Below are 97,598 nucleotides of genomic sequence, written 5' to 3'. Positions count from 1 at the left end.
TGCCTGCGAAGCTACCGTGCGTTTCTTCTTCATCGGCATATCCATGATTTTTACCTCTCATGATATGCCTCGCCCACGAAATGACGGATAGGTCCCCAACGCCATTGAGAGTCTGAACATGCAGCTACGCAAGATCATCAAGACCCGGGGCCACTTCCCCACCGACGAGGCTGCCATCAAACTACTCTGGCTGGCGCTGCGCAATGTGCTGGCCAAGTCGGTACGGGCAACCTTCGACTGGAAATCCGCGATGAACCAGTTTGCCATCCTGTTTGGCGAGCGCTTTACGCTCGCCCGAGGTTAGGATCTGTTAAACCGCCTTGCACACAAAAATGCGGATAGGTTCCCGCACAGGGGCAACGCATCCAGACCGACACGAAAACAAGGAAACGCGAAAACCCCAAACCCCCAAAACCCAGCCTTCAACCCGAGCAAAAATCAGCCACTCCCCCAACCCTAATCAAACCCCAAAGCCACAACCGTCCCCTGCTCAATCGCGCGCTTGGCATCAATCTCAGCGGCCACATCGGCCCCACCAATCACCACAGGCTCGATCCCACAAGCCACGAGCGGCGCCACCAGATCGCGCCGCGACTCCTGCCCCGAGCAAAGCACGACATGATCGACCGCCAGCACACGCGCCTGGCCATCGACACGCAAATGGAGCCCGTCATCATCAACACGCACATACTCCACGCCCGAGAGCACATGCACGCCCCGCTGCTTGACGACGCTGCGCCTGATCCACCCCGTCGTGACGGCGAGCCCCGCACCGGCGGCGCCCGCCTTACGTTGCAGCAGCCAGACTTCACGCGCGGGCGTCCTGGCCTCGGGCTCGATCAAGCCACCACGCGCCGCACCGTCAGCATCCACACCCCACTGTGAAAAGTACTCCGAAACAGTATCGTCATGCGCAACAGAATGCGTGAGCAACTCGGCCACATCGAAGCCGATCCCCCCCGCACCGACAATCGCCACACGCCGACCCATGGCCTTCACGCCCGTGATCGCATCGGCATAGCTCACCACACTCGGATGATCGAGCCCGTCGAAGCTCGGCGCGCGCGGCACCACACCGGTTGCGAGCACAACATGATCGAAGCCCTTCAGATGACCCGCGCCCGCACGCCGCGCAAGCCTCACATTCACACCGGTCAACTCAAGCTGACGCCTGAAATACCGCAGCGTCTCACGAAATTCCTCTTTGCCCGGTATGCGGCAAGCGAGATTGAACTGTCCGCCAATGCGCGGCGCCGCTTCGAACAGCGTGACCGCGTAACCGCGCCGCGCCGCCGTCACGGCGCAGGCGAGTCCGGCCGGCCCCGCGCCCACCACGGCCACGCGCTTGTTGCGCGGGGCGGGCGCAAGCGGCAAATCACGCTCGTGGCCCGCGAACGGGTTGACGAGACAACTCACGCGCCGCCCGCTGAACGTGTGATCGAGGCAGGCCTGGTTGCAGGCGATGCAGGTGTTGATTTCATCGGCGCGCCCCACGGCGGCTTTCGCGACGAAATCGGGATCGGCAAGCAGGGGCCGCGCCATCGAAACGAGATCCGCGTCGCCGCGCGCGAGTATCGCTTCGGCAACGTCGGGCGTGTTGATGCGGTTGGCCGCGACCACGGGCACGCTCACGGCTTCGCGCACGCGCCGCGTGAAGCCCGCGAACGCCCCGCGCGGCACGCAGGTCGCGATGGTCGGCACGCGCGCCTCGTGCCAGCCAATGCCCGTGTTGATGAGCGTGACGCCCGCCGCTTCGAGCGCCTGCGCGAGCGCGATCACTTCTTCGCGCGTGCTGCCGTCCTCTACCAGATCGAGCATCGACAGGCGGAACATCACCATGAAGCGCGCGTCGCTCGCGCGGCGTATGCGGCGCACGATTTCGGTGGCGAAACGGATGCGCTTGTCGAACGTGCCGCCCCAGGCGTCGCTGCGGTGATTCGTGCGCGGCGCGATGAACTGGTTGATGAGGTAGCCCTCCGAGCCCATCACCTCGACCCCGTCGTAGCCCGCCTCGGCGGCAAGCATCGCGCAACGCACGTAGTCGCTGATGAGCGCGCCGATCTGCGCGCCGGTCAACGCGTGGGGCACGGCGCGGCCGATGGGCGAGCGGATCGCCGAAGGCGCGACGCCGCCGCCCGAATGATCGTAGCGGCCGATATGCAGCGCCTGCAACAGCACTTTCGCTCCGGCGTCGTGGATCGTGCGCGTGACGTGCCGGTGGCCTTCGAGGTCGGCGCTCGCGAGCGATTCGTCCGGGCCGCCCGCGCCGAGCGCCTGTGCGTTGACGCCCACGCCGCCCGTCACGATGAGTCCCACGCCGCCTTGCGCGCGCGCCGCGTAGAACGCGGCAAGTTGTTCGAAGCGATCGGGCAGCGTTTCGAGCCCCGTATGCATCGAGCCCATGATCACGCGGTTGCGCAGCGTGATGCCGCCGACATCGAGCGGCGCGAGCAGGTGCGGATACGGGCTTGCCGTTTGTTCGGATGGCGCACCGGGCGCAAGCGGATGCAAGATGGACATGGAGTGCGCAGCCTGACGGTTCGGCCCGTAGCGAGGATGGAGCGTACAGGGTAGAGGGCGCGTCGCGCGGGCGGCATCGTCCGTTTGAAGGTGGCCGCGCGCGCGGGCTGGGCGCACATTGCGTGCAGCACGATTCCCGGTTTCATTCCATTTCACCCAACTCAAACTGGCGGAGAACAACACCATGCCTGTAACGGCAATCAGCGGCGCGGCTTCCGGCATCGGCGCGGCAACGGCGGCCATGCTCGAAGCGGCGGGGCATCGCGTCATCGGCATCGATCTGCGCGCGAGCACGATCAGCGCCGATCTTTCCACGGCGGCCGGGCGCGCGCATGCCGTCGCCGCGACGCTCGACGCCTGCGGCGGCGCGCTGGACTCGCTCGTGCTGTGCGCCGGTCTCGGCTCCGACTTCACGCCCGCCACGAAAATCGCCAGCGTGAACTACTTCGGCGCGGTGGATCTGCTCGACGGTCTGTTGCCCGCGCTGAGCGCGCGCGCCGCGTCCGGCGGGCGTCCGGCGGCCGTGGTCGTGTCGTCGGTGGCGTCCACGCAGATCACGTGGGAGAAGAATCCGCTGGCCGCGGCCTTGTCCGCGCACGACGAGGAAGCGGTCGCGGCCACGCTCGCCGCGCTCGGCGATCGCGCCGGTCACGGGGCTTACGCGGGTTCGAAGAACGCGCTCACAGTGGCGGTGCGCCAGCGTGTCAAGCAATGGGCCGATGCCGGTGTGCGCCTCAATGCGGTGGCGCCTGGCGCGGTCGAGACGCCGCTGTTGCAGCGCGGCCTCGACGACCCGCGCTTCGGGCAACTGATCCGCGATTTCGTCGCGCCCATTCCGCGCCGCGCCGCGCCCGGTGAAATCGCGGGCCTGATCGGCTTTCTGCTCGGCGAGCAGGCGGCCTATATTCACGGCGCGCAACTCGTGATCGACGGCGGCATCGACGCGCTCGCGCGTCCCACGGCGTTTTGAGCCCATTCGCTCGGGTGCGCTCGGGCGGCTTGCGTGCCGCCCGAGCGCGTGTTTATCGGCCCTCGAACTTCGGCTTGCGCTTTTCCACGAACGCCTGCATGCCTTCCTTCTGGTCGCGTGTCGCGAACAGCAGTTGATTGGCCTTGCGCTCCAGCATCAACGCCGCTTCGAGCGATGCATCGACCCCGGCCAGCACGACTTCCTTGATCTGCATGGCGGCAAGCGGCGGCATGGCCGCGATCTGCCGCGCCATGGCAATCGCATCGCTCACTACTTGCGCGTCGGGCACCACGAGGCTCACGAGGCCCATGATCTGCGCGTCGCGCGCGCTCACGGGGCGGCCCGTGAGCAGCATGCGCATGGCGTTGAACTTGCCGACGGCGCGCACGAGGCGCTGCGTGCCGCCAATGCCCGGCATGATGCCGATGCGGATCTCGGGCTGCGCGAAGCTCGCGCCTTCACCCGCGATGATGATGTCGCAATGCATGGCCAGCTCCGACCCGCCACCGAACGCGTAGCCGCACACGGCCGCGATGATGGGCTTCGGGCAGCGCTCGATGGGCGCCCACACGCGCTCGGTGTGGCGGCGCAGGATGTCGATCGGGCCCGCATCCGAAAGGCTGCGGATATCGCCGCCGGCCGCGAATACCTCGTCGCCGCCGGTTAGCACGATGGCGCGCACGCGCTCGTCGGCGCTGAGCGCGGTGAAGGCTTCGGACAGCGCGGCCTGCAAGGAAAGGCTCAATGCGTTGGTGGCCTGCGGGCGATTGAGCCGCACGACGGCCACGCCCTCTTCGGGGTATTCGACGAGCAATTCCTGAGATTCGGTGTGGGACACGGTGTTAAGTCTCGCGATCGGTAGTCAGTCTCAGGCGATGCTCGCGCGCCGCCGCACGGCGCGCATCGTCCATTCAGACGCACTTCGGTGGCCTGTCCACGCGCCAGAAAAGCAGTCGTGCAGAGCGAGTCGGCCCATGGTGCGGACGCGAGTTCGGCCCGTCCAGGGCATCGTCCTTTTGGACGTATTTGCGCTGCGGCGATTGCCCTAAATTGGTCTGCAACACAGCAATGGGGCGTATCGCATGTCGCAATCTGCGCAGTTCAACCAACGTGTCGTGCTCGTCACGGGCGGCACCAAAGGCATCGGGCGAGGCATCGCCGAAGGGTTTCTCGCGGCCGGTGCGCGCGTGATCGTCTGCGCCCGCACGGCGCCGGAGCAGTTGCCCGCGTCGGGCGAAGCGCGAGCCGAGTTCGCCGCGTGCGACGTGCGCGACGCCGACGCGGTGCGCGAGCTGATCGCGCAGATCGCGGCGCGCCACGGCCGCCTCGACGTGCTCATCAACAACGCGGGCGGCAGCCCGCCCGCCGACGCCGCCACGGCCTCGCCGCGCTTTCACGAAGGCGTGCTGCGGCTGAACCTCATCGCGCCGCTGAACTTCGCGCAGGCCGCCAACGCGGTCATGCAGCAGCAGGAAAGCGGCGGCGTGATCGTGTTCATCGGCAGCATCAGCGCGCTGCGCCCGTCGCCCGGCACGGCCGCCTATGGCGCGGCCAAGGCGGCCGTGCTCAGCCTGGTTTCGTCGCTGGCGGTCGAGTGGGCGCCCAAGGTGCGCGTGGTGGCCGTGAGCCCCGGGCTCGTGCGCACCGAACAGGCCGAATTGCACTACGGCAACGAAGCGGGCATCGCGGCCGTGAGCAGCACGATTCCCGCCGGCCGTCTCGCGCTGCCCGCGGACATCGCGGCGGCGTGTCTTTACGCGGCCTCCGGCGAGGCGAGTTATCTGAGCGGCACGAATCTGCTTTTGCACGGCGGCGGCGAGCGTCCGGCGTTTCTCGCCGCCGCGCGGTCCGGCACATCCTGACGCGCACGCACGCGTCGGCACTATCAGAAGAAGGAGCGAGGCTTTGGCTGAACATGAATGGATGAACGAAGTGCGTGCGCTCGTCGGCAAGGAGTATGGCCGCGTGTACGCATGGGACCCGGTCAACGCGCCGATGATCCGCCAGTGGTGCGAGATCATGGAAGTGACCAACCCGGTCTATACCGACGAGGTGGCCGCAGCCGCTTCCGTGCACGGCGCGCTGGTGTCGCCGCCCACGATGTTGCAGCCCTGGTGCGAACCGGGCCTGTACATGAACAACTATCCGCCGGGCTCGACCGACGAGAACCCCTACGAGTCGCTCAAACTGATCGAGGCGCAGGGCTATGCGTCGGTCGTGGCCGTGAACTCGGAGCTGGAGTTCGACCGTTACGTGCGCATGGGCGAAAAGCTCTACTACACCACGCGCCTCGATTCGATCAGCGAAGAAAAAGTCACGGCGCTCGGCACCGGCTACTTCGTCACGCTCGTGATGACGTATTGCGCGCAGGCCGCAGGCAACGACGGCGCGGACGAGGAAGTCGGGCGCCTGCTGTTCCGCGTGTTCAAGTTCCGGCCGGCGAAGGTGCACACGAAAGAGGACACCGCTGCCGCTGAAAAGCCCAAAACACCGGCACGTCCGGCACCCGGCATGAGCGACGACACGCGCTTCTTCTGGGAAGGCGCGAAGGCGGGCAAGCTCCTGATCCAGCGCTGCAAGTCGTGCGGTTCGCTGCGTCATCCACCGGGGCCGGTGTGCCCGTCGTGCCATTCGTTCGAGTGGGACACGGTGACGGCTTCGGGGCGCGGCACGGTGTACTCGTTCGTGGTGATGCATTACCCCGAAGTGCCGCCGTTCGAGTACCCGAACCCCGTGGCGCTCGTCGAACTGGAAGAGGGCACGCGCCTCGTCGCGCAACTCGTGGGCGTGAAGCCCGAGGAGGTGACGATCGGGCAGGCCGTGCAGGTCGAGTTCAACACGTTCGAAGGCGATCTCGTGCTGCCGCAGTTCCGGCCGCTCGCGAGCGCTTGAGGAGAGGGCCATGGACTTCTCCTTGAGCGAAGACCAGCACGCGTTCGCGCAGACGGCGCAGACGCTCTTCGCCGACTATGGCGACGACGAGCAGTTGCGCGCGTTCGATCTGGGCGACGAGCCGTTCATGCGCGAGCTGTGGGCGCAATGCACGGCGATGGGACTCACGACGATGGTGGTGCCCGAAGAGGCGGGCGGCCTGGGCCTGGGCATCACCGAACTGACCGCGGTACTGGAGCAACAAGGGCGCGCGCTCGCACTCGTGCCGTTGTGGGAGCAACAACTCTCGCTTGCCGCGATTGCGCGCTTTGGCGACGCGCATGCGCATGAACAATGGCTGGCCGAAGCCGTGAGCGGCGAGAAGCTGGTCACGGTGTCGCTCGAAGGCAGCGTGTTCGGGCGGGCGTGCCTCGAAGCCGGCCGCGACGGCGACGCTTGGCGTTTGAACGGTCTCGCACCGGCCGTGCCGCTCGGCGCGCAGGCGAGCCGGGCCTTGCTGGTCGCGCAACGCGAAGGCGTGCGACGCCTCGTGCTCGTCGATCTCGCGGACGCGGCGATCTCCATCACGCCCGGCGTGAGCCAGCATCACCTCGCGGTCGCGGACCTGACGTTCGAGGGCGTGCGCGTGGACGAGAGCGCGTGGCTCGATGAAGCCGCGCTCGCCTGGTTCGAGCCGCGCGCCATTGCCTGCCTCGCGGCGCTTCAGTCGGGCGTGTGCGCCCGCCAACTCGAGCGCGCCGTGGACTACGTGGGCGAGCGTCGTCAGTTCGACCGCGTGATCGGCACGTTTCAACTGGTGGCGGGCCAGATGGCCGACGGCCACATCGCCGTGGAGGCGCTGCGCACCTCGCTCGCGCAACTCGTCTACCGGCTCGACGCCGGCCAGGGCGCGCTGCCGCAGGGCTGGGCCACGCGCTGGCTCGCCTGCGAAGCAGGGCATCGCGTGGGCCACATGGCGCAGCACGTGCACGGCGGCATCGGCGTGGACATCACCTTCCCGATTCATCGCTTCCTCTACTGGAGCCGCGTGCTTGGCCTCGCGCTCGGCGGAGCGGAACACAACCTTGCGAAGCTGGGCGACTGGCTCGCGAATCACGACACACTGGGCTGGAAATACGACCATGCAGAAGACCAGACGGTTTGACGATGTACAGCCGGGCGAGGCGCTGCCGGCTCTCGCCATTCCCATCACCGTGCCGCTCGTCGCGGGCGGCGCGATCGCGACGCGCGACTACTTTCCCGGCCACCACGATCTCGATGCGGCGCGCGCGCTCGGCTCGCCCCACATCTTCATGAACATCCTCACGACCAACGGCATCGTGCAGCGTTACGTGGAGGACTGGGCGGGCATGGAAGCGGCTTTCCGCTCCGTGAAGATCAAGCTCGGCGTGCCGAACTATCCCGGCGACACGATGACCTTCAGCGGCGAAGTGACGGACAAGCGCGCCGACGACCGCACCGTGGAAGTCACGCTCAAGGGCCGCAATTCGATGGGCAATCACGTGACCGGCACGGTGCGCGTGCAGTTGCCTTAATGCAGGTTAAACGGCTCAGCAAGGATAACTAACCATGAGCAGCTCAATCCTGCCAGGCCGCGCGGCGATCGCGGGTCTTGGCGCCACCGAATTCTCGAAGCAGTCCGGGCGCACGGAGCTGCGCCTCGCGATGGAAGCGACGCTCGCGGCGCTCGACGACGCGGGCATCGACCCGGCCGAAGTCGACGGTTTCTGTTCCTATTCGGTCGACAAGGTGCCCGAGTACGAAGTCGCGCGCCTGCTCGGCGCCCGCGAGGTGAAGTTCTTCTCGCAGATTCCGCACGGCGGCGGCGCGGCCTGCGCACCCGTCATGCACGCGGCCATGGCCGTGGCCTCGGGCGTCGCGAAGACGGTCGTGGTCTATCGCGCCATGAACGAACGCTCGTGGTATCGCTTCGGCTCGGGCAGCTACGGCTTTGGCGAGACGCCGTTCTTCGAGAACGTGAACTACGGCTGGTACATGCCGCACGGCTTTCACACGCCGGCGGCGTGGGTCGGCATGTTCGCGCGCCGCTACATGCACACCTACGGCGCGACGAGCGAGGACTTCGGCCGCATTTCCGTGGCCGCGCGCGACTTCGCGGCGACCAATCCGAATGCGTTCTTCTACGGCAAACCGATCACGCTCGAAGACCATCAGCGCTCGCGCTGGATCTGCGAACCGCTGCGCCTGCTCGACTGCTGCCAGGAATCGGACGGCGCTGTCGCGATGGTCATCACCTCGGCCGATCGCGCGCGGGACCTGAAGCAAAAGCCCGTGATCATCAAGGGCGCGGCGCAGGGCATCAGCGAAGGCCAGCAGATCATGACGTCGTTCTATCGCGACGACATCACGGGGCTGCCGGAAATGGGGCTCGTCGCGCGCCAGCTCTGGGAACAGAGCAAGCTTGCGCCGAGCGACATCCAGACCGCGGTGATCTACGACCACTTCACGCCGTTCGTGCTGCCGCAGCTCGAAGAATTCGGTTTCGTCAAACGCGGCGAGGCGAAGGACTTCATTCGCGCGGGCCACCATCAGCGCGGCGGGCGCTTGCCGCTCAATACGCACGGCGGTCAGCTCGGCGAAGCCTATATCCACGGCATGAACGGCATTGCGGAAGGCGTGCGCCAGGTGCGCGGGAGCGCCGTGAACCAGGTCGAGGGCGTGCATAACGTGCTCGTGACAGCGGGAACCGGCGTGCCCACGAGCGCGCTGATTCTCGGCGACGCCTGAAGCGTCAAGGGAGCCTTTCCATGTTCGTCGACCTGAGCCCGGAACAGCACGCGTTGCGCATCAAGGTGCGCGACTATTTCAACGACCTGATGACGCCCGAGTTGCGCCTGCGCTTGCGCGGCGCGGAAGGCGGCGATGAATTTCGCCGCGTGATCCGCAAGATGGGCAGCGACGGCTGGCTTGCCGTTGGCTGGCCCAAGGAGTACGGCGGTCAGGGATATAGCGCGACCGAGCAGTTGATCTTCTTCGAGGAGGCCAACATTGCCGGTGCGCCGTTGCCGTTCGTCACGATCAGCACGGTGGGCCCCGCGCTGATGGCCTACGGCACGCCCGCGCAGAAAGCGCGCTTTTTGCCCGGCATCGCCGCGGGCGAGATCATCTTCGCAATCGGCTATTCGGAGCCCGACGCGGGCTCCGACCTCGCCACGCTCAAAACGCGCGCGACGCAGGACGGCGAGCGCTTCATCGTCAACGGCAACAAGCTTTGGACCTCCGGGGCGGAAGCGGCCGACTTCATCTGGCTCGCGGCGCGCACCGGCGCGCAGGAAGCGCGGCACAAAGGGGTTTCGCTGCTGATCGTCGATACGACGTCGCCGGGCTTTTCGCATACGGTCATCAAGACCGTGTCGAACCCGACGGCCGCGACCTACTACGACAACGTCGAAGTGCCGGCGGACATGCTGGTGGGCCAACTCAACGGCGGCTGGCAGTTGATGACCGCGCAGCTCAATCACGAGCGGCTCGGTCTCGGCACGTGGTCGGACAAGGTGGCGGGCACGTTCGCCCGTGTGCTGCGCTGGGCCCGCGCGCGCGACGAGCGCGGTTTTCGCGCGCTCGACCTGCCGTGGGTGCAGCGCACGCTCGCGCAGTGCTATGCGCGGCTCGAAGCGATGCGGCTCATCAACCTGCGCATCGCGGCCGAACTCGAAGCGGGGCGGCTCGACGTGGCGCTCGCTTCGACCACCAAGGTGTACGGCAGCGAAAGCGCCATCGAAGTCATGCGCGGCCTGTGCGAGGTCGTGGGCGGCAGCGCGCTCGTGCGCGCGGGTTCGTCGGCGGCGCTGCTCCTTGGCGAGCTGGAGTATGAAGCGCGCGCCGCGACGCTGCTCACCTTCGGCGGCGGCACCAACGAGTTGCAGCGCGAACTGATCGCGCAGTTCGGCTTGCGCATGCCGCGCACGGCGCGCTGACACCATCGGAACAGAGGGGACATCAAAACATGAGTTCAAGCGTAACCGGGAGCGCGCCGCGCGATGCACGTGATGCTCGCGGACCGTGGCCGACCCGCGAGGAGACCCAGGCGAAGCTCAACCGCCGCAACGCGGCCGCGGCGCGCCATCGCGCGTCGCAAACGTACTGCACGGCCGAGCGCATCGAAGAAAGCGCCGAGCGCCATGCCGGGCGTGCGTGCCTCATTTATGGCGAGGAGCGCTACACCTACGCCCAGGCGAACGCGCTCATCAACCGCGTGGCGCATGCGCTGCACGAAGAAGGCGTGAAGCGCGGCGACGTGGTCGCGCTGGCCGTGGAGAACCGGCCCGAGTTCTTTTTCCTGTGGCTCGGCCTCTCGAAGCTCGGCGCAACGGTGGCGTTTCTCAATACGAACGTGAGCGGCGCGCCGCTCGCGCACGCGCTCGAATCGACCGGCGCGCGCCACGTGCTGATCGGCGAGGAGTGCCTCGCCAGTTTCGCGTCGATCGAACCCGTTGCGGGTTCCGTGTGGTGGGTCGTGCCGGACCCGGGCATGGTCGCCGTAGCTCCTGCCGCCGACGTGCGCGCGAAGCGTCTCGACATTCACGCGCCCGGCCTCGCGGAGCACAATCCGCCCGCCTCGTGGCGCGCGGGCACGGTGGGCGAAACGCCGGCCGTCTACATCTTCACGTCGGGCACCACGGGCTTGCCGAAGGCGGCCGTGCTGAGCCACGCGCGCTGGCTCATTACCGGCGACGTGATGCAGGTCACCATGGATGTGACGCCCGACGACGTGTTCTACTGCTTCCTGCCGCTCTATCACGGCGCGGCCTCGCTTTCGGCGGGCGCGACCGCGTGGGCCGCGGGCGCGAGCATCGTGTTGCGCCGCAAGTTCAGCAAGCGCGAGTTCTGGCAGGACGTGCGGCGTCATCGCGTGACCATTTGCCAGTACGTCGGCGAGATTTGCCGCTATCTGCTCACCGAACCGCCGCGCGAGAACGATCGCGACCACACGTTGCGCACGCTCGTGGGCGCGGGCCTGTCGCTGGAAGTGTGGGACGCGTTCGTGAAGCGTTACGGCGAACTCGACATCTACGAGGGATGGGGGTCGACGGAAGCCAACACGAACACCATCAATCTCGACAATCGCATCGGTTCGTGCGGCCGCGTGCCGTTCTGGGAAATGACGAACCTGCGCGTGGCCCGCTACGACGTGGAGAACGACGCGCACGTGCGCGGACCGGACGGCTTTCTCGTGCAGTGCGCGCCCGGCGAAGTGGGCGAGGCGATCGGCATGATCATCGACATGCCCGACGTAATGGGCGGCCGCTTCGAAGGCTACACCTCGCGCGAGGCCACCGAGCGCAAGATCCTGCGCAACGTGTTCGCCCAGGGCGACAGCTGGTGGTCCTCGGGCGACCTGCTGCGCTTCGACGAAGAAGGCTATTGCTACTTCGTGGACCGCATCGGCGACACGTATCGCTGGAAAAGCGAGAACATCTCGACGATGGAAGTCGCGGACAGCCTGGGCGACTATCCGGGCCTGGAGACGATCGCGGTATATGGCGTGCAGGTGCCGGGTTTCGAGGGCCGCGCGGGCATGGCGGCGATCGTGATGCAGCCCGGCCGCGCATTCGACGCCGAGGCGTTCTACCGGCTCACGTGCGAGCGCGTGCCGCGCTACGCGGCGCCTCTCTTCATCCGCATTGCTTCGGTGCCGGACCTCACGACCACGTTCAAGCTGCGCAAGGTGGATCTGCAACGCGAAGGCTACGACGCAGGGCAGATCGCCGATCCGCTCTACGTGCGTGACGAAAAGGCGGCCCGCTACGTGCCGCTCACGCCCGAGGCGGTGGCCCGGGCGCTCGGAACTTGAGGAGGGAGCGATGGAAGAGGCCGCTGCACGCAGCACGTCGGGACTGACCCATAACGGCCGCGCGGCCGCGCAGCTCGAGTATCCGTTCGAGCCGCCGGCGAGCGATGGCAGCCGCGTGGAAATCGCGCCGGGCATTGCGTGGATCCGCATGCCCATGCCGATTCCGCTCGACCATATCAACGTCTATCTGCTGCGCGACGACGACGGCTGGATCGTGGTCGACACGGGGCTGCATACCGACGCGGCCAAGGCGATCTGGGAGCGCGTGGCGGCGGAGCAACTCGAAGGCCTGCCGATCAAGGCCGTGCTGTGCACGCATTTCCACTACGATCATGCGGGCCTCGCGGGCTGGCTCGTCGAACGCTTCGACGTGCCGCTCTACATGACGTTCGGCGAGTACTACATGATGCGCATGACGTATCAGCCGCTGCCGCAGCAGCCGGGCCCCGCCCAGGCGCGCTTTCTCCAGCGCGCGGGCGTGCCGGTCGAAACGGGCCACGCAATGCACGAAGCGCTGCTGCGCGACCCGTTCATGCCGAAGGAAGTACCCGCGTTCACGCGCCTGCACGACGGCCAGGTACTGCACATCGGCGCGCGGCGCTGGCGCGTGGTGGTCGGCTCGGGCCACTCGCCCGAGCACGCGTGCCTCTACTGCGAGGACGAGGCTATACTCATTTCCGGCGACCAGTTGCTGCCCGGCATCAGCTCGAACGTGCAGGTCACGCCCGCCGAGCCCGAAGCCGACCCGCTGCAAAACTGGTTCGACTCGCTCGACCGGCTCGCCACGCTCGCGCCGCAGACGCTCGTGCTGCCTTCGCATCAGCGCGTGTTTCGCGGCGTGCATGCGCGGGTTCAATCGCTGCGCGACCATCACGACGGGCAACTGGAGCAGCTCACCGCGTTCATCGCACGGCAGCCGGGCTGCACGACGCTCGAAGCGATGGAAGCGCTGTTCAGGAACCTGCGCAGCGCGATTGACCGCTTTCTGGCGCTCGGAGAAACGATCGCGCATTTGTCGTGGCTGCGTTTTAACGGGCGCGTGACGCGTCGGCTCGACGCCGAGGGCGTCTACCGCTTCGATCTGGCCGACGCGGCCGATGTGGCCAGGAGCGGCGGCGCGGTGGAGCAAACAAAAAACATGGGGACACGTTGTGGCTGACCTGGAACAGTTTCGCGCCGAAACCCGGCGCTGGCTCGAAGAGCATTGTCCGCCGTCGATGCGCAAGCCGATCACGGCGGACGAAATGGTATGGGCGGGCACGCAGATCGCGTTCGCGACCGAAGATCAACGCGTGTGGTTCGAGTGCATGCGCGAGCGCGGCTGGTTCGCGCCGGGCTGGCCCGCCGAGTATGGCGGCGGCGGCCTCGACCGCGCGTGCGCCCGCATTGTCGATGAAGAGATGTCGCGGCTCGGCTGCCGCCAGCCGCAATACAACCTCGGCCTGTGGATGCTCGGGCCCGTGCTGCTCGAATACGGCACCGAAGCGCAAAAGCGCGAACACCTCGTGCCGATCACGCAGGGCTCGCAGCGCTGGTGCCAGGGCTTCAGCGAGCCGAATGCGGGGTCCGACCTCGCGAGCCTGAAGACCTCCGCGCGCCAGCAGGGCGACGAGCTCGTCATCAACGGCTCGAAAATCTGGACCTCGTATGGCGACAAGGGCGACTGGATGTACGCGCTCGTGCGCACCGACTTCGAGGCCGTGAAGCAGGAGGGCATCACGTTCGTGCTCATCGACATGCGCGCGAAGGGCGTGACGGTCAAGCCGATCGAACTCATTAGCGGCAAGTCGAGCTTCTGCGAAGTGTTTTTCGACGACGTGCGCGTGCCGCTCGCGAATGTCGTGGGCGGTCTGAACAAGGGCTGGAGCGTGGCGAAATCGCTGCTCAAGCACGAGCGCGCGGCCATGTCGAAGTTCACCGAAGGCGGCGCGCCTTCGCACGACGCGCTCGAAGTCGCGCGGCTATACCTTGCCGATGCGGGTGAAGCGCCCGTCTGGCGCGACCGTCTCGCAGCACTCCTGATGGATTCGCATGCGTTTTCGCTCACGCACCAGCGCGTGGCGGAGCAGGCCATTGCGCGCGAGGACGTGAGCGGCCCTTCGTCGATCATGAAGCTCGTGCAGACCGAGCAGGAAAGCGCGAAGTACGAACTGCTCATGCAACTGATGGGCCACCGGGGCCTTGGCTGGGAAGGCGACGCGTTCAGCGGGCTGGAGCGCGAGATCAGCCATTCGTGGACGCTCTCGAAAACCTACACGATTTCGGGCGGGTCGAGCGAGATCCAGTTGAACATCATCGCGAGGCGCGTCCTCGGCCTGCCGGCGTGAGAGAGAAACCATGAGCCTGTTGCTGAACGAAGAACAACGTCTGTTGCGCGATACCGCGCGGGAATTTCTGGGCGCGCGCTCGCCCGTGAGCGTGCTGCGCCAGTTGCGCGACACGCACGATGCGCAAGGCTACGTGCCTTCGCTGTGGCGCGAAGTGGTTGACATGGGCTGGACCGCCGCTGTCTTTCCGGAGGCGTATGGCGGCCTCGAATTCGGCTATAAGGGCCTTGGCGCGCTGTTCGAGCAAACGGGCCGCACGCTCGCGGCCTTGCCGCTCATGTCCACGGTCGTGCTGGGCGGCGGCCTGCTTGCCGAAGCGGGCAGCGCGGCGCAACGCGATACCTGGCTGCCGCGCGTGATTCGCGGCGAGACGCTTCTGGCGCTGGCGCTGGAGGAGCGGCCGCGTCACGATCCGGCCACCGTGGCGCTGGCCGCGCGCGAGGAAAACGGCGCGTGGCGGCTGGACGGCGAGAAATGGTTCGTGCTCGACGGCCATGTCGCGGCGCAGTTCATCGTCGCCGCGCGCACCTCGGGCGCACCGGGCGATCGTCATGGCGTGAGCCTCTTCCTCGTCGATGCGGCCAGCGCGGGCGTAACGATCGAACGTACCGTGATGATCGACAGCCGCAATGCGGCGCGTGTGCGCTTTGACGCGGTGCGCTGCGGCGCGGATGCGCTGATCGGCGCGGTGGGCGAGGGCTTCGCCCCGCTCGACGCCGTGCTCGACCGGGCCCGCATTGTCGCGGCGGCCGAATTGCTCGGCGTGATCCGCGAAGCCTTTGACCGCACCGTGGCCTACCTCAAGGAGCGCGTGCAGTTCGGCGTGCCGATCGGCTCGTTCCAGGCGCTGCAACATCGCGCCGCGCGCCTCTACGTGGAGATCGAGTTGCTCGATAGCTGCGTGGCGGCGGCGCTCACGGCGCTCGACCGTCCCACGGCCACGCGCGAGGACATCGCCTTGCTGGCGAGCCTCGCTAAAGCGCGCGCGTCGGACGTGGGCGAGCGCGCGCTCAACGAAGCCGTGCAGATGCACGGCGGCATTGGCGTGACCGACGAGCTCGACCTGGGCTTCTTCTTCAAGCGCGCGCGGACCCTTCAGCAGTCGTTCGGCGACGGCGCGTTCCATCGCAGCCGTTACGCCGCGCTCAAGGGCTTCTAGTCCGCCACACTCCAATATCGCTATGGATGACATTGCTGACGTGCTGGCGCGATGCCAGCAGGAAATGACGGCGCCGGGCGCGCCGTTCGAACTCGACGAAGCACGCCTCGACGGGCGCACGGTGAAGGTGTATCGCCACGCGCCGCGCACACTGCCCGAATTCCTCGACGCGGGCCGCGCGCACGGCGAGCGCGAGTTCATGGTGTACGAGGGCGAGCGCTGGTCGTTCACGCGCTTCTACGCGGCCGTGGATGCATTCGCTGCCGTGCTCGCCGCGCAGTTCGGCGTGCGCGCGGGCACGCGCGTGGCGATCGCCATGCGCAACCGGCCCGAGTGGGCCGTGGCGTTTGCGGCCGTGGCGAGCCTGGGCGCGGTGCCTGCACCCGTCAACAGCTTCGGCATGCGCGAAGAACTGCTCGACGCGCTTCAACAGATCGAGCCGCGCGTGCTGGTGTGCGACCTCGACCGCTTCAAGCGCCTGGAGGGCGAGCCGGGCGTGCCCGGCTGCGAGATCGTGCTGGCCGATGCCGAGCCGATGCCGCACAGCGGCGTGCATTCGATGAAGGCGCTGCTCGCGGCAGCCCCCGGCAAAGCGGCGCAGCCGCGCGCGGCCGGTGTGTCGCCCGACGTGGGCCCCGACGACCCCGCGCTGCTGCTGTTCACGTCGGGCGCGACGAGCCGCGCCAAGGGCGTGCTGTCGACGCAGCGCGCCGTGTGCCAGGCGCTGTTCAATCTCGACTATATCGGCGCGGTGGCCGCGAAAAGCTCGCCGGCGATGATCGGCGCGATGATCCAGCGCGGTTTCGCGCCGACCACGCTGATGGCCGTGCCGCTCTTTCACGTGAGCGGGCTGCATGCGCAATTGCTCGCTTCGCTGCGCCACGGGCGGCGTCTCGTGCTGATGCATCGCTGGGACCCGGTGCGCGCGCTCGACCTGATCCGCGAGGAGCGCGTAACGCAGTTCAACGGTGCGCCCTCCATGCTCATGCAACTGCTCGAGGAACCCGGCATCGCCGACCCCGAAGTGATGCGCAGCCTGAGCGGTTTCGGCGCGGGCGGCGCGGGTTTGCCCCAGCGCACCATCGAGCGCTTGACGAGCTTCTCGGACCGGCTGGCGGGCGTGGGCTTCGGCATGACGGAAACGAACGGCGTGGGCGCGGGTGCTTCGGGCGAGGCCTTCCGGCTCAACCCGCGATGCTCGGGCGTCGTGTCGCCGATCATTGAGGTACGCATCGTCAGCGCGCAGGGTGAGACGTGCGCGAGCGGCGATGCCGGCGAAATCTGGCTGCGCGGCGTTTCGCTCATGTCGCAATACTGGCGCAATCCGGGGGCCACGGCGGAAGCGCTCACGCCCGATGGATGGCTGCGCACCGGCGACGTGGGCTATGTCGACACACATGGGCAACTCTACGTGGTCGACCGCATCAAGGACGTCATCAACCGCAACGGCGAGAAGATCGCGGCGGCGGAGGTGGAGTCGTGCCTGATGCAGCACCCGGAGGTGCGCGAGGCTGCGGTGTTCGGCGTACCCGACGAAAAGGCGGGGGAGGCCGTGGCGGCCGTGGTCGTGACGCAGGAGGGCAGCGCGTTGAGTGCCGAGGCGATAGGCGAGCACGTGCGCGCGCATCTGGCCGCGTACAAGGCGCCCTCGTACGTGTACCTGCGCAGCGAAGCGTTGCCGCGCAACCCGGCCGGGAAATTACTCAAGGGAGAACTAAAAGAAAGCTATCGCGCGAGCTAGCGCAATGCCGTAATTGCGCCTTATCGACGCCACTCACGCCGCCCTTCACGGGCGGTTTTTTTTTGTCGTATGAAGCCGCGTTGAAAACGGTTTCATCCCTGTTTTCAAGGCCTGTTTTTCACGCTGGGGTCCGTGCCTAGTCTCAATAGACGATGGAGCATTTCCCTCGTCGTCCAAGAATGCGAACACCTGTTTGGATAGTTCACCGTTACTGGAGACGACGATGAAGAGAGTGATGTGGTGGGTCCCGCTTGCAGCGACGGCGTTGCTGATGACATCGGTTCACATATCGGCAAAGGTGTCGCCCGAAGAGGCGGACCGGCTCGGCAAGGATCTGACCTGCGTGGGCGCGGAGAAGGCCGGCAACAAGGACGGCACGATCCCGCCGTTCAGCGGCAAGTGGCTCGGCACGCCGCCGGGCCTGAGCTACAAGCCGAATGTGGGCGAGCATATCGTCGACCCGTATCCCGACGACAAGCCGATCTTCACGATTACCGCGCAAAACATGGCGCAGTACGCGGACCATCTGACCGACGGCCAGAAGGCGATGTTCGCGAAGTATCCCAAGACGTATCGCATGCCCGTGTATCAGGGGCGGCGCGACTTCCGCTATAGCGACGCGGTGTGCGCGGCGGCGAAGAAGAACGCGCTCACGGGGCAACTCGTGAACAACGGCATGGGCGTGGCGGACTGGGTCTATGGCGCGGTGCCGTTCCCCATTCCGAAGAACGGCTCCGAAGCGCTGATGAACGAAACGTTCCCCACGCGCGCATGGACCGAATCGAACCTGCACGACATCGCGGTCGTGAATCCGTCGGGTGGCATCACGTGGGGCCGCCAGAACAACATCAACCTCGCGCCGATCAACAATCCGGCGCTGTTCGGTCAGCCGGTGGAAGGCAACGTGCAGGCCTACAGCATGGCGCTCACGCTGCTGCCCACGCGTGAGTACGGCAACGGTTCGGTGTCCCAGGAGCCGATCGACTTCTCGAAGGGCAAGCGCCTTGCGTGGAGCTACGACCCGGGTACGCGGCGCGTGCGCCAGCTTCCCGAGTTCGGTTTCGATCAGCCGATCGGCGGCACCTCCGGGCTGCTGATGATCGACGAAGACCGCCTTTATAACGGCTCGCCGGAACGCTTCGACTTCAAGCTGATCGGCAAGCGCGAGATCTTCATCCCCGCCAACACGTACAAGCTGCACGCCGGCGATGTGAAGTACGCGGACCTCATCAAGCCGGGCCACGCCAATCCCGACTACATGCGCTACGAGCTGCGCCGCGTGTGGGTGGTCGAAGCGGATCTGAAGCCCGGTTATCGCCATATCTACAAGAAACGCATGCTCTACCTCGACGAGGACACGTGGCATGCCGTGATCGCCGACAACTACGACGCCCGTGGCGAGCTGTGGAAGCACGCTGAGCAGGACTACTACTACGCCTACGACATGGACGCGTGGGAAGCGGGCAACGCCTTCTACTACGACCTGAATTCGGGCGGCTACGTGGCCTACAACCTGTTCCAGGAAGCGAAGAAGGGGCCGGTTCTGAACAAGGGCGACCTGCGCACCGCCGACTTCACGCCTGAAGCGCTACGTTCAGTCGGCAACTGATCACGACAATAACAAGGAGGAGACACGGCAATGGGGATGAAACTGACCGCGATTGCGGCGGCCACGGCGGCGCTCGCGCTAAGCGCGCCCGCCGAGGCCGGGATGATGCAGTTCGATAACGGCTGGAACATCGATTACGGCCTCACGACGACCTACACGCTCGGCATGCGCGTGAAGTCGCCGGACCCGGTGCTGGCGGGCCCCGGCAATTCCGGCGGCAACGACGGCGACGCCAGCTTCAACGCGGGCCAGTTGACCGCCAACCGTCTCGCACTGCTGCTCGAAACCAAGATCCATAAGGATAACTATGGTTTCGTGGTGTCCGCGAGCACGTTCTACGACACGGTCTATCACACGCCGAACGACAACCCGGGGCCCGTCAACCACACCGGGCCCGTCAACCAGTTCACGAGCGCGGCCGAGTACTACCACGGCGGCTACTCGCGACTGCTCGACGCGTACGGCTATACGACCTTCGACATCGGTTCGGCGCGCGCCACGGTGCGCGTGGGCCAGCAGGTGGTGAGCTGGGGCGAGGCGATCTTCTTCCCCGGCATCTCGCTCGCCCAGGGCCCCGCGGACGGCACGTTGCAGGGCATTCCGGGCACGGAGACGAAGGACATCCTGCTGCCCGAGCCTCAGCTTTCGACCTCGATCGACATCTCGCCGCGCTGGTCGCTGCTCGGCCAGTTGCAGTTCGACTGGCATCCGAACATCGCGCCCGCGCCGGGCTCTTTCTTGAGCACGTCCGATTCGGCGGGCCCCGGTGCCTACTGTCTGCAACCGGTCGTCAACGGCAAGTGTACGTTCGGGGCGCGGCAGGACGACATCCGGCCCAGCAACTTCGGGCAGTTCGGCCTGGGCGCGCGTTTTCGCGCGACGGATGAAACGGAACTCGGTCTCTACTACCTGTACTACAAGGACCGCAATCCGCTGCCCGTCATCAACTCGTTCGCGCCTGGCGGCACGTACAGCCTGCGCTATTTCGACGACATCAGCCTGATTGGCGCGTCGTTCAGCACGACCCTCGGCAGCAAGGTGACCGTGGCGGGCGAAGTGTCGCAGAAGTTCGGCGCGCCGGTGCTCGTGAATACCGTGGTGAACCCGGCCACGGGCGCGACGATCCCCACGCCCACGCGTGCGAACATCACCCAGGTCAACCTGAATGCTTTCGCCAACCTGGGCCGTACGTTCGTAGCGCCGCAAACCGTGCTGATCGGCGAAGTCTCGTGGGTTGGCATCAGCGGCGTCACGGCGACCAAGGCGCCGGGCGTGGATTCGCTCGGCGCGGCCGCCGCGTATTTCCCGGCGAGCGACCAGCTGAGCTTCACGCATACCGCGCTGGCGATTTCGGGCACGATCGATCTGACCTGGCCGGGCGTCTTCACGGACTGGGACCTCGAAATGCCGATCAGCTACTCGCAGCAGATCATGGGCCGCACGATCACGGGCGGGGTGGGCGGGCAGGGCGACAAGCGCTATAGCATCAGCGCGAACTTCACCTTCCGCAGCAACTTCCAGGTTGGCCTGAACTATCTGGGCTATCTCGGCTCGGCGAACACGTCGCTCCAGTACGCGCGACTGCTCACGGACCGCGACCAGGTTTCGCTCGTGATGAAGTACAAGTTCTAACGAGCGGTGTGTCGTGGCAGGCGGGCGCGCAACGCGCCCGCAGTGAAGTCGCAGTGAAGTGATTCACCATGAGGATAGATCGATGAGCACACGCGCCGACTGCGCGAGCACGGATGCCTTGACCTTCGAAGCACTGCTGCACGCGCGTCACAGTTGCCGGGCTTTTCTACCCGATCCCGTGCCCGCCGCTACCATCGAGCGAGCATTCGCGCTCGCGCAGCGCACGCCGTCCTGGTGCAATGCGCAGCCGTGGAAGGCGATTGTCACGAGCGGCGCGGCGACCGATGCTTTTCGCGAGGCACTGACCGCGCATATCGCGCAGGGCGCGCCGGAGCCCGATATCGCCTTTCCGCGCGAGTACCGTGGCGAATATCTCCAGCGGCGTCGCGCATGCGGCTTGCAACTCTATGAAGCCGTTGGCATCGGTCAGGGCGATCGGGCGGGGTCGGCGCGCCAGGCGCTGGAAAATTTCCGCTTCTTCGGTGCGCCGCATGTCGCCATCGTCACGGCCGATGCGGCGCTGGGAACCTATGGCGCGATCGATTGCGGCGGGTTCGTCACCACGTTTTTGCTCGCGGCGGCTTCTCTGGGGCTGGCGGGTGTCGCGCAGGCCGCGCTCGCCACGTATTCGTCGTTTCTTCACGCGTACTTCGAGATTCCCGATGATCGCGTTGTCGTGTGCGGCATTTCGTTCGGCTACGAGGACACAGCGCATCCGGCGAACGGATTTCGAACCGGGCGTGCGCCGCTGGGCGACGTTATCGAGTGGCGTGACGGCTCATAGCCGGTCTTTGCGGGTGATGTGAGGTGATTGGCCGGCGAACCGTCAAGGCGACGGCGCCGGCCTTTTTTATTGCGCCGCGCACCGCCGTGTGGCCAGTGCGCGATTCAACCGCTAGATATCAGTCGCCATCGGGGCGCCACGCGACGCCGTTGATGTGCGATCCGCCATCGGCGTGAATCGTCATGCCGATGACGTGCGCGGCGTCGTCGCTGGAGAGGAACAGCGCCACACCGGCAATATCCTGTTCCGGATCGCCCATGCGCCGGTCGGGAATCTGGTGGATGATGGCCGCGGCGGACTCGGGCCACGCGCCCTCGAATCGTTCGAACGCAGCGGTTTTGGCGCCCGGACAAATCACGTTGCAGCAAATGCCGTAGCGCGCCCACTCGACCGCCGCGGTGCGCGTGAGCGCACGCATCGCTTCCTTGCCGACGTTATAGGGCGTCGTATGCATATGCGCGTTGACGCCGTTGAGCGAGCCCATGTTGACGATGCGCCCCCAGCCCTTCTCGCGCATGTACGGATAGGCCGCATGCATGGCCCAGTAGGTCGACCAGAAGTTCAGGTTCAAGCCCTGAACCATTTCTTCTTCGGTGGTCTGTTCGAGCGGTTTCAGGCCGGTGCCGCCGCCCGCGTTGTTGATGAGGATATCGACCGCGCCAAAGCGATCGGCGGTCGCCGCGACCATGCTCTGGACCTGCGCCTTGACGGTGACATCCGTCGCCGTGAATGCCGCCTGCACGCCAAACTCTTTGTGCAGGTCATGCGCCACCTGCTCGCCGACCTCCGCGTTCAACTCGGCGATCATGATCGTCGCCCCTTCTTTCGCAAAGCGACGCGCAATGCCTCGCCCGATACCTCCGCCCGCGCCGGTCACGATTGCTACACGTCCTTCCAAACGGCCCATGTGCGTCTCCTTGTGAATGCGTACCAGTCTGGTGCCATCGGGGGGAATCGCATCGGCCAAAGAGACTAGCGAGGTTGGCGGTTGGGTGGGCGGACAGACTCGCACTGGTCTGTGCTGTCCCGGACGAAGGGGACGCGAACCTCCGTCCGGTATGTTCCCGGAATGTACGATAAATCATGCGTTATCGTTTTATAAATCGATTAAACGATCATTCGCTCAATGATTTCCGGTTCGCGTGCCATACTGCATGATCGTTTAATCAACCATTAAGTTGATACGGTTCGCCTTAACGATCATGAAGATTACGCAAAGCGTCGCCGCCAGTTCGGCGGTACTCGCCGAAACGCAGCGCCTCGGGCACGCAATCGCGCGCCTGCGCATCGCGCGGCGTGTTCAGCAACGCGACGCGGCCGTGCGCGCCGGGCTCTCGCGCAACACGGCCTACCGGCTGGAGAACGGTGACCCCGGCGTCGCGATCGGGCAATGGCTGCGATACCTCGAAGCCATTGCTCCGGGTCTCACGCTGCTCGATCTCCTTTCGCAGACGGATCCTTCACTGAAGGCTCAGGCGGCGCGCGAGCGGACGCAACGTGTGCGCAACCTTTCGTCTGAAGAACTCGGCGATCTCGACTTCTGATGGCTGCGACCGAAAAGCGTCTGTACGTGTTTGCCTCGCTCGCGGGCGGCGGCTGCGTGCCTGCCGGTCAACTCGACCTGACCGAAGACGGCGCTGAGCTACAAGCGTCGAACTTTGCCTACGGCCTGCGCTACATCGACTGGGTTGACGCCATCGAGGTGGATCCCGTTAGCCTGAGCCTGGCGAACAAGGAGGCGATCCGCGGCAAGCGGATCTTTCCGGCGAACGGCTTGCCCCTCTTTGGCGGTATTCGCGACGCCGCGCCTGACGCATGGGGACGCCGGGTGATTGAGGCGAAGCTCAAGGCGAGAGCGAACAGCCTTCCTGAATCGACCTATCTGCTGCACGCCGGCTCGCAGCGCATAGGCGCGCTGGACATTCACGAGAGTCTTGCCGTTAGTCCAGGCGCGGCGGGCGGCGCGGGTGTCGACCAACTCGAGTATCTCGTCGAGTCGGCTGATCGCATCGAGGAAGGGCTCCCCGTGCCGGCTGCGCTCGAGGCGATTTTCGTCCAGGGCAGTGGACTTGGCGGCGCGCGGCCGAAGGCGACGGTGCGCGATGATGCAGGCGTGCTGTGGCTCGCGAAATTCCCGAGCAAGAGTGACCGCATGAGCGTGACGGAGATCGAGGAAGCGACACTGAGGCTGGCGGCCGAATGTGGCATTCGTGTCCCGCCTACGCGCATCGAATCGCCTGGTCCGCGCAAGGTCATGCTCATCCGCCGTTTCGACCGGTACTGGAGCCACCCGGACTTCGAGAAAAGTGCGGGTGACGATGCACTCTACCTCGCACCGGGCAAAGGCACGAGCGAGCGCCGGGTGCCTTTCGCGAGCGCCCTGACTTTCGTGGGGTGCTCAGAGAGCGAGTCGATCACGAAGCACTATCAGGACGTCGCGGACGCGATTCGCCGGTACGTGCATACGGACCTGGTCCGCGCGGACGTGCTCGAGTTCTTCAAGCGCATGGTGTTCAACATCTTCGTGAGCAACGACGACGATCACCTGCGCAATCACGGATTCATCCGGGATGCACGACTACAGGGCTGGCGCTTGAGCCCGCTTTATGACGTCTTGCCGCGGCCGAGTAGCGCATACGAGCGCACCTTGCACCTGGGCGTCGGCCCGCAGGGACGCGCCGCCACCCTCGACAATGCGTTGTCCGCCGCCGATGCCTTCGGCCTGTATGGCGCCGACGCCCTTCAGGCGGTTGCTGAGATCTGGGCAAAAGTGCGTGAGTGGAAGGTGTATTTCGAGGGCCACGGCGTGCCGTGGAAAGAGATCGAGAATATCGCGCCGGCATTCAGACATATCGATGACGTATGCTCGGCGGTGCTGCGCAAGAAGCTGCCCTGAATTGGGCAGCTTGCCGATAGATATCGATTCGGCGCCCAGAAAAACGTGCACGGCGGCCGGGTCCGCGCAGGCCCGGCCGCCCGTGAAACCTTAGCGCGAAGCCTCCGTCGCGTCGCGCAACGCGGGCTTGGCCGCGCCGCCTTGCGCGGCGGCGGCCGGCACGCGACGCGCGCCCACATCGAGCCAGCACGCGAGCGCGGGCAACAGAAAGATCGCACCGAGCACGTTCACGATGAACATGAACGCGAGCAGCACGCCCATGTCCGCCTGGAACTTGAGGCTGGAAAACGCCCACGTGCCCACGCCGATCGACATCGTCACCGCCGTGAACACGGCCGCCGTGCCGCGCTGGCGCAGCGCCTGCCAATACGCCTCGCGCAGGCTCGCGCCGCGCTCGTCGATCTCGTGTTGCAGCCGCTCGTACAGGTAGATGCCGTAATCGACGCCCACACCCACGCCCAGCGCCACCACGGGTAGCGTGGCCACTTTCAGGCCGATGCCGAGCAGCGCCATCACCGCATTGCACAGCACGGAGACCACGGCGAGCGGCAAGATGATGCAAAGCACCGCTTTCCACGAGCGGAACGTGATACAGCACGACAGCACGATCGCGCCGAAGAGGGCCGCGAGCATTTCGGCCTCGGCGTGCTCGACCGCTTCGTTGGTGGCGGCGGCCACGCCGGCATTGCCGCCCGCGAGGCTGAACGTCACATTGGCATCGTCATTGGCGGCGATGAACTTCTTCGCCTCCGCCACGACGTGCTTGAGCGTCGCGCCCTGGTGGTCTTTCAGGAATATTTCGATATCCATATTATTGCAGCCTTCCGTATTGAGCCCCAGCTCCGGATTGGCTGCGCGCGCGCCGGTGCGCATCGCGCGCGGGCTGCGCGGCAGCGCGCCCCAATGCGGATTGCCCTCGTTGTTGCCGGCCGCCATGAGTTTCATCGCCCCCGCGAGCGAGCGCACGGACTGCACGCCGTCCACGCCGCGCATATACAGGTCGAATCGTTCGATGGTGCTCATCGTGTGCCAGTCGAGGCAGGCTTCGTCCACGTTCTTGACCGTCGCGTAGACCGAGAGCACGTCCATGCCGATCGAATAGTTCTGGACGATGGCGGCGTTGTCGCGGTTGTAGCGCGAGTCGGCGCGCAACTCGGGCGCACCCGAGCCGATGTCGCCGATTTGCAGGTGTCGCGAGTAGAGCGTGCCCACGGCGAGCAGCACGAGCGCGATGACGAGCGTGACGAGCGCGGGGCCCGGCTCGGCGAGCGCCGAAACGGTCCACCATTTGTCACGCCTCGCGCCCTCGCGCGCGGCGGACTGCGTTTGGGCGGGCGTGGCGCGCAAATGCGAAAGAATGATCGGCAACATCATCTTGTTGGTGATGATCATCAGCATCACGCCGAGGCTTGCGGTCAGGCCGAGTTCACGCACGATCGGAATGTCGATCAGCATGATGACGACAAAGCCGAGCGCATTCGTGAGCAGCGCGAGCGTGCCGGGCACGGCGAGCTTGCGAAACGCGTTTTCGGCGGCGGCGCGCGTGGGCATGCCGCGCGCGACGTCCTGCTTCCACGCGTTGGTCATCTGCACCGCGTGCGACACGCCGATCGAGAAAATGAGGAACGGTACGAGCACCGACATCGGATCGACGCCAAAGCCGATGATCGGCAAAATGCCCAGCAGCCATACCACGGGCAGCAATGCCACGGCGAGCGCCACGAGCGTCAAGCGAATGGAGCGCGAGTAGAGCCAGAGCAGCAGCGCGGTAATGCCGAACGCGATGGCGAAAAACGTGACAACCGTGGTGAGGCCGTCGATCACGTCGCCAATGATCTTGGCGAAGCCGACGATGTTGATGTCGATATCCTGGCTTGAATACTTCGCGCGAATGGCTTCGAGTTTCTTCGCCACGTCGGCGTAGGCGAGCTGCTTGCCGGTTTGCGGGTCGGTTTCGAGCAGATCGGCGCGCACCATCGCCGACTTCAGATCGTTCGAGACGAGCGAGCCGATCTGGCCGGACTTCGCCACGTTGGAGCGCACTTCCGCGAGGCCCTGGGCGTCGGCGGTGAAGCGCGAAGGAATCACGACTTCGCCCACGTAGCCGTCTTCGGTGATCTCGGTGTAGCGCACGTTCGAGGTGAACAGCGAGTACACCTGCGCGCGATTCACGCCGGGCGTGAAGAACACCGCGTCGGTCACGCCGCGCAGCGTGCGCATGAATTCGGCGTTGTAGATATCGCCCTGGCCTTTCCAGTGCACGTTCACGAGTATGCGGTTGGCGCCCGCGAAGGTGCTCGCTTCCTCGAGAAACGCCTTCATGTAGGGGTGTTCGAGCGGGATCAGCTTGTTGAAGCCCGGATCGAGCCGCACGCGCGTGGCCGAATAGCCGAGCGCGACGGTCACCGCGAGGAAGATCACGGCAATCGGCGTGCGCCAGGCGATCAGGCGGCGCGCGAGCGCGTCGATGACGCGCGCGGTGCGGCTGGCGTTGCCGGTGCTGCTCGGGTTATGGGCGGGCCGGAGGTCGGGTTGTTCGGCGTTCATTGACGGGCTCCGGAAGTCGGTTGGTCTGCTGTGTCGCGTTGGGCGTGTTGGGCGTGTTGGGCGAGTTGTTCGTCGGGCGCGGCAAGCTCGCGCTGTAGATCGGGCGAGTAGGCGCGCAGGCCGCCGTCGCTGGCGATGAGCCAGCCGTTCGGGCTCCTCAGGAGATCCGTGAAGGTCAGGCGCGTGCCGTGGCGCAGCATGGAGAAATGTGCGCCGCCGTCGCGGCTGCCGAAGACGATGCCGCCCTGGCCCGCGAGCAGCAGTTCGCCATCGGCCGCGCGCGCGTCGCCGAACAGGGAAACGGGCCCCGGCGCCTCGGCGCGCGTCCAGCTCTGGCCGCCGTCAAGCGAGCGGAACACGTTGCCGCGCATGCCGTAGGCCAGCCAGCTCCCGGCGCCCGCCGGGTCCGCCACGGCGCCGTACAGCGAGCCGTTGTAGAACGGCGGCACGATGCGCCAGGTCGCGCCGGCGTCGTCCGAGAGCATCACGAGACCGCGCTCGCCCACGATGATCCAGTGCCGTCCGTCCGGCGCGCCGACAATGCGGTTCAGGTGGTGGTCGCCCACGCCTTCGACCGTGAAGGGCTGCCAGTGCAGGCCGTCGTCGTCGGAGCGCATCATGAGGCCGAACGCGCCCACGGCGATCCAGTGTCCCGGCGCAACGCGCGCCGCGCTCATGAGCGGGCCGTTGCCCTTGGCGTCGAAGGCCACTTCGCGCCAGCGCTTGCCGCCGTCCTCGGTGCGCAGGATCCAGCCTTCGTGGCCCACGGCAATGCCGACGTTGTCGGTGGCGAAGACAATCTGGTTGATGAGCGCGTGCCGGTCTTCCGGGAGCTGGGCGCTTTGCCAGTGCGCGCCCTGGTCGGCGGAGTAGAGGATATGGCCCAGCTCGCCGCCGGCCACGATGCCGGCGGCCGAGCGCGCGAGCGTGTCGAGTTGCATGCGCGCGAGCGGCACGCGCGTGTCTTTCAGGGGCGGCGTGTGCCGGGGGGAAATCGCGTAAGCCGCGGCTGCCGCTATCATGGCTGCCACGGTGACGCCAACCGCTAATCGCATCGATGTCTCCTGGTTTGGAATCGCTGGCCGGCACGGCCGGCAGTTTGGGATCATTCTTTCCGACTGGTGGCGGGCGGCATCGTCCGAACGGGTTAGCCGGGCGGGCAAGGCGGCATTGGACTGACAAAAAAATCGACGGCGCGCCTAGTCAAATCAGACGATGGCCGGTGCACGCGCGGCGCGTAAAACTAGGCTGTTGCAGGCCCGGACGCGATTCGCCGCCCGGTGGCGCGAACGTCGGGTGATGGCACCAGGAGGACACCATGGGATTGAGAGGAGAGGCCGCGATTGTCGGAGCGGCCCAGTACAAGCCGGAGAAGTACAGCACGGCGCCGCGCATGTTCCATCTGGAGCAGGTGGCGGAACTGGCGGGCATGGCGCTCGCCGACGCGGGGCTTTCGCTCCAGGATATCGACGGTCTCGCGACGGTCGGCCCGCAGTTTCACGAGGCGGGCATGTTCGTGCCCGCGATGGCGGGCGAATATCTGGGCGTGCGCCTGAATTTCGCCGAGGTCGTCGACCTGGGCGGCGCGAGTTCGGTCGCGATGATCTGGCGCGCCGCCGCCGCCATCGAACTGGGCCTGTGCAATGCGGTGCTCTGCGTGATTCCGGCCCGCCTCGCGCCGGTCGGCCCGCGCGACGACCACGCCGCCGAAGTCATGCGCGCCTCGCGCTACGGCGGCCATAGCACGCGCTTTGGCGCGCCCGAAGCGGAGATGGACCTGCCCTACGGTCATATGGCGCAGAACACGGGCTACGCGATGATCGCGCAGCGCTATGCGTCGACCTACGGCTACGACGCCGCCGCGCTCGCGCAAATCGCCGTGGCGCAGCGCTTCAATGCGTGCCACAACCCGCAGGCCATTTTTCACGGCCAGCCGATCACGGTCGAGGACGTGCTCAACTCGCGCATGGTGGCCGAGCCGCTGCGCATGCTCGAAATCGTGATGCCGGTGGCGGGCGGCGCGGCGGTGATCGTCGCGCGCAGCGACATGGCGCGCGACTGCCGCCATCGCGCGGTGCAGGTGGTGGGTTGCGGCGAGCACGTGCAGAGCAAGTCGCCCACCTACGCGGCCGACATGCTGGCCACACCCATCGGCCCCGCGTCGAAGCGCGCCTTCGAGATGGCGCGTCTGAAGCCCGCCGACATGGACATGGCGCAGGTCTACGACTGCTACACGATCACGGCCATGCTCACGCTCGAAGACGCGGGCTTCTGCGAAAAGGGTCAGGGCATGCGCTTCTTGCGCGAGCACGACCTCACGTTCAAGGGCGACTTCCCGATGAACACGCACGGCGGCCAGTTGAGCTTCGGCCAGACGGCGAGCGCGGGCGGCATGACACAGGTGATCGAGGCCGTGCAGCAGATCCAGGGCCGCGCCGACGCGCGGCAACTGGCGCGGCACGATCTGGCGTACGTCTCCGGCACGGGCGGCGTGATGAGCGAGCAGGGCGCGCTGATTCTCAAGGGGGCGTGACAATGACATGGAATAAACCACTACCGCAGCCGACGCCGATTTCCGCGCCCTTCTGGGACGGGCTCAAGGCGCACACGGTGCGCATCCAGCAGTGCGAGAGCTGCGCGCACTGGATCTTCTTTCCGCGCGCGCATTGCCCCTCGTGCGCGTCCGCGCGGCTCGCATGGCGGGACGTGTCGGGCGAAGGCACGCTGTACACCTATACGATCGCGCGCGTGCCCACGCTGCCCGAATTCACCGACGAGATGCCGCAGTTGCTCGCGGTCGTGGCGCTCGACGAAGGCCCGCATGTGAATACGACGCTCGTCGGCGTCAAGGAGAGCGAGATCGCCATCGGCATGCGCGTGCGTCCAGTGTTCGACGAGCGGCCCGTTGAGGCCACGCTGTTGCGTTATACCTCGCAAGGCTCGGACCAGCCGCGCGTGATCGAAGCGCGTCGCGAAGAGTCCGCCGCGCAGGACCGCAACGAGGCGGTGCTGGAAAACGCGCCGCCGAAGCGCAAGATCGACTGCAAGGATATCGACGCGCTCAAATCGCTCGTGTCGGACACGTTCTCGGACTGGTCGACGCAATTCGAAGTCACGCAACAGGTGATCGACGAGTTCGCGAAGCTGAGCGGCGACGACTACTGGATCCACACGGACCCGAAGCGCGCGCGCGAGGAAGGCCCGTTCGGCACGACCATCGCGCACGGCGCGCTCGTGCAGGTGCTCATCAGCCGGCTCAAGCTGCCGATGACGTTCGAGGTCACTGGCTTCACGAACATGGTCAACTACGGCTCGAACCGGTTGCGTTTCGCCACGCCCGTGCCTTCGGGTTGCCGTATCCATGCGCGTTGCCGCGTCGCCGCCGTCGAGCAGGTCAAGTCGGGCGTGCAGATGACGATGGAGATCAATGTGCACGTGGTGGGCCAGGATCGCCCCTCGGTCATCAACGATCTCGTGATTCTCTACATGTAAGGCCCCGCAGGCCGTTCGAGGTGTCGTCATGACCATGCCTGTCAAGGGCAGGGCGCTCTTCGTCGCGATTCTGGCCGCCAGTTTCGCTTCGACGATCGGCGGCCTGCCGTTCAATTCGTTGCCGGTGCTGCTCGGAAGCCTTGCGGACTCCTATGGATATGCGCCGCGCACGGTGGGCCTGATCGGCTCGACGTGCTTCGCCGGGTATCTCGCGGGCACGCTCGGCGCGCCGGTGTGGATGAACCGTCTGGACTGGCGCGTGCTCACGCTCGTGAGTGCGGCGGGCACGGCGGGCGCATTCGCGCTCGCCGCTGCCGTGCAACAGTTGCCCGTGATGTACGCCGCGTGGGCGCTGATCGGCTTTTTCGCTTCGACCATGACGTGTCTGGGCATGCGCGTGCTCTCCGATGTGCCCGACAAGGTGCGTGCGTTCGGCGTGCGCCAGGGCACGGAGCTATCGGTGACCGCCGCCGTGCTGTTCGCGCTGCCGCCGCTCGTGATCGCGCGCTGGCATTTCGCGGGCGCGGCCGTGGCGCTCGCGCTGGTGGTGGTCATGCTCGCGGCGTCGGCCGTGCGCTTGCCGCGCCGGCCGCTCGTCGCGGCAAACCGCGCGGCCGGTCCGTTGCGCGCGTTGCCGCGCGCGTCATGTTTTGCATTGCTTACGTTCTTTCTGTTCCTCGTCGGCAATATCGGGCTGTGGGCGTTTCTGGAGCGCGTGGGCGCGTCGCTTCATATCGCGCCCGCGAGCGAGGGTCTGGTGTTCGCCGTGCTCAAGCTGCTCGGCGGCCTCGCCGCGTTCGCCACGGCGATCGCGGGCGAGCGCTTCGGCCGCACTGTGCCGCTGGTTGCCTCGACGGCGCTCGTGTTGCTCGGCCTCGCCTTGCTCGCGAACGCAACCGGCTTCGGGCTGTTCGCGCTCGGCGCGTGGAGCTGGGAGTTCGCGTTTACGTGCGGCTGCGTGCTGCAAACCGCCGAGATCGCCCGCAGCGATGCCACGGGGCGGGCCGTCGTGCTCGTGCCCGCCGCTTTTGCGCTGGCTTCGATGGTCGGGCCGGGGCTTGCAGGCCGTCTGCTCGCGGCCGGCAGCTTCGCGCCGGTGTTCGCGTTTGCACTGGCTTCGTCGCTCGTGCCCGTGGGTGTGAACGCGCTGCGTGGCGTAGCGGGCCGCACGCGCTGGTTGAACGGATCGAAGGGTTACTGAAGCGCATGCAAATGGAAACGCCCGTTCCTCGCGAGAGGAACGGGCGTTTTATCGTTGGTTCAGCGTCGGGCGTCAGGCCGCGCGGGCGCGGGCCATCGTGATGGCGGTGTCTTCGATCATGTCTTCCTGGCCGCCCACCATGCCGCGCTTGCCCAGCTCGACGAGAATGTCGCGCGCCGGCACGCCGTATTTTTTCTCGGCACGCTTGGCAAAGAGCAGAAAGCTCGAATAGACCCCTGCATAGCCGAGCACGAGCGAGTCGCGGTCGATGCGCACGGGCGTGTCCATCAACGGCACGACGAGATCCTCGGCCACATCCGAAATACGGAACACGCCCACGCCCGTTTCGATGCCGAGACGCTCGCACACGGCGACGAACACTTCCATCGGCGTATTGCCCGCGCCCGCGCCGAGACCGGCTGCGGCCGCGTCGATGCGGCGCGCGCCGCTCTCGATGGCGGCGATCGAGTTGGCGATGCCCATCGCGAGATTGTGGTGGCCGTGAAAGCCGAGTTCGGTCTCGGGCCGCAGCGCGTCGCGCACGGCGCTCAGGCGCGCGCGCACGTCGTCGGGCAGCATGTAGCCGGCCGAATCCGTGACGTAGATGCAGTTCGCGCCGTAGCTCTCCATCAGCTTGGCCTGGCTGACGAGTCCTTCGGGGCTGTTCATGTGCGCCATCATCAGAAAGCCCACCGTATCCAGCCCGAGCTTGCGCGCGAGCCCGATATGCTGCTCCGACACGTCGGCCTCGGTGCAATGCGTGGCGACGCGGATCGTCTGCACCCCGAGATCCTTCGCCATGCGCAGATGATCGACGGTGCCGATGCCCGGCAGCAGCAGCGCGGAAACGCGCGCGCGTTGCATGAGCGGAATCACGGCGGAGAGATAGTCCGCGTCGCTATGCGCGGGAAAGCCGTAGTTGACCGACGAACCGCCGAGTCCGTCGCCGTGCGTGACCTCGATGAGCGGAACGCCGGCGGCGTCGAGCCCCGCGGCGACCGCCTTCATCTGGTCGAGCGACATCTGGTGGCGCTTGGGGTGCATGCCGTCGCGCAACGTCATGTCGTGGACGGTGATTTTCGTGCCTTGCAGTGTCATGGTGAACGAGTTTCCTGTGGTCGGATGGACGCGCGCGTCACGCGGGCGTGCCTTGCAGCGTGAGCTTGCCGCCGATGATCTGTTCTGCGAACATTTCCGCGGTGCGTGCGGCGGAGGCCGTCATGATGTCGAGATTGCCCGCGTAGACGGGCAGGTAGTCGCCGAGGCCCGCGACTTCCAGATAGATCGACACACGCTTGCCGTCGAACACGGGGCCGTTCACGAGCCGGTAGCCGGGCACGTAGCGCTGCACCGCTTCGATCATCGCGTGCACGGAGTCCTCGATTTCCTTCTGCTTCGGCTCGTCGTCGGTGAGACAGTGGACCGTGTCGCGCATGATGAGCGGCGGCTCGGCCGGATTGATCACGATGATGGCCTTGCCTTCGCGTGCGCCGCCCACGCGTTCCACCGCGCCTGCCGTGGTGCGGGTGAATTCGTCGATGTTCTTGCGCGTGCCGGGCCCGACCGAGCGGCTCGACACCGTGGCGACGATCTCGCCATAGGCGACCGGCTGCACGCGCGAAACGGCCGCGACCATCGGAATGGTGGCCTGACCGCCGCAGGTCACCATGTTCACGTTCATCGCGCCGCTGTCCAGGTGCTCGGCGAGATTCACGGGCGGCACGCAGTACGCGCCGATCGCCGCGGGCGTGAGGTCGATCATCAGGACGCCGAGCGCGTTGAGCTTGCGCGAGTTTTCAGCGTGCACATAGGCGCTGGTTGCGTCGAAGGCGATCTGGATGTTGTCGGCGAGCACGTGGGGCACGAGACCATCGACGCCTTCGGCCGTGGTTTTCAGGCCCATTTCGGCGGCGCGGCGCAGGCCTTCGGAGTCGGGATCGATGCCGACCATCCAGACCGGTTCGAGCACGGGACTGCGCTTCAGTTTATAGAGCAGATCGGTGCCGATATTGCCGGGGCCGATCAGCGCGCATCGGATTTTCTTCATGTGATGTATTCCTGACTCGTTCTACGAAAGGGGACGGGTTTAGCCGTGCTGCAAGAAGTCGATGCACGTGCGGTTGAACATCTCGCGGTGCTCCACCTGAACCCAATGTCCGCAACGGTTCACGAGCATCACGCGCGCTTGCGGACAGTGATCGGTGAGACGGGTTGCGCCGCTTGCCGGATTGAACAGGTCGTTCACACCCCAGAAGCCGAGCACGGGCGCGCGCAGTTCACCGAGGCGCGCGGTCATGTTCGGCACCTTGAGGATCGAGCGTGCGGCCTGCGTTTGCAGCGCGGCGATCGGCGCGCGCTCGTTGATGATTTCGTCGGTGAGGAGCGACGGGTCGTAGAGCTGCTTCGTCATGACGGCGCGCATGGCATCGGCGCCGGTCAGACCCGAGCGGTAGATCTCGAACATGTTGGCAATGCCAGGCATTGCCAGATAGGTGTCGAGGTCTTCGACGCCGCCGGGCGCCATGAGGATCAGGCGGTCGACTTCGTCGGGGTAGGCGAGTGCGTAGCCTAGCGCGACCGCGCCACCGAGGGAATTGCCGAGCAGCACGAGATTCTTGAGACCTAGCGCATCGACCAAGCCCTTGATGCCGGAGATGAAGAAGTCGAGGTCGTAGAACTCCAGGTCGGGCTTGCTGGAAAGGCCGTAGCCGGGTAGATCCGGGACGATGGCGCGGAATCCCGCCGCCGCGAACTCGGGGTAGTTGCCCTTGAAGTTGCTGTAGCCGCTCGCGCCGCCGCCCGCGCCGTGCAGGAAAATCACGGGCTGGCCCGCGCCCATGTCGTGGTAGTGGATGCGTAAGCCCGTGGCAGTGTCGGCGTAGTGGCCCTCGGGGATGGGGTGGGATGTTGGCATGGGTGTGATCTTTGGAGTTGGGTGGTAGTGGGTATGATTTCCGCGCTGTGGCGGGGGGCGCATCGTCTGGAAGGACTAAAAAGTGTGGCTGTTTTTTTTGGCGGCTTTTTTCGCGTTTCCTTGCTTTCGTGTCGGTCTGCAAGCGTTGCCCCTGTGCGGGGCGGCACCTACTTTTCTTTGCAGCGGCAAAGAAAAGTAGGCAAAAGAAAGCCGCTCACACCGCTAATGCCCGCCACCGTTCGCCCCGCACCGCATCAGGTAGTGGCTCCGGAGCGTCCGTCACCTCGCACCTTCGAACCTAGTGACAAGGCAGTCATACTTCCCGCTGCTCGCTTCGCGCGCCGCGGAAAGGTCTGCAAGGGAAACCCGCCTTGCATACGCGAGGTTTGTGGTTTGTGTTATGCCCTTCGGGGCGCGTAGCGCCGCCGGAAGGATGAGCCCTTTGTCACTACGTTCAAGGGTGCGGGGTGACGGACGCTCCGGAGCCACTATCTGGGGCGGCGCGAGGTGAACGGTGGCAGGCGTTAGCGGTGTGAGCGGCTTTCTTTTGCCTACTTTTCTTTGCCGCTGCAAAGAAAAGTAGGTGCCGCCCCGCACAGGGGCAACGCTGGCAGACCGACACGAAAGCAAGGAAACGCCAACGCCCTACGAACCACGACAACAACAAAAAAAACCCCCGCAAAAGCAAAAAAAAGGCACTACAAACCGGCCCCCCAAAGCACGGGCAAACCCGGATCAGAAGCCCGAATAAGATGCTTGAGCAGATTCCGCAACCCGGCGGCCTCGCGCCGCCCAAGCTGCTCGACGAGCGCGGCCTCGACCGCATGTGCGGCGGCCAGCACTTGCCGCGACGCCGCGAGCCCTGAATCGCTGAGCGCATAGTGCGCGACGGCATCGTCACTCACCGCGAGCAAGCCGCGCGCGCACATACCCGAGAGCAGTTCCGCATCGGCCGCGATCCCGGTATAAGCCGTATGCGCCGCGATCTCCGCGACATCGAGCCCCGAGCGCACGGCAAGCAGCGACAAAACGAAGAACTCGCCATGCGAGATGCCAAGCTCGTCCAGCGTGCGCTGAAAGCTCCACATGAACTGATAATGCGCGCGCCCGAGCAGATACCCCAGCAACTCCTCGGTAAACGGCGCGGCACCGCCATTCGCGGCACCGGCATTCGTCGCACCGGCATCGGTAGCCACCGGCCGGGACAAACGCGTAGCGAGCGCATACTCACCACTCACATAAAGCAGCGGCGCGGCCTCCGACTGATCGAACCCGATCACCTCGCCCACAAAAATAATGTGATCGCCGCCCTCATAACGAAACACCGTGCGGCACTGAAAGCGCGCAGCGCATCCGGCAAGCAACGGCGCATCGGCGAGCGCGGGTTCGAGCGCAAGCCCGGCGAACTTGTCCTCGCCCGCGCGCGCGAAGCGGTTGGCCAGATCGTTCTGTTCGTTCGCGAGGATATGCACGTTCCAGTGCTCCGCCGCGTGAAACACGGGCAGGCTGCGCGCCGACTTCGCGAGGCTCCACAGCACCATCGGCGGGTCGAGCGACACCGAGTTGAAACTGTTGGCGGTCATGCCGACAGGCGCGCCGTCCCCGGCGCGCGCGGTGACGATCGTCACGCCCGTGGCGAACATGCCGAGCGCACGGCGAAAGCCGCTCGGATCGAACGGGGAAGTGGGTTTGTCCATGGCGATGTAGCGGGTGTGAATGATCGTCGCTAGCGTCGCGCGCCGGGCCGTGAAACGAATCCCCCAGACGGACTAGAACCCCCGTCCCGCCTGCGTGCGCCCGTTAGTCCATTCAGACGATGAGTGCCACGGGGGGCGATGGGAGCATGTCATCAGGCCGGAGACCCCGCTGCCAGGCGGGTTCTCACGGACATCCATACGGGCCAACACGAGAGTATTGAGGAGCACAAATGAGTGCAGTGAGCGACGACTACCTGTCCGCCGATGCGGTTGCCCTGATCGAGCGGGCGCGAGCCATGATTCCCCGTCTCGCCGAGCGGGCCACCGCCGCCGAAGCCGCGGGCCGGGTGCCGGACGAAACCGTGCGCGAGCTGGCCGAAGCCGGCCTCTTTCGCGTGCTGCAACCGCGCCGCTGGGGTGGCAGCGAGCTCGATCCGCGCGTGTTCTACACGATCCAGATGACGCTTGCCGAAGGCTGCATGTCGACGGCGTGGATCTACGGTGTGATCGCCGTGCATTACTGGCAGCTTTCGCTCTTTCCCGAAGCGGCGCAGCAGGACGTGTGGGCGCGCGACGCCTCCACGCGCATCGCCTCGACCTACATGCCGACGGGCAAGGCCGAAGCTGTGGAAGGCGGCTTTCGCTTCTCGGGCCGCTGGAGCTTTTCGAGCGGCTGCGAGCACGCCGACTGGATTTTCCTCGGCGGCCTGCTGCCCAAACGCGATGGTTCCGGCGCGATGGAACACACCACGTTCCTGCTGCCGCGCGGCGACTTCAAGATCGTCGGGAACTGGGACGTGCTCGGGCTGCGCGCGACCGGCAGTCACGACATCGTCGTCGAGAACGTGTTCGTGCCGGAGCATCGCACGCAACGCACCAACGATCACAGCGACGCGGGCTGCCCGGGGCGCGAGATCAACGAGGGCTGGCTGTATCGCGTGCCGTTCACGCAGATGTTCCAGCGCGCGGTGTCGAGCGCATGCATCGGCGCGCTGCAAGGCGCGGTAACGAGCTTCCGGGCACGCTCCGCCGCGCACGTGGGCAAGCACGGCGGCAAGACGGCCGAGGACCCGAACGCGCAAACGGCCGTGACCGAAGCCATGATGACGGTCGATCAGCTCACGCTCGTGCTGCTGCGCAATTACGCCAACGTCGCGCGTTGCGCGAAGACGCGCACGGCCATGCCCGTGGAAGAACGTCTCATGCAGCGCGCGCAATCGGCGCTCGTGCCCAAGCTCTGCGCCCAGCACGCCAACGAGTTGCTGCGCGCGAGCGCGGGCTCGGGCATGTACAAGGGCAACGCCGTGGAGCGCATTTTCCGCGACATCCATCAGGCGCGCGGCCACATCGCCAACAACACCGACGCCTATATCCGCGCCCACGGCGCGGTGGCGCTCGGGCTGCCCAACGCGGACCCGTTCATCTGAGCGCGGCGGCCGGGCGCACGCCCGGCCGGACAGAACAAGACACAACGAGACAGAGGAGCAAAGGTGGAGCACGAATTCGACGTGATCGTCGTGGGGTCGGGAGCCGGGGCGATGCTCACGGCGATACGGGCGGCAGACGAGGGGCTCTCGGTGCTGATGGTCGAGAAAACCGGGCTGGTGGGCGGCACCTCCGCGACGTCGGGCGGCGGCATCTGGATACCCGATAACCACGACATGCCGCGCGTGGGCCTGCGCGACAGCATCGAATCGGCCTTCCGCTATGTGAAGGCCTGCGCGAAGGGGCTCGCAAGCGACGATCGCGTGCTCGCCTATGTCGAAACGGCGCGCCACATGGCGGCGTATCTGCAAAGCATCGGCGTGCGCTATCGCAGCATGCCGAAGTACGCGGACTATTACCCCGGGATGGCGGGCGCGCTGCCGGGCGGCCGCACCATGGACCCGGTCGACTTCAACGCCGCGCGCCTGGGCGTAGAAGGCCTGGACATGCTGCGCCCGACCAATCCGGGCCAGCTCATCATGGGCCGCATGACGATCAACGCATTCGAGGCGCGCTCGATTCTCGCGCGCGAACGCAAGGCGAAGCTGCTGATCACGTGGATCATGCTGCGCTATGCGATCGATTATCCGTGGCGGCGCAAGACCACGCGCGATCGTCGCCTCACGGGCGGCCAGGCGCTGCTCGGCGGCCTGTGGGCGGCGCTGCGCAGGCGCAACGTAACGGTGTGGGTCGATGCGCCGCTGCAATCGCTCGTGCGCGAAAGCGGCCGCGTGAGCGGCGCGGTCGTGCTGCGCCACGGCGAGGCCTGCACGGTTGCCGCGCGCAAGGGCGTGGTGCTGGCGGCGGGCGGATTCGAGCGCAATCAGGCCATGCGCGAGGCGTATCTGCCGCAGCCCACGGAAGCGGGCTGGACCGCCACGCCGCCTGGCTGCAACACCGGCGACGCGATTCTTGCGGGCGCCGACGCGGGCGGCGAGTTGCATCTCATGTCGCACACGTGGGGCGTGCCCACGATGCAGGTGCCGAAGGAGGACCGCTTTCGCGGCATCTTCGTCGAGCGCTCGCTGCCGGGCTGCATGGTGGTGAACGCGCGCGGCGAGCGCTTCGTGAACGAGTCGTGCCCGTATCCCGAGTTCCAGCAGGCCATCTATGCGGACCACGCGCGCAGCGGCGCGGCCGTGCCCGCGTGGATCGTGTTCGACGCCGACTTTCGCCGCAAGTACCCCATCGGTCCGCTGGCGCCGGGCGAAGCGGTCCCCGATTCGCGCCTGCGCAAGAGCTGGCTCAACGTCGTCTACTGGAAGGACGAGACGCTCGAAGGGCTGGCCGCGCAGATCGGCGTCGATCCCAGGGGGCTCGTCGCGAGCGCCGTGCGCATGGGCGAATTCGCGCGCACGGGCAAGGACCTGGAGTTCGACCGTGGCGGCAATGTGTTCGACCGCTATTACGGCGACGTGAGCGTGCATCCGAATCCGAATCTCGCCCCCATCGCGCGCGGACCGTTCTATGCGCTGAAGCTGTATCCGGGCGAGATCGGCACGAAGGGCGGCCTGCTCACCGATCGCGATGCGCGCGTGCTCGATGCGAACGGCGCCGCCATTCAAGGGCTTTACTGCATCGGCAACAACTCCGCTTCGGTCATGGGGCCGTCGTATCCCGGCGCGGGCTCGACGCTCGGACCGGCGATGACGTTCGGCTTTCGCGCGGTGGCCGCCATGGCGGGCAAGCCGATCGCGCTGGAGCGCACCGACTTGCTGGAGGCGGTGCAATGACCGAAGCAACGCGCGAAGCCAGACGCGAAAAGCCCAGCACGGTCACGCCGATCGAAGCGGAGCTTCTCGTCGATGACGCTTCGCAGATCGCGTGGAGCGAGACCGCGGACGTGGTGGTCGTGGGCTGGGGCGCGGCGGGGGCGTGCGCGGCGATCGAGGCGCGCTCGCAGGGCGCTTCGGTGATCGTGATCGATCGCTTCGAGGGCGGCGGCGCGAGCGCGCTCTCGGGCGGCGTGGTGTACGCGGGCGGTGGCACGCCGTATCAGCAGAAAGCCGGCTTTCGCGATACGCCCGAAGCGATGTACGAGTATTTGCGGCGTGAGGTCAACGGCGTGGTGAGCGACGAGACGCTCATGCGTTTTTGCCGCGACAGCGCCGCGAATCTCGCCTGGCTCGAAGCGCAAGGCGCACGCTTCGACGCGACGATGCCCGAGCACAAGACCTCTTATCCGCCCGACGGCGTGTATCTCTACTACTCGGGCAACGAGATGGTGAAGACGTATCGCGGCGCGCACGCGCCCGCGCCGCGCGGCCATCGCACGGTGGCGCGCGGGCAGTCGGGCGCGACGCTCTACTCGGCGTTGCGCGATTCGACGCTGCGCGCGGGTGCGCAGCCGGTGTTGCAGGCCACCGTGCAGCGGCTCGTGCGCGAGCGCGGCACGGGCCGCGTGCTGGGCGTGGAAGTGTGGCAGGTGCCGCAGGGCGGCGAGACGGCGACGCGCCACGCGAAGTTCAATCGCCTCGCGAACCGCTGGCGCAATTACCGCGCCGCGAAGGCCGAGCAATGGCGCATTCAGGCCGCGCAGATCGAACGCGCCGAAGCCGCGCCGCGTTTCATTCGCGCGGAACGCGCGATCATCCTCGCGGCTGGCGGCTTCGTCTTCAACCGGCAGATGATCAAGGAGCACGCGCCGCGTTACGCGCGCGGCTGGAAGAACGGTCACGCGGGCTGCGACGGCAGCGGCATTCGTCTCGGTCTCGCATCGGGCGCGCAGGCGGCGCATCTGTCGAACGTTTCGGCCTGGCGCTTCATCACGCCGCCGTACGCGTGGCCGCGCGCCATGGTCGTCAACACGCGCGGCGAGCGCTTTTGCAATGAAGAGGTCTATGGCGCGACGCTCGGCTACGAGATGGTCGAGCATCAGGGCGGGCGCGCATGGATCGTGCTCGATGCACGGCTGCGCAGGCAGGCGATCCTGCAATGCCTGAGCGGACGCCTGTGGGCCTTTCAGGCGTTGCCCGCGCTCGCGATGATGCTGTTCGGGGCGAAGCGCGCCCGCTCGATCGACAAGCTGGCGGCGCGCATCGGCGCGGACCCGCAGACGCTGCTCGCCACCGTGCTCAGCTATAACGCCGCGGCGCGCGGTGAATGCACGGACGCGCTCGGCAAACTGCCCGAGATGCGCGCCGTGCTCGACAAGGCGCCGTTCTACGCGATCGATCTTTCGATCGGCGCGCCGATGTTCCCGCTCGCCACGATCACGACGGGCGGCCTCAAGATCAACGAAGCCGACGGGCACGTGCTCGACGCGCAAGGCGAGGACATTCCCGGCTTGTTCGCGGCGGGGCGTACCGCCATCGGCATTCCTTCTTCGCGCTACATGAGCGGCACGTCGCTCGCGGATTGCGTGTTTTCCGGCCGCCGCGCGGGGCGCGCGGCGGCCTTCGAATCGATGGAGCAAATGAATGGCACGTCTGCAAGGTAAAGTCGCGCTCGTCACCGGCGCGGCAAGCGGGCTGGGCAGCGCGATTGCGCTCGCATTTGCGCGCGAAGGCGCGCGCGTGGTGCTCACCGATATCGACGCGCAGGCGGGCGAAGCTATGGCGCGGCGCATCGGCGAAGCCGCGTTTTTTGTCGCGCACGACGTGACGAAAGAGGACGACTGGGCGCGCGCGATCGCGGCCGCGCATGAGCGCTTCGGCGCGCTCGACGTGCTCGTCAACAACGCGGGCATCCTCAAGCAGGGGACCATCGAGCAGGCATCGTTCGAGCAGTGGCAGCAAGTGCTGCACGTGAACGCGGGGTCGTGCTTTCTGGGCTGCCGATACGGCATCGCCGCGATGAAGGAGCACGGTGGCTCGATCGTCAATATCGCGTCAGTTTCGTCGTGGCTGCCCATCGACGGCTATGCGGCCTACGGCGCTTCGAAGGCGGCGGTCGCATCGCTCACGCGTTCGAGCGCACTGCATTGCCGCAAGAACGGCTACGCCATACGCGTGAACTCGGTGCATCCGGACGGCATCTACACGCCGATGATGCAGGCGAGCGCCCCTGGCGTCGATCCGAAGTATCTGCTGTTCGACAAGGACCGCAATCGCGGCGGCCGCGCGTGCCCGCCCGAGGACATCGCGAACATCGTGCTCTTTCTCGCCGCCGACGAATCGCGCCAGATCAGCGGCGCTCAAATGCAGGCCGACAACGCAATACTGGGCATGGGGTTATGAGCAAGCTGCAACCGCGTTATCACGCGCTGCGCGTGGCCGCTGTGCTCGACGAGACGGCCGACGCGCGCTCGATCGTGTTCGAGGTGCCCGAGCCGTTGCGCGAGACCTTTCGCTACCGGCCGGGGCAGTTTCTGACGCTGCGCCTGCCGGTCGGCGCCGAACGGCTGCCGCGCTGTTATTCGATGTCGAGCGCGCCGACGCTCGACGCCGCGCCGCGCGTGACGATCAAGCGCGTGGCGGGCGGCGCGGGCTCGAACTGGGTGTGCGACCACGTGAGACCCGGCGACACGCTGGACGTGCTGGCGCCTTCCGGCGTTTTCACGCCGGGCTCGCTGGACGGGGACTTTCTGCTGTTCGCGGGCGGCAGCGGCATCACGCCGGTCTACTCGATTCTGCGCTCGGCGCTCGCGCTTGGCGCGGGCCGCGTGCGGCTCGTCTACGCGAACCGCGACGAGCATTCGGTGATCTTCGGCCGCGAACTCGATGCGCTTGCCGCGCAGTATCCGCAGCGCTTTGAAGTGGTGCACTGGCTCGACAGCGAGCGGGGCGTGCCGAGCCTCGCGCAACTCGGCGAACTCGCGTGCGAGTGGCGCGCGGCGCAAGCGTTTATCTGCGGGCCGGGGCCGTTCATGGATTCGGCCGCGGCGGCGCTGGATGCGCTCGGCTTCGCGAAAGAACGCGTGCATGTGGAGCGGTTTGTGTCGTTGCCGGCGGAATCCGCGCCGGACGAAGCCGGGAACGCCGGTTCCGTGGAATCGGCGTCATCGGGTTTGTCAGTACAACTGGAGATTGCGCTGGACGGCGCGATCCATCGCATTGAAGCCAGCGGCGACGAAACGCTGCTCGAAGCCGCCGTGCGCGCGGGCCTCAATGCGCCGTTCTCGTGTCAGGAAGGCATGTGCGCCTCGTGCATGTGCCAGGTGATCGAAGGCTCGGTCCATCTTCGCCGCAACGAAGCGCTCGACAGCGGCGATTTGAAGCGCGGCTGGACGCTGAGTTGCCAGGCCGTGCCGACTAGCGCGCACGTGCGTATCAAGTATCCGGAGTGAAATCGATGAGTCTCAATTCTTGCGAAGCCGCCCACACGCTGCCCCAGGTCGTCAGGCAGGCGGCGCGCTCGCACGCGGCGCGCGCGGCCATTGTCGATGGCGACACGCACGTCGACTATGCGGCGCTCGCGCAGCAGATGGAGCGCGTGGCGCGCGCGCTGATCGCGCTTGGCGTGCAGGCGGGCGAACGCGTGGCCATCTGGGCCCCGAACCTGCATGAGTGGATCGTTGCCGCGTGCGGCATCCATGCGGCGGGCGCGGTGCTCGTGCCTGTGAATACGCGTATGAAAGGCGCGGAGGCCGCCGACATCATCGAGCGCAGCGGCGCACGCGTGCTGTTTTGCATCGGCGACTTTCTGGGGCAGTACTATCCGTCGCTGCTCGATGAGCGGCGGCCCGCGTCGCTTGCGCATATCGTGGTGCTGCGCGGCGCGGCAGTCGATGCGCGCGATCTCGAATGGCGCACGTTCCTTGGCCTCGCCGACGCGGTGAGCCCCGATTGCGTGCACGAGCGCGAGCGCGGCCTCACGGCCGACAGCGTGGCGGACATCATGTTCACCTCGGGCACCACGGGCGCGCCCAAGGGCGTCATGGCGGCGCACGGCGCGATGATCCGTGCGTTCAACGAGTGGTCTCGCGTGGTTGGTCTTGGCGAAGGCGACCGCTACCTCATCATCAATCCGTTTTTCCATTCGTTCGGCTACAAGGCGGGCTGGGTCGCCGCGTTCCTGCGCGGCGCGACGGTGTATCCGCACCAGGTATTCGACGCGGAGTCGGTGCTGCAACGCATCGAGGCGGACCGCATCACGTTCCTGCCGGGACCGCCCACGCTGTTCCTCTCGATGCTTGCGCACCCGCGCCTGCGCGAGTTCGACATCGGATCGCTGAACGCGTCGTGCACGGGCGCGGCTGTGGTGCCGCCGGTGCTCATTACGCGCATGCGTGAGGAGTTGGGCTTTCGCATCGTGACTACGGCTTACGGGCTGACCGAATGCGGCGGTTGCGCCACGTTGTGCGACCCGGCGGACAGCGCCGAGGTGATCGCGCTGACTTGCGGCAAGGCGCTGCCGGGGACCGAGGTGCGTTGTGCGGATGCCGATGGCAAGACGGTTGCGGCTGGTGAGCCTGGTGAGGTGCTGCTGCGCGGTTATCACATCATGAAGGGCTATTTTGGCGACGAGGCGGCTACGAGCGAGGCGATCGACGCGCAAGGATGGCTGCATACCGGCGATGTGGGGGTGATCGATGAGCGCGGTTACTTGCGTATTACGGATCGCTTGAAGGATATGTTCATCGTCGGCGGGTTTAACTGCTATCCGGCGGAGATCGAGAAGGCGCTCGCGGCGCATGAGGCGATCGCGCAGGTCGCCGTGGTGGGCGTGCCTGATGAGCGGCTCGGGGAAGTGGGGTGCGCGTGTGTAATTCTGCGGCCGGAATGCTCGGTTGATCAGGCGGCGCTTGTGGCGTGGTCAAGGGAGCGGATGGCGAATTACAAGGTGCCGCGGTATGTGCTCGTTTTTGATGGGTTTCCGCTTAATGCTTCTAATAAGGTGCTTAAGAGGGAGCTTGTGAAGATTGTTATTGAGCGGCTTGGTGGGGTGGGTTGATTTTCTTTTTTTTGGGGTTGGCTTTTTTGCCTGGCGGTTTCAAGGAGCAAGTGCAACAGCGGGGTCAATTTCAATACCCTGCTTTTTGCAGTTCTCAATAAAAGCTTCTGCCGGTGTGCGCCATCCGAGTGTCTTGCGTGGACGCATGTTCATTTCCATCGCAATCGCATCAAGCTGGCGCTGGGAGAGCACGGAAAGGTCTGCGCCCTTAGGCATGTACTGGCGAAGCAGACCGTTGGTATTCTCGCAGATGCCCCGCTGCCACGGGCTGTGCGGATCACAGAAGTCGATGCGGATGCCCGTGGCCTCGGCGAGCTTCCTGTGCAGTGCCATCTCCTTGCCCTGATCGTACGTCAGCGTCTTGCGCAGTTCCTCCGGCAATGGCGCGAACGCCGCACTGTAGGCTTGCAGGGCGGCCTCAGCCGTCGCACCGTCGATCTTCACCAGCATCAGGAACAGGGTGCTGCGATCGATCAGCGTACCCACCGCCGAACGGTTGCCCGCTCCCTTGATCAGATCCCCCTCCCAGTGCCCCGGGATCAGCCGGTCGTTGGCCTCGGGTGGACGGACATGGATGCTCACCATGTCCACGAGCTGACCGCGCCGGTCCTGCCCGCGCGTGCGGGGCCGGCGTGCACCGCGCCCCTGCCTGAGCAGGCTGACCAGTTCACGCCGCAATGCACCTCGTGGCGCGGCATAAATGGCCTGGTAAATCGTTTTGTGCGAGACGTTCAAGGCGGGTTCCCCGGGATGGACACGTTTGCGTTGCGCGGCCACCTGCTCAGGTGAGAAGCACATCTCCAGGTATCGACGCACCTCGGGCCACAATGTTCCGCCTGGGTGCAGCTTGCGCTCGCAGCGCGGCTTGCGTCGCAGCCTGGCGGCACGGCTCATTGGGCCGCGCTCATGATCCGGCTTCCAGCCGTTACGTCTGGGTTCACGGCTGATCGTGCCTGGCGAGCGCCGTAACGCACGAGCGATCTCCCGCGTACTTCGGTTCTCCAGCTTCATGGCGAAGATCGCGCCGCGTTCCTCGGCAGCCAGGTGTTCGTATTTTTGTCCCATGCAACACATCCTGAATGAAGTGTTGCACTTGCTCCTTGAAACCGCCATTGGTTTTGGGGTGTTGGCGTTTCCTTGTTTTCGTGTCGGTCTGCCAGCGTTGCCCCTGTGCGGGGCGGCACCTACTTTTCTTTGCAGCGGCAAAGAAAAGTAGGCAAAAGAAAGCCGCTCACACCGCTAATGCCTGCCACCGTTCACCTCGCGCCACCCCAGATAGTGGCTCCGGAGCGTCCGTCACCCCGCACCCTTGAACGTAGTGACAAAGGGCTCATCCTTCCGGCGGCGCTACGCGCCCCGAAGGGCATAACACAAACCACAAACCTCGCGTATGCAAGGCGGGTTTCCCTTGCAGACCTTTCCGCGGCGCGCGAAGCGAGCAGCGGGAAGTATGACTGCCTTGTCACTACGTTCGAAGGTGCGGGGTGACGGACGCTCCGGAGCCACTACCTGATGCGGTGCGGGGTGAACGGTGGCGGGCATTGGCGGTGTGAGCGGCTTTCTTTTGCCTACTTTTCTTTGCCGCTGCAAAGAAAAGTAGGTGCCGCCCCGCACAGGGGCAACCCAGGCAGACCGACACGAAAGCAAGGAAACGCGAAACCCCCAATCCAACCAAAAACAAAAGCAGCACCAAAAAAACCCACAACAAGCCCTTAGTCCCATCGGACGATGGCGCCCCGCACTCCCAACCGTAGCCTGTGAGCAAGGGCCCAAGCGCACCAACCGGGCCCCAATCCCCATATCAACAAAGCAACAAAGCAACAAAGGAGCAATGCGGATGAGACTCGCAGGCAAAGTTGCACTCGTAACGGGTGCGGGCCAGGGCATCGGCCGTTCTATCGCACGTCTTTTCGCCGAGGAAGGCGCGACCGTGGTCGCCATCGACCTCGATCTGGAGGCGGCGCAAACCACCATTTCCACCGCGCCGGAAGCACAGCAATGCGCGGCACGCAAGGTGGACGTGAGCAGCAGCGCGGCGGTGCAGGCGCTGTTCGCCGAAACGGTGGAGCGCCATGGCCGCGTAGACATCGTCGTCAACAACGCAGGTGTGGGCGCAGTCGACACGCTCGCGCAAACGCCCGACGAAAACTGGGCCAAGGTCATCGGCGTCAATCTCACGGGTGCGTTCTATCTGTGCCGCGAGGCGGCGCGCAGCATGCAGGCCGTGGGCAATCGCGGCGCCATCGTCAATGTGTCGAGCACGTCGGCGCTCAATGGCGAAGGTCCGGCGCATTACTGCGCGTCGAAAGCCGGTGTCATGGGCCTCACGCGCAGCATCGCGCGCGAACTCGCACCCACGGGCATTCGCGTCAACACCGTCGTGCCGGGTCCGACCAACACCCCGATGATGCAAGGCATCCCCGAGGAATGGAGCGAGGCCATCGTCAAGTCGGTGCCGCTCGGACGCATGGGCAAGCCGGATGAAGTGGCCCGCGTGGCGCTCTTCCTGGCAAGCGACGACAGCGCCTTCATCACAGGGCAAAACGTGGCCGTGAACGGCGGCATGGCGTTTATTTAGGAGAATGGAATGACAGGACGTCTTGAAGGCAAGGTCGCGCTCGTCACGGGCGGCGGCACCGGCATCGGCGCCGCTACGGCGGAGCGTTTCGCGCAGGAGGGCGCAACGGTCGTGATCTGCGGCCGGCGCGAAGGTCCGCTCGCGGAAGTGGTGGCGCGCATCACCGCCAACGGCGGCCGCGCCGAGGCCGTGCAGGCCGACGTGAGCAACGAAGCCGCGTTCGAAGCGGCGATTGCGAGCACCATCGAGCGCCACGGCGCGCTCGACATTCTCGTCAACAACGCCATGGCCTATACATGGGGCTTGATCGAGGATACGTCGACCGGTGACTGGCACGCCAACTTCGCCACGTCGGTGGACGGCACCTTCTGGGGCACGCGCGCGGCGATGAAGCTCATGAAGGAGCGCGGCGGCTCGATCATCAATCTCTCGTCGATCTGCGGTCTGCTCGGCACCTCGCACATGGCGGGCTATTCGGCGGCGAAGGCGGCCGTCATCAACTTCTCGCGCGCGGCGGCGGCCGAGGGCGCGGCGCACGGCATTCGCGTGAACGTCGTGATTCCGGCCGTGGTGGAAACGCCGGGCACGGCCGCGATGCTCTCCGACGCCACGGCGCGCAGCAAGACAGAGTCGCTCATCCCGATGCGCCGCGTCGGCCGCCCCGACGAGCTCGCGAGCGCGATTCTCTTTCTCGCGAGCGACGAGGCCTCGTATGTGACGGGCGCGGCGCTGCCCGTGGACGGCGGCCGTACGGCCGTGCTCGGCACCGCGCTCGACTGAGGGGAGCGGGCATGAGCACCGAAACACTGGAGGCGAGGCTCGATCGCCTCGAATCGATCGAGGAGATTCGCCAACTGGCGGGCAAGTATTCGCTGTCGCTCGACATGCGCGATCTCGACGCCCACGTGAACCTGTTCGCGCCCGATGTGCGCGTGGGCAAGGACCGCGTGGGCCGCGCGCATTTCAAGGCGTGGCAGACCGATACCTTGCGCGAGCAGTTCACCGGCACGTCGCACCACCTGGGGCAGCACATCATCGAGTTCGTCGACCGCGACCATGCCACCGGCGTGGTGTATTCGAAGAACGAGCACGAGTGCGGCCCCGAGTGGGTCATCATGCAGATGCTCTACTGGGACGATTACGAGCGCATCGACGGCCGCTGGTACTTCAGGCGCCGTCTGCCGTGCTACTGGTATGCGAGCGACCTGAACAAGCCGCCCATCGGCGACATGAAGATGCGCTGGCCGGGCCGCGAACCGTACAAGGGCACGTTTCACGAGCTGTTTCCCTCGTGGCGCGAGTTCTGGGCCGAGCGGCCCGACAAGGACAGCTTGCCCGAAGTTGCCGCGCCCGCGCCGCTCGAGCAGTTTCTCGCCACCATGCGACGCGGCACGCCCGCGCCGCGCATCCGTGTTCGCTGAGGCCGCCATGCACGAGAGTCTTTTCGAACCCGTGCGCCTTGGCGCGCTCGATCTTGCCAACCGCATCGTGATGGCGCCCATGACGCGCAATCGCGCGGACCCCGATGGCGTACCCACCGTGATCATGGCGGACTACTACGCCGCGCGCGCCGACGCGGGCCTGATCGTCGCAGAGGGCACCTGGCCGGTGGCGAATGGCCAGGCGTACTGCCGTCAACCGGGCCTTCAGACGCTGGCGCATATCGCGGGCTGGAGCCGCGTGGTCGACGCCGTGCACGCGCGCGGCGGCAAGATCGTCTTGCAGATCATGCACGCCGGGCGCATCGGCAGCGCCTTCGTCAAGCCGCCGGGCGTGCAGACCGTGGCGCCCTCGCCACTGCGCGCGGCGGGGCAGGTGTTCACCGATCGCGCGGGCATGCAGCCCTACGACGAGCCGATCGAACTCGACACCGACGCGGTGCGCCGCATCGTCAACGAACACCGGCTCGTAGCCATTCGCGCGCGCGAGGCCGGTTTCGACGGCGTGGAGCTGCACGGCACGAGCGGCTATCTGCCGATGCAGTTCATGTGCACGGGCACCAACCTGCGGCGCGACGAATACGGCGGATCGCTTGCGAACCGCATTCGTTTCGCCGTGGAGTGTTTGAGCGGCATGGCCGAAGGCATGGGCGCCGAGCGCGTGGGTCTGCGGATCAATCCGGGCAACACCTATAACGACACGTCCGATCAGGACTCCGCACAAACGCATGTCGCGTTGATGGAAAAGGCCGCGTCGCTGGGAATCGGCTGGCTGCATGTGATGCGCTCGCCCGATGCCGCCATCGACGCGTTTGCGCTCGCACGCAAGCACTTTGGCGAGGCGCTGATCCTCAACGACAGCATCGGCGCGCAAGAGGGTACGCGCCTGATCGACGAGGGCGCGGCCAGCGCCGTTTCGTTCGCGCGCGACTTCATCGCCAACCCCGATCTCGTGCGCCGCCTGCGCGAGGGTTTGCCGCTCGCGAAGTTCGATCGCAAGACCCTCTACACGGCGGGTTCGGCGGGCTACAGCGACTACCCGGCGGCGCCCGCCTGCGTGGCATGACGTACTGCGCTGACGCATTGGGTTGACGCACTGCGCAAAAACCGCCGCGAGGCTTGCCGGACGGTGGTTTTCGTTAGTCTCAACGGACGATGACCCGCCCCGGTGCGGGCGGGAATAATGAATTCACGCTGCTACGAATCTGAGAGGTCTCGGGAGATGATGGAAATTAGCGGTCTTGCCTACGTGGTGGCCGAAACCACCGACATGGCGAAGTGGAGCGACTACGCGCAGCACGTGCTGGGCGCCATGACGGAACGCTCGCCCTCGGGCAGCCTGCGCGTGAAGATCGACGAGCGGCAGTTTCGCATCGCGGTCGTTTCCGGCCAGCGCGACGCGTACACCGCTTCGGGCTGGGAAGTGCGCAACGCCGAAGCATTCGCCGCCGCCGTTGCGGCGCTCGAAGCCGCGCACGTGACATTCACGCGCGGCGACGCCGCGCTGTGCGCCGAACGCTGCGTGCAGCAACTGGTGGCCTTCGACGATCCCTCGGGCAACCGTCACGAAATCGTCTGGGGCTTCAAGTCCGACTTCCGTCACTTCGCGTCGCCCGTTGGGGTCGCGCGCTTCGTGACCGGCGAGATCGGCATGGGTCACGCGGTGCTGCCGGCCACCAATTTCGACGCCACCGTCGCGTTCTTTCGCGATGTCATGGGCTTCGGGCTTTCCGACATTTTCAACTTCCAGCCGGCGGGCGCGGACGGCCCGACGTTGCCGATCCACTTCCTGCACTGCGCCAACGGCCGTCACCACAGCGTCGCTTTCGCGGGCTTTCCGGTGGAAAGCGGTTGCGTGCACATCATGCTCGAAGTGGAGTCGATGCCGGAAGTCGGCCGCGCGCTCGACCGCATGGCGGCGCATGGCGCACCGCTATCGGCGACGCTCGGCCAGCACACCAACGACCGCATGATTTCGTTCTACATGAAGTCGCCCTCGGGCTTCGACATCGAGTACGGCTATGGCGGCGCGGTGGTGGACTGGAAGCAGCACATCGCCCACGAATTCACGGCCGTGAGCCTGTGGGGCCACGATTTCACGGTTGGACGCAAGGGGTAAGGCATGGCGAACAAACTGATGCAGGCGGGCGACGTGGTCTCGCAACTGCGCGACGGCATGACGATCGGCATTGGCGGCTGGGGGCCCCGGCGCAAGCCGATGGCGCTCGTGCGCGAACTGCTGCGCTCGCCGGTGAAGGATCTGACCGTGGTGGCGTATGGCGGCGCCGATGTCGGCATGCTGTGCGCCGCGGGCAAGGTGCGCAAGCTCGTGTTCGCGTTCGTGTCGCTCGACTTCATTCCGCTCGAACCGTATTTCCGCATGGCGCGCCAGAGCGGCAAGCTCGACGTGATGGAAATCGACGAGGGCATGCTGATGCTCGGCCTGAAGGCGGCGGGCATGCGCATTCCGTTCATTCCGACTTCGATCGGTCTTGGCACCGACGTGCTGCGCCATAACCCGGAAATCGCCGTGATCGGCTCGCCCTACGACGGGCGCGACTGGGTGGCGATGCCCGCGCTGCCGCTCGACGTCGCCCTGCTGCACGCCGATCGTGCGGACGCGCGCGGCGTGTGCCAGATCAAGGGCCCGGACCTGTACATGGACCACCTGTTCGCGCGCGCTGCCAGCCAGACCTACGTCAGTTGCGACGAACTCGTCGAGAGCTCGTACTTCGAAAGCGAGGAAGAGGCGCGCCACGTGCACTGGGAGCGCTCCGAGACGACCGGCGTGGTGCATGCGCCATGCGGCGCCCATCCGTCCTCCTGTGCGCCGCTCTACGGCTTCGACGTCGCGCATTTCAAGGCGTATGCCGCAAGCGCGAAAGACCCGGAAGGCTGGCAGCAGTATTACGCGCGCTACGTCGCGCCCGGCGAAGAAGCCTATCTGGCGAGCGTGGGCGGCGCCGATGCAGTGCGCGCCCTGCCGTTGCCGGTTTTCTGAACGAGGTGATGAGATGAACGAAACAACGCTGGTCGATCGCATCATCTGCGCGGCCGCGCGGGCCTGGCAAACCGACGGCGAAGTGCTGGCCACGGGCATCGGCATCGTGCCGCGCCTGGCCGCCTCGCTGTGCATGTCGACGCTGAACCGCGACCTGATGATGACCGACTCGGAAGCCTGGCTCGTGAGCGAGCCGGTGCCGGTCGGACCGCGCGCGGCGCAGGCCGTCAAGCGCGAAACGTGGATGGGCTTTTCGCGAATTTTCGAGAACGTGTGGGGCGGCAAGCGCCACGCGATGGTCGGGCCGACGCAGATCGACCGCTACGGTCAAGCCAACATTTCGATGGTGGGCGGCGACTATCGCCAGCCCAAGGTGCAGATGCTTGGCGTGCGTGGCTTTCCCGGCAATTCGATCAGTCACGCCAACTCGTTCTTCGTGCCGCAGCACAGCCGCAAGGTGTTTGTGGAAGGCGAGGTGGATATGGTGGCTTCGATCGGCTACAACCCGCAGCGCCTGCCGCGCGGCTACAGCTTCGACGACATCGATATCCGCAGCGTGATTACCAATCTCTGCGTGATGGATTTCGGCGGGCCCAACCGGCAGTTGCGCCTGCGCGCGCTGCATCCGGGCGTGAGTGTAAAGGACGTGCAGGATGCCACGGGCTTTCCTGTTCACGTGCCCGACGACGTTGCCGAAACCCCGGCGCCGAGCGCGCAGGAGCTGGAGGCGCTCGCCCACCTGGACCCGCGCAACCTGCGCGCCGCCGCACTGGGTGCGTAAGCGCCCGCCGCTACACCACGTTCATACGAGATTCGCATGCAAGCCGATCAGCAATCCGCCAACACGTTCGTCGAGCGCCCCGATCACGCTTCGTACGAAACCGATAGCCCCGTTCTGTATGAGGTCCGCGAGGGCGTCGCTTACGTGACGATGAACCGGCCGCAGTTCAACAATGCGCAGAACTCGCAGATGACCTATGCGCTCGACGCGGCGTTTCGCCGGGCCGTGGACGACGACGCTGTGCGCGCCATCGTTTTGTGCGGCACCGGTAAGCACTTCAGCGCGGGCCATGACATCGGCACGCCTGGGCGCGACGTGAACCGGGAGTTCGATCGCGTGCATCTGTGGTGGGATCACACCAACAAGCCCGGCGCCGAATTCCACTATGCGCGCGAGCAGGAGGTGTATCTGGGCATGTGCCGGCGCTGGCGCGCGATTCCGAAGCCGACGGTCGCCATGGTGCAGGGCGGCTGCATTGCGGGCGGATTGATGCTGGCCTGGATCTGCGACCTGATCGTGGCTTCCGACGACGCGTTTTTCCAGGACCCCGTGGTGCGCATGGGCATTCCGGGCGTGGAGTATTTCGCCCACGCTCATGAACTCACGCCGCGACTCGCCAAGGAACTGCTGATGCTCGGCGAGCGCATGCCGGCCGCGCGGGCGTACGACATGGGCATGGTCAATCGCGTCGTGCCGCGCGAGCGCCTGGAAGAGGAAACGGGCCGCATTGCCGCGCGCCTCGCCGCGCAGCCGCGCATGGGGCTCGCGTTGACCAAGCAGGTCGTCAACGGCGCGGAGGACCTGCAAGGCCTGCGCGCGACGATGGACATGGCTTTTGGCTACCACCACTACGCGCACGCCCACGGCCAGCTTTGCGGCGAAGGGCACCTGGGCGGGCACGACGCGCGTTCGATGGCGTCGGCCAATCGCAGCGAATCGGCCGTGGTGCCGGGAGCGGCGGCATGAACGGGGCGCAAACGCTCTTCCACACGCCGCTCACGGAACTGCTCGGCTGCCGCTATCCGATCGTGCAGACGGCCATGGGCTGGGTGGCGGGCGCCGAACTGGTCGCGGCCACCTGCAATGCGGGCGGCTTCGGGTTCCTTGCGGGCGCAACGATTCCGGCGGATCGCATTGAAGCAGAAATCCTGCGGGTGAAATCGCTTACCGGCGACAAGCCGTTCGGCCTGAACTTCCACATGTTCCAGCCGAACGCGCAGCAACTGCTCGATCTCGCGATCCGGCACAAGGTGCGCGCCGTGAGTTACGGGCGCGGGCCGGACAAAAAGACGATCGGCCGGCTGCGCGACGCGGGCATTGTCTGCATGCCGACCGTGGGCGCGCTCAAGCACGCGCTCAAGGCGATCGACCTTGGCGCGAACGCGATCACGGTGCAAGGCGGCGAGGGCGGCGGCCACACGGGCGCGGTGCCGAGCACGGTGCTGCTGCCACAGGTGGTCGATGCGGTGGACGTGCCCGTGGTGGCGGCGGGCGGCTTCTATGACGGGCGCGGCCTGCTCGCGGCCCTCGCGTATGGCGCGAGCGGCATCGCCATGGGCACGCGCTTTCTCATGACAACCGACAGCGGCGTGCCGCGCGCGACGCTCGAACGCTATCTGGCGGTCAAGGACGCCGAACGCATTCGCGTGTCGCACGCCGTGGACGGCATGCCGCAACGCATGATCGACAACGAATACCTCGCGATGCTCGAAGGCGCTTCGCCGTTGCGGCGCCTTTTGATCGCACTCGGCAGCGCTCGCGCATGGCGCGCGCAAACCGGCATGACGGCCGCGCAAGCGGCGCGGGTGCTCTGGCAGGGCTTGCGCGGCGACGCGGGCAGCGTCGCGCAAACGGTGATGGCCGCCAACGCGCCCATGCTGCTGCAACGCGCGATGGTGGAGGGGCGACCCGCCGAGGGCGTGATGTCGGCGGGCCAGATCGCGGCGCTGATCGGCGAGTTGAAGAGTTGCCGCGAGGTGATCGAGGGCATGGCGGGCGAAGCGGCCGCGCGGCTCGATACGCTCTGCGGCGGCCTGAATGCCGCTTCCACACAAGCGGCATGAGCGGGACAAAACGTACAAGCATAGGAAGACCAACGACATGGAAGAACAGTTTTCGACGTACGTGCACGAGAGCGGGGTGGCGGAGGTCGTGCTCGATTGTCCGCCCGTCAACGCGCTGAACTCGGCGGGCTGGCGCGAGCTGGCAGAGGAAATCGAGGCGCTGGGCCAGCGGCCCGAGGTGCGCGTGATCGTGATCCGCGGCGAGGGACGGGGCTTTTGCGCGGGCGTGGACATCAAGGAGCTCGCCGCGCATCCCGAACTGATCGTGGAGGTCAACGCGGGCAACTACGCGACTTTCAAGGCCGTGCACCGTAATCGCGTGCCGGTGATCGCGGCGGTTCATGGCTTCGTGCTGGGTGGCGGCATCGGCATCTGCGGCGCGGCCGATATCGTGATCGCGGCGGAGGACGCTTCGTTTGGCTTGCCCGAAGTGGATCGGGGCGCGATGGGCGGTGCGGCGCACCTGCAACGCATGTTCGGTGTGCAGAAGACCCGCTATCTGTTCTTCACGGGGTCGATGGTGAGCGCGAGCGAAGCGTTCGCGCTGCGTGCGATCGAGCGCGTGGTGCCGCGCGAGAAGCTGCGCGAGACGGCGCTCGACATCGCCCGGCAGATCGCCGCGAAGAGTCCCGCGATGATTCGCATTGCGAAAGAGGCATTGAGCGGTATCGAGGACGGCAATCTCGAAGACAAGTACCGGTGGGAGCAGGGCTTCACATTGCAGGCCTATATGAACACGGACTCGGCGGAAACGCGGCATGCGTTCGTCGAGAAGCGGCAGGCGAAATTCTAGAGCGAGGGTGCGGATGGATATGAACGACACGCCGGCGCAACTGGCCTTCCGCAAGGAGGTCCGGCAATGGCTGCACGAACACGTGCCGAAAGAGCGTTTCAAGAGTTATGACACGCGGGAAGGGTTCGAAGAGCATCGCGTGTGGGAGCGCGTGCTGGCGGACGCGGGCTGGAGCAGCGTCACCTGGCCCACGGAGCTTGGCGGACGCGGCAGCGACTTGATCGAGTGGTTGATCTTCGAGGAAGAATACTGGGCGGTGGACGCGCCGATGCGCGTGAACCAGAACGGCATCCTGCTGCTCGGCCCGACCCTGATGGAGTTCGGCACCGACGAGCAGAAGGCCCGCTTTCTGCCGCGCATGGCGCGCTGCGACGATATGTGGGCGCAGGGCTGGTCGGAGCCCGGCGCGGGGTCGGACATGGCCGCGATCCGCAGCATGGCGGTGCGCGACGGCGACGACTACGTGATCAACGGCCAGAAAACGTGGTCCTCGCGTGCGATTTTCGCGGACTGGCTGTTCGGGCTCTTTCGCAGCGAGCCGGGTTCGCAGCGTTATCACGGCCTCACGTATCTGCTCGTGCCGCTCGACTCGCCCGGTATCACGATCCGCCCGATCAAGGCGCTCAACGGCAAGGAGTCGTTCGCGGAGATTTTCTTCGACGACGTGCGGGTCTCGGCGCAGAACCGCATCGGCGCGGAAGGGCAGGGCTGGCACGTCGCGATGGCGACGGCGGGCTTCGAGCGCGGGTTGCTGCTGCGTTCACCCGCGCGCTATCAACGCACGGCGCAAAAGCTCGTCGAGCTTTACCTCGCGAACCAGGCCGCGGCGGACCGCGACCCGTCGATTTGCGAAGCGGTGTTGCGGGCGTGGATGGGCGCGCAGGCGTACCGCCTGTCGGCTTATCACACGGCCGGACGCTTGCTACAGGGTGCAACGATTGGCGCCGAGTCGAGCACGAACAAGATTTTCTGGTCGGAGCTCGATCTCGACATGCATGAAACGGCCATGCGCATTCTCGGCGCGCGCGCCGAACTGCTGCCGGAATGCGCATACGCGGAAGGGGGATGGCTCGACGGCTTCCTCTTCGCGCAAGCCGGGCCGATTTACGCGGGGACGAACGAGATTCAGCGCAACATCATCGCGGAGCGCTTGCTCGGTTTGCCCAAGAGCTGACCGGAGACTATCCGATGGACTTCACTTTTACGAATGAACAGATCGCGTTTCGCGACTCGGTGAGCCGGTTCCTCATGAGCGAGGTCGCGCCCGACACGCTGCGCGATATCTGGGAAACCGACGGCGGACGCTCGCCGGAACTGCGCAAGATGATGGCGGCCCAGGGCCTCACCGCCCTCTCGGTGCCGGAGGCGGAAGGCGGCCTGGGTCTTGGCGACATCGACTGGGCGCTGATGACGCAGGAGCTCGGCTACTACGCCATTCCCGATTCGCTGGCCGACGCCGCTTACGTGGGCGCAGGGCTGCTCGCGGGGCTGCCTGCGGACAACGCCGTGCGCGCCACGTGGCTGCCGCGCATTGCCGACGGGAGTTGCCGCATTGCCGTGGGCCATCCCGTGAATCCCTGGGTGGCCGACGCGGGGCTCGCCGACCTGCTGCTGCTCGCGCATCCCGTCGCGGACGGTGTGGAATTGCACGCGGTGACGCGTGATGCCGTCGAAGTGGTTGCGCAGGCAAGCATCGACGGATCGAGAAGGCTCGCGCAGGTGCGCTGGGAACCCACGAAGGCGACGTGCGTGGCGAACGCGCAGGCGGGCAAGGCGTTGTGGGACGAAGCGCTCGACCGCGGCACGGTCAATGTCGCCGGGCAACTCGTCGGCCTCGCGCAGCGCATGGTCGACATCTCCGTCGACTATGTGGCGCAGCGCAAGCAGTTCGGCAGGCCGATCGGCTCGTTCCAGGCCGTCAAGCATCACCTCGCCGACGTGGTCACCAAAATCGAGTTCGCGCGGCCGGTGCTGTATCAGGCGGCCTATGCGCTCGCGCACGGCAGCGCACAGCGCGCGCTGCTCGCCTCGCACGCGAAGCTCGCATGTGCGGACGCGGCGTGGGTCGCCGCGCGCAAGGGCATTCAGGTGCATGGCGCGATGGGCTACACGTGGGAGGTGGACCTGCAAATGTACGCCAAGCGCGCGTGGGCGCTGGACGCCGCATGGGGCGACCGCGCGTTTCACAAGGACCGCATGGCCGCCGTGCTGCTCGGCGCGCGCGCACCGCTCGGCCCGCTCGCCTCCTTCAACGACACTACGGAATCCTGAGCATGGCAGAAGCCTATATCGTCGATGCCTTGCGCTCGCCCACCGGCAAGCGCCGCGGGTCGCTCGCGGACATGCACGGCGCGGACCTCGGCGCGCATGTGATCGGGGCCATGGTCGGGCGCAATGCGATTCCGGCCGAGGACTACGACGACGTCGTGTTCGGCTGCGTGGACACGATCGGCCCGCTCGCGGGCAATATCGCGCGCACCTCGTGGCTGGCGGCGGGCATGCCGCTCAACGTGCCCGGCACCACGGTCGACCGCCAGTGCGGCTCGTCCCAGCAGGCCATTCATTTCGCGGCCCAGGCTGTGATGAGCGGCACGCAGGACGTCGTGCTGGCGGGCGGTGTCCAAACCATGTCGAGCGTGCCGATTTCGTCGGCGATGCTCGCGGGTCAGCCGCTTGGCTTTACCACACCGTTTGCAGAGAGCGCGGGCTGGCAGCGGCGCTTCGGCGACGCGCCCGTCAACCAGTTCTACGCCGCGCAGCGCATTGCCGATCACTGGGAGATTTCACGCGAGGCGATGGAATCGTTCGCGCTGGAGAGCCACCGGCGTGCGTTGCAGGCGATGTCCGAGGGCCGCTTCGCGCGCGAGGTGGTGCCCGTGGAGGGACGGCTCGCGATGGACGAAACCGCTCGCGAGACGACGCTCGAAAAAATGGCGACGCTGGCGAGCGTCGATCCGGCGTATCCCGCGATTACCGCGGGCGTATCGAGTTCGACATGCGACGCCGCTGCGGCGGTGCTCGTCGTGTCGGAGCGCGCGCTCAAGCGCTATGGGCTCACGCCGCGCGCGCGCATCCACCACATGAGCGTGCTGGCCGACGACCCGATCTGGCATCTGACCGCGCCAATTCCGGCCACGCGGCATGCGCTCAAGCGCTGCGGCTTGCGCCTGGACGACATCGACCTCGTCGAGATCAACGAGGCCTTCGCGTCGGTTGTGATGGCCTGGCTCAAGGAAACGGGTTACGCGCACGAGCGAACGAACGTCAACGGCGGCGCGATTGCGCTGGGGCATCCGCTCGGCGCGAGCGGCGCGAAGCTGATGACGACCTTGCTCCACGAACTCGAACGCACGGGCGGACGCTTCGGTCTGCAAACGATGTGCGAGGGCGGCGGGCAGGCGAACGTCACGGTGATCGAGCGGCTTTGAATTTGCGGGGTAACGGGAAATGAGCATTTGTGAGAATCGCACCGTGATCGTCACGGGCGCGGGCGGCGGCCTCGGGCGCGCGTACGCATTGTCGTTCGCCGCGCACGGCGCGGCGGTCGTCGTCAACGATATCCGGCTCGACGCCGCGCAAGGCGTCGTGGCGGAAATTCACGGCCTTGGCGGCCGCGCCATCGCCAGCGACGGGGACATCACGAGCATGGCGGGCGCACAGGCGATCGTCGACACGGCGCTCGACGCGTTCGGCGAAGTCCATGTGCTGGTCAATAACGCGGGCATTCTGCGCGACCGCATGTTCCTTTCGCTCACCGAGGAGGACTGGGACGCCGTCATGCGCGTGCATCTGCGGGGCCACTTTTGCCTCGCCAACGTGCTGGGGCGTCGCTGGCGCGATGCAGCCAAGGCGGGGCAAGCCGTGGACGCCCGCATCATCAACACGAGTTCGGGCGCGGGCTTGCAAGGCTCGATCGGCCAGTCGAACTATGTGGCGGCCAAAGGCGGCATCGCCGCGCTCACGCTCGTGCAGGCGGCGGAACTCGCGCGCTACGGCGTGACGGTGAACTGCCTCGCGCCGGCCGCGCGCACGTCCATGACGGAAGGCGCGATGCCCGACATGGTGAAGAAGCCCGAGAGCGGGTTCGACGTGTGGGACCCGATGAACGTCGCGCAACTCGTGGTGTGGCTCGGCAGTCCGCTCTCGCGCCATGTGACGGGGCGTTGTTTCGAGGCGAAAGGCGGCGAGATTTCGGTGGCCGACGGCTGGCGCACCGGCGAGATCGTGGACAAGGGCGCGCGCTGGTCGCCGGCGGAGCTTGGCAACGTGATCGACGCTCTGATCGAGCGCGGTGTGCCGCCGCAGAAGGTCTACGGCGCCTGACGACGCGACAGGAGAGAGGGGATGACGATGAAAGACGTTCCGGAGTATGTGGCGGGGCACGGCCTGCTGCGCGGCAAGTCCGTGCTGGTCACGGCGGCGGCGGGCGCGGGCATTGGCTTTGCGGTGGCGCGCCGTTGCGCGGAGGAGGGTTGCCGTGCGCTGTTCGTGTCCGACGTGCACGAGCGGCGGCTGAACGAGGCCGTCGAGACCTTGCGCCGCGAAACGGGTCTCCAGTCCGTGTATGGGCGGCTGTGCGACGTGAGCCAGGAAGGCGACGTGCAGGCGCTCGTGAGCGCGGCGCATGAGCAGATGGACGGCATTGACGTGCTCGTCAACAACGCCGGGCTCGGCACGAGCTGCCGCGTGGTGGACATGAGCGACGAAGAGTGGCAGCGGGTGCTCGACATCACGCTCACCGGCACGTTCCGCATGACGCGCGCCGCGCTCCGGGTGATGCAGCCGCGCGGGCGTGGCGTGATCGTCAATAACGCTTCGGTCCTGGGCTGGCGCGCGCAGGCGGAGCAGGCGCACTACGCGGCCGCCAAGGCGGGCGTGATGGCGTTCACGCGCTGCGCGGCGCTCGAAGCGGCGGAGCACGGCGTGCGCATCAACGCGGTGGCCCCGAGCATTGCCATTCACGCGTTCCTGAAGAAGTCGGCTTCCGAGGAACTGCTTGCTTCGCTCGCGCAGCGCGAAGCGTTCGGGCGCGGCGCGGAACCGTGGGAAGTGGCTAACGTGATGGTGTTCCTCGCGAGCGACTATTCGTCGTACATGACGGGCGAAACCATTTCGGTCAGCTCGCAGCATGCGTGAGGTTCAGGATGACGAAGCAATTTGATTCGGTGGCGAGCGTGATGGCGGCCGTTGGCGCCGACCTCGGCGCGACCGGGTGGCTCACGCTTGCGCAGGAGCGTATCGACCTCTTCGCCGAGGCCACGGGCGACCATCAGTGGATCCACGTCGATCCGGAGCGCGCGCGCGAAGGCCCGTTCGGCGCGTGCGTGGCGCACGGCTATCTGACCTTGTCGCTCGCGAATGTCTTTCTGCCGCAACTCGTGCACTACGAGCGCTTGCGCATGGGCGTGAACTACGGCTGCAACAAGGTGCGCTTTCCCGCGCCTGTGAAGGCGGGACAGCGCGTACGCGGGCGCGGCGAGGTGATCGCCGCTGCGCCGCAAGGCGACGGCGTGCAGGTCACGGTGCGCGTGACGGTCGAGGTCGAAGGATCGGAGCGGCCCGGCTGCGTGGTCGAGACGATCAGCCTGCTGTATTTCGATGAATAACGTTTATCAGGGAGTGGTCATGCAGGACGCCGTCATTGTTTCTACCGCGCGCACGCCGATCGGCAAGGCCTTTCGCGGCGCGTTCAACGACACCGAAGCGCCCGTGCTCGGCGGCCATGTGATTCGCGAGGCGCTGCGCAAGGCCGGCGTGGAGGGCAGCGAAGTCGACGACATCGTGCTCGGCGTCGCGGCGCAGCAGGGTACCCAGGGCTACAACCTCGGGCGGCTGTGTGCCTATACGGCGGGTTTGCCGCAAAGCGTGGGCGGCATGGCGATCGACCGCATGTGCGCCTCGGGGCTGGTCGCGATCGCGACGGCGGCGAAGAGCGTAATGACGGGCGAGCACCGCATTGCCGTGGCGGGCGGGCTCGAATCGATCTCGCTCGTGCAGAATCGCCACAAGAATACCTACCGCGCGCAGTCGGAAGCGGTGCTCGCGGCATCGCCCGCGGCCTATATCCAGATGATCGAAACCGCCGAAGTCGTGGCGGCCCGCTACGGCATCTCGCGCGCGCAGCAGGACGAGTACGCGCTGCAAAGCCAGCAACGCGTGGCGGCGGCCCAGGAAGCGGGCTTGTTCGACGACGAGATCGTGCCGCTCGCGACGCGGCGTCAACTCTTCGACAAGGAAGGCAACGCCACCGGCCATGAGAGCGTGACGCTCACGCGCGACGAAGGCAATCGCCCCGATACGAGCGCGGAGTCGCTTGCGAAGCTGCGCCCGGTGTGGGGCGGCGGGCAGTGGGCGGCGCAGGGCGAATGCATCACGGCGGGCAACGCTTCGCAGCTTTCGGATGGCGCGTCGGCGTCCGTCGTCATGTCGGCGGAGGAAGCGAAGCGGCGTGGCTTGCGCCCGCTCGGTGCGTATCGCGGCATTGCCGTGGCCGGTTGCGCGCCGGAGGAAATGGGCATCGGCCCCGTGTTCGCCATTCCCAAGCTGCTGGAGCGCCACGGGCTGGGCGTGAACGATATCGGGCTGTGGGAGCTCAACGAGGCGTTCGCCTGCCAGGTGATCTACTGCCGGGACCGCCTCGGCATTCCCGCCGACCGTCTGAATGTGAACGGCGGCGCGATTGCCGTCGGGCATCCGTTCGGGATGTCCGGCGCGCGCATGGTCGGCCATGCGCTGCTCGAAGGCCGCCGGCGCGGCGTGCGCCATGTGGTGGTGAGCATGTGCGTGGGCGGCGGCATGGGGGTGGCAGGGCTGTTCGAGGTATTGCCCGCCTGATGTCGGCTTCCTCCGTTGCGCCATCATCGATGAATGAGCAGGCGACCGGGCGCGGCATTGTGCTTTCCGTGAATGCGTCGGCGCTCTTTGCGCTGCTCTCCGCCTACACGTTATGGCTTGCGCCGCTGGGCGGGCTCGACGTGTTCGCGTGGCGCGTGATCTGGACGGTGCCCGGCGCGCTGCTGCTTCTCGCGCAGCGCGGCCGCACGGCGCAAATGCGCGCGCTGTTCGCCCGCATGCTCGGCGACGCGCGAACGGCGTTCGTCCTCGTGCGCAGCGCAGCGTTGCTTGGCGTGCAGATGTGGCTGTTTCAGTGGGCGCCGCTGCACGGGCGCATGCTGGAAGTGTCGCTGGGCTACTTCCTGCTGCCGCTCGTGATGGTGCTGGTGGGCCGCATTTACTATCGCGAGCGGCTCGATGCGATGCAATGGCTGGCCGTGGCCTGTGCGGCCGCGGGCGTCGCGCACGAACTGGTCGTGACGCACGCGCTCGCGTGGCCCACCTTGCTCGTTGCGTTCGGCTATCCGCTGTATTTCGTGTTGCGCCGCAAGATCGACGCCGATTCGCTCGCGACGTTTGCGATCGAAATGTTGCTGCTCTTGCCGGTCGCCGCATTCGAAGTGTGGCTCGGCGGCTCGCTCGACCTGCTCGGGCCGCGCCCGTTGCTCGCCTTCGTGCTGTTGCCGGGGCTCGGTGCGCTCAGCGCGGTGGCGCAGGGGTTTTATCTGAAGGCGAGCCGCGTGCTGCCGCTCGGCTTGTTCGGCATTCTTTGCTACCTCGAACCGGTGTTGCTCGTGGTCGTTTCCGTGAGCTTGCTGGGCGAGCATTTCGAAGCGCGCCAGTTCGCGACCTACGGTCCGATCTGGATTGCCGTGTCGCTTACCGCAGTGCACAGCGCCCGTTTCCTGCGCATTCGACGTTAGCGACAATGACGACGACGATGATTGCGTTCGCAGGCATTCGTTCGCGCATTGGCTAAAGGGTCGCCGCTTGCCTATAGTGAAGGCATTGCCGCAATGGCGGCGATGCTTCGAAGGCAGGGGGTCGGCTATGGAAACTTCCAGATGGCTGGCGCTGGCAGTGACGCTTGGGTGCATGGCCGCCAATCCGGCGGCGGGCGAACCGGCGAACAATCTGCTGACCATTCAGATGCACGCTTCTCCGTGGAATGCCGGGAAAAACGCGCAAGTGACGCTCGTTCCGCAAACGGGGCGCGCGGAACTGATGTTCGTCGTGAGCGGTGTTCCGGCCGGGGCCAGCGTGCCCGAGGACCTCGACGTACTCATCTATCCGGGCAGTTGCGCCAAACGCGCCGACACGCCGGCGTACGCCGTGGGCAATCCGTATGTGCGCGGCGAGCGCGTTGGCATTCGCCAGTTCTACATGACGCGCATTGTGCCCGCAACGGTTGCCGAACTCACGTCTTCGGATCACGCTATCGTCCTGCGCACCGGTCCTCAGGATGGCGCGGTCGATATCTTCTGCGGCGACGTCAAAGCGGCTGCGTGACCTGGGTGGCAGGCCGCCGATCTATTTGACGGCTTGCTGCGCGGGCGATTCGCACAGTCGCGCAACGCAGCGCCAGAAAACGTGCTCATGAGGCTCCCCGTCGAAGAAGTCGGGGGTGGCCAGCCATAGCCCGGCGTTCTGCATCTTTCCTTCCGGGGTGTCGCAGTCCTTGATGGCCTGCTGCACCGATCTGGCCGCGTCCTCAAGACAACGTGGATTGCCCGACGAACACAGCACAGCCGCTTCCTGGTCGCAGGCGGCGGCAAAGGCATCACTGCTGCCAAGGCACAGCACGGCCGCAAGCACGGTCGCAATGAGCGTGGCGGCCTTCTTTTCGGGGACGTTGGGACACAGGCGCGGGATGGCAAAACCCCGCAAAGACTTGAGCGGGACGTGCACGGAAATCTCCCTGGGCGGATTCGCCGTTGAGAACGCTAATGCGATTGGGAGGAGAAACTGCGCAGGCTACGTGATCGACTCAGATCGAGTCGGCTTTTTCGAATTCTAGAATGTCATTCTTACGTGCCGATTAATCAGAGCATAGAAAGAACGCCCGAATGAGGTTCGGGCATGGCGCGGCCGGACCCGACGAGCGTCGGGCCCGGCGCCAGGGCGTGCGCGCACGCCTCAAAAGCAGTCTCACACCTTGCGTGCGCGAAGATAGCGGAAGAATTCCACGCCTTCCTGGAGGCGCCGTCTCATCATTTCCCAGCTCACCAGCATCTCGCGCACGATTTCCCAGATTTTCGTGGGCCGGAAATAAAAGCGCTTGTAGAACTCCTCGACGCCAAGGTAAATCTCTTCGCGCGACAGGTGCGGATAACCGATGGTGGAAGCCTGGGTGCCCGCCGAATTGACCAGGGTGATGACCTTGCCGTCGTTGAGCCAGCCGTTTTCCAGCGCCTGCTTGTGGAGCACGGTGCCGGGATAGGGCGCGGCCAGCGACACCTGGATCGTGTGCGGATTGATCTCCTTCGCGTACTGAATGGTTTTCTGTATCGTTTCGTGCGTCTCGCCAGGCAGGCCGAGGATGAACGTGCCGTGGATCTTGATGCCGAGCTTGCGGCAGTCTTCACTGAACTGGCGCGCCATATCGGTACGCAGTCCTTTCTTGACGTTGACGAGAATCTGGTCGTCGCCCGATTCGTAACCCACGAGCAGCAGCCGCAGCCCGTTGTCTTTCATCACCTTGAGGGTCGAGTAGGGCACATTCGCCTTGGCGTTGCACGACCAGGTCACGCCCAGCTTGCCAAGGCCACGGGCGATTTCCTCGGCTCGTGGCCGCAGATCCGTGAAGGTGTCGTCGTCGAACATGATCTCCTTGATCTCGGGCATGTTGTCCCGGATCCATTTGACTTCTTCGAGGACGTTTTCGACCGAGCGCGTGCGATAGCGATGGCCGCCGACGGTATGCGGCCAGAGGCAGAAGGTGCACCGGGATTTGCAGCCGCGCCCCGTGTAGAGCGACAGATACGGGTGCTTGAGGTAGCCGCTGAAATAATGGTCCGACGTGAGGTCGCGCTTGTAGACGGGCGCGACGAACGGCAACTGGTCCATGTCTTCCAGAATGGGCCGCGCGTCGTTATGCATTATCCCGCCATCGGGCAGGCGATAGCTCAGGCCGAGAATCGATTCGAACGGGCGGCCCTGCGAAATCTCGAGACAGGTGAAATCGAATTCCTCACGGCACACGAAATCGAGCGCGTTGCTCGCGGTGAGCGAGCCGTGCGGATCGACAGCCACTTTCGCGCCGATCATGCCGATGAGGATGGAGGGCTTGCGGCGCTTCAAGTGCTCCGCGAACTGCACATCGCTCTGGAATGACGGCGAGCTGGTATGAATGAAAACCAGTTCGTAATCCTGTGCGATGTCGAGCGTCGTATCCAGCGAGAGGCTGTCTGCGGGCGCATCCACGACGCGGCTGCCGGCAACGAGTGCGGCGGGCTGCACGAGCCACGTGGGATACCAGAATGATCGAATCTCGCGCTTGGTCTGGAAGCGCGAACCCGCTCCACCATCGAACCCTTCATACGAAGGTGCCTGGAGAAACAACGTTTTCATGTATGCCCTCGAAGAAAATAGTCCGCGTGGGCGAGAGATCAGCCACCCATGGGGACTCGCCGGAAAACGGCGATGTTCGTGAGTTGTCTCGAAGCCTTCAAAAACATGACAGTTGCTGGATAGCGGCGCCGGGTGCCGTCCCTTTTTGTGAAGGTGTGGGGATGCGGGTCGTGACGGGTTTCCGGGAGCCGGCGGCGGATCAAGAATACTACGACTTGGGTTTTCTGGACTGCGAAAAAATTGGCCGGGGTTGCCCTGGAATCCGGATGACGGGGTAGCGTGATGTCACCGTATCGCGTATCGAAGCGTGCACTTAAAAGGATGCCGCGGCAGCGATTCGCAAGCCGCGCCGAGTTCGTCGGTATGACCGATGCGTTCTGTACTATATTTTCGGGGAATCCGTTGCAGGAGGTGTGGCATGGCGCTGGATCGCGGCAATACGGAAGGCGTGCCGGTTGGCGACGGCCGCTGCATCAGCCCGGCGGAATTCTTGCTCATGGCAGGCTTTCTCGCCTACCGCGCGCCGCTCGCGCCGATCGACGCGAGGGTGGCGGCCCGCCGCGTTCTCGACGCCGTGCTCGGGGTGGCGGCGGATCACGGCTTCGCGCACTCGGACGTGCTCGAATCGTTGATGGCGAGCGCCGAAAGATCCTCGCGCGCGCGCAGGCTCGCGGAGCAGGCGACCGCCGCTGTGGGCGACACGCTCGCGTGCATGCAGGTGATTCGTGGCGCCGGTGTGACACTGGACGCGGACGCTTGAACTTTTCTGCAAGGGCCTCGCCGGTGCGGTGAAGCGGGCCGCGAGCGTCGCGGCAGACACTCCCGTGCCGAATCCGCCCGCGGCCACCGTCAAATGGCGCTCGGCCGAACCTCTCGCAGGAGCCAGGCGGGTCGCGTTTGTCCATGGACGCCAACGTGGCGGATCGGGACGATAGCCCGGACCTTTCCAGGACGCTGGCGATCGCGCTCCCGGCCGCCCCGTGCATCCTGCCTGGCGGCCCGACTCAGCAAGGGAATCTCTCCATTGTCAGTCCGCACGGGCGGCGCGCAGACTTGCCGCTCCGGTGCCGGCAGCCAGATGGGCGCAAACCGACCGCCAGACGGGCCCAAGCGGGCCCCAAGCCGGCCGCAAACGTGTGCGGCGGCGGGCGGGCGGGGGATGTTGCGCCGCCGTGAATGATTCTGTAAAAAATAGAAACAAATATGTCAACGAACGGCGTGACTTTGCCGTTAACGCATAAATTCTCGCGGCCCGTCGGGCCGCGCCGGGGCTGGTTTCGCGTACATTACGGCTGATGCAGTCGGCAGTCGGGACCGGTCCGAAGTCAATATTACAGAAAATTACGAACCCCACATCCGTTGATCGCTACGTTGCCAGGGAGGCCGGCAGGACATGAAGGTGTTAAGTATTCTCCACAGCGAGTCGTCGCGGGGGTGGGGTGGCCAGGAAGTTCGCACGTTGAAGGAGATGATCGCGCTGCGCGCGCTCGGTCATCACATCGAACTCGTTTGCCCGTCCGACGCGGTGCTCGGCACGCGCGCGCGGGCCGAAGGCTTCGCCGTGCATCATGCACGCATTCGCTCGGGCATCGACGTGCGCTCGATGTTCCAGATCCGCTCGATTCTCGTGCGCGGTCGCTTCGATATCCTGAATACGCACAGCGGTCACGACAGCCTCGTGGCGGGCATGGCCGGGCGCCTGGCGGGTACGCCGCTCATCGTGCGCACGCGCCATCTCGCGTTGCCGATCACGTCGCTTGCCACCTATAACCGCTTTCCGCACCGGGTCGTGGCGGTGAGCCGCTATGTGCGCGATTACCTGATTTCCGCGGGCGTGCACGAAGGCCGCGTGGAAACGATTTACGACGGCATCGTCAAGCCCGAGCCGCTTGCTCACACGACGCTGCGCGACGAACTCGGGCTTGGGCCGGACGCCGTGATCGCGGGCATCGTGGCGATTCTGCGCGGCAAGAAAGGTCACGACGAGCTGATTGCGGCCGTGCGCCCGCTGATGAACGAACGCCCGCATCTGCATGTGGTGATCGTGGGCGACGGCGCGGAATTCGGCCGCCTTCAGGCCATGATCGCCGGGCTCGGCCTCGCGCATCGCATCCACATGCTGGGCTTTCGCAAGGACGTGAACAACATTCTGCGTAGCTGCGATCTGTTTGTGCTGCCCACGCATCAGGAGGCGCTCGGCCAGGCGTTCATCGAAGCGATGGCCGTGGGTCTGCCCGTGATCGGCACGCGCGTGGACGGCGTGCCAGAGCTGATAGACGACGGCGTGAACGGCCTGCTCGTACCGGCAAAAGACGTCGAGGCGCTGCGCGACGCCATTGCGCGGCTCGTTGACGACGCGCCGCTGCGCCAGCGCTTTGGCGCGGCGGGGCTCGTCAAGACCGACGGCCAGTTCACGGTGGAGAACATGGCGAACGAGACCGTCGACTTTTACCGTCGCGGGCTCGAAGCGCAGCGGCTCTCGCCGGCCCGCTGGCGGGGGGCGGCTACGTGAGCCGCAGCGCCAGGGTCGTCCCGGTGCTCATGTATCACCACATCAGCACGTCGCCAGGCATGATCACGGTTTCGCCCTCGCACTTCGCCGCGCAAATGGCGTGGCTCGCGAAGGCCGGCTACCGGACCATCGGCAGTGAGCAGCTTGCGGCGTGGTTCGCGGGCGAGCCGCTGCCGCAGAAGTCCGTCATGATCACGTTCGACGACGGCTATCTCGACAACTGGGTTCACGCGCACCCGGTGCTCAAGGCGCATGGGCTCAGCGCGCTGTGCTTTCTCGTGACGAGCTGGCCAGGCGAGGGCGCGACGCGCGCGCACGCCGGATCGGGCGGCGCGTTGCCGCCTCTGCTCGATCATCACGCGGGCGAAGCGGCCATTAAAAACGGCTCGGCCGACAGCGCGATTCTGCGCTGGTCGGAAATCGACGCCATGCGCGCGGCGGGCACGTTCGAATTTCATAGCCATACGCACAGCCACGTGCGGTGGGACAAGGTCACGAGCAGCGCGCAGGAAAAGCGCGAGCGGCTCGCGGCCGACCTGGCCGAATCGCGCGAGGTGCTGCAAGCGCGGCTTGGCGGGGCGTCCGATCATCTGTGCTGGCCGCAAGGCTATTACGACGACGACTACCTGAGCGCCGCGCAGCAAGCCGGTTTTCGGCATCTCTATACGTGCGAGGTCGGGCCGAACTATCCGCGGCGTGAGGCGGGCGCAGCGCGTTCGATCTCGCGGCTCGAAGTGCGCGACCGGCCGGTCTCGTGGCTGGCTTCACGGCTCTGGGTGCATACGCGGCCCGCGATCAGCCGCGCGTATCTGCGCATCAAGCGATAGCGGCGAAGCGGCGGTCGGACTTGCCACCATTGGAGCATTTGGTTACGCTCGTTCTCATGAACCGATCGCCTGTCCCATCGATTATTCGCGCCGACACTTTGCCGGCGGGATAGCGTTCGACATGAATGCATGTCACACAACCCGCCCGGAAGGCGGGTTGTTGCTTTCCGGGCACTTGACGGAGAGCCTGGAAATGCAGCCCGAAGAAAAGAATCCGGTAACGGCGTTGAACGACGCAGTTTTGCTCCATATGGTTTGCGGCAAAATCGCGTCCGGAAAATCGACTCTCGCCGCCACGCTCGCGAACGCCGGGCGGACCGTACGGATCAGCGAAGACGTTTGGCTATCCCGACTCTATCCGGGCCAAATTCTCACGATCGAGGATTACGTTCGCCGCGCGAAGTGCCTCAAGGATGTCCTCGCGGATCACACGTCCTCCTTGTTGCGCGCCGGTGTCTCCGTGGTTCTCGATTTTCCGTTCAATACGGTGGCCGCGCGCGCATGGGGATGCGCGGTGGCGCAGTCTGCCGGCTGCGCTCACCGGCTTCATTTCCTCGATGTGAGCGACACGCTTTGCAAGGAGCGGCTACGCGTGCGCAATGCGCTGGCGGAGCATCCATTCCGGGCCTCGGAAGCCGAGTTCGAGCAGATCACCCGCTACTTCGTGCGACCGGACTCGACAGAAAATCTAAACGTTGTCATCTATAACGAGGCAGGCCCCGCCGACGATCGTTGCCAGGGCGTCGAGCCGCCGGCGTGAACGCGCCTGCGCGGTGTGCTCAAGGCGTGGCGGACGAGAACTGCTTGTCGAAGCTCGGCGTGACATTCAGGCGTGTCTTGATCACATTGGCGCGCAGGTAAAGGTCGGCGGTGCGCTGCTGCTCGGCGATCAGGTTGTCGTCGATCGCAACGGGGTGCAGTTGTGCGCGCTGATAAACCGTCTTGAGCACGTCGGCCGGCAGGCCGGTCACGCGCGACTGGATGGCCGCGACTTCGTCGGGATGCGAGAGCGCCCAGCGCTGCCCCGCCGCGACGCGGCGCAGGAAATCGGCCAGCTCCGCGCGCTTGTCGCGAATCGCCGTGTCGGTGGCCGCCTCGAAGCTCAAACCCGACGAAACGCCCACGCCGTTAGCGACGCTGCGCGTATGTTCGCTCGCCTCCGTCAGCGCCACATACGGGTCCCATGTGGACCACGCGTCCACGCTGCCGGAAGCGAGCGCGGCGCGCGCGTCCACGGGCTGCATGTAGGACCAGTTCACGTCGCTGAGCTTGAGGTTCGCGCGCTCGAGCGTCGCCACCGCCAGGTAATGGCCGATCGAGCCGCGTGTCGTGGCGATGCGCCGGCCCTTGAGGTCGGCGGCGCTGCGGATCGGCGACGCAGCGGGCACGACGATCGCGAGATCGACGGGCGTCGAGCGCGTGGCCGAGACCGCGCGAATGCGTGCACCGGCCGCGTACGCGAAGATGAGCGGCGCGTCGCCGAGGCCGCCCACGTCGATTGCGCCCGCGTTGAGCGCTTCGCCAAGCGGCTGCGCGGCCGGGAAGTTGAACCATTCGATCTGGTAGGGCACATCCTTCAACTGGCCCGATGCTTCTAGAACGCCGCGTGTCTGGAGTTGCTGGTCGCCGACCTTGAGCGTGGTGGCGAAAGCGCCGAACGACAGGGCCGCGGCGAGCGCGATGAGCAGACTGGCATAAGCACGGCGCATGATAAGGTCCTCGAATAATGCGTGCGACAAAAGGCACACGATACGTAGCGCGTCTTCATAAGGCAAACGCATTGTTCTTCTATGCAAATATGCGTGCGGCAAATGGATAAATGCGGGATAAATGCGCGGTAAATGCAATGGGCAAGGCTTGAAGGCAGCCCGGAAATGACGCTAAGCTACGCGCTCACGCCAACGGAAATACACCATGAAACTCGACGAGATCGAAGCGTTCGTCGCCGTCGTGCGCAGCGAGTCGCTGAGCCAGGCGGCCGAGCGGCTCGAACTGACCCAGCCGGCCGTGACGCGGCGCATCCAGAACTTCGAGGAGGCGCTGGGCGTGGAACTGCTCGACCGCAACACCAAGCCCATGCGCACGACGCCGATGGGCCGCGCCGTTTATGACCAGTGCCGGGCGATCGTGCGCGAGATCGACGCGCTTCGGCAACTCGTGAACGACGGCGCGCCGCTCGCCGGCGTACTGCGTTTGGGCGTGGCGCAAACCGTCGCCGACATGGCGATGCTCGACGCGTTGCAGGCGCTGCGTCACGCGCATCCCGAACTGCAAGCGCGCGTGAGCACGGGATGGGGCGCACCGCTCTTGCAGAAGGTGGAGGACGGCGAGCTGGACGCCGCCGTGGTGCTCTTGCCCGCCAATCGCGCATTGCCGCCGACGCTCGCGGGCGAATCGCTCGGCTCGCTCAAGCTTGCCGTGGTCGCGCAAAAGGGGCGGCTCAAGCGCCGTGCGCATACGCTTGCCGAGTGCCAGTCGCTCGGCTGGGTGCTCAATCCGGACGGCTGCGGTTTTCGGGCGGGGCTTCAGCACGCGCTCGCGGCGCAGGGTCATGTGCTCAAGCTGAATCTGGAAACGCTTGGCGCCGAGTTGCAGCTCGGCCTCGTGGCGGACGGCGTGGGCCTCGGGCTCGTGCCGCAACCGCTCGTGGCGGCGAGCGCTCACGCCGCGTCGCTGGACATCGTGCCGCTGAGCGACTTCAAGCCCGAGATCGCGGTGTGGATCGTGCGCTCGCGGGCCATCGGCAAGATGGAGTCGGCGCTTGCGGTGCTCGCGCAGAGCATTGCGCGAAGCTTCAAGGCGGCACGGCTCGCGCGCGCCGCCTGAGCGGCGCGGCTAGGCGCGCGCTTCGCTCAGATCACGAAGAACCCGTGCGTGCCGTCACGCCCGAGCTGGGCGACGAGGCCGTACTCCCATTCGAGGTAGGCGTTCATCGCTTCGCGCGCATTGTCGGTGCCCTCATAGGGGCGCCGATAGCGGTCGATGCGCGGCGAGGCCAGTTGAGCGTCGCCGCGCTCGACGGGCAGGCCCGCGCGTTGCCACGCCGCCGTACCGCCTTCCAGCACTTCCACCGGTTTGCCCGTGAGCGCCGCGATTTCGGGCGCGGCGAACGGCGCGAGCGCGCTCGTCATGCAGGTGACCACGTAACGCTTCGCGTCGGGCAGTGCGCGCAGATCGTCGAAACCGGGCGCGAGATGCGAGCGCAGCGCCCACCATGCGCCGGGAATGTGCGCCTTCAGGTGATTCGCGCTGGACGTGAAATCGAGCACGACGGTGTCGTTTCCGGCCTCGGCAAGCCGCACGGCGAGCGCCTCGGGCGTGATCGAGGCGACACTCGCGGGCGTGGGCTTCGGCGCGCGCCAGCTTCCCGTTTCGGTGAGATCGGCGGTGCGCGCTTCATCTACGACGGACACGTCGATGTTCATCTGCGCAAGCCATGAGGCGGTCATGTTCGCACGCACGCCGTCGTCGTCGTAGAGCACCACGCGCGCGCCGCGCACCGGGGCGAACATTTCGGTTTCCTGAACGAGTTGACCACCCGGCGCACCCTGGAAGCCCGGCGCATGGGCGTGCTCGTATTCGGCCGGTGTGCGCACGTCGAAACGATACGTCGTGCGCGATGCGTCGGCCGCCCACCGCGCGGCTTCCTCCAGCGTCGTGCGCCTCACGCCCGCGCGCCCGGCGAGCGCTCGCGCTGCCTCGTGCGATTGCGCGAGCGTGGCGTTGTCGCGGCCCGCTTGCGGGTCGAACTGGCGCGCGCTGCCGTGTTCGAGCGCCTGGCCCGCCAGCGTCCAGCCGATCGTGCCGTTACGCAGCGCCGCCACCGGGTTCGGCAGGCCCGCGTTGACGAGCGACTGCGCGCCGATGATGCTGCGCGTGCGCCCCGCGCAGTTCACGATCACGCGCGTCGTGGGGTCGGGGGCGAGCGCGCGGGCGCGCAGCACGAGTTCCGCGCCCGGCACGCTCACGCTGCCGGGTATGTTCATGGTCTGGTATTCGTCGTAGCGGCGGGCGTCGAGCACCACCACGCGCTCGCCGCTCGCGAGCAGCGCGCCGACGGCTTCGGCGGAGAGCGAGGGCGTGTGGCGTTCGGATTCCACGAATTCGCCGAACGCCTTGCTCGGCACGTTGACGTCGCGAAACACCTCGCCGCCCGCGCGAACCCAGCCCGCGAGGCCGCCTTCGAGCAGCGAGACATCGGTATAGCCGAGCGCGTCGAGCGTTTCGGCCGCGCGCTGCGCGAAGCCTTCGCCGTTGTCGAGCAGCACGATCGGCACGCCGCGGCGCGGCAGCCTGGTCCAGGCTTCCAGCTCGATCTTTCCGAGCGGCAGGTTGGCGGCGAAAAGCGGGTGGCTCTGCGCGTGCGGATCTTCTTCGCGCACGTCGAGCAGCGCGATCTCGCGGCGGGCGAGGAGGGCGTCGCGCACGTCCTGGTACGAGCGCAGGGGGAATGACTTCATGAGGCGACAGGGTCCTTGCTGAGATCCCAGAGATTCGGGAGAACGTCGTTCGAGTAGCCGGAGATAAAGGGCTTGGGCGCGCCGTCCGTGGCGTACGTGGAGCGCCGCACGGCGCCGATGTTCGCGCCATAAACGTGGATGCTGACCGACACGCGATCGTCGTAGGCGTTGCGCACGCGGTGAATGTCGCCGAGCGTTGGCGACACCGCTTCGACTTCGCCGCGTTCGAGCCGCACTTCGGGACCGTGCGCGCGCAACGCACCGGCGGCGTCGCGCGTGTAGGGCTGTGCGTATTCCGCGCCGCGCAGCACGCCGATCAAGCCCCATACGGTGTGATCGTGAACCGGCGTTTGCTGGCCGGGTCCCCACACGAAGCTGACCACCGAGAAGCGCTCGCGCGAGTCCGCATGCAGCAGATACTGCCGATAGCGCTCGGGCGACGGTGCGGCGTAGGCGTCGGGCAGCCAGTCGTCGTCGCGCACAAGTTCGCGCAGCGCCGCGAGGCCATGTTCGATCAGTTCGGGTTCGCGCGGCGCCGCTTCGACGAGCGCCGCAATCGTGCCGACAAAGCGGCGCAGCTTGTGAATGGCCATCAGTCGAGCAACTCCGGTTCGCGTGCCACGAGGCCCGCGTACAGGCTCTCGAACGCATGGCGCGCGCCCGCGGGGCGGCCCACCTGGGTGTGGGTGAGCGCGGCGATGTCGTGGGCAATGGGTTGCGGCTGGCCCGCCGCTTCGGCAAGCAGTTGCGCATGGCAGGCATTGTCCAGCGCGATGTACCACCATGCGGCCGCCTCGACGCTCGGTCCGGCCGTGAGGATGCCGTGGTTCTTGAGGATCACGGCCTTGCGTTCGCCGAGCGCCTGGGCAATGCGCGCGCCTTCGCCGGTGTCGAGCACGACGCCGCGGAAGTCGTCGAATAGCGCATGGTCTTCGTAAAACGCGCAGGCGTCCTGCGTGAGCGGGTCGAGCGTGCGGCCGAGCGTGGACCAGGCTTTGCCATAGAGCGAATGCGTGTGCGCGGCCGCGACGACATCGGGGCGCGCTTCGTGAAGCGCCGCATGGATCGCGAACGCGGCCTGATTCACGGGGCCGTCGCCCACGACGATTTCGCCGTGGCGATTCACGAGCAGCAGGTCGGACACTCGCATGCCGCCGAAATGCAGCCCGAGCGGATTGACCCAGAAGTGATCGGGCCATTCGGGGTCGCGTGCGGTGATGTGCCCGGCGAGTCCCTGGTCGAAACCGTAGCGCGCGAAAAGGCGGAACGCGCCCGCAAGCCGCTCCTGGCGATGGCGGCGTTCTTCGTCGAACGTGCGCGCCGGGGCGCTTTCTTCGTCGAACCAGAACTTGCGAACGGGCGCGTGCCGCGGGTCGGCGGCGACGGGGTTGGCGTTGGCGGTGGCGGTGGCGCTCATGTCAGTCCTCCGGAGTCCTGTTCAATACGGTTCACGCGGCGGTTCACGCGGCGGCGCGCACGCGCGCCGTGAGTTCGCGCGTGGCGGGGATCAGCGTGCGGCCGTAATCGACCGCATCTTCGAGCGGATCGAAGCCGCGAATCAGGAACGTGGTGACGCCCAGCGCGTGATATTCGGCGAGCGTTTGGGCGACCTGCGCGGGCGTGCCGACGAGCGCGGTCGAGTTCGAGCGGCCGCCGATCTCCTTCGCAACGGCGGTCCACAGGCGATCGTCGGCGCGCACGCCGTCGCCGGAGGCGGCAAGCAGGCGTCGCGCGCCTTCGCTTTCCAGCGGGCCGCCCTTGTCCACGCCTTGCTCGGCGCGCAGGCGCCTCGTCTGTTCGAGGATGTGTTCGGCGCGCTCCCAGGCGGCCTTTTCGGTGTCCGCGAGAATCGGCCGGAACGAAACGGAGAAGCGCACGTTGCGGCCGTGCTTCGCGGCTTCGGCGCGCACGCGGCCGATCAGGTCGGCGACGCCTTGCTTCGACTCGCCCCAGAGCGCATAGACATCGGCGTGCTTGCCCGCTACCGCGATCGCCGCCTCGGACGCGCCGCCGAAGTAGATCGGCACATGCGGCTGCTGGCGCGGCTTGACTTCCGACCAGGCTTGCTCGAAACGATAGAAGCGGCCTTTGTGATCGAACGGCTTCGCTTCGGTCCACACGCGCTTGAGCACTTGCAGATACTCGTCGGTGCGCGCGTAGCGTTCGTCGTGAGAGAGATAGTCGCCGTCGCGCCGCTGGTCGGCGTCGCTGCCGCCCGAGATGAAGTGCACGGCGAGGCGGCCGCCCGAGAAGTGATCGAGCGTTGCGAGCTGACGCGCGGCGAGCGTGGGCGCGACGAACCCAGGGCGATGCGCCAGCATGAAATTCACGCGCGAGGTCACGCTCGCGGCGTAGGCGATGGTGAGCGTGGCGTCGGGGCTGACCGAGCTGTGCGGCACGAGAATGCGGTCGAAGCCCGCGTGCTCGTGCGCCTGGGCGAAGTCGCGCACGTAATCGACGTCGATCGCCGGGCCGGTGGCGGGATGCGTCTCCGATTGCTTGCGCTGCTGGATCATGCCGATGAATTCGATGCTCATGCTGGCTCCCTGTAGAACGGCGGGCGGCGCCGTGCTGGACGTGGTGGATTTCCGGGCGGGGTTCGATCGGAAAAGACTAGCACCGGGGCATGCGAATCTTAAATATTGAATGCGTATAAACATTCAAGGGGCGCATGATGCGCGAAGTTGCAAAGGGCCGTGGCGCTCGCCTGCTACTGCAACTAACTGTCAAGGCCGCGTGCAGCCATACCGCGCCGGTTCCCGGCGCTATGTTGGCTTCTCAGGCAATGAAGCGGAATCGATCGGGCCGCTCGTCGTCATTCCATATTTCGGGCCACACGGAAGCATTCGTTGGGAACGCACCCGCACAATGCGCTCATGCAACCGGTCTGCGACCGGATGAATTCCGTCCCTCAAACGGCGAAAGCGAATTGTCCCAAGTGTCTCAAGTCCAGCCCGCAAGTGCCCACGGCCAGAGCGCCGTGCCGGATCTGCTGCTTCTCATCGCGCTCTCCACGTTGTGGGGTGCTTCCTATACGTTCATTAGAATCGGCGTCGCGACGATTCCGCCGCTCACGTTGATCGCGGCAAGAACACTGATCGCCGGTTCAATCCTGCTGCTATGGATGCGAATCCAGCGGATTTCCATGCCACGCGATCTCGCTGTCTGGCGGCGCTTTTTCGTCCAGGCGTTGTTGAACAGCGTCGTGCCGTTCACGCTCATCGCGTGGGCGGAGCGCTCGGTGGAAGCGGGTTTGGCCACCATTCTCAATTCCGCATCACCGGTACTCGCGTTTCTCGGCACCTGGCTCATTACGCGCCATGAACCCTTGACGCCTCGAAAGCTGTTCGGCGTCGTCGCGGGGCTGGCGGGCATTTGCATGGTCGTTGGCTTCAGCGCGTTCGAAGGGTTTGGGCGGCAGCTCGTCGCGCAACTGGCGATCGTCGCGGCGACGGTTTGCTACGCGGGCGCGGCGATCTACGGGCGCGCCTTCAAAGGGCTCTCGCCCGCCGCACCGGCCGCCGGTTCCCTGATCGTCGGCGCGGCGTTGCTGGTGCCCGCCAGTCTTGTCGTCGATCGTCCGTGGACGCTGCATCCTTCGCCGCAATCGCTCCTTGCGCTCGTGGCGCTGGCGATTTTCTCGACGGCAATCGCGTTCGTCATCTATTTCCGGCTCGTGCAATCGCTGGGTTCGGTGGGCACCACGGCGCAGGCTTATTTGCGCGTTCCCATTGGTGTCGCGATCAGCATGACGGTGCTCGGTGAATCGTTGTCCGCTTCGGCGTGGCTCGGTTTGGGATGCGTGGTCGCCGGGGTTGCGGCCATGACGATTCCGCCTCGTCAAGCGCGTGAGCAGAACGCTTGTGAAGACTCACCGGACAGGTAGTTTTTGAATCGACGCATCGCTGCGCCGTCATCAATCGAGGCAACGTTCGATGGCGCGCGATGTCAATTGGTGCGGTTTAATCTCCGCGTTCTTCGTATTGGCAGCAGGATCGTCCGCCAGTGAGGCGACGCAGCGCGCGAGGTTGGCGCGCGCGCTGGCCGGAGCATACGCAACGGCCAGGGCCGCTAATAACACCGTCACAGCGGCACCCGCGAAGGCGCCAATGCGCAAGGTCGTGCGACCAGGGCGTGGCGGTAGAGCGCGAGCGCGCAAGCGATCGCCGTGCTGGAAGAGAGCTCGAAACATATCGGGCGCTGTCGGAAAACGTTGAGGTTCCACGCCACGATAGGCAGGTCCGCGCCATGCAACAAGACCCAGTCGCGCCGCAAATCATGGGGCCACGCCCGGCCCCGTCTCATGCCATGCCGTTAGCGCAATGCCCACACATGCTGTTGCACGAAGCGCTCGATCTCTTCGCTCAACTCACGATCTTCGGGCGCACCCATGAAGCCGCCGTGCGGCATCGCTTCGAACACGTGAAGTTCGACGGGAATGCGCGCACGGCGCAACGCGCGATGCAGGCGCACCGTGTTGGAGAGGAAAAGATCACGAGTGCCGCTTTGCAGGAAGGTGGGAGGAAACCCCTTGGAGAAATCGCCAAACAGCGGCGAGAGCCACGGGTGCGCCAGATCGGCACCGTTGGCGTAGAGCAGATTGTTCGCCATGAGCGAGCCGGGCAGCACGACGTCCACCCACTGGTTGGTCTGGAAGCTGTCGCCGGACTCGGTGAGGTCCACTTCCGGCGAGAGCAGCACGAGCGCGGCGGGCAGCGGCAAGCCCGCGTCACGCGCGCGCAGCGTCATGGCCGCGGCGAGATTGCCGCCCGCCGAGCGCCCGCCTACGACGACGTTTTCCGGCGCGTATTGCCCGAGCACGTGCGACCAGACCGCCATGCAGTCGTCGAGCGCGGCGGGATACGGGTGTTCGGGCGGCATGCGGTAGTCCACGCCGTAGCAGCGAATGCGCAACCGGTCGGCCTGCATCTGCGCGCCCACGCGGCACGCGGCGCCCCCGCCGAACACCAGCGCGCCGCCATGCAGGTCGATATAGGCGCAGTCCTCGGAGAGCGGGTCCGCGGGTGTCGCGATATGGACCACCGCGTGTCCCACCTGAACGGTTTCCACGCTGGCGCGCAACTGTCGCGCGAGGGGTTCGAGCGCGGCGTCGTAGTGCGCGCTGGCGTTCGCCTTGACCTGCATCCATGCGTCGACATCGTCGAGCGCGGGCATGACGTGGCGCGAATTGAGCGGAACGCCTTGCTCATCCACGAGGCGGCGCAAGGCGGTTTGCGCCGCTTCGCTGATCGAATCCGGAAACGGGACGATACGGCTGGGCAGCGTTACGCCGTCGATTTTGTCTTTCATGGTTTGAATCGGAAAAAGAGAATTCAACGCGCGTCATTTGACGCGACGCGCGCCGTGGTCCGTCAACCGAGAGCGGCCTGGGCCCGTTGCAGCCACTTCCGGTTGTGCTCGCGCGCGTGGCGCGGCCAGTGCCGGGCGTCATGCACGATCTCGGCGTAGAGCTCACGCGCGCGCTGGCGGTCGGCGTCGCCGGGCTGTGTTGTCAGCCAGTCGGCGTAGAGGCAGCGCGGCGCGGCGTCGCTCGCGTTGGCGAGCGCCACCTCGAAGGCGGCTCTCGTGCCGGGCGCGCCCGTCGCGGCCTGGGCCTGCGCGTACAGCAAGGCCGGCGCCGGTTCCTCGCGGGCGATCGCGCGGACGGCGAACAGCTTTTCCAGCGTGTCCCGCGCGGACGCGGCATCGCCGTTGGCGAACTGCGCGTGCGCGAGCCCTTCGAGCAAGGCCGGATCGGACGCGAACGGCCCGCTCACCGCCGCCTGGTAGTGCGTCAGGGCTTCGGCGGCGTCGCCGGCTTCGAGCAGTGCCGCCGCCAGCCGCATGCGATGCGCGACGGTGGGCGCGCTATCGAAGTCCATGCGCGCTTCGCGCACGGCCCGGTTGGGATCGACGAACTGCGAGATCGCCTTCGACGTCGCCCGCGCGCCGCGCGACTGGCGCAGGGTCGGCAAGTAGATGACGAAGAAGTAGACCAGGCTGCCAAGGCCCGGAAACAGGAACAGGATCAGCATCCAGTACATGTTCTGCTGCGTGCGCACGGCATGCACGGCGAAAAACACGGCGATGATGACGGACAGGCTAATTCCAAAGATGCGCATAAGTGGGATGCTCCATGACGATACGTTTGCAGCGGTCCATCAGCGTAACTGCTGAACGCAATTGTGACAGCAGAGCGCGCCGGGCTGCGCGGCGGCGCGATGGTGGGGCGGCTGCACCGCATTGCATCACGGCTTCGTGAAACGGCGGGTGCAGCGTGCGTGTCGATGCGGATTCAATCTGCTAGCCTTGCGCAAGCGGGGTGATCGGTTGACGGTCCCCGAAGGAGGCGTCATGAACGTAAGCGTAGCGGGCAGCGTGGTCGGCGCGATGTTGATTGCGGCCATCGCGGGCGGGGCGTCCAGTGCGATCGCACAAACGGGCGCACAAGCGGGTGCACAAACAGGCGCGGGCATGCAAACGGTGGCGGCTTCGTCGTCGCCGCCTCGAAGCCGGTCCGATAGCGCGCTCATTCGCGACGTTCGCCGCGCGCTTGGTCGGGTGCCGGAGATGGACGACTCGGGTATTCGCATTACGGCGCACCAGGGCGTGGTCACGCTCACCGGATCGGTGCCCGAGACCTGGCAGATCTCGCGCGCGGCCAATGCGGCCCGATCCGTGCATGGCGTCACGGGCGTGCAAAACCGCTTGACCGAGAAAAAGAAAGACGAAGCGGGCAACTGAGCGAATCGCGAGCGGCATGGGAGGAAGCGTGAGACATACTCTGCTGAAACAGGCCATGCGCGCGGTATTGATCGTTGCCATCGCAACGTGCGCGGCGTATGGAGGCACGCCCACAGGTGCTACCGCAGGTATCCCCGCAAGCAGGCCCGATAACGAACTGGTTCGCGACGTCCGCCACGCCTTCGCGCGCACCCAGGGGCTGAACGCATCGAGCATTCACGTTCAGGCGCGCAACGGCGTCGTGACGTTGACAGGCTGGGTGCCGCAGCGCTCGCAGATCAGCCGGGCCGCCGATGTCGCCGGTTCGGTCAACGGCGTGCGCTCGGTATCGAACGGCCTCGTGCTGCGGGCGGGGCACGGCAGCGGCCGTTGATCAGCGGGGCGCGTTCTGCTCGCGCACGATATCGATGATCCGCCGCGCGGCGGGCGACAGATAGCCGTCGTTGCGATGCACGACGCCGAACTGGCGCGTCATCGTCGTGTCGGGATTCGGCAGTTCGACCAGCGCGGGCGTGAAGCGGCCCGCTTCCAGATTGCGCCGCGAAATGAAGCTCAGCAAACCCGTTTCGGCGATCAGGCGCGGCACGGCGGCAATCGAACTCGTCATCACGGCCGCGCGCGGCAACGGCAGTCCGCGCGAGGCGAACGCGTGTTCGAGCCACTGACGCGTCGCCACCGACTGCGCGGGCAGCACCCAGCCATAGCGCGACATCGCTTCGAGCGTCGCGTGCTTGCCCGCGAGCGGGTGCGTGGCGCTCGCCGCGACCACGACGTCGTCGGCCACGATCGGGATCTGCACCAGCGCTTCGTCGTGGCTGCCGAGCGGGCCGATCACCACGTCGAGCAGCCGCTTGCGCAGCGCGTCCTGCAACACGTCGTTCATGCCGATCTGCAATTCGACGACCACCGCCGGCGCTTCCTCCTGCAACGCCCGGCACACCGTGGGCATGATGAACTCGGCGATGGTGGCCGCCGCGCCGATCTTGACGAGACCCGCGAGCCCCACCCCCAGCGAGGCAATTTCGCGCTGCGTCTCGTCGAGCGTGCGTTCGACGAGACGCACGCGCTCCTGGAGCAGGCGGCCCGCGTCGGTCAGGCGGATGCCGCGCCCGCTGCGCTCGAACAGCGCGGCGCCGTAGTTCTCTTCCAGCCGGTCGATGCACTTCGAGAGCGCGGGCTGCGTGATGTGCAGCGCCTGCGACGCCCGCCCCAGGTGCCCCAGTTCGGCGACTTTCGCGAAGTACATCAGGTCGCGCACCTGCAAATTCATGACCACGGGCGGCTCCGGCAGACGTTCGGGCGGTCGCTGCAATTCATAACCGTCAGGAATGGAAAGATGAAAAAACGAAAATAGACATTATGAGTCGAGGTGTCAACAATGTCGTGAAGCTTCATGCAGACAGAAGGAGACACCGATGTCCCACCGTATTCTCGTCACGGCGCCGCGTCTCGCGCAGGCCGGACAGCGTGTGCTGGCGGCGGCGCAGTGCGAAGTCGTCTATATCGACGACGCGCAGGATGCCGCCCAGGTCGCCCGCATTCTCGCGACACAACCCATCGACGCCGTGATCTCGCGCACCGTCGAGCTTTCCGGCGCGGCGATCGCGAGCTGCCCGTCGCTGCGCGTCATTTGCAAGCACGGCGTGGGCGTGACGAACATCGACGTCGAAGCCGCCACGCGGCACGGCATTCCGGTTTTCACGACGCCCGGCACCAACACGCACTCCGTGGCGGAACTGACGCTCGCGCTCATGCTCGGCGCGGCGCGCAAGGTCAACTTCTACGACAGCGAACTGCGCGCGGGCCGCTGGACCCGCACGGGCGACGGGCGGCAGTTGCATGGCCGCACGCTCGGGCTCGTCGGCTACGGCCAGATCGGGCGGCGCGTCGCGGCGATCGCGCACGCGCTCGGCATGACCGTGCGCGCATTCGATCCTGTGGCCACGCAGGCCGCCGCGCAGCCGTTCGTGACGCTCGAACGCTCCATCGACGCGCTGCTCGCGCAAGCCGACGTGCTGAGCCTGCATTGCCCCGTCAACGCACACACGCGCAACCTGCTCGACGCGCAGGCCATCGCGCGGCTGCCCGACGGGGCGATCGTCGTGAACACGGCGCGCGGCGAGCTGATCGACGAGGCCGCGCTCGTGGCGGCGCTGCAAAGCGGCAAGCTCGCCGCCGCGGGCCTCGACACGTTTTGCCACGAGCCGCTCGGCGCGGACGATCCGCTCGCCGCGCTGCCGAACGTGGTGCTCACGCCGCATGTGGGCGGCTCGACGCCCGACGCGCTCGACGCCGTCGCCGTGAGCGCCGCCGAAACCTGTTTGCGCTATCTGCGCGGCGAGGCCGTGGACGCGGCGAGCTGCGTGAATCCCGGCGCCCTTCACTCAGAGAAAAAGGTCATCGCATGAACATCCCGCAGGATCGGGCCGGCTGGCCCGCAGGCTTCTTCGTCGGTCAACGCGCGTTGCTGCCCACGCCCGCGCAGATCGAGGCGTTTCGCGAGGTGCCCGTCGCGCACGCGGGCGACTGCCTCGGCCGCAGCATCGGCGCGATGGGCCTCACCGCCTATCACCACTCGGTCTCGCTCACGATGTGCGGCCCGGCGCTCACGGTGCGCGTGCGTCCGGGCGACAACATGATGATCCACAAGGCCATCGAGCTCGCGCAGCCCGGCGACGTGATCGTGATCGACGGCGGCGGCGACCTGACCCAGGCGCTGATCGGCGGCCTCATGCGCACGTCGGCGCTCGCGAAGAAGATTGGCGGCTTCGTGGTGGACGGCGCGATCCGCGATCTGGCGGAGTGGGCCGAGGGCGTGATTCCAGTCTACGCGCGCGGCCACACGTTTCGCGGGCCGAGCAAGGAGGGCCCCGGCGAGGTGAACGTGCCGGTCGCCTGCGCGGGGCTCGTCGTGAATCCCGGCGATCTGGTGATGGGCGACGCGGACGGCGTGATCGCCGTGCCGGTGGACCGGCTCGACGCGCTGCTGCCGCTCGTGCGCGCCCACGCCGACAAGGAAGCCGCGATCCGCGCGAGCAACGCGGCGGGCTCGGCCGACCCGGAGCGCTTCAACGCGCTGCTGCGCAAGAAGGGCTGCCCGGTGTAAGGCCGCCGGCGTACGCACGAACCCTTCGCGCGGCACACGCCGCCGATGCCGCCCAGGCCGCGGCGGCATCGCCAGCACAACAATCAGGAGACGAGGCCATGCATCCCTTTTCCAGCACTGCCGAAGCGCACGCCGTGGCGGGCGCAACGCACGACGGCGCGGCGCTCGCGCCGCACGCCTCGACGCCCGCCGCGCTGGCCCCCGAAGCGCACGCGCGCCAGATCTCGGCGCGCCTCGACCGCCTGCCGCCGAGCGCCCCCGTATGGCTCTTGATCGCCGCGCTCGCGCTGGGCGGCTGGTTCGAGATCTACGACATGTTCCTCACCGCCTACATCGCGCCGGGGCTCGTGAAGGCGGGCATCTTCACGAAAACGACGGCGTCGCTGTTCGATCTGGGCGGCCTGGGCGCCTTCGTCGCGGCGCTCTTTCTCGGGCTTTTCATCGGCACGATCGGCGTGGCCTTCGTCGCCGACCGGCTGGGGCGCCGCCGTGTGTTCGTGGGGGCGCTGCTGTGCTACACGTTCGCCGCCGTGATGATGTCGCTGCAAAGCGATCCCGTTTGGGTCGTGTTCTGGCGCGTGGTCGCGGGTATCGGCGTGGGCGCGGAGCTCGTGACCATCGACGCCTATGTTTCCGAGTTCGTGCCCGCCCGCCTGCGTGGCCGCGCGTTCGCGTTCGTCCAGGCGATCCAGTACACGTCGATTCCGACCATTGCCTTCCTTTCGTGGCAACTGGTGCCGATCGCGCCGTTCGGCCACGACGGCTGGCGCTGGGTGGTGTGGATCGGCTGCTCGGGCGCAGTGTTCGTCTGGCTGATCCGCCTTGGCCTGCCCGAAAGCCCGCGCTGGCTGATCCAGCACGGCCGCATGGCCGAAGCCGAGGCGATCGTCACGCGGCTCGAGCGCCGTATCGAGCGCGCCACGGGCAAACCGCTGCCGGTCGCAGCCAATGCGGACAATGCAGCCACGCAGAACGTTGCGCAAGCCACGACATCGGCGGAGCCGAACGATGGCCCATGGAGCGAGCGTTATCGCAGCCGCACCGTCATGCTGCTGGTGTTCAACTTCTTCCAGTCGATCGGGTACTACGGTTTCGCGAGCTGGGTGCCCACCTTGCTGGCGGAAAAGGGCGTGACGCTCACGCACAGCCTCTGGTATTCGTTTCTCATCGCCATCGCGAGCCCGATCGGGCCGCTGCTTTCCATGCTGATCGCCGACCGCATCGAACGCAAATGGCTGATCGTCGGTTCGGCCGCCGCCATGGCCGTGCTCGGCGTGATCTTCGCGCAACAGCGCGATCCCGCCCTGCTGGTGGCGATGGGCCTGCTCATGACGCTGGCGGGCAACTGCATGACGTTCTCGTATCGCACCTATCAGGCCGAACTCTTCCCGACCCGCATGCGGGCGCGCGCCATCGGGCTCGTGTATTCGGCGAGCCGCATCAGCGCCATGCTCTCGGGTTTTCTCATCGGATTCTTCCTGCGGCATATGGGCGTGGTGGGGGTGTTCTCGCTGATCGCCGGGTCGATGTGCGTAGTCGTCCTGACGATTGGCTTCTTCGGCCCGCGCTCGCGCGGCCTCAGCCTCGAACAGATCTCCGCATAACAGGAAGCACAAGGGTACGTCATGTTCTATCTCGACCAACCGCCGCGACTCATTGAAACGCGCGTGTTTTCCGCCATGCCGGCGCATTATCGACAGACCGGCGTCGCATCGGCGTGGGCCAACGCCAACAAGGCGGGCCAGCCCGTCGACAGCTTCCTGGAAGGGCCGTCGTTCGACGCGCAAGGGCGTTTGTATGTGGTGGATATTCCGTTTGGCCGGATCTTTCGCATTGGCAAAGAGGGCGACTGGTCGCTCGTCGCGCAGTACGACGGCGAGCCGAACGGCCTGAAGTTCCACCCGGACGGTCGCATCCTGATTGCCGACTATTGCAACGGCATCATGCAGCTCGATCCCGAAACCGGGCGCGTGACGCCGCTCCTCGTGTCGCGCAACGGCGAATCGTTCAAGGGCTGCAACGATCTGGCGATCACCGCCAATGGCGACATCTATTTCACGGACCAGGGGCAAACGGGCCTGCAAGACCCCACGGGCCGCGTGTACCGGCTCGCCGCCGACGGCCGCCTCGACTGTCTGCTTTCGAACGGCGTGAGCCCGAACGGCCTCGTGCTCGACCCGTCCGGGCGCGTGCTGTACGTCGCCATGACGCGCGACAACGCGGTGTGGCGCGTGCCGCTGCTCGCGAGCGGCGGCACCGCGAAGGTGGGGCGCTTCTGCTCGCTGTTCGGCACGAGCGGTCCCGATGGCCTGGCGATGGACGAGGCCGGCAATCTGTATGTCGCGCATGCCTCGCTCGGGCACGTGTTCGTGTTCGCGCCCAACGGTGAATGCATCGCGCGCGTGAAGTCGTGCGCGGGCGAGACCGTGACCAATCTCGCCTTCGGCGGCGCGCAGCGGCGGCAACTGTTCATCACCGAATCGAAGAGCGGCAGCGTGCTCGTGGCGGACGTCGGCCAGGCGGGCATGGCGTTGCCGCTCATCGCCTGAACACCGCTGCCCGTCATTCGCGCCGCCCGGCGCACCGACCTCGCATTGCGATCATGTCAGACACCTTCAACCTGCGCGACTATCCGCTCGCCAATCACACCGCGCCCCGCACCGCTGCGTCGCGGCACATTCCGCGCCGCCTTGCTCGCGTGCTCGCGCTCGCCGATTTCGAGGCGGCGGCGCGCCGCCACCTGCCGGGGCCGATCTTTGCCTACGTGAGCGGCGGCTGCGAGACCGATCGGTCGCTCAGCGAAAATCGCCGCGCGTTCGAGGACTACGACTGGGTACCGCGCGTGCTCGTCGATACGTCGAAGCGCACGCTGGAGACCTCGCTGTTCGGCCACACTTACGCCGCGCCGTTCGGCGTCGCGCCCATGGGCATCAGCGCGTTGTCGGCATACCGGGGCGACCTGATCCAGGCGCAGGCGGCAGCGCTCGCCAACGTGCCGACGATCATGAGCGGCTCGTCGCTCATTCGCATGGAAGAGGTTTGCGCGGCCAATCCCGATGCGTGGTTCCAGATGTACGTGCCCGGCGAGCCCGACAAGATTTCGGCGCTGCTCGAACGCGTGGCGAACGCGGGCTTTCGCACGCTGGTGCTGACCGCCGATGTGCCGGTGTCGGGCAACCGCGAGAACAACCTGCGCGCGGGATTCTCCACGCCGTTGCGTCCCACGCTGCGGCTCGCGTGGGACGGCGCGACGCATCTTCGCTGGCTGTTCGGCACGGCGTTGCGCACGTTGTGGCGACACGGCATGCCGCACTTCGAGAACTCGCGCACGGAGCGCGGCGCGCCGATCCTCTCGTCGAACGTACTGCGCGACTTTGGCGCGCGCGACCATCTGAGCTGGGAGCATCTGCGCCTGATCCGGCGGCAGTGGCAGGGCACGCTCGTCGTCAAGGGCATACTCGACCCCGATGACGCCCGCCGCGCGCGCGAACTCGGGGCCGACGGGCTGATCGTGTCGAATCATGGCGGGCGTCAGCTCGACGGGTCGATTGCGCCGTTGCGCGCGCTGCCCGCCGTGGTGGCCGCCGTCGACGCCGATTGCCCCGTGATGATCGACAGCGGCTTCCGGCGCGGCGGCGACGTGCTGATGGCGCTCGCGCTGGGCGCACGGGCCGTGTTCGTCGGGCGGCCGTTCAACTATGCGGGCGCGGTGGCGGGGCAGGCGGGCATCGTGCACGCGTTCGCGATTCTCGCCGCCGAGATGATGCGCAATATGGCGCTGCTCGGCGTGAACCGGCCCGGCGAGCTGGGTGCGCACAACCTGCGACGGCGCACGGCGCTTGACGACCTTTCGCGCCATGCGGCCGGGCGGCGATGAGCGTCGATCACTCGATGTCGTCGAGCGGCACGCCGGTGTTGTTCTTCCACGTCAACACGGCGCAACTCGCGATGACCGCCACCACGATCAGATAGACATTGAATAGCTGACCCTTGTCGATCGAATACAGCCACGCGTTGAGATACGAGGCCGTGCCGCCGAAGAACGCCACCGCGAGCGAAATGAAAAAGCCGAAGAGGCGCGTGCGATAGCGTGTGGGCACCTGTTCCGATATGGCGGCGGGTTTGCTGCCCGTGATGAACGCAACGAGCACGAGGCCGACGGACTGCGTGACGAGCAAGGTCCACGGCGCGCTGGAGATCAGGTTCCACAGCGGAAAGATGGTGACCGAGATGCCGAGCAGTGAAATGAGCGTCGTGATCTTGCGTCCGGTGAAATCGGAGAGCCGTCCGATGAGCGGCAGCGCGATCAGATAGATCACCTGGGCAATGCAGCTCATCGTGAATGCGTCATGCGCATCCATGTGCTTCGCGCTGATCGCGTAGATGGCCGCCGACGTGACCCACGTATAGTAGGTGAGCGTCGAGCCCGCCTCATAGACGAAGAGTTTCAAGCCTTCGCGCAGGAGCTTGGTGCGCGGCCACGGGGCATGACGCAGCAGGGCCGCGCTGTCCTCGTGGATGCTCTCGACCATATTGCGGCGCAGCCACAGCGCGAATATCGCGAGGAACCCGCCTGCCGCGAAGGGCACGCGCCAACCCCATTGCTGCATGGCGTCCGTGGAGAGAAAAGCCGTGAGCGCCGCGAGGAAGAAGGTCGCGATCAGCGAGCCCGCGCCAACGGAAATGAACACCGCGCTCGACCACAAGCCACGCCGCGCCGGCGGCGCGATCTCGGCAACATAGGCATAGGAAGCGGTGGTTTCGCCGCCGTGCGCCGCGCCCTGCACGAGCCTCGCGGCGAGCAACGCGGCCGAGGCCCAGCTGCCGATCGCGCCATATGAAGGAATGACCGCGATCAGCAGGCTCGCAAACGCCATGAGCAGCATGGTGCTCAGGAGCACCGCGCGCCGCCCGAGCCGGTTCGCCACCGCGCCGAACACGATGCCGCCGAGCGGTCGTGCGAAGAAGCCCGCGGCGAACACGGCGAGCGTGCCGAGCAGCGACGACGTTTTGTTGGTGTTGTCGAACAGCGCGCCCGCGATATAAACCGATGCGACCGTATAGACGGTCCAGTCGAACCATTCGAGCAGATTGCCGAGGCTGGACGCGATCAGGGACCGCCAGTGCGAGGGCGGCGGCGCGGTGTCCGCGGTGACGGACGAGGAAGAGGTTTCAGAAAGGTAAGCCACAACGTCTCCAATATTGTCTTGCGGGCGCGGTGTTCGCACCGCGATTCACTCGGGTAAATGACTCAGGCAGCGGCGCGTTCGACCTTCTCCATCGCCGAGACGATGTCCGCGATGCTCAGCGAATGTTCAAAGTTGCCCGCATAGGGGGCTTCCAGCGTGAGGCGCGCGACCGTCTCGTAGTGCTCGCGCGTCGCGCCGCTAGCGCCCAGATCGCTCAAGCGGGTCGGCAGGCCGAGGCGTTCATACAGGCGGATCATGTCGCGCATGAAGTCGGGCGCGCGGTGTTCGAGGTGCAATTGCACGAGTAGCGCGTAGGCCACCTGCAAGCCGTGCGGTGCATGCGCGGCCCCGGCAAGCCGGGAGAGGCCGCGTGTCATCGAATGCGCGATCGAGAGCCCGCCGCTCTCGAAGCCAAGGCCGCTCATCAGGATCACCGCTTCGATGAGGCGGTCGAACGCCGGATGCGTGCGGCCGAGCTTGAGGTCGTCCAGCACCGGCGCGGCGTCGGAACGAATGATCGAAAAGCATTCGCGCGCGAGCACGTAGGCGGAAAACGACGGGCGTGCCGCGAACATGTTCTTGCCGCCGCTTTGCAGGCACTGCTCGGCCTCGAAGTATTTGCTGATCGCGTCGCCAATACCGGCCAGCAGAAAATGCGTGGGCGCTTGCGCGATCAGCGCGGTATCGACCACGACGTAAGCGGCGCTGCGCGGCAGATGCTTGACGGCGGCGAGTTGATGATCGTCGTCGTAGAGAACATAGTTCTTCGACGTGGGGGAATCGTTCGACGCGATGGTCGGCACGGTGATCAGCGCGCAACCGGCCGCGTCGACGAGCGCCTTGCCCGCATCGAGCGTCTTGCCGCCGCCGATCGCCACCACGACGCCAAAGTCGAATGATTGCGCCGCCTGCGCCAGTTCGGCGACTTTGCGCTGCGTGAGTTCTCCGCTGAATTCAAGCCAGTGAGCCGTGACGTCGTGCGCGGCGCACGACGCGACGATGCGTGAGCCGAATTGCTCGCGCACGAAGCTGTCGCAAAGAATGAGCGCTCGCGGCGAGCAGGCGCGAATGTACTGGCCAATGTCGCCGACGACGCCGTCGCCCTGAATATATCGGCCCGGAGAGCCAAAAGTGAGTGCAGTCATGGGATGTTGATGATGGGGTTGGATATTTGAATCTCTTTTAATGATGCATCATATATCTTTTCAATGCATGCACCAGGCCGCGTGGTTTTTCGATCCGTCGCGAATCACGTTAGCGAGGCCCGCACGAAGGCGAGCCCTTGCGAAACACCGAGCAGGAGGCGGCGGACCTCAGCCTTACCGGTTCACGTCCGGCAGCAGGAATTCGACAAAGTGATCGAGTTGCGAGGTGACCATGTGTTCGCCCCGATGAATGCGTGCGCCGCGCAATTCGGCTTCCATCAGGAACCGTGTGGTGGCGGGTTGCATGACGACCTCCGCGGCGACCATCACGGGCGTGAGTTTCGAGGTGTCGCACGGCAGCGCGTCATCGGGTTTGAGTCCGAGGGAAGTTGCGTTGATCACGATGTCGTGGTCGCCTGGATCGTCGCTGCCAGGGCGCACGTCGCAGCCGGGCGCAGCCTGCGCAACCAGCGTGGCGACGCGCTGCGCCTTCTCGCGATTGCGGTTGGCGATGGTCAGCCGGGAAATGCCCTCGCGTGCCAACGCCAGGGCCAGCGCCGTTGCCGCGCCGCCGGCGCCCAGCAGCAGCACCCGTTTGCCCGCGAGCACGATGCCCTCGCGCAGCATGCCCGTGACGAAACCCGAACCGTCGTACATGCGGCCCGTATAACGGCCATCCGCATCGCGCCGGACCGTATTGACGACGCCGAGCAGCGATGCGTCGCCTTCGAGCCGGTCGCACAGTGGCGCGGCCGTCTGCTTGTGCGGAATGGTCAGCACGACGCCCGCGAGATTGGCGACATGCCGCAGTCCGTTCCACGCCTCCTGCAAATGCTCGGGCCGCACGGCCCACGGAACCATGATGGCGTTGATGCCCCTCTGCGCGCAAAGGGCATTGAAGAATGTCGGCGTGCGGACGTGACTGGCGGGCCACGCCATCAGGACGATGACCTGGGTTTCGCCGTTGACCTTGGGCGAAGCGGGCGGGGTGGTGGGCATGGGTGTCTCTCCAGAATGATTATCGATATATGATGCATCATCATTGAGCGATGCTGCAAGGTCCAGGTGCGGGGCGCGATGCATCGGGTGCAAACCGGCAGTTGTCTCGCTAAGATATATGATGCATCATACGTCTCGTGGAGGGCGAGACCCGGATTCGCGCCCCCTCCCGCCTCATTCCATTCAGGCATCAACAGGAGACTCTATGTCGACAGCATTGCAGGAGAGCGATCACGCGCTCGCCTCGGAGACACTCGCGCATTTGCGCGAGAAAGCGCAATTCGTCCGCCTCGAGACGATTCGTCTGATCGAAATTGCCAAGACGGGGCACTACACGTCGGTGTTTTCAGCGGCGGAAATCTTTGCCGCGCTTTACTACGACGTGATGTCCTTGCGCGCGGGCGATCCGCGCTGGAAGGACCGCGACCGCTTCACGATGGGCAAGGGCCACGCGGCCGTCGGCCTGTTCCCGATCCTCGCCGAGTATGGCTACATCGAGCGCGAAACGCTCGACGGCTACACGCGTCTGGGCAATCCGCTGGGCGACCACCCGGACATGACCAAGGTGCCCGGCATCGATTTCAGTTCGGGGTCCATCGGCCACGCGTTGTCGAACGGCGCGGGCATGGCGAAGGCGGCCCGCATGGCCGGCAGCCCGTTCAAGGTCTTCACGCTGCTCGGTGACGGGGAGATGCAGGAAGGGCAGGTCTGGGAAGCCGCGTTGTTCGCCGCGCACCACCGGCTCTCGAATCTCATCGCGATCGTCGACCGCAACGGCTACCAGCTCGACGGCAAGGTTGACGACGTGATCGGCATCGAGTCGCTCGCGGACAAATGGCGTGCATTCGGCTGGGAGACGCACGAGGTGGACGGCCACGACCTGAACGCGCTGGTGCCGCTCCTGCGCCGCGTGAAGGCGGACACGACGCGCAGCAAGCCGGTTTGCATCATCGCGAAGACGATCAAGGGCAAGGGCGTGTCGTACATGGAGACCGAGCCGGGCTGGCACCTGGGCTATCTCGCGCCCGACGACGCGCAACGCGCAATTGAAGAAATCAAGAGCAAGGTGATCTAAGCATGTCGACTCCGCAAAATCCCGATTCGTGGCAGTACCGTGCGCTGAACGCGCGCAATCCCGGCCTCGACTATCTGTCCGATGCGCTCATCGAACTCGCGCGCGAAGGCCACCCCGTCGTGGCAGGATCCGCCGATCTGCAATATTCCAATGGCTTGAACAAGTTCGCGAGCGAGTTTCCCGAACGCTACGTGCAGTTCGGCATCTCGGAGCAGAACATGGTTTCGGCGGCCGCCGGCATGGCAACGACGGGCGTCATGCCATTCGTCGCGACCTTCGCGTCGTTTCTCGGCCTGCTGTGCTGCGAGCAGATCCGCATGGACGTCGCCTACTGCAAGCTGCCGGTGCGCCTGATCGGCCACCATACCGGCGTTTCGCTCGGCTTCTACGGCACCTCGCACCACGCCACGGAAGACATCTCGACGATGCGCGCGATTGCGAACCTGACCGTCATTTCGCCCGCCGACGGCGCGCAACTCGCCGCCGCGATCCGCGCTTCGGCCACGTGGCCCGATCCGATCTATTTCCGCATCGGGCGCGGGCGCGACCCGAAAGTCTATGAGGACGGCGTCGAGTTCACGATCGGTCGGGCCATCGTGCATTCGGTGGGCAGCGACGTGACGATCATCGGCTGCGGGTTGCCGGTTGCCGGCGCGCTCGAAGCCGCCGCCAATCTCAAGCAGGAGGGCATTTCGGCCGGGGTGATCGACATGCCGACCATCAAGCCGCTCGATCGCGACGCCATTATCGCGGCGGCGCGCCAGTCGAAGGTGCTCGTGACGGTCGAGGAGCACAACGTGATCGGCGGTCTTGGCGCGGCGGTGGCCGAAGTGCTGGCCGACGAGGGGCTGGGCGTGCGGCTCGTGCGCCACGGGATTTACGACGAGTACAGCCTCATCGCGCCGCCCACGCATCTGTATGCGCACTATGAGCTGGACGGTCCCGGCATTACGCGGGTCGCGCGAGCCGCGCTCGCCAAAGTGTCCTGAAGGTGACCTGAGGGTGACTCGAAAGTAACCTGAAGCACGCGCCGTCCGCGATGAAGCAGGCCGCTTCGCGGGCGGCGATTCGGACTTGATCGTGTGACGCGCGACGGGGCGCAAGGAGAAGGCGGCTCGTGAAGCCACTTCCCGGACATCGGGGCTCGGGCGCCGCCGCTTCGCGCGAGCTTTGATAAACGGGAGTAGCGATGTTGAATAGCGATATCTGGCGCGGTGTGAATCTGCGCGATGCGGATCTGTTGAGAGACGCGTGCCTGATCGGTGGCGAGTGGCTCGCCGCCGATGACGGTTCCACCATTGATGTGTTCAATCCGGCAACGGGGGCGCTGCTCGGCACGGTCCCTCGAATGGGCACGGCCGAAACGCGCCGCGCGATCGACGCGGCCGCGCAAGCGCTTCCGCACTGGCGCGCGAAAACGGCCAAAGAGCGCGCCGCGCTGCTGCGCCGATGGTACGAGCTGATGCTCGAGCATCGCGAGGATCTGGCGAAAATCATGACGCTCGAACAGGGCAAGCCCCTGAGCGAGAGCCGTGGCGAAATCGGCTACGCGGCTTCGTTTATCGAGTGGTTCGCCGAAGAGGGCAAACGCGTATACGGCGACACGATCCCGGCGCCGGGCGGGGACAAACGGATCGTCGTGCTCAAGCAGCCCATTGGCGTGTGCGCGGCCATCACGCCGTGGAATTTTCCGGCGGCGATGCTCACGCGCAAGCTCGCGCCCGCGCTGGCGGCGGGCTGCACCGTGGTGCTCAAGCCCGCGAGTCAAACGCCGTTCAGCGCCTTGGCGCTTTGCGTGCTCGCGGCGCGCGCCGGCATTGCGCCCGGCGTGATTTCGTGCGTCACGGGCAAGGCGAACCAGATCGGCGCGGAGCTGACCTCGAACCCGATCGTGCGCAAACTCTCTTTCACCGGCTCGACGGAGATCGGCAAGCAACTACTCGCGCAGTGCGCCGCGACCGTCAAGAAGACGTCGATGGAACTGGGCGGCAACGCGCCGTTTATCGTGTTCGACGACGCGGATATCGATGCGGCGGTGCGCGGCGCGATGGCTTCGAAGTATCGCAACGCCGGGCAGACCTGCGTCTGCGCGAATCGTTTGCTCGTGCAGGATGGCATTTATGACCGCTTCGTCGAACGGCTCGCTCAGGCCGTCGGCAAGCTCGTGGTCGGCAACGGTCTTGATGAAGAGGTCACGATCGGGCCGCTGATCGACGCGGCCGCCGTGGCCAAGGTCGAGGAGCATGTGCAGGATGCGCTCGCGAAGGGCGCGCGCGTGGTGGCGGGCGGCAAGCGCGCGGTGCAGGGCGCGAGCTTCTTCGAGCCGACCATTCTCGCCGACGCCACACGCGACATGCGCATCTTCGACGAAGAGACGTTCGGTCCCGTTGCGCCGATCTTCCGCTTCAAGACCGAAGCCGAGGCCATCGCGCTCGCCAACGACACGCCGTTCGGCCTCGCTTCCTACTTCTACGGACGCGACATCGCGCGCGTTTGGCGCGTGGCGGAGGCGCTCGAATACGGCATGGTCGGCATCAACGAGGGCATCGTGTCTACGGAAGTCGCGCCGTTCGGCGGCGTGAAGGAGAGCGGTCTGGGCCGTGAGGGCTCGCGTTACGGTCTCGACGATTACCTCGAGATCAAATATCTGTGCTTCGGCGGCATGGCCTGATCGCCGCGCGCGTAGAAGATGAAATGACCGCCAGCAGGCGGCCATTTCTATTTGAACGGCTTTAAAGAGCGCAAGCCAATGGCCTAAAAGCCGGACACATAGCCGCCATCGACAGGCAGCGTCACACCGGTCACGAACGCAGCGGCGGGCGACGCGAGAAACACCGTCGCGCCCGCGAGATCGTCCGCTTCGCCCCAGCGCCCCAGCGCGGAGCGGGACACGATCTTCTGCGACAACGCCTCGGACTCCCAGAATATCCGCGTCATGTCGGTGCGATGGTAACCGGGTGCGATCGCATTCACGCGTACGCCGCGCTTGCCGTATTCGTGGGCGAGCGAGCGGGTGAGGCCTACCACGCCGGTCTTGCTCGCGCAGTAGGCGGGCACGTCGGCGTCGGCCAGGTAGCTGAGCATGGAGGCGATATTGACGATCGAACCGCGCGATTGTTCGAGCAGCGCTCGCGCCGCCTGCGAGAGCCGCATCACGCTGCGCAGATTGACGTCGATTACGGCGCCGAACACGTCGTCCGCATATTCGTCGCGCGGGCGGGCCACGCCCGCGGCGTTGACCAGCACGTCGAGGCGCGAAAGGCCGCTGAAAAAGGTGTCGATCTCGCTTTCGTTGCGCACGTCAAGCGCCGCGAAACGCAGGCCCGCCAGCGACGCGTCGTCGCGCAGCGCGGCCAGCTTCGTGGCGGACGAGCCTGTGGCGATGGTATGCGCGCCGAGACGGTGAAACGCCTGGGCGATGGCGAGACCGATGCCGCTCGTCGCGCCGGAAACGAGCACGTGCTTTCCGGCGAACAGATCGGCGCGAAAGCTCTCGGTGTCGAAGCTCATGAAGTGAATCTCCTCTTGAAACGCGAGGGCGCGCGGCGAAAGCGCCGCGCGCGTGCCTGTGTCGCGTTGGGGGGGGAAAGCGAAACGATCAGTTGCCCGTGGCTTGCGCGCGAAGCTCGGGAATCGACTTGACCGGCGGGATTGTGTACTTGTAGAAGAGGTTGCCCGGATCCGGATCGATCTTCTGGTCGACGTTGCTTTGCGTGATGATCGCCGGCGGGAAGCCGGAGCCCATCGGCAGATTGTTCGCGTCGACGCGGTGCGTGAAGGCGTTGTGAATGAATTCGATGGCGGCCACGCCGGTTTGCTCGCCGGAGTTTTCGCCGGACACGAGAATATTGCCCTTCTTGATCTGGTCGAGTTCGCCGCGATAGCCGCCCGCCGCATCGGCAATGCGGATCTTGCCCTGCTTGCCCATGTTGCGCACCGCGCGCAATGCGCCGAGTCCCATGAAGTCGTTCTCGGAGAGAATGAAATTGAGCTTGCTGCCGTTGGCGGAGAGAATGTCCTCCGTCGCCGCGAGGCTGCCTTCCTCGGTCCACTTGCCCACGCCGAGCGCGAGCACGTTGAAGTTGATATCGGGCGCGCTCAGCTTGCCGGTCTTCTTCAGCGTCTGGAACAGTTCGAAGCCGCGCAGCATGGCGTCTTCGCGGCTCGCATTGGGCGTGCGCTCGCGCATGCGTTCGTCCACAATGCCCGCGATCAGACCGTTGATGCGGCTTTCCGAAGTTGAATTGCCGAGCACGCCGATGATAACGGCCGCGTCGATCGGCGTGTCCTTGCCCGCCGTTTTCGCCACGTATTGGCCCACTTCGAAGCCGCTTCCGTAAGGATTGCCAAGCAGTGTGGTCAGCACGCGGGCGCTCGCATCGGGCGTCGTGCCGACAGTGACGACCGGAATGCCCGCGTCGACGGCGCGGTTGATGCAAGCCGAGACGCCGAGCGTGTCGGTCGGATCGACCACGATCACGTCCATCTTGCGCGTGACGAAGTTGTCGATCTGCGCGCATTGGCGTTGCAGATCGCCGTCGGCGACCTGCACGTCGATCGAATAGCCGTATTTCGCCGAGCTTTGCCGCGCGCCCTTGATGAGTTCAACGAACCACGGATTGCCGAGCGTGATATCGGTCCAGCCGATCTTGAGCTGGTTCGCATTGGCCGGCTGCTTCGGCCACGCCTTGCGGACCGCCGTGCGATCGGGCAGCGCCGGATCGACCACGCCCGACAAGGCGGTGTTCGGCAGCAGCGTGTAAATCTTGGCCTTGGCCTGGCTGTAGGTGGGGGCCGTCATGCCGAACGCCAGCATGGTTGCGACGGCGAGTGCTCTGCGAGCAACGCGCATATCAGTCTCCTGGAGGGTGTTGTTGGACGAAAGGAAAGCAGGGCAGGGACGAGCCGCGCGGCGGCCCCCCCGTAACGCATGAGGGCTCAGCGCTGGCCGACGCGTTGAACGAGCACGGCGAGCACGATAATCACCCCCTTGATGATCTGCTGCGGGTACACCGGCACGCTCAGAAGATTCATGACGTTGCCGATCAGGCCGAGCACGAGCACGCCGATCACCGTATTGGCCACCGAGCCCTTGCCGCCCGAGAGCAATGCGCCGCCGATCACGCAGGTGGCGATGCCGTCGAGTTCGAGCCCGACGCCGGTGATCGGCGTACCCACGCCGGTGCGCGCCGTGAAAACGATGCCCGCGACCGCGCTCAGCGCGCCGGAGATCACATAGACGCAGAACTTGTAGCCGCGCTCCGAGATACCGGCGAGGCGCACGGCCGTTTCGTTGCTGCCCGTTGCGATGACCATGCGCCCGAAGGTGGTGTAGTTCATCAGGAAGTAGAACAGCAGCGCGACGACCACGCCGAGCACGACCGGCCAGGGCACGCCGAGGAAAGGCACGGTGCCGCTGCCGAATTCGTTGAGCAGGTCCGCCGCCGGCAGGTCGAGCGGCAGCATCGTCGGCTGGCCGTTCGACATCATGTAGGTGACGCCGCGCGCAATTGTCATCATGGCGAGCGTGACGATGAACGGCGCGAGCCCGAAGGCGGTCACGAGCGCGCCATTGAGCGCGCCGAAAATCGCGCCGAGCAGCACGGCCAGCACGACCGCGAGCAGGAGGCCGGGCGCGCCGCCGAACGGCATCACGGGCACCAGCATGGCGACGAGCAGGCCGCCCGCCGCGGCGATCGATCCCACCGAAAGATCGATGCCGCCCGTGTTGATGACGAGCAGCATGCCGAGGCTGACGAACAGCAAGGGCGTCATCTGGCGCAGCAGGTTATAGAGGTTCTCCTGGCTCAGAAACGCCGGTGACATGATGCTCGATACGACGAACAGCACCACCAGCATGATGAGCGCGTTATAGCGCACCAGACCGCGTAGCAGCGGAACCTCCGCGCGCCGCGTTTGCATGATTCCTTCCATTACTTCACTCCCATGGCCAGCGATATCAGCGAC

General features: G+C 66.2%; 88 protein-coding genes and 1 pseudogene (1 of these 89 cut by a window edge). 62 read left to right on the top strand and 27 right to left on the bottom strand.

Annotated features, from left to right (window positions below):
- Nucleotides 1-97: 97 nt before the first annotated feature.
- Nucleotides 98-304, top strand: a pseudogene (locus C7401_RS25605) (transposase); the annotation flags it as partial.
- A gap of 152 nt (nucleotides 305-456) precedes the next feature.
- Here C7401_RS25605 and C7401_RS25600 read toward each other — a convergent pair.
- Nucleotides 457-2,520 (bottom strand): NADPH-dependent 2,4-dienoyl-CoA reductase, encoded by a 2,064-nt coding sequence (locus C7401_RS25600; protein ID WP_112174221.1) that lies wholly within the window; start codon nucleotides 2,518-2,520, stop codon nucleotides 457-459.
- 184 nt (nucleotides 2,521-2,704) lie between these two features.
- On the opposite strand from C7401_RS25600, the gene C7401_RS25595 reads away from it, so the two are divergent.
- Nucleotides 2,705-3,490 carry an SDR family oxidoreductase gene (locus C7401_RS25595; RefSeq protein WP_112174219.1) on the top strand — a complete coding sequence of 262 codons (786 nt, stop codon included), beginning with the start codon at nucleotides 2,705-2,707 and terminating at the stop codon, nucleotides 3,488-3,490.
- 52 nt (nucleotides 3,491-3,542) lie between these two features.
- Here C7401_RS25595 and C7401_RS25590 read toward each other — a convergent pair whose 3' ends face one another.
- Nucleotides 3,543-4,328: an enoyl-CoA hydratase gene (locus C7401_RS25590; protein ID WP_112174217.1), complete on the bottom strand. Its 786-nt coding sequence runs from the start codon at nucleotides 4,326-4,328 to the stop codon at nucleotides 3,543-3,545.
- Nucleotides 4,329-4,572: 244 nt separating this feature from the next.
- On the opposite strand from C7401_RS25590, the gene C7401_RS25585 reads away from it, so the two are divergent.
- The 14 genes from C7401_RS25585 (at nucleotide 4,573) to C7401_RS25520 (ending at nucleotide 21,449) form a co-directional block, all read left to right on the top strand.
- Nucleotides 4,573-5,352, top strand: a complete 780-nt coding sequence (locus C7401_RS25585; RefSeq protein ID WP_112174216.1) for an SDR family oxidoreductase — start codon at nucleotides 4,573-4,575, stop codon at nucleotides 5,350-5,352.
- Between the two features lie 61 nt (nucleotides 5,353-5,413).
- Complete coding sequence (locus C7401_RS25580) at nucleotides 5,414-6,382, top strand: bifunctional MaoC family dehydratase N-terminal/OB-fold nucleic acid binding domain-containing protein (protein ID WP_373864457.1); 969 nt, start codon at nucleotides 5,414-5,416, stop codon at nucleotides 6,380-6,382.
- A 10-nt stretch (nucleotides 6,383-6,392) separates the two neighbouring features.
- Entirely contained in the window at nucleotides 6,393-7,526 is a 1,134-nt protein-coding gene (locus C7401_RS25575; protein ID WP_112174214.1) for an acyl-CoA dehydrogenase family protein, read from the top strand.
- The gene (locus C7401_RS25570; RefSeq protein WP_112174213.1) at nucleotides 7,504-7,917 is read left to right on the top strand and encodes a MaoC family dehydratase; all 414 of its coding nucleotides are present in this window, start codon (nucleotides 7,504-7,506) and stop codon (nucleotides 7,915-7,917) included. The genes C7401_RS25575 and C7401_RS25570 overlap by 23 nt, the downstream gene beginning before the upstream one ends.
- A 34-nt stretch (nucleotides 7,918-7,951) precedes the next feature.
- Nucleotides 7,952-9,130 (top strand): lipid-transfer protein, encoded by a 1,179-nt coding sequence (locus C7401_RS25565; protein ID WP_112174212.1) that lies wholly within the window; start codon nucleotides 7,952-7,954, stop codon nucleotides 9,128-9,130.
- A gap of 20 nt (nucleotides 9,131-9,150) precedes the next feature.
- Nucleotides 9,151-10,320 carry an acyl-CoA dehydrogenase family protein gene (locus C7401_RS25560; RefSeq protein ID WP_112174211.1) on the top strand — a complete coding sequence of 390 codons (1,170 nt, stop codon included), beginning with the start codon at nucleotides 9,151-9,153 and terminating at the stop codon, nucleotides 10,318-10,320.
- Nucleotides 10,321-10,349: 29 nt separating this feature from the next.
- Nucleotides 10,350-12,197: a long-chain-acyl-CoA synthetase gene (locus tag C7401_RS25555; RefSeq protein ID WP_112174210.1), complete on the top strand. Its 1,848-nt coding sequence runs from the start codon at nucleotides 10,350-10,352 to the stop codon at nucleotides 12,195-12,197.
- Nucleotides 12,198-12,207: 10 nt separating this feature from the next.
- On the top strand, nucleotides 12,208-13,356 hold the full coding sequence (locus C7401_RS25550; RefSeq protein WP_112174209.1) for an MBL fold metallo-hydrolase: 1,149 nt from the start codon (nucleotides 12,208-12,210) through the stop codon (nucleotides 13,354-13,356).
- Nucleotides 13,349-14,524, top strand: a complete 1,176-nt coding sequence (locus C7401_RS25545) for an acyl-CoA dehydrogenase family protein (RefSeq protein ID WP_112174208.1) — start codon at nucleotides 13,349-13,351, stop codon at nucleotides 14,522-14,524. The genes C7401_RS25550 and C7401_RS25545 overlap by 8 nt, the downstream gene beginning before the upstream one ends.
- A 10-nt stretch (nucleotides 14,525-14,534) precedes the next feature.
- Nucleotides 14,535-15,683: an acyl-CoA dehydrogenase family protein gene (locus C7401_RS25540; protein WP_112174207.1), complete on the top strand. Its 1,149-nt coding sequence runs from the start codon at nucleotides 14,535-14,537 to the stop codon at nucleotides 15,681-15,683.
- A 22-nt stretch (nucleotides 15,684-15,705) separates the two neighbouring features.
- The gene (locus C7401_RS25535) at nucleotides 15,706-17,424 is read left to right on the top strand and encodes a class I adenylate-forming enzyme family protein (protein ID WP_112174206.1); all 1,719 of its coding nucleotides are present in this window, start codon (nucleotides 15,706-15,708) and stop codon (nucleotides 17,422-17,424) included.
- Between the two features lie 223 nt (nucleotides 17,425-17,647).
- The gene (locus C7401_RS25530) at nucleotides 17,648-19,033 is read left to right on the top strand and encodes a DUF1329 domain-containing protein (protein WP_112174205.1); all 1,386 of its coding nucleotides are present in this window, start codon (nucleotides 17,648-17,650) and stop codon (nucleotides 19,031-19,033) included.
- A 30-nt stretch (nucleotides 19,034-19,063) separates the two neighbouring features.
- On the top strand, nucleotides 19,064-20,665 hold the full coding sequence (locus tag C7401_RS25525) for a DUF1302 domain-containing protein (protein WP_112174204.1): 1,602 nt from the start codon (nucleotides 19,064-19,066) through the stop codon (nucleotides 20,663-20,665).
- An 82-nt stretch (nucleotides 20,666-20,747) separates the two neighbouring features.
- Nucleotides 20,748-21,449 carry a nitroreductase gene (locus C7401_RS25520; protein WP_112174203.1) on the top strand — a complete coding sequence of 234 codons (702 nt, stop codon included), beginning with the start codon at nucleotides 20,748-20,750 and terminating at the stop codon, nucleotides 21,447-21,449.
- 118 nt (nucleotides 21,450-21,567) lie between these two features.
- Here the strand turns inward: C7401_RS25520 and C7401_RS25515 are convergent, their stop codons facing one another.
- Nucleotides 21,568-22,356 (bottom strand): SDR family NAD(P)-dependent oxidoreductase, encoded by a 789-nt coding sequence (locus C7401_RS25515; RefSeq protein ID WP_112174202.1) that lies wholly within the window; start codon nucleotides 22,354-22,356, stop codon nucleotides 21,568-21,570.
- 295 nt (nucleotides 22,357-22,651) lie between these two features.
- Between C7401_RS25515 and C7401_RS25510 the strand changes: the two genes are divergently transcribed.
- Together C7401_RS25510 and C7401_RS25505 are read left to right on the top strand one after the other, a co-directional pair.
- A complete protein-coding gene (locus tag C7401_RS25510; RefSeq protein WP_112174201.1) occupies nucleotides 22,652-22,993 on the top strand; it encodes a helix-turn-helix domain-containing protein in 342 nt (113 codons plus the stop codon).
- Nucleotides 22,993-24,345 carry a type II toxin-antitoxin system HipA family toxin gene (locus C7401_RS25505; RefSeq protein ID WP_112174200.1) on the top strand — a complete coding sequence of 451 codons (1,353 nt, stop codon included), beginning with the start codon at nucleotides 22,993-22,995 and terminating at the stop codon, nucleotides 24,343-24,345. The genes C7401_RS25510 and C7401_RS25505 overlap by 1 nt, the downstream gene beginning before the upstream one ends.
- Before the next feature lie 90 nt (nucleotides 24,346-24,435).
- On the opposite strand, the gene C7401_RS25500 is transcribed toward C7401_RS25505, so the two are convergent.
- Nucleotides 24,436-26,892, bottom strand: coding sequence for an efflux RND transporter permease subunit (locus C7401_RS25500; RefSeq protein ID WP_112174199.1), 2,457 nt, complete (start codon nucleotides 26,890-26,892; stop codon nucleotides 24,436-24,438).
- Complete coding sequence (locus C7401_RS25495) at nucleotides 26,889-27,947, bottom strand: WD40/YVTN/BNR-like repeat-containing protein (RefSeq protein WP_112174198.1); 1,059 nt, start codon at nucleotides 27,945-27,947, stop codon at nucleotides 26,889-26,891. The genes C7401_RS25500 and C7401_RS25495 overlap by 4 nt, the downstream gene beginning before the upstream one ends.
- Nucleotides 27,948-28,210: 263 nt before the next feature.
- On the opposite strand from C7401_RS25495, the gene C7401_RS25490 reads away from it, so the two are divergent.
- The 3 genes from C7401_RS25490 to C7401_RS25480 are packed head-to-tail and all read left to right on the top strand — an operon-like array spanning nucleotide 28,211 to nucleotide 31,585.
- Complete coding sequence (locus C7401_RS25490) at nucleotides 28,211-29,425, top strand: thiolase family protein (protein ID WP_112174197.1); 1,215 nt, start codon at nucleotides 28,211-28,213, stop codon at nucleotides 29,423-29,425.
- Between the two features lie 2 nt (nucleotides 29,426-29,427).
- The gene (locus C7401_RS25485; RefSeq protein ID WP_112174196.1) at nucleotides 29,428-30,384 is read left to right on the top strand and encodes a bifunctional OB-fold nucleic acid binding domain-containing protein/MaoC family dehydratase; all 957 of its coding nucleotides are present in this window, start codon (nucleotides 29,428-29,430) and stop codon (nucleotides 30,382-30,384) included.
- 28 nt (nucleotides 30,385-30,412) lie between these two features.
- A complete protein-coding gene (locus tag C7401_RS25480; RefSeq protein WP_181565687.1) occupies nucleotides 30,413-31,585 on the top strand; it encodes an MFS transporter in 1,173 nt (390 codons plus the stop codon).
- 72 nt (nucleotides 31,586-31,657) lie between these two features.
- On the opposite strand, the gene dmpG is transcribed toward C7401_RS25480, so the two are convergent.
- The 4 genes from dmpG to C7401_RS25460 all read right to left on the bottom strand — a co-directional run bounded on the left by dmpG (nucleotide 31,658) and on the right by C7401_RS25460 (nucleotide 36,196).
- Nucleotides 31,658-32,683: a 4-hydroxy-2-oxovalerate aldolase gene (dmpG, locus tag C7401_RS25475; protein ID WP_112174195.1), complete on the bottom strand. Its 1,026-nt coding sequence runs from the start codon at nucleotides 32,681-32,683 to the stop codon at nucleotides 31,658-31,660.
- 37 nt (nucleotides 32,684-32,720) lie between these two features.
- Complete coding sequence (locus C7401_RS25470) at nucleotides 32,721-33,632, bottom strand: acetaldehyde dehydrogenase (acetylating) (protein WP_112174194.1); 912 nt, start codon at nucleotides 33,630-33,632, stop codon at nucleotides 32,721-32,723.
- Nucleotides 33,633-33,671: 39 nt separating this feature from the next.
- Nucleotides 33,672-34,499, bottom strand: a complete 828-nt coding sequence (locus C7401_RS25465) for an alpha/beta fold hydrolase (RefSeq protein ID WP_112174193.1) — start codon at nucleotides 34,497-34,499, stop codon at nucleotides 33,672-33,674.
- A 698-nt stretch (nucleotides 34,500-35,197) separates the two neighbouring features.
- Nucleotides 35,198-36,196 (bottom strand): flavin reductase, encoded by a 999-nt coding sequence (locus C7401_RS25460; protein ID WP_112174192.1) that lies wholly within the window; start codon nucleotides 36,194-36,196, stop codon nucleotides 35,198-35,200.
- A 230-nt stretch (nucleotides 36,197-36,426) separates the two neighbouring features.
- Here C7401_RS25460 and C7401_RS25455 point away from each other — a divergent pair, with 230 nt between their 5' ends.
- The 6 genes from C7401_RS25455 (at nucleotide 36,427) to C7401_RS25430 (ending at nucleotide 44,515) form a co-directional block, all read left to right on the top strand.
- Complete coding sequence (locus tag C7401_RS25455) at nucleotides 36,427-37,623, top strand: acyl-CoA dehydrogenase family protein (protein WP_112174191.1); 1,197 nt, start codon at nucleotides 36,427-36,429, stop codon at nucleotides 37,621-37,623.
- Nucleotides 37,624-37,686: 63 nt separating this feature from the next.
- Nucleotides 37,687-39,414, top strand: coding sequence for an FAD-binding protein (locus C7401_RS25450; protein ID WP_112174190.1), 1,728 nt, complete (start codon nucleotides 37,687-37,689; stop codon nucleotides 39,412-39,414).
- A complete protein-coding gene (locus C7401_RS25445) occupies nucleotides 39,411-41,120 on the top strand; it encodes an FAD-binding protein (RefSeq protein ID WP_112174189.1) in 1,710 nt (569 codons plus the stop codon). Before C7401_RS25450 ends, C7401_RS25445 begins: the two co-directional genes overlap by 4 nt.
- Nucleotides 41,101-41,859, top strand: coding sequence for an SDR family oxidoreductase (locus C7401_RS25440; protein WP_112174188.1), 759 nt, complete (start codon nucleotides 41,101-41,103; stop codon nucleotides 41,857-41,859). Before C7401_RS25445 ends, C7401_RS25440 begins: the two co-directional genes overlap by 20 nt.
- On the top strand, nucleotides 41,856-42,908 hold the full coding sequence (locus C7401_RS25435) for a ferredoxin--NADP reductase (RefSeq protein WP_112174187.1): 1,053 nt from the start codon (nucleotides 41,856-41,858) through the stop codon (nucleotides 42,906-42,908). The genes C7401_RS25440 and C7401_RS25435 overlap by 4 nt, the downstream gene beginning before the upstream one ends.
- A gap of 5 nt (nucleotides 42,909-42,913) precedes the next feature.
- Nucleotides 42,914-44,515, top strand: a complete 1,602-nt coding sequence (locus tag C7401_RS25430; RefSeq protein ID WP_112174186.1) for a FadD3 family acyl-CoA ligase — start codon at nucleotides 42,914-42,916, stop codon at nucleotides 44,513-44,515.
- 39 nt (nucleotides 44,516-44,554) lie between these two features.
- On the opposite strand, the gene C7401_RS25425 is transcribed toward C7401_RS25430, so the two are convergent.
- Nucleotides 44,555-45,580: an IS30 family transposase gene (locus C7401_RS25425; protein ID WP_112174185.1), complete on the bottom strand. Its 1,026-nt coding sequence runs from the start codon at nucleotides 45,578-45,580 to the stop codon at nucleotides 44,555-44,557.
- Between the two features lie 772 nt (nucleotides 45,581-46,352).
- Here C7401_RS25425 and C7401_RS25420 point away from each other — a divergent pair.
- The 19 genes from C7401_RS25420 to C7401_RS25330 all read left to right on the top strand — a co-directional run bounded on the left by C7401_RS25420 (nucleotide 46,353) and on the right by C7401_RS25330 (nucleotide 63,513).
- On the top strand, nucleotides 46,353-47,093 hold the full coding sequence (locus C7401_RS25420) for an SDR family NAD(P)-dependent oxidoreductase (protein WP_112174184.1): 741 nt from the start codon (nucleotides 46,353-46,355) through the stop codon (nucleotides 47,091-47,093).
- 9 nt (nucleotides 47,094-47,102) lie between these two features.
- Nucleotides 47,103-47,873 (top strand): SDR family NAD(P)-dependent oxidoreductase, encoded by a 771-nt coding sequence (locus C7401_RS25415; protein WP_112174183.1) that lies wholly within the window; start codon nucleotides 47,103-47,105, stop codon nucleotides 47,871-47,873.
- Between the two features lie 11 nt (nucleotides 47,874-47,884).
- A complete protein-coding gene (locus C7401_RS25410) occupies nucleotides 47,885-48,514 on the top strand; it encodes a nuclear transport factor 2 family protein (protein WP_112174182.1) in 630 nt (209 codons plus the stop codon).
- Between the two features lie 7 nt (nucleotides 48,515-48,521).
- A complete protein-coding gene (locus C7401_RS25405; RefSeq protein WP_112174181.1) occupies nucleotides 48,522-49,598 on the top strand; it encodes an alkene reductase in 1,077 nt (358 codons plus the stop codon).
- Between the two features lie 156 nt (nucleotides 49,599-49,754).
- Nucleotides 49,755-50,651 (top strand): VOC family protein, encoded by an 897-nt coding sequence (locus tag C7401_RS25400; protein WP_112174180.1) that lies wholly within the window; start codon nucleotides 49,755-49,757, stop codon nucleotides 50,649-50,651.
- A gap of 3 nt (nucleotides 50,652-50,654) precedes the next feature.
- Nucleotides 50,655-51,533, top strand: a complete 879-nt coding sequence (locus C7401_RS25395) for a CoA transferase subunit A (protein ID WP_112174179.1) — start codon at nucleotides 50,655-50,657, stop codon at nucleotides 51,531-51,533.
- Between the two features lie 13 nt (nucleotides 51,534-51,546).
- Entirely contained in the window at nucleotides 51,547-52,314 is a 768-nt protein-coding gene (locus C7401_RS25390; RefSeq protein ID WP_112174178.1) for a CoA-transferase subunit beta, read from the top strand.
- 36 nt (nucleotides 52,315-52,350) lie between these two features.
- On the top strand, nucleotides 52,351-53,280 hold the full coding sequence (locus C7401_RS25385; protein WP_112174177.1) for an enoyl-CoA hydratase: 930 nt from the start codon (nucleotides 52,351-52,353) through the stop codon (nucleotides 53,278-53,280).
- Nucleotides 53,277-54,377, top strand: coding sequence for an NAD(P)H-dependent flavin oxidoreductase (locus tag C7401_RS25380; RefSeq protein ID WP_112174176.1), 1,101 nt, complete (start codon nucleotides 53,277-53,279; stop codon nucleotides 54,375-54,377). The genes C7401_RS25385 and C7401_RS25380 overlap by 4 nt, the downstream gene beginning before the upstream one ends.
- Before the next feature lie 37 nt (nucleotides 54,378-54,414).
- Complete coding sequence (locus C7401_RS25375; protein WP_112174175.1) at nucleotides 54,415-55,170, top strand: enoyl-CoA hydratase family protein; 756 nt, start codon at nucleotides 54,415-54,417, stop codon at nucleotides 55,168-55,170.
- 13 nt (nucleotides 55,171-55,183) lie between these two features.
- Nucleotides 55,184-56,344 (top strand): acyl-CoA dehydrogenase family protein, encoded by a 1,161-nt coding sequence (locus C7401_RS25370; RefSeq protein ID WP_112174174.1) that lies wholly within the window; start codon nucleotides 55,184-55,186, stop codon nucleotides 56,342-56,344.
- A 14-nt stretch (nucleotides 56,345-56,358) separates the two neighbouring features.
- Complete coding sequence (locus C7401_RS25365) at nucleotides 56,359-57,441, top strand: acyl-CoA dehydrogenase family protein (RefSeq protein ID WP_112174173.1); 1,083 nt, start codon at nucleotides 56,359-56,361, stop codon at nucleotides 57,439-57,441.
- A gap of 2 nt (nucleotides 57,442-57,443) precedes the next feature.
- On the top strand, nucleotides 57,444-58,598 hold the full coding sequence (locus C7401_RS25360) for an acetyl-CoA C-acetyltransferase (protein WP_112174172.1): 1,155 nt from the start codon (nucleotides 57,444-57,446) through the stop codon (nucleotides 58,596-58,598).
- 19 nt (nucleotides 58,599-58,617) lie between these two features.
- Nucleotides 58,618-59,493 (top strand): SDR family oxidoreductase, encoded by an 876-nt coding sequence (locus C7401_RS25355; RefSeq protein WP_112174171.1) that lies wholly within the window; start codon nucleotides 58,618-58,620, stop codon nucleotides 59,491-59,493.
- A gap of 27 nt (nucleotides 59,494-59,520) precedes the next feature.
- Nucleotides 59,521-60,306, top strand: a complete 786-nt coding sequence (locus C7401_RS25350) for an SDR family oxidoreductase (RefSeq protein ID WP_181565689.1) — start codon at nucleotides 59,521-59,523, stop codon at nucleotides 60,304-60,306.
- An 8-nt stretch (nucleotides 60,307-60,314) separates the two neighbouring features.
- A complete protein-coding gene (locus C7401_RS25345; protein WP_112174169.1) occupies nucleotides 60,315-60,776 on the top strand; it encodes a MaoC family dehydratase in 462 nt (153 codons plus the stop codon).
- Nucleotides 60,777-60,795: 19 nt separating this feature from the next.
- Nucleotides 60,796-62,004: an acetyl-CoA C-acyltransferase gene (locus C7401_RS25340; RefSeq protein WP_112174168.1), complete on the top strand. Its 1,209-nt coding sequence runs from the start codon at nucleotides 60,796-60,798 to the stop codon at nucleotides 62,002-62,004.
- Nucleotides 62,005-62,033: 29 nt separating this feature from the next.
- Nucleotides 62,034-62,927 (top strand): EamA family transporter RarD, encoded by an 894-nt coding sequence (gene rarD / locus C7401_RS25335; RefSeq protein ID WP_112174167.1) that lies wholly within the window; start codon nucleotides 62,034-62,036, stop codon nucleotides 62,925-62,927.
- Between the two features lie 127 nt (nucleotides 62,928-63,054).
- Nucleotides 63,055-63,513, top strand: coding sequence for a hypothetical protein (locus C7401_RS25330; RefSeq protein WP_146757999.1), 459 nt, complete (start codon nucleotides 63,055-63,057; stop codon nucleotides 63,511-63,513).
- Nucleotides 63,514-63,534: 21 nt separating this feature from the next.
- Here the strand turns inward: C7401_RS25330 and C7401_RS25325 are convergent, their stop codons facing one another.
- Together C7401_RS25325 and hpnJ are read right to left on the bottom strand one after the other, a co-directional pair.
- The gene (locus C7401_RS25325; protein ID WP_112174165.1) at nucleotides 63,535-63,912 is read right to left on the bottom strand and encodes a hypothetical protein; all 378 of its coding nucleotides are present in this window, start codon (nucleotides 63,910-63,912) and stop codon (nucleotides 63,535-63,537) included.
- A 240-nt stretch (nucleotides 63,913-64,152) separates the two neighbouring features.
- Nucleotides 64,153-65,574: a hopanoid biosynthesis associated radical SAM protein HpnJ gene (hpnJ, locus tag C7401_RS25320; protein WP_112174164.1), complete on the bottom strand. Its 1,422-nt coding sequence runs from the start codon at nucleotides 65,572-65,574 to the stop codon at nucleotides 64,153-64,155.
- Nucleotides 65,575-65,992: 418 nt separating this feature from the next.
- Here hpnJ and C7401_RS25315 point away from each other — a divergent pair, with 418 nt between their 5' ends.
- The 4 genes from C7401_RS25315 (at nucleotide 65,993) to C7401_RS25300 (ending at nucleotide 69,673) form a co-directional block, all read left to right on the top strand.
- Entirely contained in the window at nucleotides 65,993-66,334 is a 342-nt protein-coding gene (locus C7401_RS25315; RefSeq protein WP_112174163.1) for a hypothetical protein, read from the top strand.
- Between the two features lie 633 nt (nucleotides 66,335-66,967).
- Nucleotides 66,968-68,086: a glycosyltransferase family 4 protein gene (locus tag C7401_RS25310; protein WP_112174162.1), complete on the top strand. Its 1,119-nt coding sequence runs from the start codon at nucleotides 66,968-66,970 to the stop codon at nucleotides 68,084-68,086.
- Nucleotides 68,087-68,115: 29 nt separating this feature from the next.
- Nucleotides 68,116-68,913, top strand: a complete 798-nt coding sequence (locus C7401_RS25305; protein ID WP_372460306.1) for a polysaccharide deacetylase family protein — start codon at nucleotides 68,116-68,118, stop codon at nucleotides 68,911-68,913.
- A 193-nt stretch (nucleotides 68,914-69,106) separates the two neighbouring features.
- Nucleotides 69,107-69,673: a P-loop nucleotide/nucleoside kinase family protein gene (locus C7401_RS25300; protein ID WP_112174160.1), complete on the top strand. Its 567-nt coding sequence runs from the start codon at nucleotides 69,107-69,109 to the stop codon at nucleotides 69,671-69,673.
- 19 nt (nucleotides 69,674-69,692) lie between these two features.
- Here the strand turns inward: C7401_RS25300 and C7401_RS25295 are convergent, their stop codons facing one another.
- Nucleotides 69,693-70,622, bottom strand: coding sequence for an ABC transporter substrate-binding protein (locus C7401_RS25295; RefSeq protein WP_112174159.1), 930 nt, complete (start codon nucleotides 70,620-70,622; stop codon nucleotides 69,693-69,695).
- Nucleotides 70,623-70,827: 205 nt separating this feature from the next.
- On the opposite strand from C7401_RS25295, the gene C7401_RS25290 reads away from it, so the two are divergent.
- On the top strand, nucleotides 70,828-71,739 hold the full coding sequence (locus tag C7401_RS25290) for a LysR family transcriptional regulator (protein WP_112174158.1): 912 nt from the start codon (nucleotides 70,828-70,830) through the stop codon (nucleotides 71,737-71,739).
- 26 nt (nucleotides 71,740-71,765) lie between these two features.
- On the opposite strand, the gene C7401_RS25285 is transcribed toward C7401_RS25290, so the two are convergent.
- Genes C7401_RS25285 through C7401_RS25270 form a run of 4 tightly spaced genes read right to left on the bottom strand, consistent with a single transcriptional unit; the run spans nucleotide 71,766 to nucleotide 75,910 of the window.
- A complete protein-coding gene (locus C7401_RS25285) occupies nucleotides 71,766-73,373 on the bottom strand; it encodes a rhodanese-related sulfurtransferase (RefSeq protein WP_112174157.1) in 1,608 nt (535 codons plus the stop codon).
- Nucleotides 73,370-73,966: a cysteine dioxygenase family protein gene (locus C7401_RS25280; protein ID WP_112174156.1), complete on the bottom strand. Its 597-nt coding sequence runs from the start codon at nucleotides 73,964-73,966 to the stop codon at nucleotides 73,370-73,372. The genes C7401_RS25285 and C7401_RS25280 overlap by 4 nt, the downstream gene beginning before the upstream one ends.
- Nucleotides 73,966-74,790, bottom strand: a complete 825-nt coding sequence (locus C7401_RS25275; RefSeq protein ID WP_112174155.1) for a class II aldolase/adducin family protein — start codon at nucleotides 74,788-74,790, stop codon at nucleotides 73,966-73,968. The genes C7401_RS25280 and C7401_RS25275 overlap by 1 nt, the downstream gene beginning before the upstream one ends.
- Before the next feature lie 43 nt (nucleotides 74,791-74,833).
- Nucleotides 74,834-75,910 (bottom strand): LLM class flavin-dependent oxidoreductase, encoded by a 1,077-nt coding sequence (locus C7401_RS25270; RefSeq protein ID WP_112174154.1) that lies wholly within the window; start codon nucleotides 75,908-75,910, stop codon nucleotides 74,834-74,836.
- Nucleotides 75,911-76,311: 401 nt separating this feature from the next.
- On the opposite strand from C7401_RS25270, the gene C7401_RS25265 reads away from it, so the two are divergent.
- Nucleotides 76,312-77,259 (top strand): DMT family transporter, encoded by a 948-nt coding sequence (locus tag C7401_RS25265; RefSeq protein ID WP_112174153.1) that lies wholly within the window; start codon nucleotides 76,312-76,314, stop codon nucleotides 77,257-77,259.
- 428 nt (nucleotides 77,260-77,687) lie between these two features.
- On the opposite strand, the gene C7401_RS25260 is transcribed toward C7401_RS25265, so the two are convergent.
- Complete coding sequence (locus tag C7401_RS25260; protein ID WP_112174152.1) at nucleotides 77,688-78,683, bottom strand: alpha/beta hydrolase; 996 nt, start codon at nucleotides 78,681-78,683, stop codon at nucleotides 77,688-77,690.
- A gap of 62 nt (nucleotides 78,684-78,745) precedes the next feature.
- Nucleotides 78,746-79,495, bottom strand: a complete 750-nt coding sequence (locus C7401_RS25255) for a tetratricopeptide repeat protein (protein ID WP_112174151.1) — start codon at nucleotides 79,493-79,495, stop codon at nucleotides 78,746-78,748.
- Between the two features lie 232 nt (nucleotides 79,496-79,727).
- Here C7401_RS25255 and C7401_RS25250 point away from each other — a divergent pair, with 232 nt between their 5' ends.
- Both C7401_RS25250 and C7401_RS25245 read left to right on the top strand, forming a co-directional pair.
- Nucleotides 79,728-80,117, top strand: a complete 390-nt coding sequence (locus C7401_RS25250; protein WP_112174150.1) for a BON domain-containing protein — start codon at nucleotides 79,728-79,730, stop codon at nucleotides 80,115-80,117.
- A gap of 28 nt (nucleotides 80,118-80,145) precedes the next feature.
- Nucleotides 80,146-80,490 carry a BON domain-containing protein gene (locus C7401_RS25245; protein ID WP_224038340.1) on the top strand — a complete coding sequence of 115 codons (345 nt, stop codon included), beginning with the start codon at nucleotides 80,146-80,148 and terminating at the stop codon, nucleotides 80,488-80,490.
- Here C7401_RS25245 and C7401_RS25240 read toward each other — a convergent pair whose 3' ends face one another.
- Entirely contained in the window at nucleotides 80,491-81,387 is an 897-nt protein-coding gene (locus C7401_RS25240; protein WP_112174148.1) for a LysR family transcriptional regulator, read from the bottom strand.
- A 145-nt stretch (nucleotides 81,388-81,532) separates the two neighbouring features.
- On the opposite strand from C7401_RS25240, the gene C7401_RS25235 reads away from it, so the two are divergent.
- The 5 genes from C7401_RS25235 to C7401_RS25215 all read left to right on the top strand — a co-directional run bounded on the left by C7401_RS25235 (nucleotide 81,533) and on the right by C7401_RS25215 (nucleotide 87,100).
- On the top strand, nucleotides 81,533-82,525 hold the full coding sequence (locus C7401_RS25235) for a hydroxyacid dehydrogenase (RefSeq protein WP_112174147.1): 993 nt from the start codon (nucleotides 81,533-81,535) through the stop codon (nucleotides 82,523-82,525).
- Nucleotides 82,522-83,223: an RraA family protein gene (locus C7401_RS25230; protein WP_112174146.1), complete on the top strand. Its 702-nt coding sequence runs from the start codon at nucleotides 82,522-82,524 to the stop codon at nucleotides 83,221-83,223. The genes C7401_RS25235 and C7401_RS25230 overlap by 4 nt, the downstream gene beginning before the upstream one ends.
- Before the next feature lie 98 nt (nucleotides 83,224-83,321).
- Nucleotides 83,322-84,827, top strand: coding sequence for an MFS transporter (locus tag C7401_RS25225; protein WP_112174145.1), 1,506 nt, complete (start codon nucleotides 83,322-83,324; stop codon nucleotides 84,825-84,827).
- A 21-nt stretch (nucleotides 84,828-84,848) separates the two neighbouring features.
- Nucleotides 84,849-85,772 (top strand): SMP-30/gluconolactonase/LRE family protein, encoded by a 924-nt coding sequence (locus C7401_RS25220; protein ID WP_112174144.1) that lies wholly within the window; start codon nucleotides 84,849-84,851, stop codon nucleotides 85,770-85,772.
- 53 nt (nucleotides 85,773-85,825) lie between these two features.
- On the top strand, nucleotides 85,826-87,100 hold the full coding sequence (locus C7401_RS25215; protein ID WP_112174143.1) for an alpha-hydroxy acid oxidase: 1,275 nt from the start codon (nucleotides 85,826-85,828) through the stop codon (nucleotides 87,098-87,100).
- Nucleotides 87,101-87,107: 7 nt separating this feature from the next.
- Here the strand turns inward: C7401_RS25215 and C7401_RS25210 are convergent, their stop codons facing one another.
- The 3 genes from C7401_RS25210 to C7401_RS25200 form a co-directional block, all read right to left on the bottom strand.
- Nucleotides 87,108-88,412 carry an MFS transporter gene (locus C7401_RS25210; RefSeq protein WP_112174142.1) on the bottom strand — a complete coding sequence of 435 codons (1,305 nt, stop codon included), beginning with the start codon at nucleotides 88,410-88,412 and terminating at the stop codon, nucleotides 87,108-87,110.
- Between the two features lie 62 nt (nucleotides 88,413-88,474).
- Entirely contained in the window at nucleotides 88,475-89,557 is a 1,083-nt protein-coding gene (locus C7401_RS25205; RefSeq protein ID WP_112174141.1) for a glycerol dehydrogenase, read from the bottom strand.
- 174 nt (nucleotides 89,558-89,731) lie between these two features.
- Nucleotides 89,732-90,556: a shikimate dehydrogenase family protein gene (locus C7401_RS25200; RefSeq protein ID WP_112174140.1), complete on the bottom strand. Its 825-nt coding sequence runs from the start codon at nucleotides 90,554-90,556 to the stop codon at nucleotides 89,732-89,734.
- Nucleotides 90,557-90,761: 205 nt separating this feature from the next.
- Between C7401_RS25200 and C7401_RS25195 the strand changes: the two genes are divergently transcribed.
- The 3 genes from C7401_RS25195 (at nucleotide 90,762) to gabD (ending at nucleotide 94,302) form a co-directional block, all read left to right on the top strand.
- Nucleotides 90,762-91,631, top strand: a complete 870-nt coding sequence (locus C7401_RS25195; RefSeq protein WP_112174139.1) for a transketolase — start codon at nucleotides 90,762-90,764, stop codon at nucleotides 91,629-91,631.
- Nucleotides 91,632-91,633: 2 nt separating this feature from the next.
- Complete coding sequence (locus tag C7401_RS25190; RefSeq protein ID WP_112174138.1) at nucleotides 91,634-92,620, top strand: transketolase family protein; 987 nt, start codon at nucleotides 91,634-91,636, stop codon at nucleotides 92,618-92,620.
- Between the two features lie 200 nt (nucleotides 92,621-92,820).
- Nucleotides 92,821-94,302 (top strand): NADP-dependent succinate-semialdehyde dehydrogenase, encoded by a 1,482-nt coding sequence (gabD, locus tag C7401_RS25185; RefSeq protein ID WP_112174137.1) that lies wholly within the window; start codon nucleotides 92,821-92,823, stop codon nucleotides 94,300-94,302.
- 83 nt (nucleotides 94,303-94,385) lie between these two features.
- On the opposite strand, the gene C7401_RS25180 is transcribed toward gabD, so the two are convergent.
- The 4 genes from C7401_RS25180 to C7401_RS25165 form a co-directional block, all read right to left on the bottom strand.
- Nucleotides 94,386-95,141, bottom strand: coding sequence for an SDR family NAD(P)-dependent oxidoreductase (locus tag C7401_RS25180; RefSeq protein WP_112174136.1), 756 nt, complete (start codon nucleotides 95,139-95,141; stop codon nucleotides 94,386-94,388).
- An 88-nt stretch (nucleotides 95,142-95,229) separates the two neighbouring features.
- Nucleotides 95,230-96,483, bottom strand: coding sequence for a sugar ABC transporter substrate-binding protein (locus tag C7401_RS25175; protein ID WP_112174135.1), 1,254 nt, complete (start codon nucleotides 96,481-96,483; stop codon nucleotides 95,230-95,232).
- An 86-nt stretch (nucleotides 96,484-96,569) separates the two neighbouring features.
- Nucleotides 96,570-97,565 carry an ABC transporter permease gene (locus C7401_RS25170; protein ID WP_112174134.1) on the bottom strand — a complete coding sequence of 332 codons (996 nt, stop codon included), beginning with the start codon at nucleotides 97,563-97,565 and terminating at the stop codon, nucleotides 96,570-96,572.
- A protein-coding gene (locus C7401_RS25165) for a sugar ABC transporter ATP-binding protein (RefSeq protein ID WP_112174133.1) crosses the window boundary here: on the bottom strand, nucleotides 97,565-97,598 show its 3' end. 1,460 nt of this gene lie beyond the right edge of the window; 34 of the gene's 1,494 nt are visible here — the last part of the coding sequence; its start codon lies off the right edge, out of view; it ends in the stop codon at nucleotides 97,565-97,567. Before C7401_RS25165 ends, C7401_RS25170 begins: the two co-directional genes overlap by 1 nt.

The sequence above is a fragment of the Paraburkholderia unamae genome (assembly GCF_003268775.1).
Classification (GTDB): domain Bacteria; phylum Pseudomonadota; class Gammaproteobacteria; order Burkholderiales; family Burkholderiaceae; genus Paraburkholderia; species Paraburkholderia unamae.
This window is presented reverse-complemented; position numbering and strand designations above follow the sequence as displayed.

What these genes read in the sequence shown, in the direction of transcription:
- C7401_RS25410 (WP_112174182.1), top strand. Translation starts at nt 47,885, where the DNA reads ATGAGCACCGAAACACTGGAGGCGAGGCTCGATCGCCTCGAATCGATC.
- C7401_RS25440 (WP_112174188.1), top strand. Translation starts at nt 41,101, where the DNA reads ATGGCACGTCTGCAAGGTAAAGTCGCGCTCGTCACCGGCGCGGCAAGC.
- C7401_RS25460 (WP_112174192.1), bottom strand. Translation starts at nt 36,196, where the DNA reads ATGGACAAACCCACTTCCCCGTTCGATCCGAGCGGCTTTCGCCGTGCG.
- C7401_RS25205 (WP_112174141.1), bottom strand. Translation starts at nt 89,557, where the DNA reads ATGACTGCACTCACTTTTGGCTCTCCGGGCCGATATATTCAGGGCGAC.
- C7401_RS25220 (WP_112174144.1), top strand. Translation starts at nt 84,849, where the DNA reads ATGTTCTATCTCGACCAACCGCCGCGACTCATTGAAACGCGCGTGTTT.
- C7401_RS25540 (WP_112174207.1), top strand. Translation starts at nt 14,535, where the DNA reads ATGAGCCTGTTGCTGAACGAAGAACAACGTCTGTTGCGCGATACCGCG.
- C7401_RS25435 (WP_112174187.1), top strand. Translation starts at nt 41,856, where the DNA reads ATGAGCAAGCTGCAACCGCGTTATCACGCGCTGCGCGTGGCCGCTGTG.
- C7401_RS25170 (WP_112174134.1), bottom strand. Translation starts at nt 97,565, where the DNA reads ATGGAAGGAATCATGCAAACGCGGCGCGCGGAGGTTCCGCTGCTACGC.
- C7401_RS25580 (WP_373864457.1), top strand. Translation starts at nt 5,414, where the DNA reads ATGAACGAAGTGCGTGCGCTCGTCGGCAAGGAGTATGGCCGCGTGTAC.
- C7401_RS25370 (WP_112174174.1), top strand. Translation starts at nt 55,184, where the DNA reads ATGGATATGAACGACACGCCGGCGCAACTGGCCTTCCGCAAGGAGGTC.
- C7401_RS25550 (WP_112174209.1), top strand. Translation starts at nt 12,208, where the DNA reads ATGGAAGAGGCCGCTGCACGCAGCACGTCGGGACTGACCCATAACGGC.
- C7401_RS25445 (WP_112174189.1), top strand. Translation starts at nt 39,411, where the DNA reads ATGACCGAAGCAACGCGCGAAGCCAGACGCGAAAAGCCCAGCACGGTC.
- C7401_RS25510 (WP_112174201.1), top strand. Translation starts at nt 22,652, where the DNA reads ATGAAGATTACGCAAAGCGTCGCCGCCAGTTCGGCGGTACTCGCCGAA.
- C7401_RS25525 (WP_112174204.1), top strand. Translation starts at nt 19,064, where the DNA reads ATGGGGATGAAACTGACCGCGATTGCGGCGGCCACGGCGGCGCTCGCG.
- C7401_RS25520 (WP_112174203.1), top strand. Translation starts at nt 20,748, where the DNA reads ATGAGCACACGCGCCGACTGCGCGAGCACGGATGCCTTGACCTTCGAA.
- C7401_RS25175 (WP_112174135.1), bottom strand. Translation starts at nt 96,483, where the DNA reads ATGCGCGTTGCTCGCAGAGCACTCGCCGTCGCAACCATGCTGGCGTTC.
- C7401_RS25535 (WP_112174206.1), top strand. Translation starts at nt 15,706, where the DNA reads ATGGATGACATTGCTGACGTGCTGGCGCGATGCCAGCAGGAAATGACG.
- C7401_RS25480 (WP_181565687.1), top strand. Translation starts at nt 30,413, where the DNA reads ATGACCATGCCTGTCAAGGGCAGGGCGCTCTTCGTCGCGATTCTGGCC.
- C7401_RS25455 (WP_112174191.1), top strand. Translation starts at nt 36,427, where the DNA reads ATGAGTGCAGTGAGCGACGACTACCTGTCCGCCGATGCGGTTGCCCTG.
- C7401_RS25365 (WP_112174173.1), top strand. Translation starts at nt 56,359, where the DNA reads ATGGACTTCACTTTTACGAATGAACAGATCGCGTTTCGCGACTCGGTG.
- C7401_RS25380 (WP_112174176.1), top strand. Translation starts at nt 53,277, where the DNA reads ATGAACGGGGCGCAAACGCTCTTCCACACGCCGCTCACGGAACTGCTC.
- C7401_RS25425 (WP_112174185.1), bottom strand. Translation starts at nt 45,580, where the DNA reads ATGGGACAAAAATACGAACACCTGGCTGCCGAGGAACGCGGCGCGATC.
- C7401_RS25495 (WP_112174198.1), bottom strand. Translation starts at nt 27,947, where the DNA reads ATGCGATTAGCGGTTGGCGTCACCGTGGCAGCCATGATAGCGGCAGCC.
- C7401_RS25530 (WP_112174205.1), top strand. Translation starts at nt 17,648, where the DNA reads ATGAAGAGAGTGATGTGGTGGGTCCCGCTTGCAGCGACGGCGTTGCTG.
- dmpG (WP_112174195.1), bottom strand. Translation starts at nt 32,683, where the DNA reads ATGACACTGCAAGGCACGAAAATCACCGTCCACGACATGACGTTGCGC.
- C7401_RS25350 (WP_181565689.1), top strand. Translation starts at nt 59,521, where the DNA reads ATGAAAGACGTTCCGGAGTATGTGGCGGGGCACGGCCTGCTGCGCGGC.
- C7401_RS25485 (WP_112174196.1), top strand. Translation starts at nt 29,428, where the DNA reads ATGACATGGAATAAACCACTACCGCAGCCGACGCCGATTTCCGCGCCC.
- C7401_RS25555 (WP_112174210.1), top strand. Translation starts at nt 10,350, where the DNA reads ATGAGTTCAAGCGTAACCGGGAGCGCGCCGCGCGATGCACGTGATGCT.
- C7401_RS25240 (WP_112174148.1), bottom strand. Translation starts at nt 81,387, where the DNA reads ATGAATTTGCAGGTGCGCGACCTGATGTACTTCGCGAAAGTCGCCGAA.
- C7401_RS25575 (WP_112174214.1), top strand. Translation starts at nt 6,393, where the DNA reads ATGGACTTCTCCTTGAGCGAAGACCAGCACGCGTTCGCGCAGACGGCG.
- C7401_RS25490 (WP_112174197.1), top strand. Translation starts at nt 28,211, where the DNA reads ATGGGATTGAGAGGAGAGGCCGCGATTGTCGGAGCGGCCCAGTACAAG.
- C7401_RS25200 (WP_112174140.1), bottom strand. Translation starts at nt 90,556, where the DNA reads ATGCCCACCACCCCGCCCGCTTCGCCCAAGGTCAACGGCGAAACCCAG.
- C7401_RS25315 (WP_112174163.1), top strand. Translation starts at nt 65,993, where the DNA reads ATGGCGCTGGATCGCGGCAATACGGAAGGCGTGCCGGTTGGCGACGGC.
- C7401_RS25390 (WP_112174178.1), top strand. Translation starts at nt 51,547, where the DNA reads ATGAACGAAACAACGCTGGTCGATCGCATCATCTGCGCGGCCGCGCGG.
- C7401_RS25330 (WP_146757999.1), top strand. Translation starts at nt 63,055, where the DNA reads ATGGAAACTTCCAGATGGCTGGCGCTGGCAGTGACGCTTGGGTGCATG.
- C7401_RS25600 (WP_112174221.1), bottom strand. Translation starts at nt 2,520, where the DNA reads ATGTCCATCTTGCATCCGCTTGCGCCCGGTGCGCCATCCGAACAAACG.
- C7401_RS25570 (WP_112174213.1), top strand. Translation starts at nt 7,504, where the DNA reads ATGCAGAAGACCAGACGGTTTGACGATGTACAGCCGGGCGAGGCGCTG.
- C7401_RS25340 (WP_112174168.1), top strand. Translation starts at nt 60,796, where the DNA reads ATGCAGGACGCCGTCATTGTTTCTACCGCGCGCACGCCGATCGGCAAG.
- C7401_RS25405 (WP_112174181.1), top strand. Translation starts at nt 48,522, where the DNA reads ATGCACGAGAGTCTTTTCGAACCCGTGCGCCTTGGCGCGCTCGATCTT.
- C7401_RS25195 (WP_112174139.1), top strand. Translation starts at nt 90,762, where the DNA reads ATGTCGACAGCATTGCAGGAGAGCGATCACGCGCTCGCCTCGGAGACA.
- C7401_RS25375 (WP_112174175.1), top strand. Translation starts at nt 54,415, where the DNA reads ATGGAAGAACAGTTTTCGACGTACGTGCACGAGAGCGGGGTGGCGGAG.
- C7401_RS25360 (WP_112174172.1), top strand. Translation starts at nt 57,444, where the DNA reads ATGGCAGAAGCCTATATCGTCGATGCCTTGCGCTCGCCCACCGGCAAG.
- C7401_RS25310 (WP_112174162.1), top strand. Translation starts at nt 66,968, where the DNA reads ATGAAGGTGTTAAGTATTCTCCACAGCGAGTCGTCGCGGGGGTGGGGT.
- C7401_RS25515 (WP_112174202.1), bottom strand. Translation starts at nt 22,356, where the DNA reads ATGGGCCGTTTGGAAGGACGTGTAGCAATCGTGACCGGCGCGGGCGGA.
- C7401_RS25250 (WP_112174150.1), top strand. Translation starts at nt 79,728, where the DNA reads ATGAACGTAAGCGTAGCGGGCAGCGTGGTCGGCGCGATGTTGATTGCG.
- C7401_RS25385 (WP_112174177.1), top strand. Translation starts at nt 52,351, where the DNA reads ATGCAAGCCGATCAGCAATCCGCCAACACGTTCGTCGAGCGCCCCGAT.
- C7401_RS25415 (WP_112174183.1), top strand. Translation starts at nt 47,103, where the DNA reads ATGACAGGACGTCTTGAAGGCAAGGTCGCGCTCGTCACGGGCGGCGGC.
- C7401_RS25500 (WP_112174199.1), bottom strand. Translation starts at nt 26,892, where the DNA reads ATGAACGCCGAACAACCCGACCTCCGGCCCGCCCATAACCCGAGCAGC.
- C7401_RS25305 (WP_372460306.1), top strand. Translation starts at nt 68,116, where the DNA reads ATGTATCACCACATCAGCACGTCGCCAGGCATGATCACGGTTTCGCCC.
- C7401_RS25565 (WP_112174212.1), top strand. Translation starts at nt 7,952, where the DNA reads ATGAGCAGCTCAATCCTGCCAGGCCGCGCGGCGATCGCGGGTCTTGGC.
- C7401_RS25400 (WP_112174180.1), top strand. Translation starts at nt 49,755, where the DNA reads ATGATGGAAATTAGCGGTCTTGCCTACGTGGTGGCCGAAACCACCGAC.
- C7401_RS25420 (WP_112174184.1), top strand. Translation starts at nt 46,353, where the DNA reads ATGAGACTCGCAGGCAAAGTTGCACTCGTAACGGGTGCGGGCCAGGGC.
- C7401_RS25215 (WP_112174143.1), top strand. Translation starts at nt 85,826, where the DNA reads ATGTCAGACACCTTCAACCTGCGCGACTATCCGCTCGCCAATCACACC.
- C7401_RS25595 (WP_112174219.1), top strand. Translation starts at nt 2,705, where the DNA reads ATGCCTGTAACGGCAATCAGCGGCGCGGCTTCCGGCATCGGCGCGGCA.
- C7401_RS25235 (WP_112174147.1), top strand. Translation starts at nt 81,533, where the DNA reads ATGTCCCACCGTATTCTCGTCACGGCGCCGCGTCTCGCGCAGGCCGGA.
- rarD (WP_112174167.1), top strand. Translation starts at nt 62,034, where the DNA reads ATGAATGAGCAGGCGACCGGGCGCGGCATTGTGCTTTCCGTGAATGCG.
- C7401_RS25355 (WP_112174171.1), top strand. Translation starts at nt 58,618, where the DNA reads ATGAGCATTTGTGAGAATCGCACCGTGATCGTCACGGGCGCGGGCGGC.
- C7401_RS25180 (WP_112174136.1), bottom strand. Translation starts at nt 95,141, where the DNA reads ATGAGCTTCGACACCGAGAGCTTTCGCGCCGATCTGTTCGCCGGAAAG.
- C7401_RS25295 (WP_112174159.1), bottom strand. Translation starts at nt 70,622, where the DNA reads ATGCGCCGTGCTTATGCCAGTCTGCTCATCGCGCTCGCCGCGGCCCTG.
- C7401_RS25285 (WP_112174157.1), bottom strand. Translation starts at nt 73,373, where the DNA reads ATGAAGTCATTCCCCCTGCGCTCGTACCAGGACGTGCGCGACGCCCTC.
- C7401_RS25470 (WP_112174194.1), bottom strand. Translation starts at nt 33,632, where the DNA reads ATGAAGAAAATCCGATGCGCGCTGATCGGCCCCGGCAATATCGGCACC.
- C7401_RS25585 (WP_112174216.1), top strand. Translation starts at nt 4,573, where the DNA reads ATGTCGCAATCTGCGCAGTTCAACCAACGTGTCGTGCTCGTCACGGGC.
- C7401_RS25275 (WP_112174155.1), bottom strand. Translation starts at nt 74,790, where the DNA reads ATGAGCGCCACCGCCACCGCCAACGCCAACCCCGTCGCCGCCGACCCG.
- C7401_RS25290 (WP_112174158.1), top strand. Translation starts at nt 70,828, where the DNA reads ATGAAACTCGACGAGATCGAAGCGTTCGTCGCCGTCGTGCGCAGCGAG.
- C7401_RS25430 (WP_112174186.1), top strand. Translation starts at nt 42,914, where the DNA reads ATGAGTCTCAATTCTTGCGAAGCCGCCCACACGCTGCCCCAGGTCGTC.
- hpnJ (WP_112174164.1), bottom strand. Translation starts at nt 65,574, where the DNA reads ATGAAAACGTTGTTTCTCCAGGCACCTTCGTATGAAGGGTTCGATGGT.
- C7401_RS25465 (WP_112174193.1), bottom strand. Translation starts at nt 34,499, where the DNA reads ATGCCAACATCCCACCCCATCCCCGAGGGCCACTACGCCGACACTGCC.
- C7401_RS25260 (WP_112174152.1), bottom strand. Translation starts at nt 78,683, where the DNA reads ATGAAAGACAAAATCGACGGCGTAACGCTGCCCAGCCGTATCGTCCCG.
- C7401_RS25190 (WP_112174138.1), top strand. Translation starts at nt 91,634, where the DNA reads ATGTCGACTCCGCAAAATCCCGATTCGTGGCAGTACCGTGCGCTGAAC.
- gabD (WP_112174137.1), top strand. Translation starts at nt 92,821, where the DNA reads ATGTTGAATAGCGATATCTGGCGCGGTGTGAATCTGCGCGATGCGGAT.
- C7401_RS25255 (WP_112174151.1), bottom strand. Translation starts at nt 79,495, where the DNA reads ATGCGCATCTTTGGAATTAGCCTGTCCGTCATCATCGCCGTGTTTTTC.
- C7401_RS25280 (WP_112174156.1), bottom strand. Translation starts at nt 73,966, where the DNA reads ATGGCCATTCACAAGCTGCGCCGCTTTGTCGGCACGATTGCGGCGCTC.
- C7401_RS25230 (WP_112174146.1), top strand. Translation starts at nt 82,522, where the DNA reads ATGAACATCCCGCAGGATCGGGCCGGCTGGCCCGCAGGCTTCTTCGTC.
- C7401_RS25270 (WP_112174154.1), bottom strand. Translation starts at nt 75,910, where the DNA reads ATGAGCATCGAATTCATCGGCATGATCCAGCAGCGCAAGCAATCGGAG.
- C7401_RS25225 (WP_112174145.1), top strand. Translation starts at nt 83,322, where the DNA reads ATGCATCCCTTTTCCAGCACTGCCGAAGCGCACGCCGTGGCGGGCGCA.
- C7401_RS25395 (WP_112174179.1), top strand. Translation starts at nt 50,655, where the DNA reads ATGGCGAACAAACTGATGCAGGCGGGCGACGTGGTCTCGCAACTGCGC.
- C7401_RS25505 (WP_112174200.1), top strand. Translation starts at nt 22,993, where the DNA reads ATGGCTGCGACCGAAAAGCGTCTGTACGTGTTTGCCTCGCTCGCGGGC.
- C7401_RS25345 (WP_112174169.1), top strand. Translation starts at nt 60,315, where the DNA reads ATGACGAAGCAATTTGATTCGGTGGCGAGCGTGATGGCGGCCGTTGGC.
- C7401_RS25560 (WP_112174211.1), top strand. Translation starts at nt 9,151, where the DNA reads ATGTTCGTCGACCTGAGCCCGGAACAGCACGCGTTGCGCATCAAGGTG.
- C7401_RS25300 (WP_112174160.1), top strand. Translation starts at nt 69,107, where the DNA reads ATGCAGCCCGAAGAAAAGAATCCGGTAACGGCGTTGAACGACGCAGTT.